This window comes from Streptococcus sp. 79, from assembly GCF_013277425.1.
GTDB classification, from domain to species: domain Bacteria; phylum Bacillota; class Bacilli; order Lactobacillales; family Streptococcaceae; genus Streptococcus; species Streptococcus pseudopneumoniae.
The window spans coordinates 1-113,971 of the sequence record NZ_VMMW01000003.1 but is presented as its reverse complement, the minus strand read 5'-3'; the positions used below and the strand labels follow the sequence as shown (position 1 = coordinate 113,971).

General features: G+C 38.5%; 129 protein-coding genes, 8 pseudogenes and 1 riboswitch (1 of these 138 cut by a window edge). Of the genes and pseudogenes, 40 read left to right on the top strand and 97 right to left on the bottom strand.

Annotated elements, in window-relative coordinates:
- The 17 genes from rplF to rpsJ all read right to left on the bottom strand — a co-directional run.
- Window positions 1-178, bottom strand: the start of a protein-coding gene (gene rplF / locus HT729_RS01745; RefSeq protein ID WP_000086622.1) for a 50S ribosomal protein L6. It extends 359 nt beyond the left edge of the window; only the first 178 of its 537 coding nucleotides appear in the window; it begins with the start codon at window positions 176-178; the stop codon falls past the left edge of the window.
- Between the two features lie 187 nt (window positions 179-365).
- Entirely contained in the window at window positions 366-764 is a 399-nt protein-coding gene (gene rpsH / locus HT729_RS01740; RefSeq protein ID WP_000245503.1) for a 30S ribosomal protein S8, read from the bottom strand.
- 285 nt (window positions 765-1,049) lie between these two features.
- Entirely contained in the window at window positions 1,050-1,319 is a 270-nt protein-coding gene (rpsN, locus tag HT729_RS01735; RefSeq protein WP_001085703.1) for a 30S ribosomal protein S14, read from the bottom strand.
- Between the two features lie 17 nt (window positions 1,320-1,336).
- A complete protein-coding gene (gene rplE / locus HT729_RS01730) occupies window positions 1,337-1,879 on the bottom strand; it encodes a 50S ribosomal protein L5 (protein WP_172931588.1) in 543 nt (180 codons plus the stop codon).
- A 23-nt stretch (window positions 1,880-1,902) separates the two neighbouring features.
- Window positions 1,903-2,208: a 50S ribosomal protein L24 gene (rplX, locus tag HT729_RS01725; protein WP_000497691.1), complete on the bottom strand. Its 306-nt coding sequence runs from the start codon at window positions 2,206-2,208 to the stop codon at window positions 1,903-1,905.
- A gap of 182 nt (window positions 2,209-2,390) precedes the next feature.
- Window positions 2,391-2,759 (bottom strand): 50S ribosomal protein L14, encoded by a 369-nt coding sequence (gene rplN / locus HT729_RS01720; protein WP_000616545.1) that lies wholly within the window; start codon window positions 2,757-2,759, stop codon window positions 2,391-2,393.
- Window positions 2,760-2,784: 25 nt separating this feature from the next.
- Window positions 2,785-3,045, bottom strand: a complete 261-nt coding sequence (gene rpsQ, locus HT729_RS01715) for a 30S ribosomal protein S17 (protein ID WP_000440801.1) — start codon at window positions 3,043-3,045, stop codon at window positions 2,785-2,787.
- Window positions 3,046-3,069: 24 nt separating this feature from the next.
- Window positions 3,070-3,276: a 50S ribosomal protein L29 gene (rpmC, locus tag HT729_RS01710; protein ID WP_000772918.1), complete on the bottom strand. Its 207-nt coding sequence runs from the start codon at window positions 3,274-3,276 to the stop codon at window positions 3,070-3,072.
- Window positions 3,277-3,285: 9 nt separating this feature from the next.
- Window positions 3,286-3,699, bottom strand: coding sequence for a 50S ribosomal protein L16 (gene rplP, locus HT729_RS01705; protein ID WP_000960946.1), 414 nt, complete (start codon window positions 3,697-3,699; stop codon window positions 3,286-3,288).
- 3 nt (window positions 3,700-3,702) lie between these two features.
- The gene (gene rpsC / locus HT729_RS01700) at window positions 3,703-4,356 is read right to left on the bottom strand and encodes a 30S ribosomal protein S3 (RefSeq protein WP_000529936.1); all 654 of its coding nucleotides are present in this window, start codon (window positions 4,354-4,356) and stop codon (window positions 3,703-3,705) included.
- 12 nt (window positions 4,357-4,368) lie between these two features.
- Window positions 4,369-4,713, bottom strand: a complete 345-nt coding sequence (gene rplV, locus HT729_RS01695; protein WP_000818137.1) for a 50S ribosomal protein L22 — start codon at window positions 4,711-4,713, stop codon at window positions 4,369-4,371.
- Window positions 4,714-4,724: 11 nt separating this feature from the next.
- On the bottom strand, window positions 4,725-5,006 hold the full coding sequence (gene rpsS, locus HT729_RS01690) for a 30S ribosomal protein S19 (RefSeq protein WP_000533766.1): 282 nt from the start codon (window positions 5,004-5,006) through the stop codon (window positions 4,725-4,727).
- A 103-nt stretch (window positions 5,007-5,109) separates the two neighbouring features.
- The gene (gene rplB, locus HT729_RS01685) at window positions 5,110-5,943 is read right to left on the bottom strand and encodes a 50S ribosomal protein L2 (RefSeq protein WP_000512910.1); all 834 of its coding nucleotides are present in this window, start codon (window positions 5,941-5,943) and stop codon (window positions 5,110-5,112) included.
- A gap of 17 nt (window positions 5,944-5,960) precedes the next feature.
- Window positions 5,961-6,257, bottom strand: coding sequence for a 50S ribosomal protein L23 (locus tag HT729_RS01680; RefSeq protein WP_001055347.1), 297 nt, complete (start codon window positions 6,255-6,257; stop codon window positions 5,961-5,963).
- Window positions 6,257-6,880 (bottom strand): 50S ribosomal protein L4, encoded by a 624-nt coding sequence (gene rplD, locus HT729_RS01675; protein ID WP_000024549.1) that lies wholly within the window; start codon window positions 6,878-6,880, stop codon window positions 6,257-6,259. Before rplD ends, HT729_RS01680 begins: the two co-directional genes overlap by 1 nt.
- Before the next feature lie 24 nt (window positions 6,881-6,904).
- On the bottom strand, window positions 6,905-7,531 hold the full coding sequence (rplC, locus tag HT729_RS01670; RefSeq protein WP_000160197.1) for a 50S ribosomal protein L3: 627 nt from the start codon (window positions 7,529-7,531) through the stop codon (window positions 6,905-6,907).
- Window positions 7,532-7,747: 216 nt separating this feature from the next.
- The gene (gene rpsJ, locus HT729_RS01665; protein WP_001284513.1) at window positions 7,748-8,056 is read right to left on the bottom strand and encodes a 30S ribosomal protein S10; all 309 of its coding nucleotides are present in this window, start codon (window positions 8,054-8,056) and stop codon (window positions 7,748-7,750) included.
- A 520-nt stretch (window positions 8,057-8,576) separates the two neighbouring features.
- Between rpsJ and HT729_RS01660 the strand changes: the two genes are divergently transcribed.
- The 4 genes from HT729_RS01660 to HT729_RS01645 all read left to right on the top strand — a co-directional run bounded on the left by HT729_RS01660 (window position 8,577) and on the right by HT729_RS01645 (window position 11,793).
- Window positions 8,577-9,017: a hypothetical protein gene (locus HT729_RS01660; protein WP_050222809.1), complete on the top strand. Its 441-nt coding sequence runs from the start codon at window positions 8,577-8,579 to the stop codon at window positions 9,015-9,017.
- 32 nt (window positions 9,018-9,049) lie between these two features.
- Entirely contained in the window at window positions 9,050-9,388 is a 339-nt protein-coding gene (locus HT729_RS01655; RefSeq protein WP_050222808.1) for a hypothetical protein, read from the top strand.
- Window positions 9,389-9,653: 265 nt separating this feature from the next.
- The gene (locus tag HT729_RS01650) at window positions 9,654-10,223 is read left to right on the top strand and encodes an ABC transporter ATP-binding protein (RefSeq protein ID WP_172931587.1); all 570 of its coding nucleotides are present in this window, start codon (window positions 9,654-9,656) and stop codon (window positions 10,221-10,223) included.
- Window positions 10,224-10,239: 16 nt separating this feature from the next.
- Window positions 10,240-11,793, top strand: a complete 1,554-nt coding sequence (locus HT729_RS01645; RefSeq protein WP_172931586.1) for an ABC transporter permease — start codon at window positions 10,240-10,242, stop codon at window positions 11,791-11,793.
- Window positions 11,794-12,066: 273 nt separating this feature from the next.
- On the opposite strand, the pseudogene HT729_RS01640 reads toward HT729_RS01645, so the two are convergent.
- From HT729_RS01640 to uvrA, 19 genes and pseudogenes are all read right to left on the bottom strand, one after another.
- Window positions 12,067-12,213, bottom strand: a pseudogene (locus HT729_RS01640) (transposase); the annotation flags it as partial.
- A pseudogene (locus tag HT729_RS01635) lies at window positions 12,205-12,456 on the bottom strand (phosphoribulokinase); the annotation flags it as partial. The pseudogenes HT729_RS01635 and HT729_RS01640, both read right to left, overlap by 9 nt.
- On the bottom strand, window positions 12,453-13,049 hold the full coding sequence (nrdG, locus tag HT729_RS01630; RefSeq protein ID WP_054392570.1) for an anaerobic ribonucleoside-triphosphate reductase activating protein: 597 nt from the start codon (window positions 13,047-13,049) through the stop codon (window positions 12,453-12,455). The gene nrdG and the pseudogene HT729_RS01635, both read right to left, overlap by 4 nt.
- Before the next feature lie 5 nt (window positions 13,050-13,054).
- The gene (locus tag HT729_RS01625; RefSeq protein ID WP_054392569.1) at window positions 13,055-13,555 is read right to left on the bottom strand and encodes a GNAT family N-acetyltransferase; all 501 of its coding nucleotides are present in this window, start codon (window positions 13,553-13,555) and stop codon (window positions 13,055-13,057) included.
- A gap of 43 nt (window positions 13,556-13,598) precedes the next feature.
- A complete protein-coding gene (locus HT729_RS01620; protein ID WP_000521618.1) occupies window positions 13,599-13,739 on the bottom strand; it encodes a hypothetical protein in 141 nt (46 codons plus the stop codon).
- 11 nt (window positions 13,740-13,750) lie between these two features.
- Complete coding sequence (locus HT729_RS01615) at window positions 13,751-14,437, bottom strand: hypothetical protein (RefSeq protein ID WP_138702592.1); 687 nt, start codon at window positions 14,435-14,437, stop codon at window positions 13,751-13,753.
- Between the two features lie 102 nt (window positions 14,438-14,539).
- Window positions 14,540-16,747 (bottom strand): anaerobic ribonucleoside-triphosphate reductase, encoded by a 2,208-nt coding sequence (gene nrdD, locus HT729_RS01610; RefSeq protein ID WP_166736639.1) that lies wholly within the window; start codon window positions 16,745-16,747, stop codon window positions 14,540-14,542.
- Between the two features lie 119 nt (window positions 16,748-16,866).
- Window positions 16,867-18,405, bottom strand: coding sequence for a damage-inducible protein CinA (locus HT729_RS01605; RefSeq protein WP_166736638.1), 1,539 nt, complete (start codon window positions 18,403-18,405; stop codon window positions 16,867-16,869).
- A gap of 255 nt (window positions 18,406-18,660) precedes the next feature.
- A complete protein-coding gene (cls, locus tag HT729_RS01600; RefSeq protein WP_166736637.1) occupies window positions 18,661-20,193 on the bottom strand; it encodes a cardiolipin synthase in 1,533 nt (510 codons plus the stop codon).
- A 107-nt stretch (window positions 20,194-20,300) separates the two neighbouring features.
- Window positions 20,301-20,765: pseudogene (locus HT729_RS01595) on the bottom strand (SP_0198 family lipoprotein).
- Window positions 20,766-20,848: 83 nt separating this feature from the next.
- Window positions 20,849-22,099, bottom strand: coding sequence for a folylpolyglutamate synthase/dihydrofolate synthase family protein (locus tag HT729_RS01590; RefSeq protein ID WP_000464365.1), 1,251 nt, complete (start codon window positions 22,097-22,099; stop codon window positions 20,849-20,851).
- Between the two features lie 107 nt (window positions 22,100-22,206).
- Entirely contained in the window at window positions 22,207-22,443 is a 237-nt protein-coding gene (locus HT729_RS01585) for a hypothetical protein (protein ID WP_191995009.1), read from the bottom strand.
- A gap of 9 nt (window positions 22,444-22,452) precedes the next feature.
- Window positions 22,453-22,758: a DUF1292 domain-containing protein gene (locus tag HT729_RS01580; RefSeq protein WP_000017620.1), complete on the bottom strand. Its 306-nt coding sequence runs from the start codon at window positions 22,756-22,758 to the stop codon at window positions 22,453-22,455.
- A gap of 15 nt (window positions 22,759-22,773) precedes the next feature.
- On the bottom strand, window positions 22,774-23,193 hold the full coding sequence (ruvX, locus tag HT729_RS01575; RefSeq protein ID WP_172931585.1) for a Holliday junction resolvase RuvX: 420 nt from the start codon (window positions 23,191-23,193) through the stop codon (window positions 22,774-22,776).
- Window positions 23,194-23,196: 3 nt separating this feature from the next.
- A complete protein-coding gene (locus HT729_RS01570; protein ID WP_000507059.1) occupies window positions 23,197-23,463 on the bottom strand; it encodes an IreB family regulatory phosphoprotein in 267 nt (88 codons plus the stop codon).
- 86 nt (window positions 23,464-23,549) lie between these two features.
- Entirely contained in the window at window positions 23,550-24,119 is a 570-nt protein-coding gene (locus HT729_RS01565) for an SP0191 family lipoprotein (RefSeq protein ID WP_000725129.1), read from the bottom strand.
- Window positions 24,120-24,184: 65 nt separating this feature from the next.
- On the bottom strand, window positions 24,185-24,583 hold the full coding sequence (gene spx, locus HT729_RS01560) for a transcriptional regulator Spx (RefSeq protein ID WP_000591165.1): 399 nt from the start codon (window positions 24,581-24,583) through the stop codon (window positions 24,185-24,187).
- Window positions 24,584-24,714: 131 nt separating this feature from the next.
- Window positions 24,715-25,776, bottom strand: coding sequence for a Xaa-Pro peptidase family protein (locus HT729_RS01555; protein WP_172931584.1), 1,062 nt, complete (start codon window positions 25,774-25,776; stop codon window positions 24,715-24,717).
- Window positions 25,769-28,600, bottom strand: a complete 2,832-nt coding sequence (uvrA, locus tag HT729_RS01550) for an excinuclease ABC subunit UvrA (protein ID WP_172931583.1) — start codon at window positions 28,598-28,600, stop codon at window positions 25,769-25,771. The genes HT729_RS01555 and uvrA overlap by 8 nt, the downstream gene beginning before the upstream one ends.
- Before the next feature lie 131 nt (window positions 28,601-28,731).
- Here uvrA and HT729_RS01545 point away from each other — a divergent pair, with 131 nt between their 5' ends.
- The 3 genes from HT729_RS01545 (at window position 28,732) to HT729_RS01535 (ending at window position 31,716) form a co-directional block, all read left to right on the top strand.
- A complete protein-coding gene (locus HT729_RS01545) occupies window positions 28,732-29,676 on the top strand; it encodes a magnesium transporter CorA family protein (RefSeq protein WP_000815629.1) in 945 nt (314 codons plus the stop codon).
- 11 nt (window positions 29,677-29,687) lie between these two features.
- Entirely contained in the window at window positions 29,688-30,371 is a 684-nt protein-coding gene (locus tag HT729_RS01540; RefSeq protein ID WP_138008194.1) for a DUF1129 domain-containing protein, read from the top strand.
- A gap of 313 nt (window positions 30,372-30,684) precedes the next feature.
- Window positions 30,685-31,716, top strand: coding sequence for a S66 peptidase family protein (locus HT729_RS01535; protein WP_138707690.1), 1,032 nt, complete (start codon window positions 30,685-30,687; stop codon window positions 31,714-31,716).
- 154 nt (window positions 31,717-31,870) lie between these two features.
- Here the strand turns inward: HT729_RS01535 and HT729_RS01530 are convergent, their stop codons facing one another.
- From HT729_RS01530 to ruvA, 3 genes are read right to left on the bottom strand one after another with little or no spacing between them, the layout of a single operon-like run.
- The gene (locus HT729_RS01530; RefSeq protein WP_138705957.1) at window positions 31,871-32,548 is read right to left on the bottom strand and encodes a type II CAAX endopeptidase family protein; all 678 of its coding nucleotides are present in this window, start codon (window positions 32,546-32,548) and stop codon (window positions 31,871-31,873) included.
- Window positions 32,545-33,108: a DNA-3-methyladenine glycosylase I gene (locus HT729_RS01525; RefSeq protein ID WP_138705956.1), complete on the bottom strand. Its 564-nt coding sequence runs from the start codon at window positions 33,106-33,108 to the stop codon at window positions 32,545-32,547. Before HT729_RS01525 ends, HT729_RS01530 begins: the two co-directional genes overlap by 4 nt.
- 9 nt (window positions 33,109-33,117) lie before the next feature.
- Complete coding sequence (ruvA, locus tag HT729_RS01520) at window positions 33,118-33,711, bottom strand: Holliday junction branch migration protein RuvA (protein ID WP_016397224.1); 594 nt, start codon at window positions 33,709-33,711, stop codon at window positions 33,118-33,120.
- Between the two features lie 156 nt (window positions 33,712-33,867).
- A riboswitch (FMN riboswitch) is annotated at window positions 33,868-33,982 on the top strand.
- 134 nt (window positions 33,983-34,116) lie between these two features.
- Here ruvA and ribD point away from each other — a divergent pair.
- Genes ribD through ribE (HT729_RS01500) form a run of 4 tightly spaced genes read left to right on the top strand, consistent with a single transcriptional unit; the run spans window position 34,117 to window position 37,530 of the window.
- The gene (ribD, locus tag HT729_RS01515; protein WP_050102115.1) at window positions 34,117-35,217 is read left to right on the top strand and encodes a bifunctional diaminohydroxyphosphoribosylaminopyrimidine deaminase/5-amino-6-(5-phosphoribosylamino)uracil reductase RibD; all 1,101 of its coding nucleotides are present in this window, start codon (window positions 34,117-34,119) and stop codon (window positions 35,215-35,217) included.
- Window positions 35,202-35,837 carry a riboflavin synthase gene (gene ribE / locus HT729_RS01510; RefSeq protein ID WP_000493848.1) on the top strand — a complete coding sequence of 212 codons (636 nt, stop codon included), beginning with the start codon at window positions 35,202-35,204 and terminating at the stop codon, window positions 35,835-35,837. Before ribD ends, ribE (HT729_RS01510) begins: the two co-directional genes overlap by 16 nt.
- A 19-nt stretch (window positions 35,838-35,856) precedes the next feature.
- Window positions 35,857-37,062: a bifunctional 3,4-dihydroxy-2-butanone-4-phosphate synthase/GTP cyclohydrolase II gene (locus tag HT729_RS01505; RefSeq protein ID WP_000456639.1), complete on the top strand. Its 1,206-nt coding sequence runs from the start codon at window positions 35,857-35,859 to the stop codon at window positions 37,060-37,062.
- Window positions 37,063-37,530 (top strand): 6,7-dimethyl-8-ribityllumazine synthase, encoded by a 468-nt coding sequence (gene ribE / locus HT729_RS01500; RefSeq protein WP_001099498.1) that lies wholly within the window; start codon window positions 37,063-37,065, stop codon window positions 37,528-37,530.
- 324 nt (window positions 37,531-37,854) lie between these two features.
- On the opposite strand, the gene mutL is transcribed toward ribE (HT729_RS01500), so the two are convergent.
- Complete coding sequence (mutL, locus tag HT729_RS01495; RefSeq protein WP_054388104.1) at window positions 37,855-39,804, bottom strand: DNA mismatch repair endonuclease MutL; 1,950 nt, start codon at window positions 39,802-39,804, stop codon at window positions 37,855-37,857.
- Between the two features lie 201 nt (window positions 39,805-40,005).
- Between mutL and HT729_RS01490 the strand changes: the two are divergent.
- Window positions 40,006-40,338, top strand: a pseudogene (locus tag HT729_RS01490) (IS630 family transposase); the annotation flags it as partial.
- Window positions 40,339-40,458: 120 nt separating this feature from the next.
- Here the strand turns inward: HT729_RS01490 and HT729_RS11730 are convergent.
- From HT729_RS11730 to HT729_RS01465, 7 genes are all read right to left on the bottom strand, one after another.
- Window positions 40,459-40,569 carry a fucose isomerase gene (locus tag HT729_RS11730; RefSeq protein ID WP_191995007.1) on the bottom strand — a complete coding sequence of 37 codons (111 nt, stop codon included), beginning with the start codon at window positions 40,567-40,569 and terminating at the stop codon, window positions 40,459-40,461.
- 33 nt (window positions 40,570-40,602) lie between these two features.
- Window positions 40,603-41,811: a hypothetical protein gene (locus tag HT729_RS01485; protein ID WP_050971331.1), complete on the bottom strand. Its 1,209-nt coding sequence runs from the start codon at window positions 41,809-41,811 to the stop codon at window positions 40,603-40,605.
- On the bottom strand, window positions 41,786-42,313 hold the full coding sequence (locus HT729_RS01480; RefSeq protein ID WP_050223301.1) for an isochorismatase family protein: 528 nt from the start codon (window positions 42,311-42,313) through the stop codon (window positions 41,786-41,788). The genes HT729_RS01485 and HT729_RS01480 overlap by 26 nt, the downstream gene beginning before the upstream one ends.
- Window positions 42,310-43,422 carry an arginase family protein gene (locus tag HT729_RS01475; protein ID WP_050223302.1) on the bottom strand — a complete coding sequence of 371 codons (1,113 nt, stop codon included), beginning with the start codon at window positions 43,420-43,422 and terminating at the stop codon, window positions 42,310-42,312. Before HT729_RS01475 ends, HT729_RS01480 begins: the two co-directional genes overlap by 4 nt.
- 332 nt (window positions 43,423-43,754) lie before the next feature.
- Window positions 43,755-44,870 (bottom strand): ThiF family adenylyltransferase, encoded by a 1,116-nt coding sequence (locus tag HT729_RS01470; RefSeq protein WP_050223303.1) that lies wholly within the window; start codon window positions 44,868-44,870, stop codon window positions 43,755-43,757.
- A gap of 25 nt (window positions 44,871-44,895) precedes the next feature.
- The gene (locus HT729_RS12330; protein WP_264175886.1) at window positions 44,896-45,030 is read right to left on the bottom strand and encodes a hypothetical protein; all 135 of its coding nucleotides are present in this window, start codon (window positions 45,028-45,030) and stop codon (window positions 44,896-44,898) included.
- Window positions 45,031-45,179: 149 nt separating this feature from the next.
- Complete coding sequence (locus HT729_RS01465; RefSeq protein ID WP_172931582.1) at window positions 45,180-46,046, bottom strand: helix-turn-helix transcriptional regulator; 867 nt, start codon at window positions 46,044-46,046, stop codon at window positions 45,180-45,182.
- Window positions 46,047-46,478: 432 nt separating this feature from the next.
- On the opposite strand from HT729_RS01465, the gene HT729_RS01460 reads away from it, so the two are divergent.
- The 3 genes from HT729_RS01460 to HT729_RS01450 all read left to right on the top strand — a co-directional run bounded on the left by HT729_RS01460 (window position 46,479) and on the right by HT729_RS01450 (window position 48,842).
- Window positions 46,479-46,919 carry a LytTR family DNA-binding domain-containing protein gene (locus HT729_RS01460; RefSeq protein ID WP_172931581.1) on the top strand — a complete coding sequence of 147 codons (441 nt, stop codon included), beginning with the start codon at window positions 46,479-46,481 and terminating at the stop codon, window positions 46,917-46,919.
- Entirely contained in the window at window positions 46,916-47,374 is a 459-nt protein-coding gene (locus tag HT729_RS01455) for a DUF3021 domain-containing protein (RefSeq protein ID WP_172925821.1), read from the top strand. Before HT729_RS01460 ends, HT729_RS01455 begins: the two co-directional genes overlap by 4 nt.
- Window positions 47,375-47,579: 205 nt before the next feature.
- A complete protein-coding gene (locus tag HT729_RS01450) occupies window positions 47,580-48,842 on the top strand; it encodes an NRAMP family divalent metal transporter (RefSeq protein ID WP_100104346.1) in 1,263 nt (420 codons plus the stop codon).
- Between the two features lie 179 nt (window positions 48,843-49,021).
- Here HT729_RS01450 and nrdI read toward each other — a convergent pair whose 3' ends face one another.
- The 5 genes and pseudogenes from nrdI to HT729_RS01425 all read right to left on the bottom strand — a co-directional run bounded on the left by nrdI (window position 49,022) and on the right by HT729_RS01425 (window position 53,711).
- Entirely contained in the window at window positions 49,022-49,492 is a 471-nt protein-coding gene (nrdI, locus tag HT729_RS01445) for a class Ib ribonucleoside-diphosphate reductase assembly flavoprotein NrdI (RefSeq protein WP_172925823.1), read from the bottom strand.
- Between the two features lie 77 nt (window positions 49,493-49,569).
- Window positions 49,570-50,103 carry a hypothetical protein gene (locus tag HT729_RS01440; protein ID WP_050356471.1) on the bottom strand — a complete coding sequence of 178 codons (534 nt, stop codon included), beginning with the start codon at window positions 50,101-50,103 and terminating at the stop codon, window positions 49,570-49,572.
- Window positions 50,104-50,163: 60 nt separating this feature from the next.
- Window positions 50,164-51,437, bottom strand: a pseudogene (locus HT729_RS01435) (response regulator transcription factor).
- Between the two features lie 11 nt (window positions 51,438-51,448).
- Window positions 51,449-53,119, bottom strand: coding sequence for a sensor histidine kinase (locus HT729_RS01430; protein WP_119919987.1), 1,671 nt, complete (start codon window positions 53,117-53,119; stop codon window positions 51,449-51,451).
- Complete coding sequence (locus HT729_RS01425; RefSeq protein ID WP_119919986.1) at window positions 53,097-53,711, bottom strand: YesL family protein; 615 nt, start codon at window positions 53,709-53,711, stop codon at window positions 53,097-53,099. The genes HT729_RS01430 and HT729_RS01425 overlap by 23 nt, the downstream gene beginning before the upstream one ends.
- 134 nt (window positions 53,712-53,845) lie before the next feature.
- Here HT729_RS01425 and HT729_RS01420 point away from each other — a divergent pair, with 134 nt between their 5' ends.
- The gene (locus tag HT729_RS01420; RefSeq protein WP_000415698.1) at window positions 53,846-54,415 is read left to right on the top strand and encodes an MptD family putative ECF transporter S component; all 570 of its coding nucleotides are present in this window, start codon (window positions 53,846-53,848) and stop codon (window positions 54,413-54,415) included.
- 92 nt (window positions 54,416-54,507) lie between these two features.
- Here the strand turns inward: HT729_RS01420 and HT729_RS12325 are convergent, their stop codons facing one another.
- From HT729_RS12325 to HT729_RS01410, 3 genes and pseudogenes are all read right to left on the bottom strand, one after another.
- On the bottom strand, window positions 54,508-54,633 hold the full coding sequence (locus tag HT729_RS12325; RefSeq protein ID WP_257379697.1) for a hypothetical protein: 126 nt from the start codon (window positions 54,631-54,633) through the stop codon (window positions 54,508-54,510).
- Window positions 54,611-54,829 (bottom strand): annotated as a pseudogene (locus HT729_RS01415) (hypothetical protein); the annotation flags it as partial. The gene HT729_RS12325 and the pseudogene HT729_RS01415, both read right to left, overlap by 23 nt.
- 22 nt (window positions 54,830-54,851) lie before the next feature.
- Window positions 54,852-56,097: pseudogene (locus tag HT729_RS01410) on the bottom strand (transporter).
- A gap of 648 nt (window positions 56,098-56,745) precedes the next feature.
- Here HT729_RS01410 and HT729_RS01405 point away from each other — a divergent pair.
- From HT729_RS01405 to HT729_RS01335, 15 genes are all read left to right on the top strand, one after another.
- Complete coding sequence (locus HT729_RS01405; protein ID WP_000420682.1) at window positions 56,746-57,060, top strand: YdcP family protein; 315 nt, start codon at window positions 56,746-56,748, stop codon at window positions 57,058-57,060.
- A gap of 15 nt (window positions 57,061-57,075) precedes the next feature.
- Entirely contained in the window at window positions 57,076-57,462 is a 387-nt protein-coding gene (locus tag HT729_RS01400; protein ID WP_000985015.1) for a YdcP family protein, read from the top strand.
- Window positions 57,463-57,490: 28 nt separating this feature from the next.
- Window positions 57,491-58,876, top strand: a complete 1,386-nt coding sequence (locus HT729_RS01395; RefSeq protein WP_000813488.1) for an FtsK/SpoIIIE domain-containing protein — start codon at window positions 57,491-57,493, stop codon at window positions 58,874-58,876.
- A 2-nt stretch (window positions 58,877-58,878) separates the two neighbouring features.
- A complete protein-coding gene (locus tag HT729_RS01390; protein ID WP_000879507.1) occupies window positions 58,879-59,031 on the top strand; it encodes a hypothetical protein in 153 nt (50 codons plus the stop codon).
- Window positions 59,032-59,053: 22 nt separating this feature from the next.
- On the top strand, window positions 59,054-60,259 hold the full coding sequence (gene mobT / locus HT729_RS01385; RefSeq protein WP_000398284.1) for a MobT family relaxase: 1,206 nt from the start codon (window positions 59,054-59,056) through the stop codon (window positions 60,257-60,259).
- Between the two features lie 42 nt (window positions 60,260-60,301).
- On the top strand, window positions 60,302-60,523 hold the full coding sequence (locus tag HT729_RS01380; RefSeq protein ID WP_001009056.1) for a hypothetical protein: 222 nt from the start codon (window positions 60,302-60,304) through the stop codon (window positions 60,521-60,523).
- A gap of 116 nt (window positions 60,524-60,639) precedes the next feature.
- Entirely contained in the window at window positions 60,640-61,137 is a 498-nt protein-coding gene (locus HT729_RS01375; protein ID WP_000342539.1) for an antirestriction protein ArdA, read from the top strand.
- A gap of 88 nt (window positions 61,138-61,225) precedes the next feature.
- Entirely contained in the window at window positions 61,226-61,618 is a 393-nt protein-coding gene (locus HT729_RS01370; protein WP_000723888.1) for a conjugal transfer protein, read from the top strand.
- A complete protein-coding gene (locus HT729_RS01365) occupies window positions 61,602-64,049 on the top strand; it encodes an ATP-binding protein (RefSeq protein WP_000331160.1) in 2,448 nt (815 codons plus the stop codon). The genes HT729_RS01370 and HT729_RS01365 overlap by 17 nt, the downstream gene beginning before the upstream one ends.
- A 2-nt stretch (window positions 64,050-64,051) precedes the next feature.
- Window positions 64,052-66,229, top strand: coding sequence for a membrane protein (locus HT729_RS01360; RefSeq protein ID WP_000804748.1), 2,178 nt, complete (start codon window positions 64,052-64,054; stop codon window positions 66,227-66,229).
- On the top strand, window positions 66,226-67,227 hold the full coding sequence (locus tag HT729_RS01355) for a bifunctional lysozyme/C40 family peptidase (RefSeq protein ID WP_000769868.1): 1,002 nt from the start codon (window positions 66,226-66,228) through the stop codon (window positions 67,225-67,227). Before HT729_RS01360 ends, HT729_RS01355 begins: the two co-directional genes overlap by 4 nt.
- Window positions 67,224-68,159 (top strand): conjugal transfer protein, encoded by a 936-nt coding sequence (locus HT729_RS01350; RefSeq protein ID WP_001224320.1) that lies wholly within the window; start codon window positions 67,224-67,226, stop codon window positions 68,157-68,159. Before HT729_RS01355 ends, HT729_RS01350 begins: the two co-directional genes overlap by 4 nt.
- A 244-nt stretch (window positions 68,160-68,403) precedes the next feature.
- Window positions 68,404-68,520 (top strand): tetracycline resistance determinant leader peptide, encoded by a 117-nt coding sequence (locus tag HT729_RS01345; RefSeq protein WP_001791010.1) that lies wholly within the window; start codon window positions 68,404-68,406, stop codon window positions 68,518-68,520.
- A 15-nt stretch (window positions 68,521-68,535) separates the two neighbouring features.
- Window positions 68,536-70,455: a tetracycline resistance ribosomal protection protein Tet(M) gene (tet(M), locus tag HT729_RS01340; RefSeq protein WP_172931580.1), complete on the top strand. Its 1,920-nt coding sequence runs from the start codon at window positions 68,536-68,538 to the stop codon at window positions 70,453-70,455.
- A 118-nt stretch (window positions 70,456-70,573) separates the two neighbouring features.
- Complete coding sequence (locus HT729_RS01335) at window positions 70,574-70,741, top strand: cysteine-rich KTR domain-containing protein (RefSeq protein WP_000336323.1); 168 nt, start codon at window positions 70,574-70,576, stop codon at window positions 70,739-70,741.
- 59 nt (window positions 70,742-70,800) lie between these two features.
- Here the strand turns inward: HT729_RS01335 and HT729_RS01330 are convergent, their stop codons facing one another.
- The gene (locus HT729_RS01330) at window positions 70,801-71,154 is read right to left on the bottom strand and encodes a helix-turn-helix transcriptional regulator (RefSeq protein ID WP_001227347.1); all 354 of its coding nucleotides are present in this window, start codon (window positions 71,152-71,154) and stop codon (window positions 70,801-70,803) included.
- A 504-nt stretch (window positions 71,155-71,658) separates the two neighbouring features.
- Here HT729_RS01330 and HT729_RS01325 point away from each other — a divergent pair.
- Both HT729_RS01325 and HT729_RS01320 read left to right on the top strand, forming a co-directional pair.
- Window positions 71,659-72,081: a sigma-70 family RNA polymerase sigma factor gene (locus HT729_RS01325; RefSeq protein ID WP_000804885.1), complete on the top strand. Its 423-nt coding sequence runs from the start codon at window positions 71,659-71,661 to the stop codon at window positions 72,079-72,081.
- Complete coding sequence (locus tag HT729_RS01320) at window positions 72,078-72,308, top strand: helix-turn-helix domain-containing protein (RefSeq protein WP_000857133.1); 231 nt, start codon at window positions 72,078-72,080, stop codon at window positions 72,306-72,308. Before HT729_RS01325 ends, HT729_RS01320 begins: the two co-directional genes overlap by 4 nt.
- Window positions 72,309-72,533: 225 nt before the next feature.
- Here HT729_RS01320 and HT729_RS11855 read toward each other — a convergent pair whose 3' ends face one another.
- Window positions 72,534-72,785 (bottom strand): hypothetical protein, encoded by a 252-nt coding sequence (locus HT729_RS11855; RefSeq protein ID WP_001845478.1) that lies wholly within the window; start codon window positions 72,783-72,785, stop codon window positions 72,534-72,536.
- Here HT729_RS11855 and HT729_RS01315 point away from each other — a divergent pair.
- Both HT729_RS01315 and HT729_RS01310 read left to right on the top strand, forming a co-directional pair.
- The gene (locus HT729_RS01315; protein ID WP_000814511.1) at window positions 72,769-72,972 is read left to right on the top strand and encodes an excisionase; all 204 of its coding nucleotides are present in this window, start codon (window positions 72,769-72,771) and stop codon (window positions 72,970-72,972) included. The two genes, HT729_RS11855 and HT729_RS01315, sit on opposite strands and share 17 nt — an antisense overlap.
- A gap of 81 nt (window positions 72,973-73,053) precedes the next feature.
- Entirely contained in the window at window positions 73,054-74,271 is a 1,218-nt protein-coding gene (locus HT729_RS01310) for a tyrosine-type recombinase/integrase (RefSeq protein WP_001291561.1), read from the top strand.
- Window positions 74,272-74,424: 153 nt separating this feature from the next.
- Here HT729_RS01310 and HT729_RS01305 read toward each other — a convergent pair whose 3' ends face one another.
- The 15 genes from HT729_RS01305 to tsaB form a co-directional block, all read right to left on the bottom strand.
- Window positions 74,425-75,192 carry an Rgg/GadR/MutR family transcriptional regulator gene (locus HT729_RS01305; RefSeq protein ID WP_172931579.1) on the bottom strand — a complete coding sequence of 256 codons (768 nt, stop codon included), beginning with the start codon at window positions 75,190-75,192 and terminating at the stop codon, window positions 74,425-74,427.
- A gap of 130 nt (window positions 75,193-75,322) precedes the next feature.
- On the bottom strand, window positions 75,323-76,015 hold the full coding sequence (locus tag HT729_RS01300) for a methionine ABC transporter permease (RefSeq protein ID WP_172931578.1): 693 nt from the start codon (window positions 76,013-76,015) through the stop codon (window positions 75,323-75,325).
- 1 nt (window position 76,016) lies between these two features.
- Complete coding sequence (locus tag HT729_RS01295; RefSeq protein ID WP_000085662.1) at window positions 76,017-77,078, bottom strand: methionine ABC transporter ATP-binding protein; 1,062 nt, start codon at window positions 77,076-77,078, stop codon at window positions 76,017-76,019.
- Entirely contained in the window at window positions 77,071-78,444 is a 1,374-nt protein-coding gene (locus HT729_RS01290; protein ID WP_050142626.1) for a M20/M25/M40 family metallo-hydrolase, read from the bottom strand. The genes HT729_RS01295 and HT729_RS01290 overlap by 8 nt, the downstream gene beginning before the upstream one ends.
- Window positions 78,445-78,540: 96 nt before the next feature.
- Complete coding sequence (locus HT729_RS01285; protein ID WP_172931577.1) at window positions 78,541-79,395, bottom strand: MetQ/NlpA family ABC transporter substrate-binding protein; 855 nt, start codon at window positions 79,393-79,395, stop codon at window positions 78,541-78,543.
- Between the two features lie 153 nt (window positions 79,396-79,548).
- Window positions 79,549-80,379, bottom strand: coding sequence for an amino acid ABC transporter substrate-binding protein (locus tag HT729_RS01280; RefSeq protein WP_000724933.1), 831 nt, complete (start codon window positions 80,377-80,379; stop codon window positions 79,549-79,551).
- Window positions 80,380-80,482: 103 nt separating this feature from the next.
- The gene (locus HT729_RS01275) at window positions 80,483-80,806 is read right to left on the bottom strand and encodes an AzlD domain-containing protein (RefSeq protein ID WP_000253931.1); all 324 of its coding nucleotides are present in this window, start codon (window positions 80,804-80,806) and stop codon (window positions 80,483-80,485) included.
- Window positions 80,796-81,491, bottom strand: a complete 696-nt coding sequence (locus HT729_RS01270; protein WP_172931576.1) for an AzlC family ABC transporter permease — start codon at window positions 81,489-81,491, stop codon at window positions 80,796-80,798. The genes HT729_RS01275 and HT729_RS01270 overlap by 11 nt, the downstream gene beginning before the upstream one ends.
- 273 nt (window positions 81,492-81,764) lie before the next feature.
- The gene (locus tag HT729_RS01265) at window positions 81,765-82,991 is read right to left on the bottom strand and encodes an MFS transporter (RefSeq protein WP_172931575.1); all 1,227 of its coding nucleotides are present in this window, start codon (window positions 82,989-82,991) and stop codon (window positions 81,765-81,767) included.
- Between the two features lie 148 nt (window positions 82,992-83,139).
- Window positions 83,140-83,808 (bottom strand): CPBP family intramembrane glutamic endopeptidase, encoded by a 669-nt coding sequence (locus HT729_RS01260; RefSeq protein ID WP_050207623.1) that lies wholly within the window; start codon window positions 83,806-83,808, stop codon window positions 83,140-83,142.
- A 67-nt stretch (window positions 83,809-83,875) separates the two neighbouring features.
- On the bottom strand, window positions 83,876-84,073 hold the full coding sequence (locus HT729_RS01255; RefSeq protein ID WP_000933471.1) for a peptide pheromone VP1: 198 nt from the start codon (window positions 84,071-84,073) through the stop codon (window positions 83,876-83,878).
- Between the two features lie 289 nt (window positions 84,074-84,362).
- Window positions 84,363-85,226 carry an XRE/MutR family transcriptional regulator gene (locus HT729_RS01250; RefSeq protein ID WP_172931574.1) on the bottom strand — a complete coding sequence of 288 codons (864 nt, stop codon included), beginning with the start codon at window positions 85,224-85,226 and terminating at the stop codon, window positions 84,363-84,365.
- Window positions 85,227-85,330: 104 nt separating this feature from the next.
- A complete protein-coding gene (gene tsaD / locus HT729_RS01245; protein WP_172931573.1) occupies window positions 85,331-86,341 on the bottom strand; it encodes a tRNA (adenosine(37)-N6)-threonylcarbamoyltransferase complex transferase subunit TsaD in 1,011 nt (336 codons plus the stop codon).
- Entirely contained in the window at window positions 86,331-86,768 is a 438-nt protein-coding gene (rimI, locus tag HT729_RS01240) for a ribosomal protein S18-alanine N-acetyltransferase (RefSeq protein WP_172931572.1), read from the bottom strand. The genes tsaD and rimI overlap by 11 nt, the downstream gene beginning before the upstream one ends.
- On the bottom strand, window positions 86,765-87,448 hold the full coding sequence (gene tsaB / locus HT729_RS01235) for a tRNA (adenosine(37)-N6)-threonylcarbamoyltransferase complex dimerization subunit type 1 TsaB (protein ID WP_024057075.1): 684 nt from the start codon (window positions 87,446-87,448) through the stop codon (window positions 86,765-86,767). The genes rimI and tsaB overlap by 4 nt, the downstream gene beginning before the upstream one ends.
- Window positions 87,449-87,624: 176 nt before the next feature.
- On the opposite strand from tsaB, the gene cibA reads away from it, so the two are divergent.
- Window positions 87,625-87,810: a fratricide two-peptide bacteriocin subunit CibA gene (gene cibA / locus HT729_RS01230; RefSeq protein ID WP_000180841.1), complete on the top strand. Its 186-nt coding sequence runs from the start codon at window positions 87,625-87,627 to the stop codon at window positions 87,808-87,810.
- 1 nt (window position 87,811) lies between these two features.
- Window positions 87,812-87,964 carry a fratricide two-peptide bacteriocin subunit CibB gene (cibB, locus tag HT729_RS01225; protein ID WP_000974044.1) on the top strand — a complete coding sequence of 51 codons (153 nt, stop codon included), beginning with the start codon at window positions 87,812-87,814 and terminating at the stop codon, window positions 87,962-87,964.
- A 323-nt stretch (window positions 87,965-88,287) separates the two neighbouring features.
- Here cibB and HT729_RS01220 read toward each other — a convergent pair whose 3' ends face one another.
- Window positions 88,288-88,503: a hypothetical protein gene (locus HT729_RS01220; protein WP_000282478.1), complete on the bottom strand. Its 216-nt coding sequence runs from the start codon at window positions 88,501-88,503 to the stop codon at window positions 88,288-88,290.
- Between the two features lie 233 nt (window positions 88,504-88,736).
- Window positions 88,737-89,288, bottom strand: a complete 552-nt coding sequence (locus HT729_RS11850) for a phospholipase A2 family protein (protein ID WP_240164408.1) — start codon at window positions 89,286-89,288, stop codon at window positions 88,737-88,739.
- 349 nt (window positions 89,289-89,637) lie between these two features.
- On the opposite strand from HT729_RS11850, the gene HT729_RS01210 reads away from it, so the two are divergent.
- Entirely contained in the window at window positions 89,638-89,871 is a 234-nt protein-coding gene (locus tag HT729_RS01210) for a DNA-dependent RNA polymerase subunit epsilon (protein ID WP_000639571.1), read from the top strand.
- 1 nt (window position 89,872) lies between these two features.
- Window positions 89,873-91,552 carry a ribonuclease J gene (locus HT729_RS01205; RefSeq protein ID WP_050267082.1) on the top strand — a complete coding sequence of 560 codons (1,680 nt, stop codon included), beginning with the start codon at window positions 89,873-89,875 and terminating at the stop codon, window positions 91,550-91,552.
- Between the two features lie 345 nt (window positions 91,553-91,897).
- On the opposite strand, the gene mnmG is transcribed toward HT729_RS01205, so the two are convergent.
- The 13 genes from mnmG to HT729_RS01145 all read right to left on the bottom strand — a co-directional run bounded on the left by mnmG (window position 91,898) and on the right by HT729_RS01145 (window position 102,766).
- Window positions 91,898-93,811, bottom strand: coding sequence for a tRNA uridine-5-carboxymethylaminomethyl(34) synthesis enzyme MnmG (mnmG, locus tag HT729_RS01200; RefSeq protein ID WP_172931571.1), 1,914 nt, complete (start codon window positions 93,809-93,811; stop codon window positions 91,898-91,900).
- Between the two features lie 9 nt (window positions 93,812-93,820).
- Window positions 93,821-94,276 (bottom strand): NUDIX hydrolase, encoded by a 456-nt coding sequence (locus HT729_RS01195; protein WP_172925834.1) that lies wholly within the window; start codon window positions 94,274-94,276, stop codon window positions 93,821-93,823.
- Between the two features lie 140 nt (window positions 94,277-94,416).
- On the bottom strand, window positions 94,417-95,538 hold the full coding sequence (gene mnmA / locus HT729_RS01190; protein WP_172925835.1) for a tRNA 2-thiouridine(34) synthase MnmA: 1,122 nt from the start codon (window positions 95,536-95,538) through the stop codon (window positions 94,417-94,419).
- 650 nt (window positions 95,539-96,188) lie between these two features.
- Window positions 96,189-96,491, bottom strand: coding sequence for a hypothetical protein (locus HT729_RS01185; RefSeq protein ID WP_023941044.1), 303 nt, complete (start codon window positions 96,489-96,491; stop codon window positions 96,189-96,191).
- Window positions 96,492-96,635: 144 nt separating this feature from the next.
- On the bottom strand, window positions 96,636-97,364 hold the full coding sequence (locus HT729_RS01180; RefSeq protein ID WP_172925836.1) for a hypothetical protein: 729 nt from the start codon (window positions 97,362-97,364) through the stop codon (window positions 96,636-96,638).
- Window positions 97,365-97,490: 126 nt separating this feature from the next.
- Window positions 97,491-97,679: a hypothetical protein gene (locus tag HT729_RS01175; protein WP_016397257.1), complete on the bottom strand. Its 189-nt coding sequence runs from the start codon at window positions 97,677-97,679 to the stop codon at window positions 97,491-97,493.
- Between the two features lie 7 nt (window positions 97,680-97,686).
- On the bottom strand, window positions 97,687-98,061 hold the full coding sequence (locus tag HT729_RS01170) for an SPH_0224 family bacteriocin-like peptide (protein ID WP_172925837.1): 375 nt from the start codon (window positions 98,059-98,061) through the stop codon (window positions 97,687-97,689).
- A gap of 376 nt (window positions 98,062-98,437) precedes the next feature.
- A complete protein-coding gene (locus HT729_RS01165; RefSeq protein WP_050078538.1) occupies window positions 98,438-99,415 on the bottom strand; it encodes a hypothetical protein in 978 nt (325 codons plus the stop codon).
- A 313-nt stretch (window positions 99,416-99,728) separates the two neighbouring features.
- A complete protein-coding gene (locus tag HT729_RS01160) occupies window positions 99,729-100,787 on the bottom strand; it encodes a hypothetical protein (protein ID WP_172925838.1) in 1,059 nt (352 codons plus the stop codon).
- 156 nt (window positions 100,788-100,943) lie between these two features.
- Window positions 100,944-101,189 carry a hypothetical protein gene (locus HT729_RS01155; protein ID WP_000513492.1) on the bottom strand — a complete coding sequence of 82 codons (246 nt, stop codon included), beginning with the start codon at window positions 101,187-101,189 and terminating at the stop codon, window positions 100,944-100,946.
- Window positions 101,170-101,295, bottom strand: a complete 126-nt coding sequence (locus tag HT729_RS12320) for a hypothetical protein (RefSeq protein WP_000201419.1) — start codon at window positions 101,293-101,295, stop codon at window positions 101,170-101,172. Before HT729_RS12320 ends, HT729_RS01155 begins: the two co-directional genes overlap by 20 nt.
- A 373-nt stretch (window positions 101,296-101,668) precedes the next feature.
- Window positions 101,669-101,881: a hypothetical protein gene (locus tag HT729_RS01150; protein WP_000989849.1), complete on the bottom strand. Its 213-nt coding sequence runs from the start codon at window positions 101,879-101,881 to the stop codon at window positions 101,669-101,671.
- A 153-nt stretch (window positions 101,882-102,034) separates the two neighbouring features.
- A complete protein-coding gene (locus HT729_RS01145) occupies window positions 102,035-102,766 on the bottom strand; it encodes a hypothetical protein (protein ID WP_172931570.1) in 732 nt (243 codons plus the stop codon).
- A 156-nt stretch (window positions 102,767-102,922) separates the two neighbouring features.
- Between HT729_RS01145 and HT729_RS01140 the strand changes: the two genes are divergently transcribed.
- Window positions 102,923-103,786, top strand: coding sequence for a helix-turn-helix transcriptional regulator (locus HT729_RS01140; protein ID WP_172925840.1), 864 nt, complete (start codon window positions 102,923-102,925; stop codon window positions 103,784-103,786).
- Between the two features lie 285 nt (window positions 103,787-104,071).
- Here HT729_RS01140 and argH read toward each other — a convergent pair whose 3' ends face one another.
- The 10 genes and pseudogenes from argH to HT729_RS01090 all read right to left on the bottom strand — a co-directional run.
- The gene (gene argH / locus HT729_RS01135; RefSeq protein WP_172931569.1) at window positions 104,072-105,466 is read right to left on the bottom strand and encodes an argininosuccinate lyase; all 1,395 of its coding nucleotides are present in this window, start codon (window positions 105,464-105,466) and stop codon (window positions 104,072-104,074) included.
- A 28-nt stretch (window positions 105,467-105,494) separates the two neighbouring features.
- The gene (locus tag HT729_RS01130) at window positions 105,495-106,691 is read right to left on the bottom strand and encodes an argininosuccinate synthase (protein ID WP_172925842.1); all 1,197 of its coding nucleotides are present in this window, start codon (window positions 106,689-106,691) and stop codon (window positions 105,495-105,497) included.
- A 16-nt stretch (window positions 106,692-106,707) separates the two neighbouring features.
- Window positions 106,708-107,514, bottom strand: a complete 807-nt coding sequence (locus HT729_RS01125) for an ABC transporter substrate-binding protein (protein ID WP_050223629.1) — start codon at window positions 107,512-107,514, stop codon at window positions 106,708-106,710.
- A gap of 206 nt (window positions 107,515-107,720) precedes the next feature.
- Window positions 107,721-108,362, bottom strand: coding sequence for an ABC transporter ATP-binding protein (locus HT729_RS01120; RefSeq protein ID WP_050285167.1), 642 nt, complete (start codon window positions 108,360-108,362; stop codon window positions 107,721-107,723).
- A complete protein-coding gene (locus tag HT729_RS01115) occupies window positions 108,359-110,467 on the bottom strand; it encodes a bacteriocin-associated integral membrane family protein (RefSeq protein ID WP_172925844.1) in 2,109 nt (702 codons plus the stop codon). The genes HT729_RS01120 and HT729_RS01115 overlap by 4 nt, the downstream gene beginning before the upstream one ends.
- Window positions 110,468-110,521: 54 nt before the next feature.
- Entirely contained in the window at window positions 110,522-110,806 is a 285-nt protein-coding gene (locus HT729_RS01110; protein ID WP_001230167.1) for a lactococcin 972 family bacteriocin, read from the bottom strand.
- A 292-nt stretch (window positions 110,807-111,098) separates the two neighbouring features.
- A pseudogene (locus HT729_RS01105) lies at window positions 111,099-111,686 on the bottom strand (hypothetical protein).
- Window positions 111,687-111,982: 296 nt separating this feature from the next.
- A complete protein-coding gene (locus tag HT729_RS01100; RefSeq protein WP_012972615.1) occupies window positions 111,983-112,630 on the bottom strand; it encodes an ABC transporter ATP-binding protein in 648 nt (215 codons plus the stop codon).
- Between the two features lie 13 nt (window positions 112,631-112,643).
- Window positions 112,644-113,450, bottom strand: a complete 807-nt coding sequence (locus HT729_RS01095; protein WP_000713604.1) for a hypothetical protein — start codon at window positions 113,448-113,450, stop codon at window positions 112,644-112,646.
- Window positions 113,437-113,971 (bottom strand): hypothetical protein (locus HT729_RS01090; protein ID WP_172931568.1); only part of this gene is annotated, 535 nt, incomplete at its 5' end. The genes HT729_RS01090 and HT729_RS01095, both read right to left, overlap by 14 nt.

The window sequence follows — 113,971 nt, the reverse complement described above, 5'->3', positions numbered from 1 at the left end:
CTTTTGAATCGTTTGGACGGTGAAGAGTTACTTCAGTACCTTCCACACGGATTTCAATATCTTTTGAGAACTCACGAGTAAGTTCTCCTTTAGGTCCTTTTACAGTTACAAGGTTGTCATTGTTAGTGATTTCAACACCAGCAGGCAACACGATAACTTTATTACCAATACGTGACATGTTTATTTTCTCCTGTTAAATTGTCAGGCCAGAACGGCCAGTTTTCACGGGGCTAAATCGATTTCTCGATTTAAAGGAACATTTAGGTTTCAATTTCAAAGTGAATCTAGGCATCGTCTCGCAGGCATAACTTTGTGTTAGGCAAGAGACGATAACGAAGAGTCACAAAGAAATTGGGAACTAAATATTACCAAACGTAAGCGATAACCTCACCACCAACATTCTTTTGGCGTGCTTCTTTATCAGTAAGCAAACCTTCAGAAGTTGAAAGGATAGCAATTCCAAGTCCGTTAAGAACTTTTGGAAGGTCTTCACGTTTTTTGTAGACACGAAGTCCTGGTTTAGAAATACGTTTCAAGTTAGTGATAACTTTTTCACCGTTTGGTCCGTATTTAAGAAATACACGGATGATGCCTTGTTTGTCATCTTCGATGATTTCAACGTTTTTTACAAAACCTTCGCGTTTAAGGATTTCAGCAATCCCTTTTTTGATGTTTGATGCAGGTACTTCAAGTACTTCGTGTTTAGCTTGGTTAGCGTTACGAATACGAGTTAGGAAGTCTGCGATTGGGTCAGTCATAACCATTTTGTTTTTCTCCTCTTACTAGTAGTTTGCAAGTTGCACTTGCTAGTTAATACATGATACAAAGAGCGTAACAGCAAGAGCAAAAATAGGCAATTTGATGCAGGAGCGATGCTCCAAAGAAAATTGGTCTTTTTTTGCCAAAGCTGTAGCTCGTGTTCAAATTGGCTAGCCCAACTGAACCCGGGCTAAACTCTGTGTGAAAAAGATAAACTTTCCTAGAAACCTCAGTTTCTTCGTCAAGTTTCCTATTTTCACTTAGAGTTTTGACGCCCTTGATATCTTAAATTACCAAGATGCTTTTGTTACACCAGGAATTTGACCTTTATGCGCAAGTTCGCGAAAAGCGATACGACTCAGACCAAATTTGCGGTAAACTGAATGTGGGCGCCCCGTAACTCTACAACGATTATGTAAACGAGTCGGTGAGGCGTTGCGAGGTAATTTAGATAAACCTTCATAGTCCCCTGCTGCCTTTAATGCAGCACGTTTTTCAGCATAACGGTCAACAATTTTTTGGCGTTTAGCCTCTCTAGCTACCATTGATTTTTTAGCCATTAGATTTACCTCCTATATTATTTTGCAAAAGGCATTCCAAGGCCTGTAAGCAATGCACGTGACTCTTCGTCAGTGTTAGCAGTTGTTACGATAACAATGTCAAGACCACGAGTTTTGTCAACGTCATCGAAGTTGATTTCTGGGAAAATCAATTGTTCTTTCACACCAAGTGTATAGTTTCCGCGTCCATCAAATGATTTTGTTGGAACACCGTGGAAGTCACGTACACGTGGAAGTGAAACTGAAACCAATTTATCCAAGAAATCGTACATCCGTTCACCACGAAGGGTAACTTTTGCACCGATCGCAACACCTTCACGAAGACGGAAGCCGGCGATTGATTTTTTAGCTTTAGTGATAAGTGGTTTTTGACCTGAGATAAGTGCCAATTCTTCAGCAGCTTTTTCAAGGCTTTTAGCGTTTGATACAGCTTCACCAACACCCATGTTCAAAACGATCTTATCTACTTTAGGCACAGCCATCACTGATGAGTAGTTGAATTGTTCTGTCAAAGCAGGAACTACTTCATTAAGATATTTTTCTTTTAAACGATTTGCCATTATACTTCTCCTTTCCTTCGTGATTAATCAAGCACTTCGCCTGATTTTTTGTTGTAGCGAACTTTTTTACCGTCTACAAATTTGTAACCAACACGACCAGCTACACCATTTTTGTCCAAAACTTGAACGTTTGATACATGGATAGCTGCTTCTTTCTCGATGATACCACCTTGAGGAAGCTCGTTAGTTGGACGTTGGTGTTTCTTAACGATGTTAACACCTTCAACGATAACTTTGTTTACTTTTGGAAGGGCAGTAAGGACAACAGCTTCTGTTCCCTTATCTTTACCAGCGATTACGCGAACTTTGTCGCCTTTTTTTACAAACATTAGGTTTCTCCTTGATTTTTCTTACGCCCATAAGGGCACCCTAGCTTGAAGCTAGGGGACTAGTTTGTTTGTTTTTGCTCTTCGAAAATCAAAGCAATCCTTCGTCAGTTTCAACTCACCTAACTTAAGTTATGCTTTCGTTTTACTTCCTAGACTTGTTTTAATTTTCTTTGAGCAACCAATTAAAGTACTTCTGGAGCAAGTGACACGATCTTCATGAAGCCACCTTCACGCAATTCACGTGCAACTGGGCCAAAGATACGTGTTCCGCGAGGAGTTTTGTCTTCACGGATGATAACTGCTGCGTTTTCGTCAAATTTGATGTATGAACCATCAGCACGACGAGCACCTGATTTAGTACGAACGATAACTGCTTTAACAACGTCACCTTTTTTAACCGCACCACCAGGAGTAGCTTGTTTTACAGATGCCACGATAACATCACCGATGTTTGCAAATTTACGTCCTGAACCACCAAGAACTTTGATAGTCAAGATTTCGCGAGCACCGCTGTTGTCTGCGACTTTCAAACGAGTTTCTGTTTGAATCATTTCAGTTTTCTCCTTTCAGGTTTGATTAGATGATGACCGCTTCTTCAACAACTTCTACAAGACGGAAACGTTTTGTAGCTGAAAGCGGGCGAGTTTCCATGATACGTACGATATCGCCTTCTTTGGCAACATTGTTTTCATCATGAGCTTTATATTTTTTAGAGTAGTTAATACGTTTACCATAGACTGGGTGGTTACGTTTTGTTTCAACTACAACTGTGATTGTCTTGTCCATTTTGTCAGATACAACACGTCCAACAAGAACTTTACGATTATTGCGTTCCATTGAAATTTCTCCTTCCCTAGTCTATTATTTCGCTTCAGATTGAACTGTTTTGATACGAGCGATTTGTTTTTTAACTTCTTTCAAGCGAGCTGTTTGTTCCAATTGACCAGTAGCAGCTTGGAAACGAAGTTCAAACAATTCTTTTTTCAATTCGTTTTCGCGCTTCGCGAGTTCTTCTTGAGAAAGACCACGAAGTTCTTTAACAAATTCTTTTACTTCATTAAGTTTCATGCCTTCTCCTTATTCTGCTTCACGTTTTACGAATTTACATTTAACTGGCAATTTGTGGCTAGCAAGTCGAAGCGCTTCACGTGCAATCTCTTCAGATACACCAGCGATTTCGAACATCACTTTACCACGTTTAACTGGTGCTACCCAACCTTCAGGTGCCCCTTTACCAGATCCCATACGCACACCGATAGCTTTAGCAGTGTATGATTTGTGTGGGAAGATTTTAATCCAAACTTTACCACCACGTTTCATGTAACGAGTCATGGCGATACGAGCAGCTTCGATTTGGCGGTTAGTGATCCAGTGGCTAGTTGTAGCTTGAAGACCGTATTCACCGAATGCTACTTCTTTTCCACCTTTTGCTTCACCGCGCATTTTTCCACGGAACTCACGACGGTGTTTAACACGTTTAGGTACTAACATTGGTTATTTACCTCCTTTAGTGTTTTTACGAGCTGGAAGAACTTCACCACGGTAGATCCATACTTTAACACCAAGTTTACCGTATGTAGTATCTGCTTCTTCCCAAGCGTAATCGATATCTGCACGAAGTGTGTGAAGCGGAACAGTTCCTTCAGAGTATCCTTCAGCACGGGCGATATCTGCACCGTTCAAACGACCTGATACTTGAGTTTTGATTCCTTTAGCTCCAGCACGCATTGCACGTTGGATTGCTTGTTTTTGTGCACGACGGAAAGCAACACGTTGCTCCAATTGACGAGCAATTCCTTCACCTACAAGGTGAGCATCCAAATCAGGTTGTTTGATTTCGATGATGTTGATGTGTACTTGTTTTCCAGTCAATTTGTTAAGTTTTGCACGGAGTGCATCAACGTTAGCACCACCTTTACCGATAACCATACCTGGTTTAGCAGTGTGAAGTGAAACGTTAACTTTGTTTACTGCGCGTTCGATTTCAATAGTTGAAACTGCTGCGTCAGCAAGTTCTTTTTGAACGAATTTACGGATTGCAAGATCTTCATGAAGGTAATCCGCGTATTCTTTTTCAGCATACCATTTGGCATCCCAATCACGGATGATGCCGACACGCATACCAATTGGATGTACTTTTTGACCCACGATTTTACCTCCTTATTTTTCTGCAACAGCTACAGTGATGTGAGCTGTACGTTTGTTGATTGGTGAAGCTGAACCTTTCGCACGTGGACGGAAACGTTTCATAGTTGGTCCTTCGTTTGCGAATGCTTCAGATACTACCAAATTAGCTTTATCCAAACCAAAGTTGTTTTCAGCGTTAGCTACAGCTGAGTTCAAAACTTTCAAGATGATTTCAGCAGCTTTGTTTGGAGTGAATGTCAAGATTGCGATTGCATCGGCTACGCTTTTACCACGGATGTTATCAAGAACAAGACGTGATTTACGAGGTGAAACACGTACTGTACGAGCCATTGCTTTAGCTGAAGTAATTTCTGCCATTTATGTTCTCCTTATTTTCTACGTGTTTTCTTGTCGTCTGCAGCGTGACCTTTGTAAGTACGAGTTGGTGCAAATTCACCAAGTTTGTGACCTACCATGTCTTCTTGGATGTAAACAGGTACGTGTTTACGTCCGTCATAAACTGCAATAGTGTAACCAATGAAACTTGGGAAGATCGTTGAACGACGTGACCAAGTTTTAATAACTTTTTTCTTTTCGTCGTTAGCTTGAGCTTCAACTTTTTTCATCAAATGCTCATCGACGAAAGGTCCTTTTTTAAGACTGCGTCCCATTTTTATATTTTCTCCTTTAAATGTTGTACCACAGCGGCTTGCGCTCACATGGAGCGCTACCGAGCTGGCGGATTTACTAGTTGCTTAAGCGACTAGTTTAATATTATTTCTCGTTGCGACGACGAACGATAAGTTTGTCAGATTTCGCTTTCTTATTACGAGTTTTAAGACCAAGAGCAGGTTTGCCCCATGGAGTAGATGGTGCTTTACGACCAACTGGTGCTTTACCTTCACCACCACCGTGTGGGTGATCGTTAGGGTTCATTACAGAACCACGAACTGTTGGGCGGATACCTTTCCAACGGCTACGTCCCGCTTTACCAAGGTTTACAAGTCCGTGTTGTTCGTTTCCGACAACACCAACTGTAGCACGGCAAGTTCCAAGAATCATACGAACTTCACCTGATTGAAGACGAACAAGAACGTATTTACCTTCTTGACCCAATACTTGAGCAGATGCTCCAGCAGCACGTACCAATTCACCACCACGACCTGGTTTCAATTCGATGTTGTGGATCAAAGTACCAACTGGGATGTTAGCAAGTGGAAGAGCGTTTCCGACTTTGATATCTGCTTCTGGACCTGAAACGATACGTTGACCTACTTCAAGACCTTTTGGAGCGATGATGTATGCTTTCACACCGTCAGTGTAGTGTACAAGAGCGATGTTTGCAGAACGGTTTGGATCGTACTCGATTGTTTTAACAACCGCTTCAACGTTGTCTTTGTTACGTTTGAAGTCAACCAAACGGTAGAAACGTTTGTGTCCACCACCTTGGTGACGAACAGTGATACGACCGTTGTTGTTACGACCAGCCTTGCTCTTCAATGCAACAAGCAATGATTTTTCAGGAGTGCTTGTTGTGATTTCAGCGAAATCCAAAGAAGTCATATTACGGCGACCGTTTGTTGTTGGTTTATAAACACGAATTCCCACGATATTTCCTCCTTAGATTATTCAGCTTCAGCAGCAAACAACTCGATTGCTTTTGAATCAGCTGTAAGTGTGATGATAGCTTTTTTAGTTTTGTTAGTAAAACCAGTGTAACGTCCAACACGTTTAGCTTTTGGTTTTACGTTGATTGTGTTAACATTAGCAACTTTAACACCTTCGAAAGCAGCTTCAACAGCTTGCTTGATCAAAAGTTTGTGTGCACGAGTGTCAACTTCAAATACATATTTTCCTGCTTCAAGTTGAGCCATTGAGCTTTCAGTGATGACAGGTTTTTTGATAACATCATACAAATTCATTATGCAAGAACCTCCTCGATTTTAGAGATAGCTGCTTGAGTAACAAGAAGTTTGTCACTATTTGCGATGTCAAGAACACTTGCAGTTGTAGCAGTCGCAACTTTCACGTTTGGAAGGTTACGAGCTGAAAGAGCTGCGAATTCGTTTCCTTCTTCAAGAATAACAAGGACTTTAGAATCGATGCTCAAAGCTGCAAGAACTTTTGCAAATTCAGCAGTTTTTGGAGCTGTAAATTCAAGAGAATCAACGGCTACAAATTTATTTTCAGCAACTTTTTCTGAGTAAACAGATTTAAGCGCAAGGCGACGAACTTTTTGAGGAAGTTTGTACGCATAGCTACGTGGAGTTGGTCCGAAGACGATTCCACCACCACGCCATTGTGGAGAGCGGATAGAACCTTGACGAGCACGTCCAGTTCCTTTTTGACGCCATGGTTTGCGTCCGCCACCTGAAACAGCTGAGCGGTTTTTAACTGCGTGAGTTCCTTGACGAAGGCTAGCACGTTGGCTGATGATCACATCAAACACAACAGATTGGTTTGGTTCGATACCAAAGATTGCATCGTTAAGAACAACTTCGCCAGCTTGTTTACCAGTTTGGTCGAATAATGTTACATTTGCCATTTTGACTGTATTCCCCTTTCCTTATTATTTACCAGCTTTAACTGCTGACTTGATAGTGATAAGAGATTTCTTAGCACCTGGTACGTTACCTTTGATAAGGATAACGTTCTTTTCTGGAACAACTTGTACAACTTCAAGGTTTTGAATTGTTACGCGGTCACCACCCATACGTCCTGCAAGGTTTTTACCTTTGAATACGCGGTTAGGTGCAACAGGCCCCATAGAACCTGGACGACGGTGGTAACGAGAACCGTGAGCCATTGGTCCACGTGATTGTCCGTGGCGTTTGATAACACCTTGGAAACCTTTACCTTTAGAAGTACCAGTTACGTCAACAACGTCTCCAGCTGCGAATGTTTCAACTGTGATTTCAGCACCAACTTCCAAGCCTTCAACGTTTTTGAATTCACGAATGAAGCGCTTAGGAGCCGTGTTAGCTTTCGCTACATGTCCTTTAGCAGGTTTGTTGCTCAATACTTCGCGTTTGTCATCGAAACCAACTTGGATAGCGTTGTATCCGTCTGTTTCAACAGTTTTAACTTGAAGAACAACGTTTGGAGTTGCTTCAATAACTGTTACAGGGATCAATTCGCCAGCTTCAGTGAAGATTTGAGTCATTCCCACTTTTTTCCCTAAGATTCCTTTTGTCATGAGAAAATAGTTCCTTTTCTATATTTTTTATTCAAAAAGTTTTTAACGAGCGTTTTTTATGCTCAGGTCTAAGATACAAAGGGCGTCAAACTCAAAGTGAAAATAGGAAACTGACGCAGTGTCTAGCAGACACTAGGAAGTTTATCTTTTTCACACCGAGTTTAGCCCGTGTTCAATTAGATTGAAACACCAGCCTCTGCTCTTTTATATTTTAGATTAAAGTTTAATTTCTACGTTTACACCACTTGGAAGATCCAATTTCATCAAAGCATCAACTGTTTTTTGAGTTGGGTTAACGATATCGATCAAACGTTTGTGTGTACGCATTTCAAATTGTTCGCGAGAGTCTTTGTATTTGTGAGTCGCACGAATAATTGTGTAGAGGCTACGTTCAGTTGGAAGTGGGATTGGACCCGCAACTTGTGCACCTGTACGAGTAGCTGATTCTACGATTTTTGCAGCCGCTGTGTCAAGCGTACGGTGTTCGTAAGCTTTCAAACGGATACGGATTTTTTTGTTTGCCATTTTTTTCTCCTTTTCGTCTATTTAAGATAATAGGCTAGCTCCACAAGAAAACCGACGCGGCGTTGCGTGGCAATGCAACCGAGCGTGTCGCAACCTCTTGCATCAAAGCTAAAGCTGTAATTTACAGCACCATAATAGAATAACACAAAGCCCCTGCGATTGCAAGGGATTTGTTAGGTTTTTTTCTTTTTTTTGGGATGAAATCGCTTTTGATGAAAAGTTTTACAAAAAATCAAGAAATAAAACAGCGAAAGCGTTGTCAAATTAAAAATAATAGAGTATAATAAGAGATGTAAATATAATTTAAAAAATAGGACAAACCAAAACAAAAACGGAGGGGGAGATGTTTTAAGAAAAAATTATTATACCTTCATTGAGAGGACTAATTTTAGTTCTCAAAAATATTGGTAGAATTTGTGGGAGTTTAGCAAGCTCTCGCCAATGAATGAAATTAGTTAAGATGTTGTAAATGGAACTATAAACTAGATTTTCTTCAATAAGATTGGAATGTGAGTAAGCTATGATTAGAAAAAAATTTTTATTAGCGATTATTGGGATTATTTTGCTATTTTTGGGGTATTGGGGCTGGAAAGTATATCAAGACAGTACAAGAGAAATTATTCCACTAGAGTCTTTACAAGTAACGGTAATAAAAACCGATAAAGATTATTCTATATCTGTTAAAGCAGATTTAGATAATTTTGAACAACTCTCAAATTATCAAGCAATACAAATAAGTAATGATGTCTATTTATATTTTATGAAAACGAAGGCAATTTTTAAAAAAAATACAGTAGATGCAGATTTATCAAATATCTTGGTTGGCAATATAAACCAAGCCATCAACAACATATATGTCGTTAGTGGCAATGATATTATCGTTAAATTTAATGATAGTAAGTATAATCACATCAATGTTTTGAAGTATACTGATAGAAAATTGTTGCTTCGTTTAAATTAAAAAGCGCATTACTTAATAAGAAAGGAAAAAATATGTTAAGAAAATTTAAATCATTAATATTTCTGTCTCTTGCTTCACTATCTCTTATTTCTGGGACTGCTGCATTCGCCGCACAAGGTTCATGGTTTTCTAATTTCCAATTTGACGTAAACGGTGTTTCAGGAGTAGGGACCTCTAATTCTTTTAATGAGGTAGGTCACTTTACTTTTAGAGTAATCCGAGCAGATGGTTCTTGGATTGGCTATAGTAATCACACAATAGGGCCTAATCAATCAGCTTCTAATAGTTACTGGGGGCAACCTGCTTTAGATAGACAGGGGCAAGTTATTATAAACAATAGATATTGGCATACACCTTGGTTTAATTCATAAAAACTTTATGTGTCTGAATATTAGTACTTTTGGCTAATGTCTAACCCTTCAAAATAGCAAAAATAAAAGTTGAGTTACATTAGCATTATTCTAAATAACTCAACTTTTATTTTTGGGAAAATATATTATATATCCATGGTGCTTAGTCAATTAAAAATAATAAAATCATACTGACATAAATTTGAACTATTTTAAAATTAACTAGTACCGTGATTCTACAGCAGGTTCTCATATTATTTTTAGATGTCATTGGAGAGTAAAAGGTATGTTGAAAATTTCAAATCTTGACAAAAAATATAAAGAAAAAATAGTTTTGAATTCAGTTACACTCAATATAGAAGACTCAAATAAAATTTATTCTTTAATAGGTGAAAGCGGAACAGGTAAATCAACATTGTTTAATATTTTATTTGGTTTAGATCAGGAGTATGAAGGAGAGTATACTTTATTCAAGCAAAACGCAAAAGAATATAGTTTGGATACATGGGCGCAGTTAAGAGAATCAAAGATAGGATTAGTTTTTCAAGATTATAAACTTTTGGAAGACTTTACTGTTTTTGAAAATTTAAAATTAGCAAGTAATGCACCGGATTCAGATATCGGAAGTATCATGAAAGAATTAGATATTTTTGATTTGAAATCTAAGTTTTGCTTTGAGTTAAGCGGAGGGCAAAAGCAGAGGGTAGCTCTTGCACGTGCAGCCATAAAAAAACCAAAGATTTTACTATTAGATGAACCTACAGGAAACTTAGATACTTCAACCAGCCAATTAGTTTTTAAATATCTACAAAAACTTAGAAATAGAGGGATTCTTATTTTTCTATATCACTCATGATAGAGAGTTGGCTAATTTGGCAGATGTTGTATATGAGATAAAAGATAAAACAATTAAAGAAGTCAGGAGAACAGAGGAAAATATAAAGTTATCTGATAACTTCAACGAAAATACTCGAAAAATTCCCTTTAATTTTACTATAGATTATGTAAAATATAAGTCAATTCGAAATATGAAGAGGCAATTACTTCTAATAGTTCCTATGACTTTAATAATATCTATTTTTATACTAGGCTTTACTGCGTATCGTTCAGCTTCTTTACTTAGTTTTGAGAGTTTTTTTTCTGGAATAAGTGAAAGAGTCATAGTGGCATCTACTCAGCAACTCAATACAGATACAATAAAAGATTATAATGAAAATAATATACAAAGCCCTTATGATGGTAAGAGAATAGGTTTTTCGGATAAAGATAAACAACAAGTTGAATCTATTGATGGAATTGAGAAGGTAATTTTATTTAATCATGGTGTAAAATCTAATTATAACAATGCTTATAATAGTTTAAATTTAAATTTTTCTGAAAAAGATTTTTCTAGTAAAATAAGAAAGTTTAACTATGGCTGGAATAAAATTTCTTCACTTTCATTCAATTTCCAAAAACTCGATGTTCCTAAATACTTTATTTCAGATTATAATTCTGAGAATATAATCCTGTTATCAGGTGACTATCCAAAGGATGACAGTAATGAAGTTTTAGTACCAGATACTTTTATTTTGCAACATTTAAATACTGAAGACTATCAAAAAGTTCTTAGAAAAGAAATTGATTTGGAAACAGCAAATATATACTCTAAGGAAAAAAAGAATGATAAAGTAATAATTAGCGGTGTTTATCAAACATATTATCAAAATAGTTTGAAATCAAATTATCCAATTTACTCATCTTATTTTGAAGAATCTAATCTTGAATATTTTTTAAGTCAAGAATCATATGAGCATCACAAACAAATATTATCGTTGACTCCTGAAACATCAAAGGCTAGTAAAGACATTGTAGATAGTTATGAAAATTATGTAAATGCTGTAGGGACGAGCAAAGATGGATTGTTAATAAAAATAACTGGTGATGTAGAGACTATTTCTAAAAATCTGCAAAAACTATTTCCTAAGTATCGATTAGCTTCCAGATATGATATGAGGTCAGGAACTTTTAGTGATATTTATGGTAGCTTAGTGAGAATATTGATAGTTGGTTCGACTGTAATTTCTCTGGTCATAGGATTAGTAGTTGCATTTTTAAATAAGGGATATATAATCAATAGATCAAAAGAGTTAGCTATTTTATATAGCTTAGGGTATAAGAAAAAGTATATTTTTTCAATAATATTTTTTGACAATATATTAATTTTTCTTTTATCTTTCTTTAGTGCAGTGCTAATAACTACAGGATTAAATTTAGTTTATCTCAGTAAGACTGTGTACTTCTCCTATTTTTCATCGTTATCATCATTATCAAATATGGGATATATTTTTGCACTTGTTATATTGATGATGTTAGTATCGGATATATGGGGGTTGAACACTGTTAAACAAAGGCAACTCCGGAAATTTTTGAATAATCAATTTTAACAATGTTAATCAAGAGTTTATTACATCAAATTTTGTGAACACTCTTTGATTTTAGCTAAAATATCTCATTGTCATGGATATTGGGAGGCTTTAAGATATTAAAAGAGAGGGAATTGAACTCAGTAATATCATTAATTTAATGAGCTAACTATTTGAATAGAAGATATGATTGAAATCATCAAAGCGATTCTCTATCCTATCTTCTATTTTTTTGCATAACAAACAGAGGGGGGCACCCCATTTTTTGAGATTTATGTTACTCTATAGATATAGTTAATTGAAACAAGAGCAGGACAGAAGAGACTCGTAAAAGGTATTGCAACTTGGTAATACCTTTTTGAGGTGCTTTTTGATATGAGCCCATGTTTTCTCAATAGGATTGTACTCAGATGAGTAGGGAGGAAGAGGTAAAAGTTCATGCGCCACCGGCAGACAAGCTGTCACCTTTTGATTTGGTGCGTCCTTTGGCACTACCAGATGGCGTTCTGAGGTGATATAAGGATCTGTTTCTAGCAAATTTACTGTAGTAGAATCTAAAGCTTGGTACAATTCTTGAGCAAAGGTTGATTTACCCGAAGCTCCATGACCGTATATTCCCAGTGTCCTGACTTTCCCCGTCTCGATCTCTGAGACTAGTTGGTCTACTAAGTCTTTTTTCTTCATTCTCTCTTCACCTGTTCATAGCTTTCTTTTCCGTAATTGAGCTTGTCCCAAATCACTACTTGCCCACTTTTGAGCGATTTTTGCACATCGATAACTCGTTGGTTAGACGAACCTCGAAACTGGAGCATATGATTTCTCTTAGTTCGATCATATCGTCCATCGACAAGAATGTCAATCAGTGACAAGAGTTCCAGTTTATCTGGAGTTTCCAACATCATTTCTTCCCAAGTGTAGCCGGTCCAGGACCAGATGTCCTTGTCTGGCAATTCCTTCCGAATCCGCTTAGCAAGTGGCAAGAGAATCCCAGTATTAAGAAAAGGCTCCCCTCCCAGCAAGGTCAAGCCTTGAACATAAGGTTGAGCGAGATCTTCCATGATCTGCTCTTCTAATTCTGCTGTATAGGGAATGCCTGCATTGAAAGACCAAGTCGCAACATTATAGCACCCCTCGCAGTGGAACATACAGCCTGCGACATAGAGGGAGTTGCGCACGCCTTCTCCATCGACAAAGTTAAAGGCCTTGTAATCAATAATCCGCCCTTTACTAAGCTCCTCGCTTTTCCATTCACCAGGTTTTGGTGTATTCCATGTCATGCTGTCTACTCCAAGTCTATCCAATAGCGCTCAGTTCCGTTTCGAACATCCTCCAACTCCCCACCATTAGCTAAGATAACAGCTCGGCTTGCTGGATTTTCTGTGCTACAAGTCACTAAAGCTCGTTTAATATTCTTTTCCTTAGCAACTTGCAAGCCCTGACGGAGAGTTTCCTTAGCATAACCCTTGCCTCTTTCTGATGGACGAATGGAGTAGCCAATGTGGCCAGCATGATTCAGCAAGCCCTCATGTAGTCTCAGCCGTAGATTCAAAAAGCCTAAAGCATGGCCTGATTTATCAAACAATACGAACTGAATTGATGGAACGCGATTTTCCAGCAATCCTATTCCCATTTCTTTTTGCATATTTGTTTCCAACCACTCTTCATACACAAAGTTCTCTGTATCCCAGAATCCTCCGTCATGGGCTGATTGGGTCTGCTCAAACTCTGCCATCATCTCTAAAACTGTTTCTTTATCTGCTAATCTTGGTCTTCGTAGTTCCATCCTTACCTCCCACTAAGAGAAAAGCGAGAGCTGACTCTCACTTTTATTTCTTCTTATTCTTATTTAAAAATTGTTCTCTGAGGTTGAGCAAGCGTTCTTTTTTACCAGCTCCACCTTTAGAGTGTTTCTCGTGATAACGGGTCACTTGTGCGCGTCCCTTATCGTCTAATTGATATTTTCCCATGTTTTCCTTTTCTAATGCTTCAATTCATTGTATTGATTATAAATAGTTTCATACTCATCTGCCATTTTACGGTCAAGCTCTTTAAATACTTTATCATCCGAATATTTTAACTCATGAATATCAAATTTATTATATACTTTGTATTTTTCAAATAATTCTTTTCCTTGATGTGAGTTTTTCATTGCCACTAAATACAATTGAAATGATTCATTATATTCCGCTAATATGTAAAAGTAACGATAATAACCAATTTGCTCCTTTGCTTCAATCGATGTGGCTAAAGGTGCCGAATGAATAATCTTACTTCCATCCTCCTCTCGAATTTCATCTGAAAAATATAAATTAACTTCACCGTTTTGGAGCTCCTCTCTTTTAAAAAGAAGATACGGACGTTTCGAACTACCGCTTTGAATGACATTTCCATTCTTAGATAGCAGTTTTAATTGTTGAACACCATTTAATTCACGAATATTTATATTATAGTTTAACGTCTTATCTACAATCGTAAGCCCTTCAAACCCCATTATTGTAGCTGGAGCATGCAACTTAGGGGGAGTCGTCTCTATATCTGTAATCTCAATTCCATATTCTTTTCTAGCTACATTATTCGCCTCTTTTGAAAGACTATTTGCCTGTTCTGCTATAGTATTAGCCACCTTGCTTAATTGATTCGATTGAGCACTGATGGAAATCCCCATAAAACCAATTACAAACGTCTCTACTACAAACCGATAATTACTTTTTATCCAACATAATACTCTTCTTATCATCTAATTGATATTTTCCCATTTCATTTCTTTCTAATTTGTTACTTGATGGCCAGCTATTTTAATAGTTGAGCCATTCATGTGTTTGACACGCGCAGCGATTTCCTTGTGACGTCCATTAACCATCGGACGCGCTTGAGGATTACCTAAATATCCACAAGTCCGTTTAACAACGTCTACTGTTTTAGGGTCGCTATTGCCACAGTTAGGGCAAGCAAAGCCCCTCTCAGTTGGTTCAAAATCCCCTTCAAAGTCACACTTGTAGCAACGGTCTATTGGAGTATTGATCCCAAGATAGCCCACACGGTCATAGGCATAATCCCAGACAGCTTCCAGAGCCTTAGGATTTTGCTGGAGGACTGGATACTCACAATAATGGATGAAACCACCTGACGCACCTGCTTCTGGATAGACTTTCTCAAAGTCCAATTTTTCAAACGGTGTTGGATTTTTACGAACATCGTAGTGGAAAGAATTAGTGTAGTATTCCTTGTCTGTGATATCAGGAATAGAGCCAAACTTGTCTGTATCTAGTCGGCAGAAACGGTCTGTCAGACTTTCAGATGGTGTTGAGTAGATAGAAAAATGATAGCCATATTGGTCAGACCACTCTTCTACACGGCGTTTCATATCACGAATGATATCCAGCGTGAATTCCTTGGCTTCTGGATTGTGTTCCCAGCTATTTCCAAAGAAGACGGTAGCCACTTCGTACAAACCGATGTAACCCAGCGAAACGGTTGCCCGACGATTCTTAAAGAGCTGGTCAACACTTTCTTCTTTACCTAGACGATGACCAAAAGCACCGTACTGATAAAGGATAGGAGCATTGGCTGGTGTTGCTTCTTTAGTTCGTTCGACACGGTAAACCAGAGCATCTTCAGCGATATTCATCCGCTCATTGAAGATTTCCCAGAACTTATTCATGTCGCCCTCAGACTCAAGGGCAATACGAGGCAGGTTAACCGTCACAACACCCAGATTCATGCGACCTGAATTGACTTCTACACCATTTTCGTCTTTCCATCCTTGGAGGAAAGAACGACAGCCCATAGGTACCTTGAAGGAACCTGTCAAGTCAACAATCTTATCATAGGACAAAACATCCGGATACATCCGCTTGGTTGCACACTCAAGAGCCAACTGCTTAATATCGTAGTTGGGAGTCCCTTCTTCCAAGTTAAGGCCTCTTTTCAGCGTAAAAATCAGTTTAGGGAAGATAGCCGTTCGATGTTCTGAACCAAGGCCCTTGATTCGGATGTTCAAGATAGCTTTTTGAATTTCACGCTCAAAACGACTAGTTCCTAGACCAAAACCTAGCGAAGTAAAAGGTGTTTGCCCATTTGAAGTGAAGAGAGTGTTGATTTCATACTCGAGAGATTGCATGGCATCATAGATGTCCTTTTGCGTTTTCTTCCAAGCGTAATCTTCCCGTTTTTCAGGCAAAACCCATTCTTCCGCATCTTTGAGATGTTTTTGATAGTTCTTCTCTGCATAAGGCGCCAAAACTTCATCGATACGGTCAGCTGAACAGCCACCGTACTGGCTAGAAGCAACGTTGGCGATGATTTGGGAAATCTGAGCTGTTGCAGTCTGGATAGACTTAGGACTTTCCACCTCTGCATTTCCAATCTTAAAACCATTTTCCAACATACCTTTAAAATCAATCAAACAGCAGTTGGTCATAGGTGTATAGGGACTGTAGTCCAAATCGTGATAGTGGATATCCCCTTTTTGGTGGGCATTGGCTACGTGCTTGGGAAGCATTTGCAGTCCGATTGATTTCCCAACAATGCCTGCTGTCAAATCACGCTGGGTATTAAAGACGTCGCTGTCTTTATTGGCATTTTCATTGACAACTGCCTGATCTTTGTTGAGAAGCTTATGGATACTAAAGTTGATATCCGTCGCTTTTGAACGCTCAAAATCCCTTTGTGTCCGATAAGTAATATACTCCTCAGCCAGCGCATATTCTTTGGCTTCAAGCAGTTCATGTTCTACGATATTTTGAATTTCGTAAATCTTAACCCCCTGTGGAAAGCGACTATGAATTTCTGTGACAATTCGCTCGGTCAGAGCATTTAGGCGTTTTTCGACCAAGGGTGTCACATCCATAACCTTGTCAGCCGCCTTGTGGAGAGCCTTGTCAATCTTATCCACATCAAATACAACACGTCTCCCATCTCGTTTCTCGACGAAGAGAGTTGGCAAAATTGTAATTTTTTCTTCTAGTGCAATCATATGCATGCTCTTTTCTAAAATGTTCTTTCTAAAAAGTATTATACCACTCTAAAAAGAAAAATCAATATCTTGTGTTAAAAATCCTAAAATTTTTAAAAATACACAAGATATTGATTTGGTTATTTAATTTTATAGACTTTAAACTCTGAGTAATCAGTCTTTACTTGTTGGTAATTTTCTTTTAAGAGTATCTCCACTTCAGACCAGACTGGCACCTTGTCATTTACCACAATCACCTTAGGTTGTTTTTCTTTCAAGTCATTAAGTAACTTATTCCGATTTTCCTCAGTTGCTGTATAGTGCAACGGGGACAAAATAGCCGATGGCGACAAGCGCTCACTCTTACGATAAAGAGTTGCAGTATCATCCCATGCATAGATAGCATCTTCCGTATTTGTCTCCTCTTTTACCAAATCAGCAAGACGATTACGTTCTTGATAAGGTACCGGATAAAGGACAAACTTCATCAAAAAAGGAACAGTCAAAAGATAGACAAGCCCTAAAACTGGCAGATATAGATTTCCTTTAAAAAAACGACTCCATAGGCTAACTGGCGTTTCTCTTCGTCTTCTTCTAACACTACGCCCCCTCTGTTGACTCTTAATATTGGTTACCAATAAAAGTAGGAAAACAGGGAAGACGACCATCAAATAAGAAGCGTGCAGAGGCTCTTGTGAAAAGAAAAGCAAAATCAAACCTAAAATTGTCACAAGACTTGCAGGAACCGAAATGACGTATAGTTTAGAAGGTTTGGATTGAAAGAGACCTAAAAAGATACAAACCACAAATCCCAAACCAAGGGACAACAAGCCATAAAAAGCCATATTCTCTAAAATTTTAGAAGTGAAATCAAAGCGAATACTGTCAATGGGATAGCGAATACCACTAATGGCATCCCCAAAACTTCCTGTTGCAACACTATAGTAGGCAGTTGGATAAAAGACCAGTGAAAAACCTAAAGTCACTGCAAGAAACTGATAAAATCCATGTGCAAAGCGTCTATGCCCAAGGTTAAAGACCAACAAGCCTAAACTCACTACAGCAATAAACAGGAGCGATGCCAAGGGAGCAAAGAAAAATCCGCCTGCCAAAGCCAGCCCAATCCGTACAAATCCCTTATCATGGCTTGGATTGCTTAGATAAGCCGCAACTAAACTAAAGGCTGCGAATAAGAAAGGAAGCGCTAAAAGAGTCGCATAACCTCCACCAAAAGCAAGACCTGTAACTAGCATGTAAAAAATAGTCACTACTTGTCCAGCTTGGTCTCCTTGCTCTGTCAAGGTGTCTGCCGATCGAAAGAGGAAAAATCCTCCTGCTACCAAGGCTAACCACTCAAAGATGGCAAAGAAAAATCCGCCCTGAGTCACGTAAGTCAGCAAATAATAAAGCAAACCTTGACTTCCATAATAGTCGCTATAAATCTTCCCTGTCTGATGAAGCGCCCAACCTGCATAAAAATCCTGCACTTCCTGTGCACTCATTAAATCGAGTAATAGCGGTACTCCTAGAGTTATCCCCGTTACAAGTGTACTCCATAGTAAAATTTTCACCAAAGGAAGACGACTTGATTCACGATGATGCAATTCTTGTTTGATTTGGTATTCTAGAGGTTCACGATTCTCCTGATGAACTTCTTCTACTCTACCATACACACTCATATCGTTTCTCCTATTCAATTTATCTGTCTTAGTATATCAAAAAGTCCTAGGATTGTCAGCTTGCGATGGCTGTTTGAGTGATTTTTTGCATAAGTTTACAAAGATTTCAATCTCCCGAAAGCGGTGTAAATGTGTCTGTTTAAATGACATGATATAATCCAATTCTTTCTGAGTCAGCATCGTCCCTCCCTATATCTTTCTATTCGTAAAAAGCAAGAAAAAGAGGACTGGTTTGTGTCCTAAGTCCTAGATTTCTTATAAGATTGGGGCGAATAACTGGGCAATTTCTTTTACAAGTTTTTGATACCAGCTCGTTTTGATAGAATGAGGATAGACTTCCTGAGAATCTGCAAATATATTTTGAAAATCTCGGGCTATTTCCATTATAGAAGGAGTTTTATAGAGTAAGACTGCATTTTCATAATGGTGTACCAAGCTCCGGTAGTCGAGATTGATTGTCCCCACCACCGCAAAATCTTCGTCTACCAACATCTGCTTACTATGAATAAAACCTGGACTATACTCATAAATTCGAACACCAGCAGAAAGAAGGTCTGGATAAGCGCCTCTTGTGACTAACTGAATGAACTTCTTATCTGGTATGTAAGGGGTAACAATCCGAACATCGACCCCTCTCATAGCTGCATTTTTGATTGTCTCCGTTAAATCATAGTCTATGATCAAATAAGGTGTCGTAATATAGACCGATTCCGTTGCTTGATTGATCAAACTCTGATAAACCTTTTTCCCTACCTGCGTTCGAAAAATTGGCTTGGGTCCACTTCCGTATGGAATGGTTAAACCGTCACTTGGGATAGAATGATTTTCTAAATGATATTGATCAAAATCACTAATCTCTCCTCGATTGATGTACCAAGTGGTTAAAAACAAGCGTGTCAGGGCTTTTACTGCTAGTCCGTCTAAGCGAATTCCACTATCCTTCCAATAACCAAATCTCTCGACATGGTTAATGTACTCATCGGCTAAGTTAATGCCTCCTGTATAAGCTATCTGACCATCAACAATCAATATTTTTCTATGATCTCTGTTATTATAGGCCACTGTCAAACGAGGAATAACTTTATTGAATTTATGGGCCTCGATGCCCAGCTGACGAAGTCGATGTGCATAATCTCCTGTTAAAGTAGCCATACAGCCGATATCATCATAGAGCAGTTTAACCTCAACTCCTTGAGCGACCTTTTGCTCTAGTATATCTAGTATGCGATTCCACATCAAACCTTCTTCTATAATGTAATATTCCAAGAAAATAAATTTTTCAGCCTTTTTAAGATCTTCTACCATCTTTTTCCACATAGCTTCTCCGTTAGGAAAAAATGTAGAGGCAGTTTGATCATAGACATCGGCATTGGTATCCATACTCAATAAGGACTTGATGACGCCATATGCCGCCTTGTCACTTTCTTTTAATTCCTCTTTTAGTAGCTGGCTATTTGCTTCTTGGAAATGCATGGAGTCTAGCTTCTTCAGTTGTTTGATTTCTTTTTTGGACAATCTCCTCTCACCAAACATCAGATAGAGCAAGGGGCCAAATACTGGCACAAAGGCTACTAATAACCAGGTTACCTTATTCTCAGGAGTCGTATTACGGTTGACTATCGAAATAATTGTGATGATACTCAGTAGAATGAGAACAGTAATCCATAAAATGGGAGCCATGCGTCCTAAATAAAGAAAGAGACCAAAAGCCAGACAAAGTTCAAGTAGCATAATCGAAAGACTAAAGCCATACTTGGACATCAATAATTGAAATTTTCTATATTTCATATCTCCTCCTTGATATTTTGAATGCTAAAAACAAGTAATTGATACTAGTATAACTCAGGTATTCGACAGAAGGCAAGTATTTATGATTATTTTCTACTTGCATAGTCTTATTTAGTTAAAACGATTTGGTCCGATGGGTCTCTAGCCATATCATCTACGATGATTTGATTACCGTTTACAGTGTAAATTTTGACATCATCACCAATAATCATGCGTTGATTTGCTGCATCAAATGTGACCTGTTTGACTTTCTGATCCCCGTCAGATTCGAGCTCAGTCCATGTACCAGTCGTTCCAGTTACCACTAAAGTAATACGGTCTCCGTCATCCTGACCGGTATAAGTCCCATCAATATCAGTCGGTTGAGCCTCAGGTGCATTTTATGAAGAACTTGTTGCTACCTGGTTTGTATTTTCTGTAGACGATGAAGCAGTAGGTTGTGATTGCTGAGTTTGTTGTGTTTGCGCTTGAGCTGCTGGTTGTTGAATCTGTTGAGCTCTTTGTGAACAAGCTACTAAGAGACTAAGACTTGCTAGAGAAGCAAGAGAACGTGTGAATCTTGTTAATTTCATGATGGATTTCCTTTCTGCTACCAATTTAGAGAAATTTTCTCTAACCAGCAATTCCCCTAGTATAACAAGTTCAAAAAAGGTGGTCAATTTATCTGTTCATGCCCCAGCAGGTAGCTCCGTACTTCTGAGATAAAATAGAGAGACCCTGTAATGAATAACAAGTCCTGCGTATCGGCTTTTTCTTCGAAACTGCTGATAAATTCTCGGTAAGAAGAAACTATATCGTAACCTGTTACATCTGTCTCATCCAAAGAACCTTGATAGTCAAAGCCAGTCACCTTGAGTTCCACCTGAGGTAAATTTTCAGTCAGATAACCCAACATCCCTTGATAATCCTTCCGTTTCAAGGCTCCAAATAGGATTTGAGGACGATAGGCTTCCTGCTCTTTTTCTTTGATAAACTCAACCAAGCGAGTCAAGGCAGGGAGGTTATGAGCACCATCCAAGTAAATCTGTGGGCGAATACGCTCCAAACGTCCAGCCCAATGGGTCTTCTCCAAAGCCTGTCTTACAACCTGCTCATAAACAACTTCCTTTCCTTCTCCCATAAAGAGAAGAAATGCTTGCAACGCCAAGGCCGCATTTTCCTGCTGATAAGCTCCTTCTAAGCCTATGTTCAGCTGTGAAAGATTTAGTAAAGAGCTTGAAAAATTACCATTCAGCATTGAAAAATCTTGACCTGCCTGATAAAGATCAACAGCTAAAGAGTCTGCTTTTTTCTGACAGACAAGCCTAGCTTCTGGAGGCAATTTCGCAATCACTGCCTTCTTACCAGCCTTGAAAATACCAGCTTTCTGCTCTGCGATTGCTTCCAGACTATCACCCAAGGTTTCCTGATGGTCAAGCCCAATGGAGGTGATAACAGCAAGCTCTCCAGTTACCACATTGGTCGTGTCAAGTAAGCCGCCAATTCCCACTTCTAGTAAAACCAAATCCACTTCTTGCTCTCTAAAATAAAGAAAAGCAATCAAGGTCAGCAGTTCAAAAAAGGACAACTGATCATGGGTTTGCAGAAGCGTTTTCTCCATCTCCTTGACCTGCTCAGCCAAACGGATAAAGTCTGTGTCTGCTATAGATTGCCCATTAATGCAGATTCGATCATTGATAGAGACGATATGAGGGGAGGTAAAGGTCGCGACTTTTTTGCCATGCCCCATAAATAACTCCCTCATAAAAGCAATGGTAGATCCTTTCCCATTAGTCCCTGTTACATGGATAATAGGATAAGACTTCTCTGGATTCCCTAACAAATCCACCGCTTGCTGTATTCGGCCTAAACCTGATCGAAAATTCAAACCAATCCGACTATAAAGCCATTCTCCTACTTCAAACATACACATCTCCTTGACAAAAGTCTAATCAATTATCTAGCAAAATTCCGTAGATAACAAAAAATGAGGTCAGGATTTTCGTCCCGACCTCTCACCTGGTTAGCTAATCACTAACAACTATGAATATTAACTTGGGCTAAAACATCCACAGGACGTTCCAACTCTTCCCCATTTCTGGGAGTTGGGCTGATACAGTCTCCCAGACTACCTGCGTTTCTAATTTCTAGCGCAGGGCTAAAAACGTCCACAGGACGTTCCAACTCTTCCCCATTTCTGGGAGTTGGGCTGATACAGTCTCCCAGACTACCTGCGTTTCTAATTTCTAGCGCTGGGCTAAAAACGTCCACAGGACGTTTTTACTCCTCCATAAAACTATTGAAGACTTCTTCAATCATGTTCCATTCGTCTTCTGAGTCTTCTGGGATTGGTTGCAATTCGCCTTCTGTTCCATCTTCGTTTTCGATGAATGAGTAAGCTTGGATTTCAACTTGTCCGTCTTCGTCTTCTTCTGCGTTAACTGGTACTAGAAGAACATAGTTTTTACCAAATTCTTCTTTTCCATCAATTGTCAAAAGGATTTCAAACAAGGTTTCATTTCCTTGCTCATCTACTAGTGTGATTAGTTCACGTTCTTCGTGGTCGTGGTTATGATCGTGTGACATATCCTCTCCTTTATATTAAAATTTTCTATCTAAATAATTTTGTAAAATCAGCTGAGCTGCTAACTTATCAATGACTTTCTTGCGCTTATTGCGACTGATATCTGCTTGTTCAATCAACATACGCTCAGCAGCCACTGTTGTCAAGCGTTCATCCTGATAGTCTACTGGTAAACCAAAAAACTCTTCTAGCTTTGCTCCGTAGGCTTGACTAGCTTCTACGCGCGGTCCGCTTGTATTGTTCATGTTTTTAGGCAGGCCCACTACAAATCGTTCCACCTTGTAAGCATCAACCAGCTCCTTAACGCGGTCAAAACCAAATTGGCCTTGCTCCTCATTGATTTGGATGATTTCAAGCCCTTGAGCTGTAAAACCGAGCGGATCGCTAATGGCCACCCCTACCGTTTTTGAACCGACGTCCAATCCCATAATTCTCATAGGTTACAGATCGACTCCTTGTCCTTTAAGGTAGTAGCGAACCAATTCCTCAACGATTTCATCACGCTCATACTTACGGATTTGATTTCGTGCATTATTATAACGAGGAACGTAGGCAGGGTCTCCACTCAATACGTAACCTACGATTTGGTTAATTGGGTTGTAGCCCTTATCGTTCAACGAAGCATAAACATCTGTCAAAGTTTCGCTAATTTCTTTTTTATTGGAATCGTCCAATTTAAAACGTACGGTTTCTTCAGTAAATCCCATTCTAACACCCTCTTTCCTTAGAATAGTACCATTATAGCATAATTCCTTACCTTCTACAATTCAGGCAGTTTATTTATTTGGATTTTCTATTGTTCTGTCGCACCATTTGCCAATCTGTCTGAAATATATTTGCTTGGTTCATTCTTCAAAAGATTTTCTAAGCCAATATTCTTCAAATATTCTAACTGAGAAGCCTTCTTGACATCCAAAACTTGAAAATCAAAACCAGTCGTTGTTTGAAGTTCTGTTGCACTCAATAGTTTTGTTTCAAGCTTAAATCCTGCTAATTTACGAGCTTCTATGATGGAGTCGTCTTTCTCTTCCGCCTCGAGAAGAGCTTTTTGAGTTTCCTCCACTCCATGTTGGTCAATGTAGGTCTTCAGCTCATCTGAGACTGGACGCTTTTGTTGGATAGTTAGACTCAAAAAAATCTTGTCTTTGTAAGTAATGGTTTGGATCTGCTGGCTACCATCATCTGACTTGGGCAAGACCAAAGTCTTGGTTACAACTGTATTCTTCTCAGCATTTTCAATAACTGGCAATGCCGACTGAAGCGTATCTTTTTCTGTTTTTGTAGCTGGTCCAGTTTCTTTTTTCTGTCCGCAACCAACCAGGACAAAAAGGAAAGCTAGACTAACAAGAACTATTTTTTTCATTTCTTTCTTCTTTCTTTTTGAAATTAAAATAGAATAAGACTGGGAATTGCTCCCAGCCTTGATGTTTATAGAGCTGCACGCAAACGTGCTTCTGCATTTTCTACATTACGGACAGAGCGTGGTAGGAAGGCACGAATATCGTCTTCCTTATAGCCAACTTGCAGGCGTTTTTCATCTACAAGGATTGGGCTCTTTAAAATTCTAGGTGTTTCCATAATCAGATTGAGGACTTCGTTAACACTCAAATCTTCAATATCCACTCCAAGGGCTTTGGCATAGCGATTTTTAGATGAGACGATACTGGCTATTCCGTTATCTGTTTTGGTTAGAATATCCAGTAATTCTTCTCGCGTAATTCCTTCTTTACCAAGGTTTTGTTCTTTATAACTTAACTGGTGGGCATTAAGCCAGGTTTTTGCTTTTTTACAGCTAGTACAACTTGAGACTGTATAAATTTTAATCATGTACCTACCCCTTTCGCTACATGTTACTATCAGTTTAGTCTATTATACCATAAAAAACATCCGACTTGCGACCTATTTTTAATTTTTTTTGACTTTTTTCGTCATTTTCGTACTTTTTTCTTGACAAACAACTAAATGACTATCAACTCTTTTGGAGCTAGGGTCAATAATTCACAACCTGTCTCTGTAATCAGGATATCATCCTCGATACGAACGCCATATTTGCCTTCGATATAGATACCTGGTTCATCGGTCAAGGCCATACCTGCCTTAATAGTTTCTGTAGAAGTTTGGCTAAAGTAAGGCTCTTCATGGATATCCAGTCCAATACCGTGTCCGATACCGTGGGTAAAGTAGTCACCATAGCCTGCCTCGATGATAATATCACGAGGAATTTTGTCAAAGTCACGGAAACCTAAGCCAGCCTTAGCCCGTTCAATCAAGGCTTGGTTAGCTTTTAGAACTGTATTGTAAATCTCTGCTTGCTCGTCGCTGACATGCCCCAGATAGATAGTCCGTGTCATATCACTGACATAGTGGTCGTAGAGGCAACCGAAGTCCATGGTAATGGCTTCTCCTAGCTCCACTGGTTTGTGCATAGGATGGGCATGGGGTTTGGAAGAATTGATACCGCTAGCTAGAATTGTGTCAAAAGACAAGCCAGATGCTCCCAACTCACGCATGCGGAAGTCAAGGAAGTTGGCAATCTCAATTTCAGTCTTTCCTGGCTTAATAAAGTCAAGCGCATCGCGAAAAGCTTGGTCTGAGATAGAACAAGCCTTGCGAATAGCTGCAATCTCCGCCTCATCCTTAATCATTCGAAGACCCTCAACAAACTGAGTCTGTGGAAGCAAGTCAATTCCTTCAAAGGTTGCCTGCATACGATGATAATAAGAGACCGAAATCTCATCTTCAAAACCGATTCGAGACAAGCCCATGTCCTTAACAATTCCTGCAATAACAGCTAATTCATCGCGGTCAGCTACAATCTCAAAGCCACTGGTTTCTTGCTTGGCTGCAATGATATAGCGAGAGTCTGTCACCAAGACCTGACGGTCACGGCTGATAAAGACTGTTCCGTTTGAGCCCCAAAAACCAGTCAAATAATAGACGTTTTTAAGGTTATTGATGATGATACCATCTAGTTCTTTTTCTTGCATTTTATCTAGAAATGCTTGTACGCGTTTATTCATGATGTAATTTTCCTTTCAAATACTGTCCTGTGTAGCTGGCTTGGTTAGCCGCTACTTCTTCTGGAGTTCCTGTTGCGATGATGGTTCCACCACCGACACCGCCCTCAGGTCCCAAGTCAATAATATGGTCTGCCGTCTTAATAACATCTAGATTGTGCTCGATAACAAGGACTGTATTGCCATCGTCTACAAAGCGAGCCAAGACTTTAAGCAAGCGAGCGATATCCTCGGTATGAAGCCCTGTCGTCGGCTCATCCAGAATGTAGAAAGATTTTCCTGTCGAGCGTTTGTGGAGTTCACTAGCCAGTTTCATACGCTGGGCCTCTCCCCCAGAAAGGGTGGTAGCTGGTTGCCCTAGCGTTACGTAGCCTAGCCCTACATCCTTGATAGTCTGGAGTTTGCGTTGAATCTTAGGAATGTGTTGGAAGAACTCCACCGCATCATTGACGGTCATGTCCAAGACCTGCGAGATATTCTTTTCCTTGTAGTGAACTTCTAGTGTTTCACTGTTGTAGCGGGTTCCGTGGCAGACTTCACAAGCCACATAAACATCTGGCAAGAAGTGCATCTCAATCTTGATAATCCCGTCACCCGAGCAGGCTTCGCAACGGCCACCCTTGACGTTAAAACTGAAACGTCCCTTCTTGTAGCCACGAATCTTAGCTTCATTTGTCTGAGCAAAAAGGTCACGTATATCGTCAAAAACTCCTGTATAGGTAGCTGGGTTGGACCTCGGCGTTCGTCCGATAGGACTCTGGTCAATATCAATCAAGCGGTCTACATGCTCAATCCCTGTAATCGTTTTGAATTTACCTGGTTTGTCTGAATTACGGTTGAGCTTCTGGGCAATGGCTTTTTTGAGGATGCTGTTAATGAGGGTCGATTTCCCTGAACCTGATACACCAGTCACTGCGATGAATTTTCCTAGTGGGAAGCGAGCTGTGACATTTTGCAGGTTGTTCTCACGCGCTCCTGTCACTTCGATAAAACGACCATTACCAACACGACGCTCTTCTGGTACTGGAATGGCACGTTTGCCTGACAAGTACTGGCCTGTGATAGACTTACTGTTGCGAGCCACCTGTTTGGGCGTACCTGCGGCAACAATCTCCCCACCAAAAACACCGGCACCGGGACCAACGTCAATCAGATAATCAGCCTCACGCATGGTATCTTCGTCATGTTCTACTACTATGAGAGTATTGCCCAAGTCACGCATCTTTTTGAGACTAGCAATCAGACGGTCATTATCCCTCTGGTGGAGACCGATTGACGGCTCATCTAGGATATAGAGGACGCCAGATAGATTGGAACCAATCTGGGTTGCCAAACGAATACGCTGGCTTTCCCCACCTGAAAGGGTTCCTGCTGAACGTGACAGAGTCAGATAATTAAGACCCACGTTATTAAGGAAGGTCAAACGATCCTTGATTTCCTTGAGAATGGGACGAGCAATGATGGCTTCATTTTCAGACAAGGTCAGCTGGCTCACCAAGTCCAAGTGGTCTGCGATAGATAGGTCTGAAATGTCTCCGATATGCGGCCCTTGCTCGCCACCCACACGAACAGACAAGGCCTGGTCATTGAGACGATAGCCGTGACAGGTTCCGCAGGTCAGCTCATTCATGTAGAGACGCATCTGGGTGCGGGTATAATCGCTGTTTGTCTCGTGATAACGACGCTTGATATTATTGATAACTCCCTCAAAAGGAATGTCAATATCGCGCACACCACCAAATTCATTCTCATAGTGGAAATGGAATTCCTTGCCATCTGAGCCGTAGAGAATCAAGTTTTTATCTTCTTCTGACAAGTCCTCAAAAGGCTTATCCATATCCACTCCAAAGGCTGTCATAGCCTGCTCTAGCATGTTGGGATAGTAGTTGGATGAGATAGGATTCCAAGGTGCTAGCGCTCCCTCACGTAAGGTTTTGCTGGCATCTGGCACTACCAAATCAGTATCCACCTCCAACTTGATGCCCAAACCGTCACACTCACTACAAGAGCCAAAAGGAGCATTGAAGGAGAAGAGACGTGGCTCTAACTCTGGAACAGTAAAGCCACAAACTGGGCAGGCATAATGCTCAGAGAAGAGCAACTCCGAATCGTCCATAGTGTCGATAATGACATAGCCTTCTGCGATACGAAGGGCAGCCTCAATGGAATCAAAGAGACGACTACGAATGCCCTCCTTGATGACAATACGGTCAACCACGACATCGATATTGTGTTGCTTGCTCTTGGACAAGTCTGGCACTTCGGTCACATCATAGACTTCCCCATCCACACGGACACGGACATACCCATCTTTCTGAACCTTCTCGATAACACTCTTATGTTGACCTTTTTTCTTGCGGATGACAGGGGCCAAAATCTGCAAGCGCTGGCGTTCAGGTAACTCCAAAACCTTATCAACGATTTGCTCCACCGAAGAAGCCTTGATAGCTCCATGCCCCTTGATACAGTAAGGCGTCCCCACACGTGCGTAGAGAAGACGCAGATAGTCATTGATTTCAGTCGTTGTTCCCACCGTCGAACGAGGGTTTTTGCTAGTCGTTTTCTGGTCGATGGAAATAGCTGGGCTGAGACCATCAATAGCATCTACATCTGGTTTTTCCATATTTCCCAAGAACTGACGAGCGTAGGCGGACAAACTCTCTACATAGCGACGTTGTCCCTCCGCATAGAGGGTATCAAAAGCCAGACTGGACTTCCCTGAACCTGACAAGCCAGTCACGACAACCAACTTGTCTCGCGGAATCTCCACATCAATATTTTTTAAATTATGGGCACGCGCCCCATGAATGACAATTTTATCTTGCATCTTTGTTCTTTCTAGTCCATTATTGCTTACCATTATACCAAAAAAAGTGAGATTCTATTACCCAAAAGGCCGATTTTGTAGTATAATAGTACGGTGTGAAAAAATCTGAAAAATGAGAAAGGATAAGGGATATGAAACAAGTTTTTCTCTCTACAACAACTGAATTTAAAGAGATCGATACGCTTGAACCGGGTACTTGGATCAATCTCGTTAATCCGACTCAAAATGAATCACTCGAAATCGCCAACACCTTCGATATTGATATTGCCGACCTTCGAGCACCGCTCGATGCGGAAGAAATGTCTCGTATTACCATTGAAGACGAGTATACCCTGATTATCGTAGACGTGCCGGTCACGGAGGAAAGAAATAACCGCACCTACTACGTAACCATACCGCTTGGTATTATCATCACTGAGGAAACCATTATCACTACGTGTTTGGAACCACTACCTGTCCTTGATGTCTTTATCAACCGTCGTTTGCGTAATTTCTATACCTTCATGCGTTCGCGTTTTATCTTCCAGATTCTCTATCGCAATGCAGAACTTTACCTAACAGCCCTTCGTTCGATTGACCGTAAGAGTGAACAAATCGAAAGTCAACTGCATCAATCAACTCGTAATGAAGAATTGATTGAGCTCATGGAATTGGAAAAAACTATCGTCTATTTCAAAGCCTCCCTCAAAACAAATGAGCGCGTGATTAAGAAATTGACCAGTTCAACCAGCAATATCAAGAAATACCTTGAGGACGAAGACCTGCTTGAAGACACCCTGATTGAAACCCAACAGGCCATCGAGATGGCAGACATTTATGGAAACGTCTTGCATTCTATGACAGAGACCTTCGCCTCTATCATTTCTAACAACCAGAACAACATCATGAAAACCTTGGCTCTTGTGACCATCGTCATGTCCATCCCAACCATGGTCTTTTCTGCCTACGGGATGAACTTTAAGGATAATGAAATCCCCCTAAACGGAGAGCCAAATGCCTTCTGGTTAATCGTCTTTATCGCCTTTGCTATGAGTGTCTCGCTCACTCTCTATCTCATCCATAAAAAATGGTTCTAAGAGGAGTTCCTATGTCTCAGATTGATCTACAAAAATTAACTAAGAAAAACCAAGAGTTTGTCCACATTGCTACCCAACAATTCATCAAAGATGGGAAAACAGACGCTGAAATCCAGACTATTTTTGAGGAAGTCATTCCCCAAATCCTTGAGGAGCAATCTAAAGGTACAACTGCCCGTTCCCTATACGGCGCACCAACTCATTGGGCTCATAGCTTCACTGTCAAAGAGCAGTACGAAAAAGAGCATCCAAAAGAAAATGATGATCCAAAACTCATGATTATGGACTCAGCTCTTTTCATCACTAGCCTCTTTGCCCTCGTCAGCGCCCTCACAACTTTCTTTGCTGCAGATCAAGCTTTCGGCTATGGATTTGTCACTCTCTTATTAGTTGGACTGGTTGGTGGATTTGCCTTCTACTTGATGTACTACTTTGTTTACCAATATTATGGACCAGACATGGATCGCAGTCAACGCCCGCCTTTCTGGAAATCTGTACTAGTTATCCTAGCTTCTATGTTCCTTTGGTTGCTTGTCTTCTTTGCAACAAGCTTCCTACCAGCTAGCCTTAACCCAGTACTGGCTCCATTGCCATTGGCTATTATCGGAGCAGCCCTCCTAGCCCTTCGCTTCTATCTCAAGAAACGCTTGAATATCCGCAGCGCAAGTGCAGGACCAACACGCTATCAAGAATAAGAAAACGATAAAAGCAACTGCAGGTGCGGTTGCTTTTTCACTTACTTTTTTGATTTTAAAGTATTCTTCTGACATCCACATAGCTCTATCTAATCTTTTGTGATAAAATAGGCTCATACTCAATGAAAATCAAAGAGCAAACTAGGAAGCTAGCTGCAGGTTGCTCAAAGCACAGCTTTGAGGTTGCAAATAAAACTGACGTGGTTTGAAGAGATTTTCGAAGAGTATTAAAAGTATTCTTCTGAAATCCCACATAGCTTTCTCTTATATTTTGTGATAAAATAGGCTCAATCTATTTCTAGGAGGATCAGATATGATTTCTACTATTGGTATTGTTAGTTTATCTAGTGGCATTATCGGAGAGGACTTTGTCAAACACGAAGTAGACTTGGGTATCCAACGTCTCAAGGATCTGGGACTCAATCCTATCTTTTTGCCCCATTCGTTAAAAGGATTAGACTTTATCAAGGACCATCCTGAAGCGCGTGCAGAGGATTTGATTCATGCCTTTTCTGATGATAGCATCGATATGATCCTATGTGCCATCGGTGGAGACGATACATATCGCTTACTACCTTATCTTTTTGAAAATGACCAACTCCAAAAGGTTATCAAACAAAAAATTTTTCTTGGCTTCTCGGATACAACCATGAACCACCTCATGTTGCATAAATTAGGAATCAAGACTTTTTATGGTCAATCCTTTTTAGCAGACATTTGTGAATTAGACAAAGAAATGCTAGCCTATAGCCTTCACTACTTTAAAGAATTGATTGAGACGGGAAGAATTTCAGAAATCCGCCCTAGTGACGTTTGGTATGAGGAACGAACTGATTTTAGTCCCACGGCCCTGGGAACACCTCGTGTCAGTCATACAAATACAGGTTTTGACTTGTTGCAAGGAAGTGCCCAGTTCGAGGGGAAAATCCTCGGTGGTTGCCTCGAATCCCTCTACGATATCTTTGACAACTCTCGATACGCAGATAGCACGGAGCTCTGCCAAAAATACAAACTTTTCCCTGACTTGTCAGACTGGGAAGGGAAAATCCTCTTGCTCGAAACAAGCGAAGAAAAGCCTAAGACAGAAGACTTCAAAAAGATGTTGCTAACTTTAAAGGACACTGGCATATTCGCGGTCATCAATGGACTCTTGGTCGGAAAACCTATGGATGAAACTTTCCATGATGACTATAAAGAGGCACTATTGGATATCATTGACAGCAATATCCCGATTGTCTATAATCTGAATGTCGGCCACGCAACTCCAAGAGCAATTGTACCCTTTGGGGTCCATGCTCATGTAGATGCACAGGAACAAGTCATTCGCTTTGACTATAACAAATAAAGCTGGGAAAAGTTTCTCAGCTTTTTTCTCGGTATCATTACTGGCATTTTCATCACATATTACAGCAAATTGAAACTAGAATAGTACACCTCTACTTCTAAAACATTGTTAGAAATCGATTTGACTGTCCTGATCGATTTGTCCTGTTCTTATTTCATTTCTCTATACTGATAGCTAAAATGATTAAGGAGAGGCTGTTGCTTAACATGTGAACAAGTAGGGGATAGTAGATATTCTCCTTTTCTTTCACAAAAATAATAGAAAGGGCAAGACCAGCACCTAGATAACCGACTGCACCAACCCACTCGGACAAATCCAAGCTGTGCATATGAGTTAAGGCAAAAGCAAATCCGACTATAAAGATACTCAGCCAAGTTGGCAGACTTTTTCTTAAATATCTCAATAGAGTTTGACGAAAAATTAATTCTTCTACCAGAGGTCCAATAACACAAGCAAAAACAGCTATCAGTAGTGGTTGTTCTTGAAAGGCACTTTGAATATTCGACTGGTTTAGACCTTGTCCATCTAGTCCCACAAACTGCTTCAACATCTCTGATACAAATTCAAAGACAACAGTCATCAGAATGAGAAAGAGCCATCCTGTTAAGACGCCCAAGAAGAATTTTCTTTTAGTCTTTCTAATCTCCTTCCATTGTTGGATCAATCTATCCTTAAACAAGAAGGAGCCATATAAAGCTAAAACTACATAAACAAGATAATTTGCAATGACATATGGCATTAAAGAAGCCAGCAATTTAACGCCATCAAACACAAAGAGGACTGTATAGAGAATCGCAAAAATCAGAATTTCCTTATTTTTGTTAGACATCATTTAAGACCTTTCCACTCACAATCATTCTCGTGATCATCAACTAGCCCTGCAGCCTGTAGAAAAGACAATACGGCGACTGGGCCTGTGAACTTGAAGCCTCGTTTTTTGAGATCTTTGGCTAATTTCTCAGATAAGGGTGTTTTAGCTGGGGCTTGGCGATAATCAGGAACATCATTAACAATAGTTTTCCAATCAACAAAGGACCAAAGATAGGCATCAAAAGAGCCATATTCTGCCTGTAACCGTAGAAAGGCTTGGGCGTTAGCGCGTGTAGCAAAAATCTTGGCTCTATTTCGAATGATGGCTGGATTCTCCAGCATGGCTTCCAATTCGGTGTCTGTCATCTCTGCGACCGCTTGAATTTGATAGCCATGAAAGACTTCTCGGAAAGCTTGGCGTTTGTTGAGCACCGTTTCCCAAGACAGGCCTGCCTGATAGGTCTCCATACACAACAACTCAAATAATGCTTGATCATCATGGAGGGGCTGGCCCCACTCCTTATCATGATAGGCGATGTAGAGCGAGTTGGTCATCTTGACCCACGAACAACGTTTTGTCATGCTCTGCTCCTATTTGACCAACATTTTAAGAGCCAACTTGATATAGTTCTCAGCTGTATCTGTCGTTCCTTCAAAGAATTTCTTGATTTTCTTGAGCTCTGTTGCCTTGTAGCCCAGAGCCAACATGGCTTCCATAGCTTCTTCCAATTCTTGGTTTTCAGCACTTGCTTGCACTGCGACCTTGGCAGGAAGGTCATCTCCTGCAACTACTACCTTGCCTTCCAAGTCCAGCACCATCTGCTGGGCTGTTTTCTTGCCAATTTTAGGGAATTTGGTCAAGTAGGTGATGTTCTTAGTTTCAATGGCTTGAACCAAGCCAGCATTGTCATCAGCAGCGATAATAGCAAGAGCTGATACAGGACCAATCCCAGAGACCGAAATCAGACTAAGAAAGAGCTTTTTCTCATCCTCTGAGCGAAATCCATAAAGCAAATGGGCGTCCTCACGAACAACCTGATGCACATAAATCTGAGCCTCCTGATTAACCTGACCTGAATAGGCATAAGGATTGGCCACATGCAGGATATAACCAATACCATTGGTTTCAAGAACAATGTATTTGGCAGTAATTTTGGTAATGATTCCTTTTAAATATGCGTACATAGTGTTCCTTCTCTCTTATTTCGTTTATCTAGTATATCATATTTTCTTTATCCGAGGAGCGAGAATCGATTATCACAAATACAGTATATCAAAAATAATCTGTATTTATCTGTTGACATATTCAAAATTAAGTACTATAATCATCTGTAATTGAATAACTATCTTCAGGGCAGGGTGCAATTCCCTACCGGTGGTATAGCCCACGAGCCGAAAGGCATGATTTGGTGAAATTCCAAAGCCGACAGTATAGTCTGGATGAAAGAAGATAAAAGTATATTTGTGCTTTTTGCGTGCTCTGAAATGATTACTTGTCATTTCAGAGCATTTTTGTTAATCGCATAAGTTTTCTTTTGTATGCCTTGAGTAGTCCCCTATTCAAGGTATATTTTTTTTGGAGGTAGTGAGATGAGCGATTCAAAATATATGAAATTAGCAATAAAACTGGCACAAAAAGGGGCTGGTTACGTCAATCCCAATCCTATGGTCGGCGCAGTTATTGTAAAAGATAATCACATCATCGGACAAGGTTATCATGAGTTTTTTGGTGGCCCACATGCTGAGAGAAATGCTCTTAAAAACTGTAGAGAATCCCCTGTCGGAGCGACGCTTTATGTAACACTTGAACCCTGTTGTCACTTCGGGAAAACACCTCCCTGTATAGATGCTATAATCGATAGTGGTATTACAAGAGTAGTCATTGGAAGCCTAGACTGTAATCCTATTGTATCTGGAGAAGGAGTAAAGATACTTGAGGAAAATAATCTTCAAGTTACTGTTGGAATTTTAGAAAATGAGTGTCTTAACTTAATAAAAAGTTTTAGAAAGTATATTACCCAGCATGTACCCTATGTTTTTATGAAATATGCAATGACAATGGATGGAAAAATAGCCACTAAAACAAATCAATCCAAATGGATTACTGAAGAAGAGGCAAGAAAGCATGTGCATCAGTTACGACACCATGTTAGTGCAATTATGGTGGGAGTCAATACTGTTATTCAAGACGATCCTTTGCTGACATGTAGATTGGAGGAAGGGAAAAATCCTATCCGTATCATATGCGATACACATTTACGAACTCCTCTTACCTCTAAAATCGTAAAAACAGCAAATGATATTAAAACTTACATTGCCACTTCCTCTGAAGACAAAAATAAAATGAAGCTATATCAAAATCATGGCTGTGAAATACTTTCCATAAAGAAAAAAGGCAATCATATAGACTTATCGAGTTTAATGCAACATCTAGGAAACATGCAGATTGATAGCCTAGTTCTAGAAGGGGGCAGTCTAATGAATTGGAGTGCTTTGGAACAACAAATTGTTGATGAGCTGAAAATATATATTGCACCAAAAATTTTTGGAGGCAGTGCCAAGTTTCCTGTCGGAGGTGAAGGCATTTCTTTGCCAAATGACGCTATTAGATTGAAACCTTATGCTTTTTCTCAAATAGGAAATGACTATCTCATAGAAAGTGAAGTGATTTATCCATGTTCACAGGAATAATTGAAGAAATCGGAAAAGTTGAAAGAATACAGAAAGACTCTCGTAATTGTAAACTATCAATTAAAGCCTCAAAAATATTAACGGATATCCATTTAGGCGATAGTATAGCAGTAAATGGTATCTGTCTTACAGTTACTCATTTCAATCATCAATCCTTTACAGTTGATGTAATGAATGAAACATGGAGTCGAACAGCTCTTACTCTATTAAAACATGGAAGTGAGGTGAATCTAGAAAGAGCCTTATCTGTCAACGGTCGACTTGGGGGTCACGTCGTTACAGGACACATTGATGGTACAGGAAAAATCTCGTCAATAAAAAAAGATAATAATGCTGTATGGTATCAAATCAACACACAAAAAGAAATTTTAGATTTAATAGTTGAAAAAGGATCTATTACAATTGACGGCATTAGTCTGACTGTCGCTAAAGTCTCCAAAGTAAACTTTTCAGTATCTGTTATCCCTCATACCTTGGAACAAACCATTCTTAAGAGTAAACAAGTCGGGAGTACAGTAAATCTTGAAAATGATATCTTAGGTAAATATGTGCAAAAACTGATGGATAACTCTCCAAAATCAGAAATATCTAAGGAACTATTATATCAAAATGGATTTTAGCAGAAAGGATAATCAGTCAATGGAATATCGAAAAATACAAGAAGCATTAGAAGCATTGCAGAAGGGACGACTTGTTCTTGTTATAGACGACAAGGATAGAGAAAATGAAGGAGACTTAATTTGTTCTGCACAAGCAGCTACAACAGAAAATGTTAATTTTATGGCTACTTATGCCAAAGGATTAATTTGTATGCCTATGAGCGAAAGTTTAGCTAATCAATTAATGCTTTCACCTATGGTTGAAAACAATACAGATAATCATAAGACTGCTTTTACAGTTTCAATTGATTATAAAGAAACGACCACAGGTATTTCTGCCGAGGAAAGAGGACTGACCGCACGTATGTGTGTAGCTGAAGATATAACACCCTCTGATTTTCGCAGGCCAGGACACATGTTTCCTTTAATTGCAAAAAAAGGTGGTGTCCTAGAAAGAAATGGACACACAGAAGCAACTGTTGATTTATTAAAATTAGCTGGACTAAAAGAGTGTGGCCTATGTTGTGAAATAATGAATCATGATGGCAAAATGATGAGAACAGATGATTTAATTCAGTTCTCGAAGAAACACAACATTCCACTAATTACCATCAAAGAATTACAAGAATATAGAAAAGTATATGATCAGCTGGTAGAACGAGTTTCAACTGTCAATATGCCTACTAGATACGGTAATTTCAAAGCAATTAGCTATATAGATAAACTAAATGGGGAACATCATCTTGCTCTTATTATGGGAAACATAGAGGATGAAGCCAATGTATTATGTCGGGTCCACTCCGAATGTTTAACAGGAGATGTTTTAGGCTCTTTACGTTGCGATTGTGGACAGCAATTCGATAAAGCTATGAAAATGATTGTTGAGAATGGTTCGGGTGTCTTACTTTACTTGCGACAGGAGGGACGAGGAATTGGACTTATCAATAAATTAAAAGCCTATCATTTACAAGATCAAGGCATGGATACTCTTGATGCCAATCTTGCATTAGGCTTTGAAGGTGATTTAAGAGAATATCATATTGGAGCACAAATGCTTAAAGATCTGGGACTTCAGTCACTTCATTTACTGACAAATAATCCTGACAAGGTTGAACAGTTAGAAAAATATGGAATTACCATTTCCAGTAGAATATCAATCGAAATAGAAGCCAATCCTTACGATAGTTTTTATTTAGAAACAAAGAAAAATCGAATGGGTCACATTTTAAATATGGAGGAAAAATAAATGAACACTTATGAAGGTAATTTAGTAGCGAACGATATTAAAATCGGTATTGTTGTAGCGAGATTTAATGAATTTATAACTTCAAAATTATTATCTGGAGCACTAGATAATCTCAAAAGAGAGAATGTAAACGAGAAAGATATCGAGGTAGCCTGGGTTCCAGGAGCTTTTGAAATACCTCTGATTGCATCAAAAATGGCAAAAAGTAAAAAATATGATGCAATTATCTGCTTGGGAGCTGTCATTAGAGGGAGTACAAGTCATTATGATTATGTATGTAGTGAGGTATCTAAGGGAATCGCCCAAATCAGTTTAAATAGCGAAATCCCAGTTATGTTTGGTGTGCTAACGACAGATACAATTGAACAAGCCATAGAACGAGCTGGTACTAAAGCAGGAAATAAGGGTTCTGAGTGTGCACAAGGAGCTATTGAAATGGTCAACCTAATTCGTACATTAGACGCATAGAACAGACTCTACTTTTAGACGAATAAAAAAACTTGGCAAAATCGCAATTTAATACTCTGTGAAAATCATAGAGCAAACTAGGAAACCAGTCGCAGAGTGGTAAAACACAACTTCGATGTTACAGACAAAACTGGCAAAATTAGCTCAAAACACTGTTTTGAGATTACTGATAAAACTGACGTCGTTTAAAAAGAGTTTCGAAAAGAATTAGGAAAAAATGAAGTAACTATTTCCATGATAAAACGCATAAAATCAAGGTTTTTGAACACCTGATTTTATGCGTTTTTCTGATTTTGAAAATTTTTCCCAGACTTTTTTATACTTTTAATATTTCCCCAACTCACGGAGACTGGTGTGATTTTCCTGAATACGTCGGAACATCTTTTCCATATCCGACTTGGTAAAATGCACCAAGACAGGACGTCCGTGAGGACAGTTATAGGGATTGTCACATTGAGAAAGCTGATAGAGGAGTTGTCTAGCTGAATGATCATCAATACGATGATTGGCCTTGATAGATCGCTTGCAAGACATCATGATAGCCAGCTCTGCTCGGTATTTCTTGATAGAAACTTCCTTGGTCAAAAGGAGCATGTCGCACATCTCATAGATGCCTGATTCAATCTCTTCTTCTGCCATCCAAATAGGATGTTCACGTAGAATAAATTGATTTTCTCCGTACTCTGCTAGAAAGACGCCCACTTCCTCTAAGAGAGGCATTCTTTCCTTGAGACGCAGGGCATCATCCGCAGGAAATTCAAAGATATAGGGCACTAGGAGTTGCTGCTGGCTCTGGTCAACATTGCCAATGCTTTCACGGTACTCCTCGTACTTGACCCGTTCCTGAGCAGCGTGCTGATCTATGATGTAAAGTCCATCTCGCCCTTGGGCAAAGAGATAAGTCCCGTGCATTTGTCCGAAAAACTCCAACTCTGGGAAGCTGGATGCTTCTTCTCGCTCCAGTTTGTCATAAGCCTTATCGATGCTAGCAAGATCTAACTCTGGATGGTCTAGCTGGTCGTAGTTAGCAGGTTTTCTCTCTGCAAAATGCAGTTTTGCTGGCTTGGTCAATCGGTCCAAGGTTTCCTTGGCAAACAGGGTCAAATCCTGCCCTTCATCAGTCAATTCTACCTGATAATCAGCCACCTCAGCTTGACTAGGTATTGTCGGCTCAGTTTTCTCATAGTAGAGCGTATTTTCTTTGAGTGGGAGAATAGTTTGCTCCACCTTCTCACGATTACGCACGGTCGATTTGGCAAGATTTTCCAAGGCATCTGGAATCAAGGTTTGTTCCTTGAGACTATTTGCAATAGCTTCTGAGACCAACGTCATCAGTTCTTTTTCCTTGGAAATCCGCACCTCTTGCTTGGTTGGATGCACATTGACATCCGCTAGATAAGGGTCGATATGGATGTGAATGACAGCCAGTGGAAAACGTCCAACCATAAGCTTGCTTCCGAAACCATCCAAAATAGCACGATTGAGCAGGAAGTTCTTGATATAACGACCATTGATGAAGAGGCTGATATAATTGCGGTTAGCCCGAGTCAACTCAGGCAAGGACACAAAACCTGAAATTTCGAAATCTAGGTCAGAGTTCTCAATTTCAATCATCTTCTTGGCACTGACCAAACCGTAAATCCCTGCGATTGCTTGGCGCAATTGACCAGTCCCTGCTGTCCGCGTCATTTCCTTGCCATCACTGATCAAACTAAAAGAAATCTCAGGATGGGCCAAACCCAGACGGTTGACAATATCAATGATATGAGACAGCTCCGCTTGCTGACTCTTCATATACTTGAGGCGGGCAGGCGTGTTGAAGAAGAGATCCTCTACACAAACCTTGGTTCCCACAGGACTAGTCGCTGGGATGACTTCCTCAACTTCACCCCCACGCGCGACTAACTTGGTTCCGTGACTTGCGCCCTCAACTGCTGTCAAAAGAGTTAAAACGCTGACGGATGCGATAGAAGGCAGAGCTTCACCACGAAAACCAAGCGTCCGAATCCGAAAAAGATCTGCTTGATTTTTTATCTTACTGGTCGCATGGCGACGCAGGGCTAATTCTACTTCATCGTGGGCAATTCCATGACCATTATCTGTGATTTGGATTTTCTTGAGACCAGCTTCCTCAATCTCAATGATAATCTGACTAGAGCCCGCGTCAATGGCATTTTCTACCAACTCTTTGACCACACTGGCAGGACGTTCAATGACCTCCCCAGCTGCAATCTGGTTTGCCAACACCTCTGGTAATTCAATAATATGAGACATCTTTCAGCCCCTTTCCGTATCTATTTTCCTAGAAATTGATTAGTGCTATTATACCATATTTCAGAAAGAACAGAAAAGCTCCACCACATAGGAACCAAATCCCTCCACATAGACAAAGTACCTTGCCAGAGGGAGTAAAATAGTGGTATACTCAATAAAAATCAAAGAGCAAACTAGAAAGCTAGGCGAGGGGAGAAAGTCTTTGAGCGGACTTCAATTGTTGCAGGACAAGTAGACGGAGAGTTTATAGCTCCCATGATTTACAAGGAGAGCATGACGAGTAACTTCTTTGTGGAATGGTTCAAAACGCAATTCCTGCCTGCTTTAAAGACATCTCATGTCATTATCATGGACAATGCTAGTTTTCATCCCAAGAACATTTTGGATGAACTTTGCATTCAAGATAAACACTTTTTCTTACCTCTACCACCTTATTCACTGGATTTGAATCCTATTGAGCAAGCTTGGGCTATCTTGAAAAAGAAAGTAACAGATTTATTAAGGGAAGTCCCAACTATTTTTGAATGTTTGGAACGCTTTTTAAAACTAAATGACTATATATACTTACTCCACTTTTTTATACAAAAAGAAAAATCGCTAGTCCTAAGAATAGCGATTTAATCACGTTTTTAAGCTACTAATGTAGTTACTCTATTATTTAAGATTGCTTGTCACGACACCATATTTTTCAGAAAGTTGTGCCCAAGTAGCACCTTGTTTTCTCAATTCATAGATATGAACTTTATCTTCGTAATTGAGTTTCATCAAAAAACACCCCAAAAGTTAGAGTTTTCCTGTCTAACTTTTGGGGTGCGGTTCACCTATATGAGCCAACTTTCTTATTGTCAATATTTTTGAAAAAAACAATTTTAAATTAGATGATTTTTCTTTACAAAATAAATAAGAAATCAATATAAATTCCAAAGTTCCCAAAGAAATAACTAACAGATTAGCAAAAAAATAATCCCAATTACTATTCATAAAGTCCTCTATGGTTTGTGTTAGAACAAATAAAAATGATGGAAAACCTATCAAAACTACGATCGCAATTTCTATAAAGATACCAATAATCATTAAAATAGAGTAAATACTTGCAATAATATTTTTCGATTTTCTTTTAGTAAAAAAGTTCTTTAACACCATTCTAGACTCATTCATAAGATTTCTTGAATTTGATAAATCTGAAATCAAATAATATAAATCTGTTTTTAGATAGAACTTAAACTCAAACAATATACCAACAATGAGCAGAAACTCTGCAATTCTAGTAATACTAAATAAAAGTCCATTCTTTAGAATAATTGAACATAAACACAATAATGATAAAATAAATAAGTCACATATTATACCCGATAAGTATACAATAATTCTTTTTGTCTTTCCTAAAATCCAAATATTATCAATTTTAGTTTGGAACACAAAATAAAATAATCGCCGACCAATTCCAACATGACCTAATTCACCACTCAATAGTCTAATTGCCATAAAATGACTAAATTCATGCAAAAATACTAAAATAAAATCCAGAATTGTTATAGTAAACGTAATTAATAATAACGACCTAGAAAAAAATATTTGCTTATAATTCAAATTAAATAAGTCGGAATGTTTAGCAATAATAAAAGAGTAAATAGTAATTAAATAGATAAGTAATGCAATAAAAAATTTTTTGGTAAAAATCTTTTTTAATATATCTTGAGTAATCAATGGAAAACTAATCCCATCAATATTAATAGTTTCTGACTCAAATTTTTTACCATCAGCATACTCTATAAAATTGAGTTCAATTAAATTTCGAATAAACTCATCTATATCTTCTACTTCATAATTATCATATTCATCTAAAATGATTTTCTGGTGATAAATATCATTAATAATACCGATAGTATCATAAGGTATTTCTATATATTTATTTATAGAAGTTCTACCAATAATGATTGTTTCTTTTGATTCCTGACGTAGAAAAAAATCAGAAAAAAACTCAATATTTCGATAAGTATTCTTCATAGTACAATACCTCAATTAACCCTGACCAATCTAAGATGCATCCTACAAAATCAACAATATCTAGCCCGGGCATTTCATATGTATCAGGAGTATTGACAGAAGAAGTTGCATCTTCTATATAAGTAACTTTAAATCCTCTATCATTGAATATAATTGCACTAAACAGACAACAATATTCGGCATTAAATCCACATATTACTACTTCATCAACGTTATTTTTCTTCAATATCTCTAATAAATCAGTTTGGATAAAAATATTCGGTGTACTCTTTTCTATAATATAGTCTGATTTAGATTCCACAAAACTTTCTAAGTCAGACTTAGATTTATCACTAAAATAGATAATAGAAGTTGGTTCATAATCAATATGTTTTGTCGAAATAATAATACCCTTCTTTTCTTTTATGTAATCTAGCAATGATTTTATATTAGACAATTCTTTATCAAACTGTTTTCCCGAAATCATTCCCTTTTGACAATCTAAAATAATAAGTGCCTTCATAATGTCTCCAACAATCTAATTGCTCTGGTTAATATTTTTTTTACATTCTTCAAAGACGAGTTATTTCTATCTAATAGGGGATTAAACTCTACAACATCTAATCCAATAATATTTATCTTATCAAATAAATCAAGAAAAGAAATTAATTCATCTATCTCAAAACCTTCTGGAATTTGATATGCCGTTCCAGGATTATTCATAGGTTCTAGTATATCTACATCTATTGAGAGATAGAATTTTTTATTTCTATTCTTGTTTATCATATCGTTAAGTTGATTAAAATCAGTTATAAATAAATCATCTCTTGTTTCATAAAATGGTAATCTAGGTTCTCTAACTCCAATATGCCATATCGAAACGTTTTCCTTTTCTCTAATTTTTTCAACATAATTATGATGATTAATAGGAAGAAATTCACTAGTTCCAGCACAGTCAAAATGAGCATCAAATTTAACATAAATAATTTCATCTTTATTTCTTTGAGTTAATCCTTCCAAAATCGAATAGGATACTGAATGGTCACCACCAAAACCAAGAATTTTTTTATTTTCTACTTTACTAAGATTGTTTATTACTCTTTCATGAAACGCATTATATCCTTCTCCAGGAATATAAAGAATATTCCCAAAATCTTCAACATACCTTCCGAATTGACTTGAATAAGTAAAAGAGCAAGACTGGAAATAAAAATCATTACTAGTTGATGAAAAACCAGAGTAGTATCTTCTAATATAATTCGGCGCCTCCTTAGAACCTGTAGATCCAGTAGATCCTGAATCATATGGAAGACCCACAAATAAAATTCTTTTATCATAGTCATTCATATCACTATCAAAAATAGAATTTCCAAGCTCTCTATTTAAAATAATCGAATTTTTATTATTACTAAGTAAATTTAAATCTAACATCATCTTCTTTACTTGAGCTAATTCACATTCTGAAATTTCAAACTTTCCAAAAATTTCGGACTCTTCTTCGTTGATCAAAGAACATATAACATCATAGGTCAATTTATTTATATTAGCCTTTTGTCCTGTTTGCAAATTAATCAACTCTATTAAATCACTGTCAATCAATTTTACTGAAATGGATTCTTTCTTGATGTCCATAAGCTAGCTCCTTTTTTAAAAAGAGTTCGGGACATCGTCACCAAACTCTAAAACGATTAGTATCAAACTAACGAATCAAAAATAATCGAACCTTTTTTACCAATTTATAAAACTATCGTTCTAAATTAATAATGACACTAATCATAAAATAGATAAAAGCTCGATTATGTCCCAAAAAGCAAAGTTCTAAACTTCACTATGATTCTGGATTAATAGTATTACGACCGCCACGCTTTGTGAGCTCGACAGTGTCCAACACTTTAATCTCAATTTTCTTAGGCTTTTTATTATCTGCCATGAGACTTTTCCTCCTAATTAATTAGTAGTATTGATTAACGTCCCTCTCCAGGGACATGATGACAACAAAAACAATCTTGATTAGTTTCTATACTTTCATATGAAATATCGTAATCTCTATAATCAATTGTCAGGATTTTATTTAGGACCCTAGGTTTTTCTATATCAGTAATAAATCGGATAAAATCAAATATCATGAATGATGTGATACAAGAAGATGTTGCAGCCAAACAGTTATTTTGTGTTGCATACCCATTTTTTAAAACTTCATTATACTTCACAAATCCCTCTGATGATTTCATCTTCAAATTAAGTTCCCTACAATTAAAACAACTTGATTCCCCTGGAATAATCGTTTGAAAATATGAAGACGCTTCACTATTGCCACCATACAACCAAGCCACTCCAGTTTTAAAACAGGCTTCGTTAATCCATTTATAAATCCAAATAGAAGGTTGATCGGCAGCACAAAATACAAAATCAATTTCATGATCGTTTATTAATTTTTCCACATCAGCTGGAGATGTAACTTTTAGCTGATAGGTAATAAATTTGATACTACTATCAAATTCAGAAATCTTATTTGTGGCACATTCTGATTTGAGCTTACCAATATCAGACTCATTATAAAGAATTTGCCTATTTAAATTAGATAAATCAACACTATCAAAGTCAACTCCAATTATAGTACCTACCCCTAGTGCTGATAAATTCATTACCAAAGATGAACCAACACCTCCTAGACCAATTACTAACACATTCGAATCAATTATCTTTTTCATGTAATCTATTTTGTGATTACCAGACGCATCAAAATTAGATAAAAAATTCATAGTTCTACTATGTCTTTCAATTTGGTTAGGAGTTAGTTCACTATTCAAAGTTAGTTCAAAATCTTCTAAAACGACAGGATAGTTTTCTAACTCGCTTAAAATTTCTGACACTTCTCTAATAGTGATAGTTGGGAAATCAACAGAAAGTAAATCGGCAATGTCTTCCTCGCTATGAAAACCATCACAAAGTTTCAATATATTATACACTAGATGGTCATCATCTGATATTTCTAATGCAAATCCAGGAGTAGAACCTATTGATAATTTATTTTCATACGGAATTAGAGCTAACTGCTTTTTGAAATATGGTTTTCTCATTTTTTATTTTCCAATCTTTCAAATTTTATTTCGGCATAATATTAGCTGGACCTGGATCAATCCCTCTAGCTATCTTATGAACTTGAAGTGTTCTCGCAATCCCTAACAGAATTAATCCAATAACTAATACAGCAACTATTTTCTTAAACAAACTTCTCATATACCTCTCCTTTTTTCTTGCATTTATTTTATCACTTCAAAATTAGCTCGTCAAGTATTTTTATAATGTTTTTTTATTTTTTTTTGTTTGATACTTTTTTGTATCTAAACTAAGTTTGAAAAACGATGCTCACTTGAACACCGTATTCATTATTCTGTTATATCTGCAATGTAATGCTCAACTTTCAAAGCCATTGACATGTTTTCCTCTAATTTGTAAAGGAAATGAGCTGTCTCAAAATATTCTTTCACTGAACTTTTAGAAGAGAAATTTTCACTTACGTTTCCCATCAATAAGTACAAATCAGCCAAAAGATAATTCGTTCTGTAAGCCTTACATTGTTTTATAGTAGCTGTAATTTTAGTAATAGCTTCTTCAATATTTTTCTGTAACCATAGATAACGACAAACGTTGTAGTTAAACTTAATAGATAGCTCTAACTCTTCGATTGTACTCAAATTGAGTTGATTTACTCGATACTCTAGTTTTTCACGAATTTTATTGAAACGACCTAAATCTCCAATATCATAGTAAAAATTGAATAGGGTGTTTGAAACTTGGAGATAGCTCAAATCAGATACACTTAACTGTGATAATACCCCCTCTAATCGTACAATCGCATCTTCTTTCTGTCCGTAAAAATAAAAATCTATCAGAGATTTTATCCATTCCATGTAGATTTTATCTGCTAAAGATAAGCGATGTGACTTTACATTTTCTAATTCATATATATATTTTAATGATTCATAATTGCGATTTGTGATAAAGGTCTGTACTAATTTCTTAAACTCTGATAACTCCTCAACTTTCTCTACAACCTGCTCATCAAAAAAATAATCCATACTGACTTTTAACTTCTTAGCAAGGGCATTCAGGAAATCCGCTCCAGGGGTAAACTCTCCGCTCTCTAATCGACTGATTTGCCCCTGTTTACAGATACCTTCAGCTAGTTCTCGCTGAGACATTTTTAATTCTTTCCGTCTATTTTTTAATCTTGTTGCTAATAGTGTGCCCACGTTTGCATTTTCCTCTTCTATTTGATTTCAGTTTTAATTGTAACATGATTAAATCTAAAATTCAAATCAATGATTTGAAAGATACAAATTGTAGATAAAATCTATTTTGTAATTCATCGTCAACTTATTTACTTTCCATTTCTTCATTCAAACGCTTTATAAACTTATTCAGCTTCAACGCCACTTTTCATACCTATCACTTTCTAATTCCAACTGTTCCCCTAGTTCTTTCAGCCCCTTTCCGTATCTATTTTCCTAGAAATTGATTAGTGCTATTATACCATATTTCAGAAAGAACAGAAAAGCTCCACCACATAGGAGCCCAATCCCTCCACATAGACAAGGTTCCTTGCCATGGGCTATAAAATAGTGTTTAATAAGGATATACAGGAAGTGATCACAACCTTGTATAACTGAAAAGGAGAGAAAACTATGAAAGTAGAACTACAGATTAGTGAGACTTACGAGGAGGAAAAGCTGATTGTCCAAGCACCTCAAGAAACCGAAAAAGTCCAGAAAGTCATCGAGTTCGCAGAAAATCTGGATCGAACAGAAAAAATCAAAGGAAAGATTGATAATCAGGTCTATCTCGTTAAGATTGGTAAGATACAACGCTTCTATATCGAGAATCGGAAGGTTCTAGCAGAAACCGCGAGTCAGACCTACACCATTGACTTACGACTCTATCAGGTCCTTGAAATTCTGCCAACCAATTTTATCCAAATTTCCCAATCAGAAATCATCAATATCGATTTCATCTCTCATCTCAAGCTCACCCCCAACGGCCTAGTAGAAATTTTCTTGAAAAACGAAAGCTTCACCTACTCTTCACGCCGTTATCTAAAAACCATCAAGGAGAAATTAGAACTATGAAAAAACAAGTATTTCACGACGCAGCCGCCGGTGTTCTTATCGGCCTCATCCTCTCTATCCTCTTTTCACTCATTTATGCACCAAATACCTACGCACCGCTCAATCCCTACTCTCTCATCGGCCAAGTGATGACTCAACATCAGGTTCACGGTGCCCTGGTCTTGCTCTACTGTACTCTTATCTGGGCAGCCATCGGTATTCTCTTCAACTTTGGTAAACGATTATTCAGCCGTGACTGGAGCATGCTTCGTGCGACGCTTTCCCATTTCTTCCTCATGCTGGCTGGCTTTATCCCACTGGCAACTCTGGCAGGTTGGTTCCCTTTCCACTGGTTCTTCTATCTCCAGCTCATTATCGAGTTTGCGATTGTCTACCTCATCATCTGGGCTATTCTTTATAAAAGAGAGGCTAAAAAAGTAGACCACATCAATCAACTCTTGGAGCATAGAAAGTAAGGATCTCATAATAAGCAAATCCGAGAAAGAAACTTCTCGGTTTTTCTTTACCTTGCTATCATAACAGTTATTTTCAGATCTTCTTTGTGAATTTTCTGTAATTTTCTATCTTTTTTCAAAATATTCTTGCATTTTCCCAAAGTTTTTTGTAGAATATAGATTACATATCCAGATTATTCTGAAAATTCAAAAAGGAGCATCTATCATGTCACAAGCTATTTCCTTAAATCAATCAACCTGGGCAAGCAAGCTAAAAGCAATGGGACCTGGAATCCTAATGGCAACTGCCGCTGTTGGAGGTTCCCACATTGTATCCTCAACTCAAGCTGGCGGTTCTTACGGTTGGTCTCTACTTCTCTTGGTCATCTTAGCCAATGTCTTTAAATATCCATTTTTCCGTTTTGGTGCTGAATACACAGCTGATACTGGAAAGACTTTGGTTGAAGGTTATGCCGAAAAAGGAAAACTCTATCTCTGGATTTTCTTTATCCTCAATGTCTTTTCGGCTATGGTCAACACGGCTGGTGTTGCCATTCTGTGCTCAGCTATCATCGCCAGTGCCTTCCCAATGATTGGACTTAGCATTACTCAGTGGTCCCTCATTCTCGTTGCAATCATTTGGGCTATGCTACTCTTTGGAGGCTACAAACTTTTAGACGGCATGGTCAAATGGATTATGTCTGCCTTAACCATTGCAACTGTTCTTGCAGTTATCATCGCAGCGGTCAAGCATCCAGAATACAGTTCTGATTTTGTCGAGAAGACACCTTGGCAAATGGCAGCTCTGCCCTTCATCGTCTCCCTCCTAGGATGGATGCCGGCTCCTATTGAAATTTCAGCTATCAATTCGCTTTGGTCAGCTGAAAAGAGAAAGACCGTCAACTTTAACACAGAAGATGCTCTGTTTGACTTTAACACTGGTTATATTGGAACAGCTATCCTAGCCGTCTTCTTTGTAGCACTGGGAGCACTGATTCAGTATCCTACAGGGCAGGCGGTTGAAGCTGCTTCAGTCAAATACATCTCTCAATTCGTGGGCATGTATGCCTCTGTTCTTGGCGAATGGTCCCGTTACTTGATTACTTTTATTGCCTTCCTCTGTATCTTTGGAACAGTTATCACTGTTATCGATGGCTATTCTCGCGTTAATCAGGAATCTCTCCGACTGCTAATCAGTCAAAAAGAGGACAATCGTAAATCTTTGAACATCTGGATGACCATCACTGCTATCATCGGTATCATCATTATCAAGTTCTTCGCTGGTCAGGTTTCAACCATGCTCCGCTTTGCCATGATTGGCTCTTTCCTGACAACACCTTTCTTTGCTCTTTTGAATTACGCCTTGGTAACACGTGAAAACAAAAATCTTCCTTCTTGGCTCAAACACCTTGCCATTGCGGGATTGATTTTCCTCTTTGGCTTCGCCATCTTCTTTATCTACGCACTCGCAATCGGAAAAGCAGGATAATCGACAAAGCGCGAGATGAAGATAAGGTTTCATTTCAAGAGAAAATTCAGCAAATATTTCTATGATAAAAAGCATAAGAACAAGGTTTCGAAGACCTGAACTTATGCTTTTTTGCGTTCTCAAAGACTGTTTATACTCAAAAAACAGTTGAAAAATCCCAAACGCCTCTTATATTGATTTTAATTCTCCCTTTCCAACTCATACAAATCTGCGATAATAGCTGCGACACGTTTGATATCTTCCAGCATGCCTCGCATTTCAAAATCAGCCAATACAGGGAAACCAAAACGTTGACTGTATTGCTTGGCTGTCAGGCAGTATTGGTTATTAAAGTTACGATTTCCTGAACCAACCACACCAAAACACTTACTAGCATTGTAACCATAGGCGATAAAATCTCCCACTGGTGTCGTCAAAATCTCGACATCTCCGTTATCCACACCATTCCCACCTTCGAGATAGGTCGGCAAAAAAGCGACATAGGGATGGTCCATTTCATAGAAATCGTGACCTTCCTTGACCAAATCCTTGATATGAATCTTTTGAACCTCAATCCCTTTGTACTGGGACAAGAGATAGTCTTTCAGGCGCGTCACAAAACTTTCAGTGTTGCCACTCAAACTGATATAAACTAAAGAAATTGTCTTCATATGTACCTCCATGATTTTATCTATAATCGAAAAATAACTACCAAGATTGTAACTTGATAGTTCTTTTTTGTCAATACTTAGGCAAGATCTTCTGTTTCCTCTTCTTCAGCCAAGGCTTTTTGTTGACGCCATATCTTGTAGAAGACAAGGGCTAGGAAGAGAATATTGATGACGATAGAGAGAATGCTAACGGCTTGTGAAATAACACTTATCCCTAAACGCATGGTTTCATCGTGAACTAACTGCACAGCGTCCTGTAAACCAACATAGCCATAAATCGAACCAATAATGGCTAGCAAAACATAGCCGACATAAGTATAATTTGCATACTGCAAATTCTTACGAATAAGGAAGACAATCGCTACAACCACTAAAATAGCAGATAGCACAATCAAGGCCATATTAAAAATAGAATGAGTTGATTCTGCTACTCTATAGCTGTAATTGATGTTGTCTTCTAATTGCTGAGCACTGACCCCTGCAACTTGTTTCTGAGCGGCACGAAGGGCTTCTTTGCTAGGTAAGGGACTCAACATTCCAAACAGAGACATAGCTGAAATAAGGGCAGACAAGATTAGCAAGACCCATAGATAAATTGGTTTCTTTTTCATAATAGAACCTCCTGATAATATTATTCATATTATAGCACTTTTTGCAAAGGAATACAAATCTTATAGTATCGTTTCTACCTGTTTTCGGTAAGCTTTTGGCGATTTTCCGCACAATTTTCGGAACACTTTATAGAAATATCCAAGGTTACTGTAACCAACAGCATAACAAATATCTTCGATACTGTCACTGGTTGAAAGCAAGAGCTGCTGGGCAGCCTTAATACGTTGTTTGTTTAGTAACTCTGCAAAGGTCGAATCGGTTTCTCGCTTAATCAACTGCCCTAGATAGACAGGATTGATAAAGAGAGCCTTACTGATATCCTTGAGGGAAAGCTCTTTTTGGTAATCACGACCAATGATTTCCAGCACACTGACCACATTTTCATTCATACGGTATTGACCGAAAAAGCTGGTCAGAGTTTCCTTGATATAAGAAACCAATTCATCGAAGGATTGAATAGCATGAATGGTTTTGACGATGTCTGTCAGGTCATCAGCTTTGAGATGCTCAAATAAATGAAAAACATCCATGACAAACTGAATAAAAAGCTGTTTAGTAATCGGAACACGCGGTGTATTTTCAAGAACTACCTTCTCCAAGAGATTTAACTCTTCTACGATTTGATTGAGATTTCCCTGAATGATAACCCTATAAATCGGTTCGTAATAGGCAAAGAGACTCTCATACTGCTGCAAATTTACAGAACCGTAAAAGAGGGTTTTCTCAGCATTCAGCTTCCAGCGTTCAAAGTGTTCTTGATAAGGAGCTTCAAAAGGTGTAACAACTAAGCCATCTAGGGGTTGGTCAGAAATGAAAATCTGCCAGTCTTGGCCCAAGACATAGTAGGGAATGGTGAAGGAACCTTGTTTTTCCTTGGATAGACCTCCTTATCCCCTAAATAACTAACAAATCCAGCCTCGTCTAATTCTTGACTAAGAGTCTGACTTTTCTTCCCTCTCTCGCCGAGCTGACCTGCAATCTTCTCCAGCAGATTTCCCAGCTCTACCTTATCAACAGGCTTGACCAAATAGTCCACCACACTAAGGTTCATTGCTCTTTTTACATAATCAAACTCCTGATAACCTGAGAGCAGGATATAGGCAGCATCTGGTAAGATCTCTTTCATCTCCCGAATCATATCAAGCCCTGTTTTGTCTGGCATATTGACATCGGAAATGATGACATCGACAGGATTTTCCTGAACATATTCTAGAGCTTCATCGGCATGACTGGCTGTTGCGACGACCTCCATATCCCACTTATCAAAGGGAATCAAACGCTTCAGACCTTCTGTCACCATGTACTCATCATCTACTAATAATACTTTATACATTTTCTCCCTTTCTACTCATCTTGAATTGTAATACGATACTGAACACCGGCTTGCTCTGCAGACTCTATAGTAATGGCATAGCGGTCTCCAAAATAGAGCACAAAACGCTCGTGTACATTGACAATCCCGATAGACTGCCTTTGATCACTGTAGCTGGCTTGGTGTTCAAAATATCTCTGACTTAATTTTTCTCGGATATTTGCCAACTTTTCAGCCGACATTCCTCTACCATTATCGACCACCAAAATTTCCACAAAACCATCCTGTTTAAGAGCCTTGATGCTAATCACATTATCTGTCCGCCTGTGGTCAACACCATGCGCGAAATAGTTTTCTACCAGCGGTTGCAAGGTAAACTTGGGAATCTTCATATTCTCTAACTCTGGATCTATCTTGAAACCATAGGCAATGGACTTGGGATAGCGAACCATGCAGAGATAGCTGTATTTACGGCAAAATTCCAATTCCTGTTTGAGGAGTGTTTCTCTTTCGTCAGAAATATTGTTACGCAAGAGACTACTGAACTCATAAATGATATCTGCCAACTCATCTTGACTCTGCATAACTGCATACATGCGCAAGAACTCCAGCGTATTATACATAAAATGAGGGTTGATTTGCGCCTGCAGGGCTCGCATATTGGCATCTTTTTGACTAAGCTCTAACTGGTAAATATCATGGATATTCTTTTCCAATCGATCCAACATATCATTGGTCGTCTCCGCGATTAGGAGTAATTCCTGATCTTTTTCGGAAATGTCAATCCGACGCCCCTCTTCGCCTTGAGCAATGACTTGAATGGATTCTACTAAATCCACTACCTGCTTTTGGTAATTAGCAAAAGTCTGCCTCAAAGTCAGATAAAGAATGACAATAAAGAGAAGGCTCAAGCTCACAATCAAAGCAGAGCTAGTCACTGTTCCTTGTAAAACAAAGTTTTTTGGAACTGCCACCTGAACCTGATAACCATGAGAAGTTAAGCCAACTAGCCAATTTTCACTCTCCTTATCAACTGTCTCACCAATATTAAAAATCTCCGTATCAAAAGGTGAGGTCACTGTTACTGCCATCGGAGTATGACCTCTAGTATTATCAATGGCATGGTATAAAACAGCAGGATCCAAGGAGATGTAAATCACTCCTAAATCTTGATCTGACACTGGATCTGACACCGGAATGGCAAAACTATTTCCTGCTGGTTTGAAATCCTCAGCCCTGATTTTTTCTCCACTACGTTTGTCTTTAGTAGAAACATAGACTTCCTTGTAATCTTGAAAAGCAATGGCCACTCCAGTTACAAAATCATTTCGAACATAGAGATCATCAACATTTTCATGCAGAGAGACTGATACATAAGGCGAAGCTTTCCGCTCTAATTGCCAGTAAAAATAGTCTGGCATGCTAAGGCTAAAGTACTTATAGATTCCCTCAATACGAGCTTGATTTTCAACTAAAGCCTGAGCTATCTGGGTTGACTCTCTATGGTAATATTCAATTTCACTCACTGTTCGAGCAGTTACACGCTGGGCTACTCTCTGGGCTTCCTTTTCCCGTGAATCCCAGTCAGCGTAAGAGAGTAAGATTGCAAAACTCGCAATAATAATCATCATAACTGAACTGTAGGTTCGCAGAAGCGTATGTAGCCAAAACTGCTTCATCCTACTTTGTCGCCAATTTTTCATGGATACTTTCATAGACCGGTTCCAACATATCACTGATAAAGAAATGCCACATCCCAATTCCTACAAAAAATAGCAGGGCAGGCATATAGTAACCAATTGCTACAAGTAGCACAGTCCCAAGGAGAACCTTGGCCACAGCTGCTAGACTCATAAAAATGCCAATCAAGGATAGTTTGAGACTATTTCGATAAGACAAGTCAAAATAAACTTGTAATTTCAAAGATACTGTATAAGCCAAAAAGATCAGGGCAACTACTAGAACATTAAAAAAGGTCGCAATCAAATGAATAATAGTCTGATGAGGCAATTGCACCAAGAGATACAGGCCATAGACCAAAACTAGATCCACCCCTAAAAAGCTATAGAAGATCAGGTTGCTTGAGACAAAATTTTGCTTGTAAAGAGACCAAGCCTCCTTCAAACTGTATTCCCGAAAGCTATAACCATGTTCTGCATACAAGCTCATCAAGGTGGCACTAGCCGGCGCTAGACCAAGGATAATCCCTCCTGCTAAAGTTAATAGCCAAAAGAAGGCTGTCGCAATCATCCCTAAAAAGAAACGATTAAAGACAAAGTCTAAAAATCTCCCCATGATATCCTCCTAAAAATAACTATGAAACTATTATATCATATTTCAAGCGTTTTCAAAAACTTCTAGTATCCATTTACAATCCCACCAAACCATGGTAAAATGAGAATTGTGAAAAAATTATCAGGAGACAATTCATGGAAAAATCTATCTTAACTACACTGCTTTTTGCAGTTCTTTACTTCCTCTGCATGGGGATTGGTGTTCTTTTGGGCAATCTCCTTGACCAAACTGGAAACATGTTTTATGCGCCTGCTTTTACTGCCCTTGTCGGCGGTAGCGTCTATATGATTCTAGTCGCAAAAGTTCCGCGCTTTGGAGCCGTTACCACTATCGGTCTTGTTATTGCTCTCTTTTTCTTGGGAACTAAACACGGTGCCGGTGCCTTCCTTCCTGGAATTATCTGTGGGCTGCTAGCAGATGGAGTAGCTAACCTCGGAAAATACAAGAACCAAACTAAGAATTTCCTTTCTTTCATACTCTTTGCCTTTAGCACAGCAGGACCAATCTTACTCATGTGGATTGCACCCCAAGCCTATATGGCAACCCTTCTAGCAAGAGGAAAATCGCAAGAATATATCGACCGTATCATGGTTGCGCCAAACCCTGGAACTGTCCTTCTATTTATCGCAAGTATTGTCATCGGAGCCCTAGTGGGTGCCTTGATTGGACAAGCCTTGAGTAAAAAATTTGCACAGAAAATCTGATTAGTTAAAAAGAGCCAGGCGGCTCTTTTTTATTTATGGCTCAAGACTTGGTCAAGAAGTCTCCCAAGAATTGATACTCTTCGAAAATCTCTTCAAACCACGTCAACGTCGCCTTGCCGTAGGTATATGTAACTGACTTCGTCAGTCTTATCTCCAACCTCAAAACAGTGTTTTGAGCAACCTGCGGCTAGTTTCCTACTTTGCTCTTTGATTTTCATTGAGTATGAATTTAAAGATAATCAAAATGATAATGATGGTTGCCAAGATAGTTTTATCGTGATTGTAGCGGTTAAATCCATAAGCGATGACTACGTTACCAATACCGCCAGCTCCAACCGCACCAGCCATAGCTGTTTCACCAACAAGGGAAATCAAGGTTACAGTCGTCACACGAATCAAATCTGGAAGACCTTCTAGTAAGCCTGATTTGCCTAGGTTAAACTTTTTTACCTGAAAAACTTCTTTTTTCTAGTGATAAAATTAACCCTATCACACTCACTACCAAAAATACCCACCAACAAAGCCTGATATCTTGCAAAGCTAAGAAGGAAAATACAGACATCCCCAAAGGTAATGTTAGGGAAACAATCATACTCAAGAGATTATTACTTCGAGCTAATACATCCGCGCTCAAATTAGACAATAACAGAGTATCTAATTTAGGCATTGATTTCGACATCAAATACATGACAAAGGTTAAGCAGGCAACACCTACTAGAGGAGAAAAATCTAAAATATTAGCAGTAGCAAGCAAGACAAACAGACTTGCATTGAGCGATAGCAAACTTGAAAACGACCATTTACCAAAATAATCATGGGGAGTTAGGCTACCAAGAATAGCTCCTCCCAAGCTAACACATTCAATTAAAAAATAGGGCTTGAGCATAGCTGAGATGATAGATAGTATTGTCTAATAAGTAAAAGTGATAAATACCTCCAACAGCTCCTCCCAAAGTATTCATTACCAAAATGACAAGAATCATTTTAAACAATGATTTACTTTCTCTCTGTCTAAATATATCATCCATGTCCGCATAGATTGCCTTAACTTGTTGAAGTAAACTAATAGGCTCATTCTCTATCGTTACAGACAAATGCGTCAATTCTCTTCTATTTTTGAACAAAATAAGAGAAGATAGTAAAAAGAAACCAGCATTCACAATTGCAACAAAAGAAAAATTTTGGTGGCTTGTTGTGAGTAACCATAATCCTAAGGCTTGACCTCCTAGATTTGATAAATAGGAAACAAACTGAGTAAAGGAATAAGCTTCATAGAGCTTATCTTCCGAAATATTATGCTGGATAATCGGCATACGAAGGCCTGCTGTATAATCTGATAAAATATCCGAACAGATATTAACCATACAGATAACAGCAAACGTTACGAAGTTCTGATCATGAATCACACTAGCAATCAAAAGAAATAGTAGACTTTGCACACAACCAACCCAGATAATTGTCCCTGCTTTATTCCGAGTATGATCAGCCTTAATCCCAACATAAAAAGTAAATAGGAAAGGTAAAATCGTAATCATATTCGCCATAAATACAGCTATATTTTTAAAGGGTAGACTCGCAGCATAAACAATAAATACCAGATTATAAATATAAGCTCCACTTGAGCTTAAAAATCTCGATAAGGTCAGTATTCTAAATAAATGATGTTTTAAGAATAGTTTCATAATAGACCTTTCTCACATTTCAAAGAGTATTCTATTGAATCCAGTCTAACAAAAAAAGCGGGACTCCCCACTTTTTTGTAATATATTTTTTCTGAAAATAGAAACTCTAGCGCCTAGAAATTGCTAATTATCAATCCATCTACAAGCCTATTTATTTTTCATCAGTCGATGTAACGAGAATATATTACAAATCTTTATTTGAAAGCTGATTTGCAAAATAGTTTTCATAGTATCTTGCACCATCTATATACTCTAAATCTTGTAAGATTGTAATGCCTCTCTGGATTTTTTCAAGACCCTTATTTTTATATAAAAAATAGCATAAAAATCTAGTTATCCGCATAAAAACTGGACTTATCACACTTTATCAAGGTCAAAACCACTCAATTTACTACTAATTTACTACTTATGAATGAGCTTTGATACGACGATTTATCCTTGAAAAGTGAAGATATAAAGATACTTCCAATAAAATTTGAATATTTAATAGGTAGACACTTCAAAAAATGAGGTGTCTATTTTTTTACCCGATTTTGAAAGGAAGTGAACTTATGAAAACAAAAAATCAAGAATCAAAAGGTCGTTCCCCACTCTTTAAGACCATCAAACATTCATTCAGCCAATAAAAAAGAAAGGATAGGTAAAAATATGGAACTTAAATTTGTGATTCCCAACATGGAAAAAACATTCGGCAATTTAGAATTTGCTGGCGAGGATAAAGTCGTTCAGCGAAGAATCAACGGACGGCTAACTGTCTTATCAAGAAGCTATAATCTCTATTCTGATGTTCAAAGAGCAGATGATATTGTGGTGGTGCTTCCTGCTGAAGCTGGCGAAAAACATTTCGGCTTTGAGGAACGTGTGAAGTTAGTCAATCCACGTATTACCGCAGAGGGCTACAAAATCGGCACTCGTGGTTTTACAAATTACCTTTTACATGCTGACGACATGATAAAAGAATAAAGAAAGAGAGGAAAAATGATGAGATTAGCAAATGGCATTGTATTAGATAAAGACACGACTTTTGGAGAATTGAAATTCTCTGCTCTACGTCGTGAAGTGAGAATCCAAAATGAAGACGGGTCGGTTTCAGATGAAATCAAGGAACGTACCTATGACTTAAAATCCAAAGGACAAGGACGCATGATTCAAGTAAGTATTCCTGCCAGCGTGCCTTTGAAAGAGTTTGATTATAACGCACGGGTGGAACTTATCAATCCCATTGCGGACACCGTTGCTACTGCCACCTATCAAGGAGCAGATGTTGACTGGTATATCAAGGCAGACGATATTGTGCTGACAAAGGATTCTAGTTCATTCAAAGCTCAACCACAAGCAAAGAAAGAACCGACACAAGACAAATAGTCGCTAGGTAGAAAGGAGACTTTTTCGCATGAAACAGCGTGGTAAAAGGATTCGCCCATCTGGTAAAGATTTAGTCTTTCATTTTACGATAGCGTCACTCCTGCCTGTTTTCCTGCTGGTTGTCGGACTGTTTCATGTGAAGACAATCCAGCAGATCAACTGGCAGGATTTTAACCTATCACAAGCAGATAAGATTGACATTCCCTATTTAATTATCAGTTTCAGTGTCGCAATTCTTATCTGCTTGCTGGTAGCGTTTGTATTCAAACGGGTTCGCTATGATACGGTTAAACAACTTTACCACCGTCAAAAACTGGCAAAGATGATACTTGAAAACAAGTGGTATGAATCTGAACAGGTCAAAACAGAGGGTTTCTTTAAAGATAGTGCTGGTCGTACAAAGGAAAAGATAACCTACTTCCCTAAAATGTATTATCGACTTAAAAATGGCTTGATACAGATACGGGTGGAAATCACGCTGGGAAAATATCAAGACCAACTCTTACACTTGGAAAAGAAATTAGAGAGTGGCTTGTACTGTGAGCTGACGGATAAAGAGTTAAAGGATTCCTATGTGGAATATACTTTGCTCTATGACACCATAGCCAGTCGTATTTCTATTGATGAAGTAGAAGCTAAAGATGGTAAACTTCGCTTAATGAAAAACGTATGGTGGGAATATGATAAGCTCCCTCATATGTTGATTGCTGGTGGTACAGGTGGCGGTAAAACTTACTTTATACTGACACTGATTGAAGCCTTGCTTCATACAGATTCAAAACTGTATATTCTTGACCCGAAAAATGCTGACCTTGCGGACTTAGGTTCTGTGATGGCAAATGTCTACTATAGAAAAGAAGACTTGCTTTCTTGCATTGAAACATTCTATGAAGAAATGATGAAACGTAGTGAGGAAATGAAGCAGATGAAGAACTATAAGACTGGCAAAAATTATGCTTACTTAGGTCTCCCGGCACACTTCTTAATCTTTGATGAATACGTCGCTTTCATGGAAATGCTGGGAACAAAAGAAAACACCGCAGTTATGAATAAGCTGAAACAGATTGTCATGTTAGGTCGTCAAGCTGGCTTCTTTCTAATACTGGCTTGTCAACGTCCAGACGCAAAATATTTAGGCGACGGAATCCGTGATCAGTTTAATTTCAGAGTGGCTTTAGGTCGTATGTCTGAAATGGGCTATGGCATGATGTTTGGCAGTGACGTACAAAAGGATTTCTTCTTAAAGCGAATCAAAGGTCGTGGCTATGTTGATGTAGGAACAAGTGTCATATCAGAGTTTTATACTCCCCTTGTACCAAAAGGATATGATTTCTTGGAGGAAATTAAAAAGTTATCCAACAGCAGACAGTCCACGCAGGCGACGTGCGAAGCGGAAGTCGCAGGTGTGGACTGATCTTGCTGGCTGGTGTGGCAATAGCCACGCCAGCACTTAACCCCCCGTATCTAACAGGGGGGTACAAATCGACAGGAAACAGTCAAAAAAACATTAGAAAATCCTTTGGTTACAAGGGATTTACAAAATTTCAGCGTATGTCAAATGGGCTTTAAAAGTTGACATACGCCTTTTTGATTGGAGGGATTTTTACTGAATGAACAAACTTGGTTACAGCATTTAAAAGAAAAACGCTTGGCTTATGGACTATCTCAAAACCGTTTAGCTGTTGCGACTGGTATTACAAGGCAGTATCTAAGCGATATTGAAACAGGAAAAGTCAAGCCATCAGAGGATTTACAGCAGTCCCTTTGGGAAGCTCTGGAACGCTTCAATCCCGACGCTCCCCTTGAAATGCTGTTTGATTATGTAAGGATTCGCTTTCCGACAACAGACGTACAGCAGGTGGTCGAAAACATCTTACAACTGAAACTGTCCTATTTTCTTCATGAGGACTATGGTTTCTATTCTTATTCAGAGCATTATGCTTTAGGCGACATATTCGTCCTTTGCTCCCATGAACTGGACAAAGGAGTTCTGGTGGAATTGAAAGGTCGTGGGTGCAGACAATTTGAAAGCTATCTTCTGGCACAACAAAGAAGCTGGTATGAGTTCTTTATGGACGTTTTGGTGGCTGGCGGTGTGATGAAACGCCTTGACCTTGCCATTAACGATAAGACAGGGATTTTGAATATCCCTGTACTCACTGAAAAGTGCCAACAGGAAGAATGTATCTCCGTCTTCCGCAGTTTTAAAAGCTATCGCAGTGGCGAACTGGTACGCAAAGAGGAAAAGGAATGTATGGGAAACACCCTCTATATCGGTTCATTACAAAGTGAAGTTTATTTCTGTATCTATGAAAAGGACTACGAGCAGTACAAGAAAAATGATATTCCCATTGAAGACGCAGAAGTAAAAAACCGTTTTGAGATTCGATTGAAAAATGAGCGTGCCTATTATGCAGTCCGTGATTTACTCGTCTATGACAATCCAGAGCATACCGCCTTTAAAATTATCAATCGGTATATCCGTTTTGTAGATAAAGACGATTCCAAACCTCGTTCTGATTGGAAACTGAATGAAGAATGGGCTTGGTTTATTGGGAACAATCGTGAACGATTAAAACTAACCACAAAACCAGAGCCTTACTCCTTCCAAAGGACGCTGAACTGGCTATCTCATCAAGTTGCCCCGACCTTAAAGGTTGCGATTAAACTTGATGAAATCAACCAGACGCAGGTTGTAAAAGACATTCTCGACCATGCGAAACTGACAGACCGACACAAGCAGATTTTGAAGCAACAGTCAGTAAAAGAACAGGACGTGATAACAACAAAAAAATAACTCAAATACAAATTCATTGAATATAGAGAGGAGAACATTTTTATGAATTTTGGACAAAACCTTTATAACTGGTTTCTATCAAACGCTCAATCACTGGTGCTTTTAGCAATCGTTGTGATTGGCTTGTATCTTGGCTTCAAGCGTGAGTTTAGCAAACTGATTGGCTTTTTAATTATTGCGATTATTGCGGTTGGCTTAGTCTTCAACGCTGCTGGAGTAAAAGACATTTTACTAGAGCTATTCAATCGCATTATTGGTGCTTAAATAAAACCGTTCTTTTGTGGAATATAAGTGGTTTTCTTATGTTCCGCAAAGGAATGGTACACCAAACGAAGTGCGGTAGGGATTTTTGAATCTCTACAAAGAAAGGACGTGAATATATGGACGATATGCAAGTCTATATTGCGAATTTAGGCAAATACAATGAGGGCGAATTGGTCGGTGCGTGGTTTACCTTTCCCATTGACTTTGAGGAAGTCAAAGAGAAAATCGGCTTGAATGATGAATATGAGGAATACGCCATTCATGACTACGAGTTACCCTTTACGGTTGACGAATACACTTCCATTGGCGAACTCAATCGACTATGGGAAATGGTATCGGAATTACCCGAAGAATTACAATCGGAGCTATCTGCTCTGCTCACTCATTTTTCAAGCATTGAAGAACTAAGCGAACATCAAGAGGATATTATCATTCATTCCGATTGTGATGATATGTATGACGTGGCACGCTACTACATTGAAGAAACGGGTGCTTTAGGCGAAGTACCAGCTAGTCTTCAAAACTATATTGATTATCAAGCCTATGGTCGGGATTTAGACCTTTCAGGAACGTTTATCTCAACCAATCATGGGATTTTTGAAATCGTCTATTAAATCTGTCGGTACATTACTACTGGCAGATTTTCTATTTTACGGGGTGGCTCAATCAGCTACCCCTATTTTTTATGAAAGGATTGATTACATGAAGAAAATACGAAGCTATACCAGTATCTGGTCTGTGGAAAAGGTACTGTATTCTATCAATGATTTTAGACTTCCGTTTCCCATAACCTTTACGCAAATGACATGGTTTGTCGTGTCACTCTTTGCAGTGATGATACTTGGCAACTTGCCCCCTCTTTCCATGATAGAGGGAGCATTTCTCAAATACTTTGGGATTCCTGTGGCTTTCACATGGTTTATGTCTACAAAAACTTTTGATGGTAAAAAGCCTTATGGATTTTTGAAGTCTGTCATTGCTTATGCACTGCGACCAAAGCTGACCTATGCAGGAAAAAAAGTAACGCTTGGCAGAAACCAGCCACAAGAAGCCATTACAGCAGTTAGGAGTGAATTTTATGGCATATCCAATTAAATACATTGAAAACAATCTCGTCTGGAATAAAGACGGGGAATGTTATGCTTACTATGAGCTTGTTCCTTACAATTACTCATTTCTAAGTCCAGAACAGAAAATACAAGTGCATGATTCTTTCAGACAGCTTATCGCACAAAATCGTGATGGCAAAATTCATGCTTTACAAATCAGTACAGAATCCAGCATACGTTCTGCACAAGAGCGTTCCAAAAATGAAGTCACTGGCAAGCTCAAAGCGGTTGCCTATGACAAAATCGACCAACAGACAGACGCTTTAATATCCATGATTGGCGAAAATCAAGTGAACTACCGTTTCTTTATCGGCTTTAAGTTGCTTCTCAACGATCAGGAGTTTTCTATGAAAAGTCTTACCGTTGAAGCAAAAAATGCTTTGTCTGATTTTGTCTATGATGTGAACCATAAGCTGATGGGCGATTTTGTTAGTATGAGTAATGATGAAATCCTGCGTTTTCAGAAGATGGAAAAGCTCTTAGAAAATAAAATCTCTCGTCGTTTCAAAATCCGCAGGTTAGATAAGGACGACTTCGGCTATCTGATTGAACACCTTTACGGACAGACAGGCACTGCCTATGAAGAGTATGAGTACCATCTATCAAAGAAAAAGCTGGATAATGAAACGCTGATTAAATACTATGACTTGATTAAGCCTACTCGCTGTTTGGTGGAAGAAAAACAGCGATATTTGAAAATCCAGCAGGAAGATGAAACCGTCTATGTAGCTTACTTTACCATTAACAGCATTGTCGGAGAACTGGACTTCCCGTCCTCTGAAATCTTCTACTACCAGCAACAGCAATTTACATTCCCGATTGATACGTCAATGAATGTGGAAATTGTAGCGAATCGTAAAGCCCTATCTACTGTCCGCAATAAAAAGAAAGAACTGAAAGACTTGGATAACCACGCTTGGCAAAGTGATAATGAAACCAGCTCCAATGTGGCGGAAGCTCTGGAAAGTGTGAATGAGCTGGAAACCAATTTAGACCAAAGCAAGGAATCTATGTACAAGCTGTCTTATGTGGTAAGGGTATCAGCAAATGATCTTGACGAACTCAAACGTCGTTGTAATGAAGTGAAAGATTTTTATGACGATTTAAGCGTAAAACTGGTACGACCATTTGGGGATATGCTCGGCTTACATGAAGAATTTTTACCTGCCAGCAAGCGTTATATGAATGATTATATTCAATACGTGACCTCTGATTTCCTCGCTGGTTTAGGTTTTGGTGCTACTCAAATGCTGGGGGAAAATGAGGGGATTTATGTTGGCTACAGCTTAGATACTGGACGCAATGTCTATCTGAAACCTGCTCTTGCCAGTCAAGGGGTTAAGGGTTCAGTAACCAATGCGTTAGCGTCGGCTTTTGTTGGTTCGCTGGGTGGTGGTAAATCCTTTGCGAATAACCTTATCGTCTATTATGCGGTGCTTTATGGGGCACAAGCAGTGATTGTAGACCCAAAAGCAGAACGTGGCAGATGGAAAGAAACCTTGCCAGAGATTTCCCATGAAATCAATATCGTCACTCTGACTTCTGATGAGAAAAACAAAGGCTTACTTGACCCTTATGTGATTATGAAAAATCCCAAAGATTCTGAATCACTGGCTATTGATATTCTGACATTCCTTACGGGGATTTCCTCTCGTGATGGGGAACGCTTCCCAATCCTTAGAAAAGCCATTCGTGCAGTAACCAATAGTGAAGTACGAGGGTTGATGAAAGTGATTGAGGAATTACGGGTTGAGAATACGCCACTAAGTACCAGTATAGCCGACCATATCGAAAGTTTTACAGACTATGACTTTGCACATTTATTATTCAGTAATGGTTATGTGGAGCAGTCTATCAGCTTAGAAAAACAACTGAACATTATACAGGTTGCGGACTTGGTACTTCCCGACAAGGAAACTTCCTTTGAGGAATATACCACTATGGAGCTTTTATCCGTTGCTATGCTGATTGTCATTAGTACCTTTGCTTTAGACTTTATCCATACAGACCGAAGCATTTTCAAGATTGTAGATTTAGACGAAGCATGGAGCTTTTTACAGGTAGCACAAGGAAAAACACTATCTATGAAGCTGGTTCGGGCTGGTCGTGCTATGAACGCTGGGGTATATTTCGTGACCCAAAATACAGACGACCTCTTAGATGAAAAACTGAAAAATAACCTCGGCTTAAAATTTGCATTTCGTTCCACTGACCTTAACGAGATTAAAAAGACCTTAGCCTTTTTTGGTGTAGACCCAGAGGACGAAAACAATCAGAAGCGATTGCGTGATTTGGAAAACGGGCAATGCCTTATCAGTGATTTATATGGTCGTGTCGGTGTGATACAGTTCCACCCTGTATTTGAAGAACTGCTCCATGCCTTTGATACCAGACCACCTGTGCGAAAAGAGGTGTAAATGTGAAACCATCAATAGTAAACAGAATAAAATCAAACTGGACGCTGAAACGTCTAGGTAAAGTGGCAATGACAGTGGCTTTCACACTTGTGATTGCCATTTTTCTTTTAGCCATGCTGGGAACGGTGGTTCAAGCTGCGGGCTTGGTAGATGATACGGTCAATGTGGCAAATGAATACAGCCGATACCCACTTGAAAACTATCAACTGGATTTTTATGTGGATAATAGCTGGGGCTGGCTTCCGTGGAACTGGTCGGACGGGATTGGAAAACAGGTCATGTATGGACTATATGCCATTACCAATTTTATTTGGACAATCAGTTTGTATGTTTCCAATGCGACAGGTTACTTAGTACAGGAAGCCTATTCCTTAGACTTCATTTCCGCTACAGCAGATTCCATTGGTAAGAATATGCAGACCTTAGCTGGTGTGAGTGCAAACGGATTTTCAACAGAGGGTTTCTATGTTGGATTCCTCTTACTCTTGATTTTGGTTCTTGGGGTTTATGTTGCCTATACGGGACTGATAAAGAGAGAAACCACAAAGGCAATTCATGCCATTATGAATTTTGTGCTGGTGTTTATCCTATCGGCTTCCTTTATTGCCTACGCTCCCGACTACATTAAAAAAATCAATGACTTTTCATCAGACATCAGTAATGCCAGTTTATCACTTGGCACGAAGATTGTCATGCCCCATTCCGATAGTCAAGGCAAGGACAGCGTGGACTTAATCAGAGATAGCCTGTTTTCCATACAGGTTCAGCAACCGTGGCTACTGCTTCAATACAACAGTTCAGACATTGAAAGTATCGGTATTGACCGTGTGGAAAGCCTGCTCTCCACCAGCCCAGATTCCAACAATGGCGAAGACAGAGAAAAAATTGTTGCGGAAGAAATTGAAGACAGAAGCAATACCAATCTAACCATTACAAAGACCATTAACCGTTTAGGTACAGTCTTCTTCCTATTTGTCTTCAATATTGGGATTTCCATATTTGTATTCCTATTAACAGGAATCATGATTTTCTCGCAGGTACTTTTTATCATCTATGCTATGTTTCTGCCTGTGAGCTTTATTTTAAGCATGATTCCATCATTTGATGGTATGTCAAAACGAGCCATAACAAAGCTCTTTAATACCATTTTGACACGAGCTGGAATCACATTGATTATTACGACAGCATTTAGTATTTCAACCATGCTCTATACCTTATCGGCTGGTTATCCGTTCTTTTTGATTGCTTTTCTACAGATTGTGACCTTTGCAGGAATCTACTTCAAGCTGGGCGATTTAATGAGTATGTTTTCTCTACAGAGTAACGATTCTCAAAGTGTGGGAAGTCGTGTGATGAGAAAACCTCGTATGCTTATGCACGCTCACATGCACCGTCTACAGCGGAAACTTGGACGTTCCATGACTACTCTAGGGGCTGGGTCTGCCATTGTTACAGGTAAAAAAGGACAGTCGGGTTCGGGGAGTTCTGCAAGGACACAAGCAGATCACTCCCGACCAGACGGAAAGGAAAAATCAACACTTGGAAAACGTATCGGTCAAACCATCGGTACAGTAGCTGATACCAAAGACAGAATGGTAGACACTGCTAGTGGTTTGAAAGAACAGGTTAAAGATTTGCCGACCAATGCAAGATATGCAGTATATCAAGGAAAATCCAAAGTAAAAGAGAATGTCCGTGATTTAACCAGTAGTATTTCTCAAACCAAAGCGGACAGAGCCAGTGGACGCAAGGAACAGCAGGAACAAAGGCGAAAAACCATTGCGAAGCGTCGCTCTGAAATGGAACAGGTCAAACAGAAAAAACAGCCTGCTTCTTCTGTTCATGAAAGACCGACTACAAGACAAGAACAATATCATGATGAACAGACCTCAAAACAGTCTAATATTCAGACTTCATATAAGGAATCTCAACAAGCCAAACAAGAGCGTCCAGCAGTTAAGTCCGATTTTTCAAGTCCAAAAGTGGAACGCCAAGGCAATACCGTTCAAGAAAAAACCGTTCAAAAGCCAGCAACTTCAACCACTACAGCAGATAGAACTTCACAACGTCCAATCACAAAAGAACGTCCGTCTACTGTTCAAAGAGTACCACTACAAAATACAAGAAGTAGACCACCAATCAAAACCGCCACCATTAAGAAAGTCGGTAAGAAACCATGAAGTTGAAAACTTTAGTGATTGGTGGTTCTGGATTATTCTTGATGGTCTTCTCACTGCTTCTGTTTGTTGCCATTTTATTTTCAGATGAACAGGACAGCGGAATTTCCAATATTCATTATGGAGGTGTGAATGTTTCCGCAGAAGTGCTGGCTCATAAGCCTATGGTAGAAAAATATGCCAAAGAATATGGCGTTGAAGAATATGTCAACATACTTCTTGCGATTATACAGGTGGAATCGGGCGGTACTGCGGAAGATGTTATGCAGTCCTCGGAATCCCTCGGTCTTCCACCTAATTCATTGAGTACAGAAGAATCCATTAAGCAAGGTGTGAAGTATTTCAGTGAATTATTAGCCAGTAGCGAAAGGCTCAGTGTAGATTTAGAATCGGTTATCCAGTCCTACAATTATGGTGGTGGTTTCTTAGGGTATGTGGCTAATCGTGGAAATAAATATACCTTTGAACTGGCTCAAAGTTTCTCAAAAGAGTATTCAGGTGGCGAAAAAGTGTCTTACCCCAATCCCATAGCCATACCTATCAATGGGGGCTGGCGATACAACTATGGCAATATGTTTTATGTGCAACTGGTAACGCAGTATCTTGTCACAACAGAGTTTGATGATGATACGGTACAAGCCATCATGGACGAAGCACTGAAATATGAGGGCTGGCGATACGTTTACGGTGGAGCTTCCCCGACTACTTCTTTTGATTGTAGCGGACTGACACAATGGACGTATGGAAAAGCTGGAATTAACTTACCACGAACCGCACAACAGCAATATGATGTGACCCAGCATATCCCACTATCGGAAGCACAAGCTGGCGATTTGGTTTTCTTTCATTCTACCTATAACGCTGGCTCTTATATTACTCATGTTGGGATATACCTTGGCAATAACCGTATGTTTCATGCAGGCGACCCAATCGGTTATGCCGACTTAACAAGCCCCTACTGGCAACAGCATTTAGTGGGAGCAGGACGAATCAAACAATGAGAAAGGAAGATTTAATGATGAAATTTAGAAAAAATCAGAATAAAGAAAAACAGATACCAAAGGAAAAGAAACCTCGTGTCTACTATAAGGTCAATCCTCATAAAAAGGTTGTGATTGCCTTGTGGGTACTTTTAGGGCTTAGTTTCAGCTTTGCGATATTCAAGCACTTTACAGCTATAGATACTCATACTATTCACGAAACAACTATCATAGAAAAGGAATACGTTGATACTCATCATGTAGAAAATTTTGTAGAGAACTTTGCGAAAGTCTACTATTCATGGGAGCAATCCGATAAGTCCATTGATAATCGAATGGAAAGTCTAAAAGGCTATCTGACAGATGAACTTCAAGCTCTCAATGTTGATACAGTACGCAAAGATATTCCTGTATCGTCTTCTGTAAGAGGATTTCAGATATGGACGGTAGAGCCAACTGGCGACAATGAGTTTAATGTAACCTACAGTGTAGACCAGCTCATTACAGAGGGAGAAAATACAAAGACCGTCCACTCTGCTTATATAGTGAGTGTCTATGTAGATGGTTCTGGAAATATGGTACTGGTTAAGAATCCGACCATTACCAACATACCTAAGAAATCAAGTTATAAACCAAAAGCCATTGAAAGTGAGGGGACGGTTGATTCCATTACAACCAATGAAATCAATGAGTTTTTAACGACGTTCTTCAAGCTCTATCCTACAGCGACAGCCAGTGAACTTTCCTACTATGTGAATGACGGGATATTAAAACCAATCGGAAAAGAGTACATCTTTCAAGAACTGGTAAATCCTATTCACAATCGTAAGGATAATCAAGTCACGGTATCGCTGACAGTGGAGTATATCGACCAGCAGACCAAAGCAACGCAGGTATCTCAATTTGATTTGGTACTTGAAAAGAACGGGAGTAATTGGAAGATTATAGAATAACAAATATTGGTACATTATTACAGCTATTTTGTAATCACGTACTCTCTTTGATAAAAAATTGGAGATTCCTTTACAAATATGCTCTTACGTGCTATAATTTAAGTATCTATTTAAAAGGAGTTAATAAATATGCGGCAAGGTATTCTTAAATAAACTGTCAATTTGATAGCGGGAACAAATAATTAGATGTCCTTTTTTAGGAGGGCTTAGTTTTTTGTACCCAGTTTAAGAATACCTTTATCATGTGATTCTAAAGTATCCAGAGAATATCTGTATGCTTTGTATACCTATGGTTATGCATAAAAATCCCAGTGATAAAAGTATTTATCACTGGGATTTTTATGCCCTTTTGGGTTTTTGAATGGAGGAAAATCACATGAAAATTATTAATATTGGAGTTTTAGCTCATGTTGATGCAGGAAAAACTACCTTAACAGAAAGCTTATTATATAACAGTGGAGCGATTACAGAATTAGGAAGCGTGGACAAAGGTACAACGAGGACGGATAATACGCTTTTAGAACGTCAGAGAGGAATTACAATTCAGACAGGAATAACCTCTTTTCAGTGGGAAAATACGAAGGTGAACATCATAGACACGCCAGGACATATGGATTTCTTAGCAGAAGTATATCGTTCATTATCAGTTTTAGATGGGGCAATTCTACTGATTTCTGCAAAAGATGGCGTACAAGCACAAACTCGTATATTATTTCATGCACTTAGGAAAATGGGGATTCCCACAATCTTTTTTATCAATAAGATTGACCAAAATGGAATTGATTTATCAACGGTTTATCAGGATATTAAAGAGAAACTTTCTGCCGAAATTGTAATCAAACAGAAGGTAGAACTGTATCCTAATATGTGTGTGACGAACTTTACCGAATCTGAACAATGGGATACGGTAATAGAGGGAAACGATGACCTTTTAGAGAAATATATGTCCGGTAAATCATTAGAAGCATTGGAACTCGAACAAGAGGAAAGCATAAGATTTCAGAATTGTTCTCTGTTCCCTGTTTATCACGGAAGTGCAAAAAGTAATATAGGGATTGATAACCTTATAGAAGTTATTACTAATAAATTTTATTCATCAACACATCGAGGTCCGTCTGAACTTTGCGGAAATGTTTTCAAAATTGAGTATTCGGAAAAAAGACAGCGTCTTGCATATATACGTCTTTATAGTGGCGTACTGCATTTGCGAGATTCGGTTAGAATATCGGAAAAGGAAAAAATAAAAATTACAGAAATGTATACTTCAATAAATGGTGAATTATGTAAAATCGATAAGGCTTATTCCGGGGAAATTGTTATTTTGCAGAATGAGTTTTTGAAGTTAAATAGTGTTCTTGGAGATACAAAGCTATTGCCACAGAGAGAGAGAATTGAAAATCCCCTCCCTCTGCTGCAAACGACTGTTGAACCGAGCAAACCTCAACAAAGGGAAATGTTACTTGATGCACTTTTAGAAATCTCCGACAGTGACCCGCTTCTGCGATATTATGTGGATTCTGCGACACATGAAATCATACTTTCTTTCTTAGGGAAAGTACAAATGGAAGTGACTTGTGCTCTGCTGCAAGAAAAGTATCATGTGGAGATAGAAATAAAAGAGCCTACAGTCATTTATATGGAAAGACCGTTAAAAAAAGCAGAGTATACCATTCACATCGAAGTTCTACCGAATCCTTTCTGGGCTTCCATTGGTCTATCTGTAGCACAGCTTCCATTAGGGAGCGGAGTACAGTATGAGAGCTCGGTTTCTCTTGGATACTTAAATCAATCGTTTCAAAATGCAGTTATGGAGGGGATACGCTATGGCTGTGAACAAGGATTGTATGGTTGGAATGTGACGGACTGTAAAATCTGTTTTAAGTATGGCTTATACTATAGCCCTGTTAGTACCCCAGCAGATTTTCGGATGCTTGCTCCTATTGTATTGGAACAAGTCTTAAAAAAAGCTGGAACAGAATTGTTAGAGCCATATCTTAGTTTTAAAATTTATGCGCCACAGGAATATCTTTCACGAGCATACAACGATGCTCCTAAATATTGTGCGAACATCGTAGACACTCAATTGAAAAATAATGAGGTCATTCTTAGTGGAGAAATCCCTGCTCGGTGTATTCAAGAATATCGTAGTGATTTAACTTTCTTTACAAATGGACGTAGTGTTTGTTTAACAGAGTTAAAAGGGTACCATGTTACTACCGGTGAACCTGTTTGCCAGCCCCGTCGTCCAAATAGTCGGATAGATAAAGTACGATATATGTTCAATAAAATAACTTAGTGTATTTTATGTTGTTATATAAATATGGTTTCTTGTTAAATAAGATGAAATATTTTTTAATAAAGATTTGAATTAAAGTGTAAAGGAGGAGATAGTTATTATAAACTACAAGTGGATATTGTGTCCTGTATGTGGAAATAAAACACGATTAAAGATAAGGGAAGATACTGAATTAAAAAAATTCCCCCTCTATTGTCCGAAATGCAGACAAGAAAATTTAATTGAAATAAAGCAGTTCAAAGTAACTGTGATTACAGAGCCAGACGCAAAGACGCAGAGCCGATAAAATGAGATTAATACAATCTCATTTTATCGGCTCTTTCCGTTATGTATGGATTCTTTTAATTAGTCTTCGATGTTTCTTGCTTCGTTGATACCGCTGGCTAAAGATTCCATTAAGGATAGTTCTTTGTCTGTAAAGCTATCCATGTATTTCTCTATCTGTAATCGTCGGGTGCTTTTTACCAAGTTATTAGCAGGTAAGAAAAATTCATCAACGGAAACATGAAGTAACGATACAAGGTCATAAAGAACTTGTATGCTGGGGTGTTGCCCTTTATTTTCAATATTAGTTAAGTACCGTGGGTCAATTTCAATCAATGCTCCCACTTGTTCACGAGTTAAACCTCGTTTCAATCGAGCTTCTTTAATGGCTAAACCAAAGGCTCTAAAATCATATTTATCTTCTTTTTTACGCATAGTAGACCACCTCTATACATTTTATTGTCCCTACTGAATTAAAAACAGGTATAGAAAAACGTGTTATATGGTTTATAGGTTTATATTTAATAAAAAGCACTACTAAACGCCAATAAAAAAAACCGTTATATGGTAGTGCTATTTACGCTGTTAAAATATTGTATATTACTTCCAAATGGCGGTTTGTTGGAGGTCAACGTCGCCATGAAGTACATCATATACAATAAATTTCCTTACATTGGGTTCTTGTCAAAAAAAGTCGTCTATCTGCAATAGATAAGTACGTCCACCAATGTGGTTTTATAAATCATATAGATAGAATAACAGAAGCATGTAAACAGAGAAATAAATCTGTTTATATGCTTTTTTGGCTATTCAGAACTTTTTTACAAAGTTTATTTATCAGTAATGCAACAAATCCCCCTTTCACATTGGGACTAAGAGTGAAAGGAGATAAACGAGCAAGGCTCACTTCCTTTCCTAGACAGAAAGGGGGTGAGAAACATGAAACCATCTTCTTTTCAGACCACAATAGAAAATCAGTTTGACTATATCTGTAAACGTGCTATGGAAGACGAGCGAAAGAATTATATGCTTTATCTTTCAAGGATTGCAAAGCGTGAGGTGTCCTTTTCGGATGTTGGCGATTATCTTGTTAGCCAGTTTGCGACAACAGATAACTATTCAACTGACTTTCAGATTTTTACACTCAATGGGTTATCAGTAGGCGTTGAAAATGATTTGTTGAGTGAAGCATTACGTGAGTTGCCAGACAAGAAACGTGAAATTCTACTGCTGTTTTACTTTATGGACATGAGCGATTCAGAAATTGCAGACCTGTTGAAATTGAACCGTTCTACTGTCTATCGGCATAGAACCAGTGGACTAGCCTTAATTAAAAAGTTTATGGAGGAATTTGAAGAATGAAAACACAATATCCTATGATTCCCTTTCCTCTCATTGTAAAGGCAACAGATGGCGATACCGAAGCGATTAACCAGATTCTACATCATTACAGAGGGTACATAACGAAGCGTTCCCTACGACTTATGAAAGATGAATATGGCAATCAAAGTATGGTCGTTGATGAAGTCTTACGTGGAAGAATGGAAACCAGACTGATTACAAAGATTTTGTCATTTGAAATTAAGTAATATCCTCTCTCCTTTCGTGGAAGCGTGCTAAACCATTCCACGCTTCCCGAACAGGGAGGTTTGTTATTCCACCAAAGCATATTGAGCTTTCAATGTGTTTTGATAGGCTAACGAGCCATTGTTCTTTGAAAACTGAATAAAAGTAATCGAATACGTTTCGATAAGAAAAGAGCCAACGGAACTAACCGCCATGACCTATCTTATAAAGATAGCGAGCGATTCATGTTAGTGATCCGAGAAGCAATCTTTAGCAGGATTGCCTGCAACGACATTCTTATCGTGATAATGATACTCCCATACAGTCAATAGTCCGAGCGTGATAAAACCGTCGCAGGCAATGAGTATGGCTACATGAGAACCATGCAGGGGTGGAACTCCCGTGAGCTTTGCTAAAGCTGTTCGATTGCTGGTAAAACAACTTTTATGAAATCCAAATAAGTGATTTGGAAAGGAGGATTTTATGAAGCAGACTGACATTCCTATTTGGGAACGTTATACCCTAACCATTGAAGAAGCGTCAAAATATTTTCGTATTGGCGAAAACAAGCTACGACGCTTGGCAGAGGAAAATAAAAATGCAAATTGGCTGATTATGAATGGCAATCGTATTCAGATTAAACGAAAACAATTTGAAAAAATTATAGATACATTGGACGCAATCTAGCGTCGCCAAAGGGTCTTGTATATGATAAAATAGTATTAAGTCGTATCAAGGCTCTTTCCATAAAGGAAAGGAGCAAATGCCATGTCAGAAAAAAGACGTGACAATAAAGGTCGAATCTTAAAGACTGGAGAGAGCCAACGAAAAGACGGAAGATACTTATACAAATATATAGATTCATTTGGAGAACCGCAATTTGTTTACTCGTGGAAACTTGTGGCTACAGACCGAGTACCAGCAGGAAAGCGTGATTGTATCTCACTTAGAGAGAAAATCGCAGAGTTACAGAAAGACATTCATGATGGTATTGATGTTGTAGGAAAGAAAATGACACTCTGCCAGCTTTACGCAAAACAGAACGCTCAAAGACCAAAGGTTAGAAAAAACACTGAAACTGGACGCAAATATCTTATGGATATTTTGAAGAAAGACAAGTTAGGTGTAAGAAGTATTGACAGTATTAAGCCATCAGACGCTAAAGAATGGGCTATTAGAATGAGTGAAAATGGTTATGCTTATCAAACCATCAATAACTACAAACGTTCTTTAAAGGCTTCATTCTATATTGCTATACAAGATGATTGTGTTCGGAAGAATCCATTTGACTTTCAACTGAAAGCAGTTCTTGATGATGATACTGTCCCTAAGACCGTACTAACAGAAGAACAGGAAGAAAAACTGTTAGCCTTTGCAAAAGCTGATAAAACCTACAGCAAAAATTATGATGAAATTCTGATACTCTTAAAAACAGGTCTTCGTATTTCAGAGTTTGGTGGTTTGACACTTCCAGATTTAGATTTTGAGAATCGTCTTGTCAATATAGACCATCAGCTATTGAGAGATACTGAAATTGGGTACTACATTGAAACACCAAAGACCAAAAGTGGCGAACGTCAAGTTCCTATGGTTGAAGAAGCCTATCAAGCATTTAAGCGAGTGTTAGCGAATCGAAAGAATGATAAGCGTGTTGAGATTGATGGATATAGTGATTTCCTCTTTCTTAATAGAAAGAACTATCCAAAAGTGGCAAGTGATTACAACGGCATGATGAAAGGTCTTGTTAAGAAATACAATAAGTATAACGAGGATAAATTGCCACACATCACTCCACATAGTTTGCGACATACATTCTGTACCAACTATGCAAATGCAGGAATGAATCCAAAGGCATTACAGTACATTATGGGACATGCTAATATAGCCATGACGCTGAACTATTACGCACATGCAACATTCGATTCTGCAATGGCAGAAATGAAACGCTTGAATAAAGAGAAGCAACAGGAGCGTCTTGTTGCTTAGTAGTACAAATGAATTTACTACTTATTTACCACTTCTGACAGCTAAGACATGAGGAAATATGCAAAGAAACGTGAAGTATCTTCCTACAGTAAAAATACTCGAAAGCACATAGAATAAGGCTTTACGAGCATTTAAGAAAATATAAAAAGATAATTAGAAATTTATACTTTGTTTTACATTAAAAATAGTATCATAATACCCTTTAGCAATCATATAAATGATTTTAAGATAAGCTTGAGATTCTGGCAATTCTCGTTTTTCAATCTGAAAGATAAAATAATCTGCTTTTAATTTATCCTTTTCCTCTATTGCTTTAAAGAGTCCATTCATCAAAATGGTATCAATACCAGCTTTGTTACTAGGTAAAGAGCCTAATAAATCCGTCTTTTGTAACATCTCCCTAGAATATTTAAAGTAGAGGGGCAGAGGAAACAAAGTAGAAATCGTTGAAAATAGTTCTAATTCATAATTTCCCCAGATATCAATAGTAAAAAAATAGTCATAGAGAAAAGTCAGTTCTTCATCCGTTGCCCTTATTTTTGAATCAAAAAATACGAGAAGGCTTTTGATACGAATCATTTGTAAAAGATAGCTTGTTTCACCACTTGATCTATACTTTTGAGTCGTCTCTTCATACAAGGAATGGAGAGAATCAATCCCTTCTCTATCATATAGTTCCCAGAGATTTTCTTGAAAAGCCAAAGCCTTTTTCTGAGAAAAACCACGTACCAAGTACATAAATTCATTCAAATCAGAGTGGATGTTATCTAAGGCAGTAATCAATTTCATAGAGGATAAATCTGCTTCTCCACGCTCAAATTTGCTCAGCATGGAATAAGTAAACTCTCCTCCCGTCGCCTCCTGTAGAGATACATTCCGACTCTTTCTCAATTCTTTAAAAACTTCTCCCAGATTTTGCATATTGACTCCCCACAATTCTTAACTCTCTTACTCATAAAAGTAACAATCGATAGTAGCTAGTACAGAGAATTTTAAGTCTTGACTATAACGACAACTCCTATGAATGATGTACAGATTGCCTAACTCTTTTTTATTTATGGCTCAATTTCTTAGTCAAGAAGTCTCCCAAGAATTGGATTGCAAAGATAATCAAAATGATAATGATGGTTGCCAAGATAGTCACATCGTGATTGTAGCGGTTAAATCCATAAGCGATGGCTACGTTACCAATACCACCAGCTCCAACTGCCCCCGCCATAGCTGTTTCCCCAACAAGGGAAATCAAGGTCACAGTCGTCACACGAATCAAATCTGGAAGACCTTCTGATAGGTAAACACCCACGATATCCCAGAATGTCGCTCCGCTCGCTTGAGCTGCCTCAATGACACCGCCATCCAATTCAGCCAAGACAACCTGCACCTGACGGGCAAAGAAGGCAAAGACTGCAAAAGATAGGGGTACGATAGCCGCATTTGGACCAATGCTTGTTCCTACGATTAGATGAGAGAAGGGTGACAAGACTGCCAAGAGGATGATAAAGGGAATCGCACGAAAAATTGAGGTAATCTTATCCAAAATCCAAAAAACAACTTTATTTTCCAAAACACCACCCGGCGCTGTCAAGACAAGGAAAAGACCTGCCACCAGTCCCAAGAACCCTCCGATGATGAAAGAAAGAGCTGTCATATAAAGAGTTAGATAGATGGCTGTTCCCCAGCCTGCTTGACCAGCCCAGCCCATTTTATAGACATTTGGCAAATAGGTTTGAATCAATGATTCCATCTTACTGTCCTCCCTTCAATACTTTTAGTTGTACGCCTGCTTGACGAATGGCTTCTTGGGCACCTGCCAAGGCTGCTTTTTCACCTGACAAGACCACCACCAATTCTCCAACAGGAGTACCATCGAGAATTTCGATATTTCCATAGAGGATATTAGCCGTTACTTGGTAGTGCTTGTACAATTCATTCAAAAGTGGCTCGTCTGTTGAAGCCCCTGCGTACTTGAGTTGAACCAAGATACTGTTTTCAGACAAGTGTTCCACGATTTCTTGCTTCTCGATTTTGACCATGGCTTCGTCAATACCTGTAGCTGTTGAGATAAAGTCTTGAGTCAAAGGTTGTTTAGGGTCTGAGAAGATTTCAAGGACACTGCCCTCTTCAATCAAATGTCCATCCTGCATAACTGCCACACGGTTGGCAATATCTTTGACGATCTGCATTTCATGCGTAATTAAGACAACAGTTAAGCCTAATTTTTGGTTCAAATCTTGCAACAAGGCCAAAATCTGCTTGGTTGTCTTAGGGTCAAGGGCAGACGTTGACTCATCTGAAATCAAAATTTTCGGATCATTTGCCAAGGCACGCGCAATGGCCACACGCTGTTTTTGCCCTCCAGATAGCTGTGAAGGGTAATTTTCAGCACGGTCTGCCAAGCCAACCAAGTCCAACAACTTAGCTACTTTAGCCTTCTTTTCTTCCTTGCTGAGTCCAGAGTGTTTGAGGGCAAAGGCTACATTCTCCTCTGCAGTCTTCTGGCTCATCAGATTGAAATGCTGGAAAATCATCCCAATATCCTGACGTTTACGACGTAACTGCTCTGCCGTCAAGGTCACCTTACCATCAAAAATCACATCGTCGTCAATGGTAATTTTGCCTGCAGATGGTTTTTGCAAGAGGTTAATTACCCGTACAAGGGTTGATTTCCCTGCTCCAGAATATCCAACGATTCCGTAGATATCCCCTTCTTGGATGTGAATGGTCACATCCTTGACCGCTGTGATGGTTCTCTTCTTTTGGTGAAAAGTCACATCGATCTGATCTAACTTGATAATATCTCTACTCATAGCTTCTAATCAGCTCCTCTACTAATTCAATATGGGTGTAGTAATCGGCGATTCGCACATTTTCATCTCCACCGTGGTCTCGGCTATTGGCATTTCCTAGACCGAAGGCCACCATTGGCACCTCTAGGGCATCAAAGACCGTATGCATAGGCCCAGTACCTGCCGTAGTCGGCAAGACTGAAACGCCCTGTGGATAGAATTTCTTGGCCAACTCGATCACATTGAGAATGGCTGGCGCGCTCATATCGCTTCGATAGCTCATCTCTCCCAAGGTATAGTATAATTCTACCCTATCAAAGCCATTTTTGTCTAGCTGTTTCCGAATTTTTTCCAGAACATCATGCGGTTCTAAGCCCGGAACCAGACGAACCTCTAGCTTGGCACTGGCTTCTGCAGGCAAAATCGTTTTGACTCCTAGTCCTTGATAACCTGACTGAATCCCTTCGATATTAAGCGCTGGCTCGAAAAAGAAACGTTTTAGAAAGGCCATCCGCTCCTCCTGTAAGAGAGGCAACTCCAATCCATAAATCCGACTGACTTCCTCTGGGTTTCGTTGACCATAAGTTTCTAGCAAGGCCATTTCTCGTTCATTTGGCTCTTGTACTTCTTCGTACAAGCCTTCAACCAAGATACGGCCATCTGCAGCGCGAAGAGACTGTAAGGCTTGAAGGAGATACCAGGGAGCTGATTCCACAACCCCACCATAACTCGAGTGGATATCGACATCAGCGCTTTTCACCTTGGCATCAAAGGTCACAATCCCCTTATTTCCACCAGAAATTTCTAGCTGTTCCAAGGCATTTTTGGTCCCTTGTTCCCAGACCAATAAATCCGCACCACGGAGTTTATCCGCATGTTTTTCCAGATACTTATCTAGGTCTGTCGAGGCCGATTCCTCCGCACCCTCCATGATAAAGCTGATATTGACAGGCAAATCATCATGGTGCTGCATATATTTTCTCAAAGCACTCAAACGAGCTGTGATATGACCCTTGTCGTCATCAACCCCACGTCCATACATGAAACCATTGCGCACCGAAAGCGTAAAGGGATCCTCTGTCCAGACCTGATCTCCGTCCGCTGGCACAGTGTCATAGTGGTTATAGAAAATCAGGGTCTTGGCATCTGGACGTGAACTCTTGAAATGCGCCATGACAAAAGGCGCCGTGTAAGTCTCATCAATCTCCACTTCAGCCCCCACACGCTTGAAAATCTCACCCAGATAGTTTGCGACTTCCTTAAGTCCAACCTGCTGGGCAAAGACCGACTTCTTAGAAATCAAGGTACGCAAAACCTCAAAATAATGCTGGGCTACATGATCTTTTTCAAATTTTTCAATCTGTTCTTGTTCACTAGGAAAAACCATATTCTCTCTACCTTTCTATGAACTACTCTTCCTGACAATCCATGCTCTATACAAAAGCAAGAGGTGGAATTCTCTCTCCCACCTCCCTGTTTCTTATTACCAAACTGGTTGATCCAAACCGTCTGATGTTTCTTCGATAACTTTTTTCACTTCATCTGTATGGTAAGCTGCGATCACTTTCTTGATAGCATCAGCTTTTGGTGATGTTTCCCAATCTTTTTTCGCAACGATGATGTTGTACCATTGTTTTGAATTTTCATCAGCTTGTTCTTTGAAAAGTGCTTTCTTGTAGTCCAATTTTGCTTCTGTAACGAAGGTATTGTTTACAACGGCAGCGTCAACTGATGACAATGAACGAGCTGTTTGGCTAGCGTCCAATTCAGTGATTTTCAAGTTCTTTGGATTTTCTTTGATATTAGCAACTGTTGCAAGAGCAGTTCCTGAAACGTCCAATTTAATCAAGCCAGCTGATTGAAGCAAGTAAAGCGCACGGCTTTCGTTTGTAGCATCGTTCGGTACAGCGATTTCTCCGTTTGCTGGGATGTCTTCTACTTTAGTGTACTTGTTGTCACTTCCATTCAAACCTGAGTAAAGGCGGATTGGAGAGATGTAAGTATCAGCAATCGCTACAAGGTCTTTTCCGTTTTCTTTGTTCCAGTTGTTCAAGAAGTTGTAGTGTTGGAAAGCGTTCAAGTCTACTTCGCCATCAGCAGTTGCCTTGTTTGGTTGTGAGTAGTCTGTGAACTCTGTAAATTCCAAAGTGATACCGTCTTTTTTAACCAATTCTTGGATTTTGTCCCAACGTTTTTCTTCAGAACCGCTACGGTTAACAGTTGCGATTTTGATAGTTGTTGCATTGTCTGCTTTCTTTTCTGAGTTTCCGCAAGCTACAAGAGCCAAACCTGCGACTGTAGCAAGGGCTGCTAGGCCAAGCCATTTTTTGATTTTCATGATTCTTTCTCCTTAAAAATAATACCGTACTAGTATCTCATACTTTGTTTTATTTCACAAATTGTTATTAGATAGTCAGATATATAGTTTAAAACTATATATCTAAGAACTGAGAAATCACCCATCTTATTCAGAATGGATGATTTCAAGAAATTATTTAATATCAGCTTCTGCCGGTAGGTAAGTGTCTCCGAAGAATTGTTTAGACAATTTTTCAAGCGTTCCATCTTTGTAGAGTTCTTTAATGCGTTTGTCTACAAATGATTTCAACTCATCTTGACCCTGAGCAAGAAGTGGGTAAACGTAAGGTTGTTGGTCGCTTGGAAGTTCAATGACTTTCAAGTTATCCAAACCTTGGTTCTTGATCACTGTTTCAACACCGATTTTATCAAAAATCTTATAGTCAAATTGGCCATCGCTCAAACGTACCATGATTTGTTGGAAGTCTGCCTTAGTATAGTTAAGGATAGTTGGGTTGTCCGGGTGTTCAGCGTTGTATGCTTCTAACTGCTTAGCTGATGTAGTGGCTTGAACGACTTCCGTCGATTTTCCACCGATATCAGCGAGAGACTTGATACTAGAGTCATCTTTCTTCACTACAAGGACATTAGGGTTTTGGGCAATTGGTGCGGCATAGAGGTATTTCTCCGCACGTTCCTTAGTGTAGCTAAGATTGTTGACAGCCATATTGTAACGGTCAGCGTCAAGACCAGCAAATACACCTGACCATTCTGTCTTTTCAAATTTGACATCATACTTGTCAGAGTCTTTAAAGATAGCGCGAACGACTTCAATCTCGTAACCAGTCAATTCGCCATTTTCTTCATAGATAAATGGTTTTGGCGAGCCATTGGTTGCAACGATGATTTCTTTCTTGCTAGTCGCTTCTCCTTCTTTCTTAGCACCACCTGAGCAAGCTGCTAACACACCTGCAGCAACAAGAGCAAGGGCCGCAAGAGATGAGTATTTAACAATTTTTTTCATGTCATTTCCTCCAAAATAGAATACCTTATAATCTTAACAGAAAAAGAGCATTTACGCCATTATATGATATCTATCTCTGTGATAAGTTTTCTTTATAGCTAATTTAAAAGATCAAACGCAAGACGGCAATCAAGACCACTCCAAAGAGAACTGTTCCGACTAGATTGCGGTAGCGAAAGGCTACCCAAGCTGTTGGAAAGACGGCTAAGAAATCTAGCCATTTGATTTGAGGTAAGTTACCAACCTTACCTGTCACTACGCTTGAAAGAATCAAGGCAAAGATAATAGAAACGGGCAAGAACTTCAAAAAACGCTCAACGATCGCAGGCAAGCCCTTATACTTGACCAAGATGAAGGGAATCATACGGGGAATCCAGGTCACAAGACCAGAGAAAATAACCGCTAATAAAAGATACTTACTGACCATCTAACACCACCCCCATTGTACAACCAAGTAGCGTCGCAAAGAGAACAGCTAGCGACTGAGACACCACTGTCAAAAGTAAAAAGAAGGACACCGCAACAACTGCTAAGATAATGAGCAGATTACGGACAGGAATCCGTCTTTGCATAATCTGGAATTGCGAAGCAAAAATACCGATAAACATCCCAACTAGGGCAAAATCTAAACCAAAGATTTCTGGATTTGGTAACAGACCACCTAGAGCCGTTCCGACTACTGTTCCCACAAACCAAGCCACATAGCTGTTGAGATTATTTCCGTGCATCCACATAGGATTAACCTTGTCTGTATGGGCTAATTCGCCCATCAAGACGCCATAGGTCTCATCTGTCAAGATACTAGACATACCGATATTGTGCCAGAGACTAGTATGACGGAAATAGGTTGACGCATGCAAACTCAACAAAAAGAGACGCAAATTGATCAAAAAAACCGTCATAGCAATAGCTGCCACAGGTGCTTGAACCGCAATTAGTGCCAACATGGCAAACTGGGCGCTCCCAGCATAAACAAAGAGGCTCATCAAGCCCATCTCAACAGGTGTCATATAGGGCGCACCGATAATCCCACAGGCCAGTCCGATACTAACATATCCAAGGGCCGTTGGCATAGCTGCCTGCGCTCCCTCCCAAAATCCTTTTTCTTTCATCTTTCTCCTCGTATTGTCTTAATAATACTCAATGAAAATCAAAGATCAAACTAGGAAGCTAGCCGCAGGTTGCTCAAAACATTGTTTTGAGGTTGCAGATAGGAGCTGACGCGGTTTGAAGAGATTTTCGAAGAGTATAAGTAGGCTGATAAGAATCCAGCCACAGCATGGACTATTATAACACATTCAGGAAAGAGAAAAAAGTCTGTTGATTGTAGCTATCATAAAAAGACTGGCAGTCCAGTCTCAAACATAAATTATAGAAATTCTTCACTAAATACTTTCACGAAGATTCAGAAGCATGACAAAGGCAACTAGAAGAAATAGCAATAAAACAAAGCTAACTGCCAGAGTTCCAAAGCTAGTAGCAATGGTTACCAAAGCTATTGTAAATAAGCTAGGTAAAACAACCGTAATGGCACCGATAGAAGATTGAACTGCTCCCATTGACTCCTCAGGTATTTGTTTAAAGACGAGTTCTTGCAATCTAGGAGAGAGAACACCTGCGAAAAAGGCATCCAAGGTACTAAAGATGAGAATCCAGTCAAAACGAACTGTGGCAAATCCTACTAGAAGAAGCAACTGGATGACGAGTGAGGCATAGAGAGCTGTTTTTATAGAAATCATATTTTTCAGATAGCCACTTACAAGGCTTCCGACAATCAGGGCTGACAGTTCAAAAGTGGATAGCAAGGCAAGAGATTGACCTGTTTGTAAATTCAAAAAGGGTTGATTCCTCAAAAATAGAGTAGAAACAGGAACTGTAACATTTATCACTGCTTGACTAATAGAAATAATAAACAAAACCAAGAGCACCTTATTCATATTCCATATCAATTTCGATGATTGGAGCAAATGCTGGCAAAAGGATTTTACAGAGAGTCCTTCTTGATAGCTAATCGTTTTTTCTACTTTCAAGAGGTCAGTTTTTATGAATAGGATACCTAAAAATGCGATTAAAAAGGTAAGAGCGTTCAGTAAGGAAATAAACTGGATGGATAGAATACCTAGTAAGACTCCTCCTAGAATATTACTGATTGTTTTCACTAAACTAACAGTTGATTGTTTAAATCCAATAGCTTCTGCCAGATGATCTTGCCCAATAATTCTAATGAAAATCGGAGTGAGCATGGCGCCTGAAAAATAACTCAATGTGTCAGACAAGAGGTTAATCAGACAAATAAATGCTACTAGCAACAAGGAGAAAGACTGCCCTGAAAGTGATAAAGACACTATAGAGTAAAGCAAAAATTTTGCAAAACTAATAATTGTATATTTTAGGACACGATGATGTTGAAAATCCGCCAAAACTCCCAGAAAGATTTGTAGAACTTGGGGCAGGGTTTCTGAAATCGTGATAAGTAAAATCGCCAAAGGGGCAAAAGAGGCATCTGCCACATAATTCAGGAAGGCCAGATAAAAAATCGTATCCCCAAGTGTTGAAATCCACTGGTTGATGGTTAATTGCCTAAAATCTCTATTTTGAAGAAATACTTTCATCGCAACTCCCTTTTAAATTCCAGTTAGAATTTTTATTCCAAAACATCCTAATAAATCCTGTATGCCCAGTCTATCCCATATCATATAGATAGCCTACACAGCCTTTTTCACTGCACACCTCATCATGTCTTTAGCTACTAACCAGATCCTAGTGCAATAACATCAAAATCTGACCAATACCATTGTAGACTATGTGCAGTCCAATAGGCCAATAAATGGACTTGGTTACTCTAAACAAGACTGCAAATATGAGACCGCCACCCATATAGACGAAAAAGTCTGTCAAGACCCAACCATGACTACTAATGTGCAAAATTCCAAATAATATAGCTGATCCAAGTACATCCAATCCCCATTTCTTCCCTTTTTCCAGAGCAGTCATCACTAATCCACGATAAATCATGTCTTCAAAAATGGGACCTGCTATAACAGGATAGAAAAAATACATCAAAAATGCTGTAGCTCCTGTAAAAGTAGGAACATCCAGTTGATAAGCAATTTCATTTTTGGTAGGAGGGAAAAGAAAAAAGGTGACGAAATTCCAAACAACAAAAGCAAGCAGAGCTAGGAAGGAATAGAAAAGATAGGATCCTTTAAACTTTCTACTCTTGATTTTCTGCCATTTGCCTGACTTAACCATAGCAAAAAAAGCAATAAAAACGACAAGAAAATGCAACATCATATCCGACAGATAATAACCAAAGTCAGATAGAACAAGAGCAAAGTCGCTAGATAAAACCAGACCACTAAGGTACTGATAAGCAAGGACGAGTAGAATCGCTATAAAAAAGTAGTATCTTGAAGTTATCTTTCCCATTTTATTTTCTCCTATACTATGAAATAAAGACAGCCCCTACCCAAGAAAAAGGCAAGGACTTTGAATATCAATAATGGCGACGATTAACAGTGGAAGAATCATGGTTAAAATATTTCTCCCAGAAATTAGTGATTGACCAAGACGTTCCTAAACCTCCCCAACTACCACCTGGGATAACGGCATTATACCCAAGTTCCCCTCCATAAACTGTCTCCAACTCAGCTTCTGTCAATTCCATTGTTTCTGCAAATTGTAAATTTAACATCTTTTACACTCCTTCAATTATCTTCATTTGTAAACCACTTCTGCGACCTAGGATTTGCTTCAAGTGCTTTACAAGGACAGTATAACACGGAAATTGGCTTATTTTAGAAAATCGCATATTTGATATTTTCTCTTATAGAAATTTCAGATTTGCGATTTTGGTGAATTTGATTACTTCTCTGGTATAATAAAGTTATTACTAACAAGGAGGGATATAATGATGAAGAAAAGAAAAATACAACTGATACTCCTGCTTATTTCGGAGTGGGTTATTGTCATCCCGTTTTTAACTAATCGATAAGCTCTTTGTATTGCTGCAAACGCAATTCAAAAAGGGCTGTCAATTGTGGATTTTCTAATACTTGCAGAGATTGGATAAAATTTTCAATCTCTTTTTGGTTGCTTCCCTTGGTTTGAAGAAAAATACTCATTTTCTTTAAAAATTGCCACGATACTTTCTCAAAAACATCGTACGGACGCAACATGCTCTCCAACTCGGCTTCGAAGATTGGGATGTAGGAGAAAAGTTTACGCTCCATGAGCTCTGATAAGATATTTAAGAGTCCTTGCTTCATATACAATCGATTGTGTACTAACTCTTTAAATTCTTTAGATTTTTCAAGCAAAGAGGTTGATAAAAATATCAAATCTTGATTGCTCAAGAAGGGCATGGTATTGCAAAAGAGATAGAGTTCAAACCAGGTCCAAGACTCAATAGCGTAGAGGTAGGTAGTTAAAAACTCGCTATCCTCCTCTGCTAGTGGGTAGCTTTTATCTAGTGAGTGGATGGCATCTTTGATTACAATAGCATTCAAACGACGATAGGTCTCTGCCATCTGTTCTTGCTTGATTTTCTCCAATAGTTGCTCTAAGCCAGCGATATCTTGGTGGGCAAAGCGATCCACAACCTTTCGACCGATTCGCATATGTGGAGATTCTTGATAGTTGTTGAGCTTGTGCCCAAACTCATCAAAGGTCACATTTATACCTTGGATGGCTAGGATCAACTTATCTGCAGATAGCATAGACTGCCCTAGTTCAAACTTGGATAGCTGAGAAGCTGTTAGTCCAGCACAAGCCACATCTGACTGCTTGAGCTTTCTAGCCAGGCGCAGTTCCTTGTAAAATTCCCCCAATTCCATTTTTTCAATCATCCTACCACCTCCTAGCTTTTGCATATTATATCATTATTTGTATTCATTTGTCAAAATATTCTGATAGTTAGAAAAAATAAAAAAGCCAGCCTTAAGCTGACTCTTTATTCTATGGTATCAAAAGCGAGGCTTGGTTTGGCATTGAGGTCCAAGTTTGCAAAGTTTTCTTTGTTCCACTCGCTGACACTGGCATAGGCAATCATACCTGCATTGTCTCCGCAGAGGCGCAGAGGTGGAATGATAACCTTGACATCTGTGATTTCAGTTGCTAGGCGTTCTCTGAGACCTTTATTGGCTGCCACACCACCTGCCACGACAAGGGTTTTAACAGGGTATTTCTCCAAAGCCTTCTTGGTTTTAGTCATGAGAATATCCAGTACAGCTGCTTGGAAGGAAGCACACAAATCCTCTGTAGACAGACTTTCTCCCTTTTGCTCAGCATTGTGGCGAAGATTGATAAAGGCAGATTTCAAACCAGAGAATGAAAACTCCAGATTATCTTCCTTAATCATGGCACGAGGAAAGTCATAAATATCCTGCCCCTGATGGGCTAGCTCGTCAATCTCGCGACCGGCAGGATAGGTCAAGCCCATGACACGGCCAACCTTATCATAGGCCTCGCCAACCGCGTCATCTCGCGTTTCCCCAACAATCTTGTAGTCACCAGCCTCCGAAACATAAACCAACTCTGTGTGTCCACCGCTAACCAAGAGGGCTAGCAAGGGAAACTCCAAAGGCTCTACATTTTGAGCTGCCATGAGGTGACCAGCCATGTGGTTAACAGGGATAAGTGGAAGTCCATGTGCCCAAGCAAAGGCCTTAGCAGCTGACAAGCCAACTAGTAAGGCTCCGACCAAGCCTGGTCCATAGGTAACAGCCACAGCTGTCACATCGTCTTCGGTAATCCCTGCTTCTGCCAGAGCCTCCTCGATACAGGCTGTAATGACCTCGACATGGTGACGACTGGCTACTTCAGGCACTACGCCCCCAAAACGTTTGTGACTCTCAATTTGACTAGCAATGACATTGGACAAGAGCTCATCGCCGTTTTTCAAGACGGCGACACTGGTCTCATCACAGGATGTCTCAAATGCTAAAATATATCTATCCTTCATCTATTTCTCTCTTCATGATAATGGCGTCCTCGACTGGGTCATGGTAGTAGGCCTTTCGCTCAGCGATAACTGCCATCTTTTCTTTCTTGTAAAATGCTTGCGCTCGTTGATTTGACTGTCTGACTTCGAGGAAAATCTCCTTATCTGTCGGCAATTGAGCAAACAAGGCTGACGCAATTCCCTGACCCTGATAGTCTCCTTTAACAGCGATTTGCAAGACTTCTGCCTCAAAAAGATTCTCTTGCACAGCTAGAAAGCCAATCACTTCTGTCCCATCATAAGCTAGAGCATACCAAGTCTGGTCTTGGGACAGGTCTGCTTGGATTTGTTCCAGCGTCCACGAACTGACTGGGTAAACAGCTATCATAACAGCGTAGATGGTTTGAGCCAAGTCAGGCTGCTGTTGGATTCGTTTAATTTCTATCATAGGCGTTTAATGTAAGACTCACCAGACTCGGTGTGGTTCTTGAGCCAGTTCTCCTCAGCCTCGACACGTTTGAGGTAGTTAGGCACAAAGTCGTGCAAGGAGTCTGCTTCCTTGTCCCAAGCCAAAAGAGCTAGATTGGCTGCATTAGGCAAGGTTTCTTTGAAATTAGTCCTTGGCAAGTGTTCTTGAATCTGCTCAACAAAGGGACCAACTTCTCCGACAAAGGTTACCTGACTAGCCCCCTTGATTAACTCAATCACTCGCTCAAAGGGCAGGTGCGCTTCTGGCATGACAGGTTTGGCATTTTCATAAAATCCTGCATAAACATTGTTGCGACGCGCATCCATCAAAGGAACGAACAGACCTTCTTGTTGGTATGGCACCAGAGCCAAGAGACTCGACATACCAACCAACTCGATGTTTAGAGTGTGAGCTAAGGTTTTGGCAGTTGCTACCGCAATTCGCAAGCCTGTGTAGCTACCTGGCCCTTCAGCCACCACGATTCGATCCAAATCCTTGGGCGTCCAGTCCAAACTCTCCATCAAAAAATCGATGGCAGGCATAAGGGTAATACTGTGATTTTTCTTGATATTAATCGTTGTCTCGGCAAGAACCTGCTTATCCTCTAAAATAGCGAGAGAAAGAGCCTTGCTGGACGTATCAAAAGCTAATACTTTCATAACACATTCCTATCTTTTTGTCTGCTTACTATTATACTACAAAAGCTGGCACATGGGAATTTTCTTTGCCCCAAACAAGAGTGCCCTCACTTAACTAAAAATAATTTAAAAAAATGTTCACTTTTCCTTTTCTTTTACGAATATAAAAGTGAACAAGAAAAAAGGAGGAAAGTTCAATGACAAATTTTGACGTTCTTGACAATCAATTTTTATCCTTATCTGAAAATGAATTATCAGATATTGATGGCGGTCTCGCTCCCTTGGTTATCTTTGGAGTAGCAGTATCTTGGAAAGCTATTGCAGGTGGAACAGCACTTATAGGTTCTGGTTTGGCAGCTGGTTATTTTTTAGGAGGAGATTAATATGATGAAAGATTTGAACAACTATTGTGAAATTTCTAATAAGGAATTGCAAGAAATAAAGGGTGGCTTTGGTGTAGGTGTTGGTATCGCTTTATTTATGGCAGGTTATACCATTGGAAAAGACCTCCGTAAAAAGTTTGGTAAGTCATGCTAGATAAGAAACACATTTTTAGAAGGATAAATTTTATTGTCTTCATCTCTTACAGTTTGCTCAGCATTCTCAATGATTTAAACATTACTACTATCCCTTTACCATTCGATTTATCTGTTTGTATTGTTTTATTTTTATGCTTCAACTCTATTTTTGAGCAGAACAATGACTCCCATAAAAATAATAAGCCCTGAAAATTCCATTGTCATGTCATTTTTGAAAAATGCAAAGACCACCTCATCTTGATAGATGGGGTGGAATTTTCCTGTCGTAAATCTACTATCTCTATATTCCCAAACAAAAATGCCCTAGCATAAGCAGGGCATCTAAGCATTTAATCCAAAGTAAAATACAAACCAAACGACATAGGTTACGAGGAGGAGAAAAAGCGAGTAGAGAGTCACAAAGGTAATTTTCCACAAGAACTTGGTTTGTCGTCGTTCCAGTTTGGCAAATAGAAGATTCCCCGCATAAACGCAAGCAACAAAAACAATAAAAGCTACCAAGCGAGCTCCGATAGCAAAAGCAAATAAGTTATACATAGGGCAACCTCCTTAGTTTAAAATTATCTTAATAAGTAAAGTGAAATATTGCATAAGTATCCATTTTTAATATCGCAAATATATTTTTTAAAGACATAAACACATCTACAAGCGCCTATAAACAGAAACCTTAAAAGATAAGTTAAAACTTATAAAATAAGATTCTGTTCATAGACACCAATATTCATATCAACACTTTTACGTAACAACTCATATTTTACAAAAACTTAGTCTTATACGAATCTAGAAAATAGAGCCACAGCTGCTCTTGCATATGCTCCTTTAGTTGTATTCCAAGCATTATTTGCTACAATAGGAGATAATCTTATTAGGAATGCGGCATTGCAACTTCTATTATCTGCTAAAAATCCCTTAAAACACTTATCATGATAGAAACAAGCCATATCTAAATCATCAATAGCTGGAATAGAATATCCATTATTTCCATAACCACAATAATTACCATAAGAGCCTATAGAAAAAAGAGAGCGATCCATTCTAGCCAAAGCAGTTGACTCTCCGTTAGTCTCTATATCCGTTACGATTTCGTTTAAAACACGCCCTACCTCCAAAGCTTCATTATCTAAACCAAGCTCCTCTGCTTTATCTAATCTAACTACAGGGAAACCATGTTCATTCAATTCGGTAACTTTATCCAATTCAGATAACCAAGAATATTCTACTCTGTGATTAGACTCTAGTGCTGAAGCAGAACTATAAATAGCAAATAAAGTTGTGGTGAAAAAAGCCAAAACAATCAAAATAAAACTAAACTTATGTTTCATCGCAGAATCCTTTCTCTATTGAGCTCATACTATCAAATACATCAATAGTATCTATAAAGTTAAACATAATAGCAATAGCACTAAACAATATAGTTTCCGAATTATTTCCTTTCCAGCTTAGACTATTTCTTTCTATTATTATAGCACATACTTTTTGAAATTGCAAGCGCTTACTAAAGAAATCGTCCCCTGACTTTCTCGTTCCCGTCTTTTACTAATTTTTCATTTTGTGGTATAATTGAAATAATTGTAACGAATCAAGGTCAATCTAGACACAAAATGGAATGAAATCAAGCAAATCTATGCTAAAAGTTTGGAATAAGCTGACCTGTAAATAGAAAGGAACTATATGATTTACAAAGTTTTTTATCAAGAAACAAAAGAACGTAGCCCACGTCGTGAAACAACACGCGCACTTTACCTAGACATCGATGCCAACTCAGAACTTGAGGGTCGTATCGCTGCTCGCCAACTTGTCGAAGAAAATCGCCCAGAGTACAATATCGAGTATATCGAACTCTTGTCTGACAAATTGCTAGATTACGAAAAAGAAACTGGCGCCTTCGAAATTACGGAGTTCTAATATGGCCTATACTCTTAAACCTGAAGAAGTTGGCGTTTTTGCCATCGGTGGTCTGGGAGAAATCGGGAAAAACACATACGGAATTGAATACCAAGACGAGATTATCATCGTCGATGCTGGGATTAAATTCCCAGAAGATGACTTGCTTGGTATCGACTATGTCATTCCTGACTACTCTTACATCGTGGACAATATCGACCGCGTCAAGGCTGTCTTAATCACACACGGACACGAGGACCACATCGGTGGGATTCCTTTCCTGCTCAAGCAAGCAAATGTCCCTATCTATGCTGGACCGCTTGCCTTGGCTTTGATCCGTGGGAAACTCGAAGAACACGGCCTCTTACGCAACGCCAAACTTTACGAAATCAACCATAATACTGAGTTGACCTTTAAAAATCTCAAGGCAACTTTCTTTAGAACGACTCACTCCATTCCAGAGCCTTTGGGAATTGTCATTCATACTCCTCAAGGAAAAATCGTTTGTACGGGCGACTTCAAGTTCGACTTTACTCCAGTTGGAGAACCTGCAGACTTGCATCGTATGGCTGCCCTTGGTGAAGACGGCGTGCTCTGTCTCCTATCTGACTCGACAAATGCAGAAGTGCCAACCTTTACCAACTCTGAAAAAGTCGTTGGCCAGTCCATCATGAAGATTATCCAAGGCATTGAAGGACGTATCATCTTTGCATCCTTTGCCTCAAATATCTTCCGTCTCCAGCAAGCAACAGAAGCTGCTGTTAAGACTGGACGCAAGATTGCTGTCTTTGGTCGTTCTATGGAAAAGGCCATTGTCAACGGAATTGAGCTTGGCTACATCAAAGCTCCTAAGGGAACCTTTATCGAGCCAAATGAAATCAAAGACTACCCTGCAGGCGAAGTTCTCATCCTCTGTACAGGTAGTCAGGGTGAACCTATGGCAGCCCTCTCTCGTATCGCCAACGGAACCCACCGTCAGGTGCAACTCCAACCCGGCGATACGGTTATCTTCTCTTCAAGTCCAATCCCTGGAAATACGACTAGCGTCAACAAGCTCATTAACATCATTTCTGAAGCTGGTGTCGAAGTTATCCACGGTAAGGTTAACAATATCCATACATCTGGACACGGTGGCCAGCAAGAGCAAAAACTCATGCTCCGCTTGATTAAGCCAAAATACTTCATGCCTGTCCACGGTGAATACCGCATGCAAAAAGTCCACGCTGGACTAGCGGTGGATACTGGTGTCGAGAAGGACAATATCTTTATCATGAGCAATGGTGATGTGCTTGCCCTTACTGCTGACTCAGCTCGTATCGCAGGTCATTTCAACGCCCAAGACATCTATGTCGATGGAAATCGTATCGGTGAAATCGGCGCAGCTGTCCTCAAAGACCGTCGTGATCTATCTGAAGACGGTGTCGTTCTGGCAGTCGCAACTGTTGACTTCAAATCGCAGATGATTCTGTCTGGACCAGACATCCTCAGCCGAGGCTTTGTCTACATGAGAGAGTCTGGAGACTTGATTCGCCAAAGCCAGCGTATCCTCTTCAATGCTATTCGTATCGCACTGAAAAACAAGGATGCTAGCGTTCAATCTGTCAATGGTGCCATTGTCAACGCTATTCGCCCCTTCCTCTATGAAAATACCGAACGTGAACCGATTATCATCCCGATGATCCTCACACCAGATGAAGAATAATACTCTTCGAAAATCTCTTCAAACCACGTCAGCTTCGCCTTGCCGTATATATGTTGCTGACTTCGTCAGTTCTATCTACAACCTCAAAGCAGTACTTTGAGCAACCTACGGCTAGCTTCCTAGTTTGCTCTTTGATTTTCATTGAGTACAAGTCAACAAAACAGCCCCGTCTTCGGAGCTGTTTTTCTCTATGCTTTCTTTTGAGATTAAAACTCAATGAAAATCAGACCAGAAGGCTAGGAAAATGCATAACTTGAGTTAGCTCCCATAGTTCGGGGAACTATGGGAGGTTGGAGATGAATCAAAGCCAAGCTTTGAACTCATTCGTAAGAAGCCGACGACGTATCATTTTGATTTTTGAAGATTTTTAGAAATACTACGATTTTTACCTTCCAGATACACCATCAAAATAGAAATATCTGCTGGGTTTACTCCCGAAATACGGCTGGCTTGACCAATAGTTTCTGGATTGATAAGTTTGAACTTCTGGCGAGCTTCTGTCGCGATAGAATCAATATCATCCCAGTCGATATTGGCTGGAATGCGTTTTTCTTCCATGCGTTTCATCTTAGCAACCTGGTCCATGGCTTTGGAAATATAGCCTTCGTATTTGATTTCTGTTTCAATCAATTCGATAATCTTGTCATCCAAGTCCTCAGCAGCTGGTCCGATGAAGGCCACCACATCTTGGTAAGAAACTTCTGGACGGCGAAGGAATTCCTTGGCTGTCACTGCATCGGTCAACGGCTTGAAGCCCATCTCCTCAACCTTGGCATTGGTTTCCTTGACTGGCTTGAGTTTGATGCTGTCTAGGCGCTTCATCTCATTTTCAAATTGATTTTTCTTGATTTCAAAGCGAGCCCAGCGTTCATCATCCACAAGACCAATCTCACGTCCCATCTCAGTCAAACGCATATCAGCATTGTCATGGCGGAGAATGAGGCGATATTCAGCACGACTTGTCAAGAGACGATAGGGTTCAATGGTTCCCTTGGTCACCAAGTCATCAATCATGACCCCAATATAACCGTCACTACGCTTCAAAATCAACTCAGGTTTACCTTGGATTTTCAGAGCCGCATTGATCCCAGCGATAATCCCTTGGCCTGCTGCCTCTTCATAACCTGACGTTCCATTAGTCTGACCAGCAGTGAAAAGTCCGGAGATTTTCTTGGTTTCCAGAGTCGCACGCAACTGGTGTGGCAAGACCATATCGTACTCGATGGCATAACCTGTTCGCATCATCTCTGCATTTTCCAAACCTTTGATAGAATGAACCAGCTCACGTTGGACATCCTCAGGCAGACTGGTTGAAAGTCCTTGGACATAGACTTCCTCTGTATTGCGCCCTTCTGGCTCTAGGAAAAGTTGGTGGCGTTCCTTATCCGCAAAGCGCACAATCTTGTCTTCAATCGACGGACAGTAACGAGGTCCCACTCCCTTGACCACACCTGTAAACATAGGCGCACGGTGGAGGTTGTTTTGGATAATCTCATGACTGGTACCATTGGTGTAGGTCAACCAGCATGGCACTTGATCCTTGACATAGTCCTCATCACGTGAAGTGTATGAGAAGTGATTAGGCGCTTCGTCCCCTGGCTGAATCTCGGTCACATCGTAGTTGATAGAAGAAGCCTTGACACGTGGAGGTGTTCCTGTCTTGAAACGACCAATTTCGAGTCCTAATTCCTTAAGATTGTCAGCAAGGTTAATAGAAGCCAAGCTGTGGTTAGGACCTGATGAATACTTGAGGTCTCCAATGATAATTTCCCCACGGAGGGCCGTTCCTGTCGTCACGATAACAGCCTTGGCAGCATACTCTTGGTGGGTAGCTGTACGGACACCGACAACCTTACCATCTTCAACCAAAATCTCATCAATCATGGTCTGACGAAGGGTCAAATTTTCTTGATTTTCAACCGTCTTGCGCATTTCCTTAGAGTAAAGTTCCTTATCAGCCTGCGCACGAAGGGCACGGACAGCTGGCCCCTTCCCTGTGTTAAGCATCTTCATCTGGATGTAAGTCTTGTCAATGGTCTTGGCCATCTCGCCACCGAGGGCATCGACTTCACGCACGACAATCCCCTTGGCAGAACCACCGATAGAGGGGTTACAAGGCATGAAAGCCAGCATTTCAATGTTGATAGTCGCAAGCAAAACCTTACAACCCATACGGCTGGCAGCCAGGGAAGCCTCAACCCCAGCGTGTCCCGCACCAATTACAATAATATCGTATTCTTCAGTAAAATTATATGTCATATTTCTCTCCTATTTCTCAAGATGAATGTGTCTTAGTTGGCCGTCCCAAACTGGTAGGGCTGTTTTTAGAAAGGCTGGAACTAGCTGGATATTCTGGAGCTGATCAAAGTCAATCCACTCACAGGGCTGCCTTTTCTCATCTTCCTGCATGGTCAATGGGGCATCTTCAAGCAAATCCACCAGATAATGAAACTCGATATTGTGATAGGAAACACCGTCCTGTTCAAAACGATTTTCAACCACGAAAGCTAGTTGCCCAGCTTGAGCTTTAACACCCAGTTCTTCCCTCACTTCACGAACTACCGCGTCTTCCGTGCTTTCATTGACTTGAATCGCACCGCCAATAGTATAATACTTGCCCTTATCTTTGGTAACTAGAAGCTTGCGATTTTGGACAATCAAGGCTGTCGCCCGAACACCAAAAACTGTATTTCCTACTTTTGTCCGAAAGTCTTGCTGAGTCATTTTTGTCCTTTCCTCTAAACGACACAAAAACAGTCAAAACTCCAAAGAAGTGCAGGACAAAAAAGCCTGCAACATCCATGAGCTTTGACCATCATTTCTATTGCTTTTATTATTGTAGCAAATTAAGAAAATTTGTCAATCTAAATGTACTGACAAACTTGTCCATCTCGATAAGCATTGTCAATCAAACCACCACCTAGACACTCTTCGCCATCGTAAAAAACAACTGCCTGTCCTGGTGTAATCGCGCGTTGCGGTTCTGCAAAGATAACCTCTGCCTTATCTCCTTTGACATGGACGGTCACCTTAGAATCAGGCTGACGGTAGCGGAATTTTGCTGTGCATTCTAGCGTAAATTCCTCTGGCATCTCACGAGTAAAGTGGACTTGACTGGCTTCTAGGCTGGTTGACATGAGCGAATCATGGTAGAAACCTTGGCCGACATAGAGAATATTCTTGCTTAGGTCTTTTCCGACAACGAACCAAGGAGCATTGTCTCCGCCGTGTTGTCCACCGATACCAAGCCCGCCACGCTGACCAATCGTATAATACATAAGACCTGCATGCTCGCCCATATCGCGACCATCCACAGTCATCATGCGACCAGGCTGAGCTGGTAGGTAGTTGCTAAGGAAGTTTTTAAAGTTCTTTTCTCCGATAAAACAAATCCCTGTCGAATCTTTCTTCTTAGCAGTCGCAAGTCCTGCTTCTTCTGCTAGTCTGCGAACTTCAGGCTTTTCCAAATGTCCTAGTGGAAACATGGTTTTTTGAAGTTGTTCTTGCGAAAGCTGGCTGAGGAAATAGGTCTGATCCTTGCCATTGTCCACGCCACGAAGCATGTGAACAATGCCATCCTTATCACGCGCTACACGGGCATAATGCCCAGTAGCTACATAGTCTGCCCCCAAGGTCATGGCATAGTCCAAAAAGGCCTTGAACTTGATTTCCTTGTTGCACATAACATCTGGATTTGGCGTGCGTCCTGCACGGTATTCCGCTAAGAAATACTCAAAAACGCGGTCCCAGTACTCTTTTTCAAAATTGACAGAGTAATAGGGAATACCGATCTGGTCTGCCACCGCAGCCACATCCTTGTAATCTTCGGTCGCCGTACAGACCCCGTTTTCATCTGTGTCATCCCAGTTCTTCATGAAAATACCGATCACATCGTAGCCCTGCTCCTTGAGCAAAAGAGCCGTCACCGACGAATCAACACCACCACTCATCCCCACGACAACACGTGTTTTAGAGTTATCACTCATGGTAAGTCTCCCATCTATTCGTTTATTTATACCCCTCAAAATTCTATTTACTATGACTTTCAATAGAATTTCTTCGAGTATAGTCTTTTCGTTTGCTTTTAGGACTAGGCAACGAGTCGCAGGCATAACTTGAGTTCGCTCAATCAGTCTGGGAGACTGATTGAGGTTATAAATCAGACAAGCTAAGCTTGCATCTCATTTCGAGTTAACGACGTAATAAAAGATAAACGAAATGACTAGTTCACGATTGAAGGTCGTGTGTGCTTTAACGATTGAAGGTCGCTTGAGCAGTATTCATTATAACATGCTTGGTTAGAGAAGACAAGGAAAGGAGCCAATCTTGACTCCTTTATTGAAGAAATTGTTTTAACCTTGTCCTTTCTTTTCTAAGCCGAAAATGAAATGGTAGTCGATAAAGATGCCCATGATTGAATAGGCACATAAAATATCCTATACTTACCTTCCATTATTCCGTGATTGAATGTATTTAGCAACAATATAGATAAGAAAGGCAAACATGATTGCCAGATAGCTCACTATAAGGAAAACATGCTTAAAAATACTAGTATCAAATAAACTCACGATAGCTAATAATAGATTCATAATAAATACTATAGTCGCAAATAGTTGTACTTTTTTATCTTTCATAACTAGTCCCAGCCTAAATTACTTTCCAATATCCTACCGAAATTATAGCCGGTAATATAGCCTGACATATAACCTGTTGCTGCACCACAAGTAGCTAAAATGAATGCATAGCTAACTGTACCAATAACTGGTAAGGTTATTGTCCCTAGTGCTGCACCAGCTGCCGCTCCAGTTATAGCTCCTGCTATTCCGCTTGCGACACCACCTACACCTCCACAAAGCAAGGCAAGCCACCCTTCACCATCAAGATACATCATCTCTTCTTCATCAATAGTAACATAGTTGTTTGGTAATACGAGTTCCATCAAAATTCTCTTTTTTATTAATCATGGTTAGGATAGTTTCCTAACAAGTGATTGTCGACTGTGTTTATAGTACTTAGTTACCTAGATAGCTTTCCTTTATCATGTCTGATTTTAAGCCGTTCCAAGATTTAATCCATATTTCTATTACTTGCTATTTTTAAATAATTCGTATTCCTTTTCTTTGATAAATGGAACTGAAAAATTAGAAAAAAGAAGTAAAACCGAAAACAAATAGCCTGCTTTTTGAATCACTAAAAGATATCCTAAAAATAAGTAAGCTATAACATCCAATGCGAAAAGAAAAAATATTCTCCTCTTCATTAAAGTACTTATGTCAAATAATCTGATGAATAAAAATTTTATCGTGGTATCTACACAAATTTTTATCAAAAAGATAAGAGTTAGTACATGATTATCAACTGTAGCATAAAGAATAGATGGAAATATAGTTAATATAAAACTAGAAATCTCTAAATATTTTATCCAAGGAGATTGAGACACCTTGCTTCTAAACTGACTAATTTTCTTATATTCGTTAGTCAATTTAATATCAAAATCTTTCCCAATTAAATGAAAAATTATCAACTCTGTAATAAAAACACTTATTAATACGGTATAAGTCAAAAAACTTTCTGGGAAAAACTTATTGATTAAAATGGGGAAACTCATTAACAGAATCGAATTTATGGCTAGACAGATAGATACTATTTTATTTTTCACAGAATATAGAGGTAGTGATACTATTGAGTAGATAAAAGCTAAAAAAATAAGCAAAAAATACTCCGTATCATTTATAATCGCCCTGAATGATAAAAATATATACACCCAACACACGATGATGTGTATTTTTCGAATCTTATCTACATTACTCATCTTACTGTCTCCGATATGAAGCCGTCCCAAGGATAAAAATTACCACTAATATTATAACCTTCATTAAGAGAACAGTCTCTAATATAGTAGACTCCCCTTCCTATCACTCCAGCTATATCATATTTGTTATCGATTTAAAAAAATTTTTGCATAAACTATCATTGCTATGGTTAAAAGCAAAAATATTAAATTAATCATAATGATTAATTTCTTTAGTTCCTCACCAACATGATCATATGCTAAAAAAGTTACAGAGGAAATGAGTAGAAATGCTAAAAATACAATAACAAAAATTTTTTCAATTTTCATATCCATTTTACAATTACCATAAAGCGTTTAAGTTTGGATCTCTTCGATTAATATCATTATTTGCCCAAATTGTTGTGATGGCATCACCAATTGACATCCAAGCTGCAAATCCATTAATAGCAGACAGTGCAAATCCTGCCACTCTATTTGCAACTCGTACCCCAACATATCTTGCAGCTGCTCCAGCAATTGCGCTTGTAACTCGCCGCAAACCATAATTACGAATATAATTTCTAACTAGACTGATTGCTCCTCCACCTAAAACACCATTAAAAGCTATATTAATGGCTGTTGCAACAGGCCATCTCGGAATAGAAAATCCCCCATCAAGATACATCATCTCTTCTTGCTCAAGAACAACATAATTATTTGGTAATACGAGTTCCATTTATTTTCTCCTTTTTTATTAAGCATAGTTAGGATAGTTTCCTAACAAGTGATAGACGACTGTGTTTTTATCACTTAGCTACCTAGATAAGATATCCTTTCTCTACCTTATTTGTTTTTATAGGTTACCTAAGGTTTAAAATCAATTATTGTTTGAAACTTAACAGTTCTAAACCACTAGCAATAAATGATTGCGAACTCACTAATACTATTTCAAAATTTATTTTTTTTGACTTAGTAACGCAATTCCAATTAGCAATACACCTAATATAAATAAAAGTATTTCCCAAAATTTATTATCCGTGTTAATGAGAGGTATAAGATACATACTGACTAATATGCAACTTGCCCCTATAATGGCAAATATTATTCTGGTTTTATCTCCTAATTGAAACATGTTTGATCCCCATATACACTTCAAGCAAAAGTTGGATTTCTGAAATGGCTAAAGATAAAGATAATGGTTGCGAGCTATTTAAACTATCATCAATATTCTGCTCGATTAAAACAAAGTCTGGTCTTACCTCTAAAATTTTATTTAACATTGATTCATATTTATTTTTTTCATTATAATGCCGTAAATATAGATTTAATTTTATAACATCCAACATACCATAAAGTGATATTGGATGATTTATTTTTTTAAATCGCTTAACTTCTAATAAATCAATTTGTTCACGCACACTCTCTGAAAGATATGGCTTGATTAAACTGATATAAGATAAAGCCACGCATGGCAACTCAGATTTTGATTGCAATTTCCAAATTTCATGATAATCCTGAAGATTAAACTCACAATTCTTCTTAGATTCCAGTATTGTTAGTACCTTTGATTTTAACAGAAATAATTGTTGATTCTCAATTCTATAAAGTTTTTGTACTAATGCTATGATAATAGAAAATGAAATAAGAGGCAAAAGCAACGGTTTGTCATACACAAAAGTAAAGAAAAAATAGTATGAAATTAGTGTTGTAAAGTACAAGAAGTAGTAAAATTTAAACAGATTCTTAGTTGTTTGACTCTCCTTATAAAACACTGCTATTCCTGGACTAAATCCCATTAGTTGGTGAAAGAGAATTCGATAGTATTTCCTAGCTCCTATAATGATCACAAATATAAAATAAAAATAAATTGGTCTTAATTTACAAAAGATTGAGGAAACTAGTAATAGCAAAGTATGTAAGCATTGAGACAAAATATAGAATAACGGTATCGCCAATACAAAGGTTAAGATGGCATGAGAGGGAGTTCCTAAGATGTCCAATTTTATAAATACTGGGCTGACACAAAATATCGTGCTTATAAGCAGTAAAATTATTAAAATTGTGTCAAAAAAATAACGCTTATTTTTCATTAGTCTACTTTCCATTGTTAAATAATACTACTGCTAACACCAAGCCAACTTAGCACATTGCATCACCTAATCCTGCGCTACTTGTCCATAATCCTTTAATGTTTCTACTAAAATTATTCCAATCTCCCCCATCAAGATAGCTTATTTATCCTAGACAACGCCTACTGCAACAGTATAAATAAGATTCATCAGCCATCTTTTCTGGCAATCATATGGGTAGACTAATGATATTTCTAGTTACTCAAAAATATCTAGCTATACTAGAGTTATTTCTAATCCCTAGGACACTTGTTAATCCAAATGTAACAAATTTTCACCCCTTAATAGGACTCTTTCTGGAAAAAATATAAGGTCTATCTTTATAAAAAAATCTATCATATTGGGATGGCACGCATCTGGAATTTAAACAAGCTATAAATTCATTTATAACTACTATTTGTTTAGAGGCAACAGCATCTTGTATACCGCCCTCGAAAGAACCATCTTGTAATTCCGAAATATTTTTGTTTAAATATTGTTTTGACAAATCTCTTAATGCTTCATTATCGTAAATGATTCCCAAAAATCCAACCTTATATAGTAAATAATTTAAACTTACAAAGTAATTGAATCCCATAGTATATTTTTCTTTATAAAGCAAAGGTAAAACTTTATAAAAAATATCTAAGTCAACCTCACTCTGATTCTGAAGCAAGTAGGAGTCAAGCAAATTTTCAAAAATAGCTAACAATATGATTGGTGTAAAGTTTTTGTATTCACATGTCAAGTATTCTGAGTATCGTGCAGATGATATTTCTTTTATATAACTTTTTAAAAGCAAGATTTTTTCAAATTCATCATCTATTATTAATCTTCTATTTCCAATCCAAGCGGTATTACCACCCAAATAAGATTGTGCAAATAGCAATATGTAAGAAAATATGAACGTAAATACTGAAAGAGGTAGAATTCTATGCGTAAAAAAATAGACGATAATGGTAGCCAGGAGTAAAGATATCTCTCGTGACAATCGAATTCTTTTCAGCATCTTTTTTAACAGTCCGTAAGGTTGTCCTTGGCAATATTCTTGAACTAAATTAATCGGAATGACATCTCTCACCATTTCTGGAAAGTAGAGTAAGTTTATAGGTTGAAATCTCCAGCTCCCATCATAAGTAAATGGATATAGAACCAAATACTTAAAAGATTTTTTTCTTATAAACTTAATTATCACAATATGAATGACTGTTCCAATGAAGTATATTAAATATAAAAGTAAAACCGCCATCAATATACTTACAAAAATCCCCTTGGAATCAATCAATGGAAAATAAAATATTGCAACTAGAAGCGAATAAAGTCCCGCTAATAAATATTTCTGATCATCTTTCATTCAAAACACCATATTATTTACTAAGAATACATCAATACAATAGAGCAACTCTGTAAGTCAATATTTGATAAAGCAAAGCTTTAAACCCTTCCCCAGACGTTAGCTTTTCTTCAACCCACTACAGTTGACAAGGAGCCCAAATTATTGATAAAAACTTTAGTCATCATCGTCTCTATAAAAATATTTTCTATACACTCTTGATAATACCAAAATTAATGCCAATATCATACCAAGAGCTATAATAATAGAATTTATTAGATTTATTTTAGTATATCCAATCACTAGTCCAATAATTGGACTAGCAGACATGCTTAGATATAATAAAAATAACAAAAAATGAATTTCACCAATTCCTGCAAAAAAATGTTTCATAGCTATAGTTTTACGCCCATAAATACCCATCAAATTTACCGTCTACGATATCTAAACCATATGCAATGGCTCCTCCTAATGAGAAGACTTCAGCAACAGTAGCCGCAATATTAAGAGCATTAGTAATAGTTGCCATACTAACTCCACCAATATATCTTGTTATAGCACTTAGTTACCTAGATAAGATATCCTTTAGCTTGCTTCCAAAATTTAAGTCTACACCTATAATATGAGTTCATATTAGTACTGCTAAATCCTATCTATAGTAATGTCAAACACCTAAATAAAGTCATCTCTCCAATTCATTCAAGAAATGAAGAAAGGCAAAAAATCTTTAAAATAAGAAAAATGCATATTATCAGGTGTTCAAAAATATTGATGATATACGTTATATAGATAGAAAGATTTACTCAATTTCACTTTCAAATTGAGTTTTTTCCCAACCTCGTTTTTAATTTATATCTTCAATAAAATCTAATGACCTAGTTGATATGTCATATGGAATAATATTATTTAATCTGTAATTTTTTTAAAAAACTTAATAATAAATTTGCTCCACTGATTGCTATCAATATTTCAATTGGTAAAAAATAGTAATTCCAAATAAAATGAGAAATCAGCAATGATAGAAAAATAACAATATCAATTTTCCTGTTGTTGACATACTCTGTAATTTTATGGTACAGGAATGCAACAATAACTGAAATTAAAACAACCATCATAATACTATTATCCTATCCTTCTCACTAACTCTATTTCCAAAATTTAATTTTTGGGGGACTTAGTAATGAAATTACAATTAACAACACACCTAAAATAAATAAAAATATCTCCCAAACTTTATTCTCAGTTTTAATAAAGCTACCATATCTATCTCATTTCTTATTTTTAAATAATTCATACTCTTTTTCTCTGATAAAGGGAACTGAAAAATTAGAAAAAAGAAGTAAAACCGAAAACAAATAGCCTGCTTTTTGAATCACTAAAAGATATCCTAAAAATAAGTAAGCTATAACATCCAATGCGAAAAGAAAAAATATTCTCCTCTTCATTAAAGTACTTGTGTCAAATAATCTGATGAATAAAAATTTTATCGTGGTATCTACACAAATTTTTATCAAAAAGATAAGAGTTAGTGCATGATTATCAACTGTACCGTAAAGAATAGATGGAAATATAGTTAATATAAAACTAGAAATCTCTAAATATTTTATCCAAGGAGATTGAGACATCTTACTTTTAAACTGACTGATTTTCTTATACTCGCTAGCTAATCTAGTATCAAAATCTTTACCAATTATATTAAAGATTAAGAACTCCAGGATAAAAATACTGATTAATACGATATAAGTAGAAACCTTTCCTGGGAAATATTTATTGATTAAAATCGGGAAACTCATTAACAGAATCGAATTTATGGCTAGACAGATAGATACTATTTTATTTTTCACTGAATATATAGGGAGCGATACTATCGAATAGAGAAACGCTAAAAAAAGAAGCAAGAAATACTCTGTGCTGCTAATTAGCGGCGCCCTTAATGATAAAAATATATACAGCCAACACACGATGAGGTGTATTTTTCGAATCTTATCTACACTACTCATTCTTCCTCATCTTATCTTTAGTTCCATTTTTAAACTATGTCAACCTTTTTCACAAATTTATTTCGACTTTCTTTTTTACTTTTTACATTGCTATGATACAATATTTTTAACAAAATTTTATTGTTTGTTAACTTTTTTCACGAAAAGGAGAAAATCATGCGTTATGATTTCGGAAAGGTCTATAAAGAAATACGTGAGTCAAAGAGGCTGACCCAAGAAGAGGTCTGTGGGGGTGTTCTCTCAAGAACCAGCTTATCAAAAATCGAAAGTGGCAAGACAACCCCAAAATATGAAAATATGGAATTTCTTCTCCGTCAAATCAATATGAGTTTTGAAGAATTTGAATATATCTGTCAACTTTATCAACCAAGTCAACGCACAGAGATTATGCAAACCTATCTCAATATGCGTTCCATTATCGGGATCAGCGATCTTGTCAATTTATTTCAAAAATGCCAAGACTACCTCAAGACCCACCACGATCTCCCTATAGAAGAAATCAGAGATATGCTTGAAGTTGTCATTTATATCCGTCAACACGGGGCAGGTGAACTATCAGATCACGCAGAACAGGTTGTCAAAAAACTTTGGAGAAAAATTGAAAAACAAGATACATGGTATGAGAGTGATCTAAAAATCCTCAATACCATTCTTTTCAGTTTTCCCATTGAATACCTCCATCTCATCACTGGAAAAATATTGCAACGCCTAGAAGTCTATAAAAACTATCAACATTTATATGACTTGCGAATGACAATTCTATTAAACCTTTCCACACTCTATCTATACACTCAAGATAAAAACATGTGTAAGCAAATCTGCTACACTTTACTAGAGGACGCCAAGAATAAGAAAAGCTACGATAGGCTGGCTATCTGCTATGTCCGTATTGGGATTTGTACAGATAATGCTAAACTTATCCAAAAAGGGTTCTCCCTTCTGGAGCTAACCGAGGAAACTTCTATACTGTCTCATCTCGAAAAAGAAGTAGAGATCTATTACCAAGCGAAGGAAAGATAAAAAAGCCGAGGGATTTCCTCGACTCTTTACATATTATTTGTTCGTTAGTTCTTAATACCAGCCATTGTTAATCCCGAAGTTTTTAGCTCTGCCAAGCCACATAGTTTGCTTACTACTACGTGTCCATGTCACCATGAATCGCCGAACGATTTAACGAGAAAGTATGACTTTTACGTTTATCCCAACTCAATTATGACATTTTTTTCAAAAGTCAATATATCTCACTTTTTTAACGACAAGAAAGAGGCTGTCAATCGACCAACCTCTTATTCTGAACCTATCAATCTAGCACTTTTTAGCTTCATTCGCTTTCTTAGCGACTGCAATTTGGTATTTCACTTGGTCAAACCCTGTACCTCCCAAGGAATTTCGTCTTTGAACAGCAGTTTTAGGTTGCAAGTAGACATAAATATCCTCGGCAATGAGGGAATGATAGGTTTGTAATTCCTCCAAAGTCCAATCTTGAATATTTTTAGCAGACTTGATAGAGTCTAACACTAATCTTCCCACAACCTCATGAGCTTCTCTAAATGGCAAGCCTTTTCCTGCCAAATAATCTGCCAACTCAGTTGCATTTGAAAAGTCCTTCTCTGTCGACTCTTGCATTTTTTCCTTGTTTACCTGCAAGCTAGATAACATACCTGCCAACACATCCAAAGAATTTAAAATCGTTTCGACCGTGTCAAACATTCCTTCCTTATCCTCTTGCAGATCCTTATTATAAGCTAAGGGCAAGGACTTCATGACTGTCAATAGTCCAAACAAATGTCCATAAACTCTACCAGTCTTTCCTCGAATCAACTCAGCCATCTCTGGATTTTTCTTTTGGGGCATAATAGAGGAACCTGTTGTAAACGTATCTGACAAGGTAATGAATTGGTACTCAAAACTACACCAATTGATCATTTCTTCACAAAAACGGCTCATGTGCATCATGAGTATGCTGGCATTGGATAGAAATTCTAAGATAAAATCGCGATCACTAACAGCATCCAAAGAATTTGTATAAGGTTGCTTAAACTCTAACAAATCGCTAGACAATTGGCAATCAATGGGGAAAGTCGTCCCTGCCAAAGCTGCCGCACCTAGAGGGCATAGGTCTGTATGCTTCTGGTTAAATCCAAAACGTTCACTGTCTCTTTGAAACATATTGTAGTAAGCCATCAGGTGGTGGGCAAAACTAATCGGTTGGGCATGTTGCAGATGGGTATAGCCCGGCATGATTGTCTCCACATGATTTTCCGCCAAGTCTAATAAAACACCCTTGAGATGAGTCAGTTTATCTAGGACATGGCCTAGTTGTTCCTTGAGATATAAGTGCATATCTGTCGCAACTTGGTCATTTCTAGAACGAGCCGTATGTAGTTTCCCTGCAAGGGGACCAATTTTTTCTGTCAGCAACACTTCCATATTCATATGAATATCTTCGTTTGCGATATCAAAGACAAGTTGGCCTGCCTCTAGCTCTTCTAAAAGCTCTTTCAAGCCTTCTTGAATCTTTTCTGATTCCTTCAAACTCAAAATGCCCGTCTGACCCAACATCTGAACGTGGGCTAAGGAACCAATCACATCAAATTTAGCTAATTTCTGGTCAAAAGATATACTCGCACCAAAGCGCTCTACCCAGTCTTCGACAGTACCTTCAAAGCGACCACCCCATAATTTTATATTCTTAGCCATATCACATCCACCTCTCTATCCAATCGTCCTATTTGGCGCTTTTTTGAACCTCAGAATGAACCTTGGTTGGAAGTCCCCACAACTTAATAAAGCCAATAGCCGCATCTTGGTCAAAGGTATCCGCACTAGTATACGTCGCCAAATTTTCATCGTAAAGTGAATTTGGTGATTTTCGAGCCACGACCTGAGCGCTCCCCTTATAGAGTTTAACTTTTGCAGTCCCATTGACAACTTTTTGAGTCTCTTTAATATAAGCAATCAAGGCTTGTGTAGCTGGACTAAACCACAAAGCATTATAAATGAGATTTGATAATTCATTTTCTATAATTGGTTTAAAATGAGCCACTTCTCTCACAAGCGTCAAGTCCTCAATTTCCTTATGAGCTGTCAGCAAGGTCACTGCACCTGGACACTCATAGATTTCTCTTGATTTAATCCCAACCAAACGATTTTCCACGTGATCAATCCGTCCGATCCCATGTTTCCCAGCTATTTCGTTGAGTTTTTGAATCAAATCTGCCAATTTTAACCCTTCTCCATTGAGGGAAACTGGGACACCTTCACTAAACTCAATTTCAATGTATTCTGGCATATCTGGAGCTTGCTCTGGAGAAAATGTAATATCAAAGGCTTCTTCTGGAGCCTGATTCCATGGATTTTCCAAAATACCACACTCATTGGCACGTCCCCAAAGGTTTTGGTCGACAGAGTAGGGATTGTCAAGGTCAGCAGGAACAGGTACTCCATTTTCCTTGGCATAATGAATTTCTTCCTCCCGAGACCATTTCCATTCACGAACTGGCGCAATCACTTTTAAATTGGGATCCAAGGCTGCAATCGATACTTCAAAACGCACTTGGTCATTCCCCTTACCTGTACAACCATGAGCAATTGTAGTCGCTCCTGTCTGATGCGCGATTTCAACCAATTTTTTAGAAATAAGAGGGCGGCTCAAGGCAGATACCAAGGGGTACTTTTGTTCATAGTAGGCATGCGACTGGAGAGCTACTAGCACATAATCTGTAGCAAATTCGTCCTTAACATCAATGACATAAGATTCGACTGCCCCAACCTTGAGAGCCTTATCATGGATGAAATCCAAGTCTTTCCCCTCACCCACATCCATACAAACTGCAACAACATCATAGTCTTTCTTTAGCCAGGTAATAGCAACTGATGTGTCCAAACCGCCAGAATAGGCCAAAATTACTTTTTCTTTACTCATGTTCTTTTCCTTCTTTCTATTTTTCAATGGACGCTTTAAAGGCATCCTCAATGAGTTTGTCTAATTCTCCAGACTCCTTCAACTTTTGAATGGTTTTATCGACTGCCTCTTTCAATTCCTTGCTATCTTTTTTCATGGCTACCGCGTAGGAATCATCTTGCTCTTTTTCAAAATTGAGGTCTGCGATTGCTAAATCAGGATTATTTTCCACAAATCCCTTGGCAACTGGTTCTTCAAAGATGACGGCATCCACTTGCCCTGATTTTAAATCTGTGATTAAATTCCCATTTTTAGGCAGAGATACGAGGGATGAATTTTGTAGCAAATCTTTCGCCATCGTCTCTTGAATCGAACCTTTCTGTGCTCCGACCTTTTTCTGCGCCAAGTCGTTTACAGACTGATAAGTGGCCAAGTCAGATTTTTTGACAATGAGTTTATTTTTTGCAGTATAGTAGGGAATTGAAAAATCAAACACCTTGCTCCGCTCATCTGTCTTAGAAACACCAGATATGGCAAGGTCAGCTTTACCTGATTGAACACTAGCCAGTACATTGTCAAAACTCATGGGAGATAGTTCCAATTCGACACCTAGTTCTGTTGCGATAGCCTTGGCTAATTCGATATCTGAACCCACAATCTGATTTTTCCCATCAACTACTTTTTGGTATTCAAATGGAGCAAAATCTGGATTGAGGGCTACAACCAATTTTCCTTTGGACTTGATGGCTTCAATTCCAGCCGATTGATTGTTACTACAAGCAAATAGTAGGGGGAGCATCACTAAACCAAACATCGTCATCAACACCTTCTTCATCTTATTCATAACAAAGCCTCCTTTATGTTTATTCCTTTTGTTTGTATAAATAATACACCTATCTTCATCCTTTGTCAAGCCTAAATTGTAATTTTTTTCAATTTAAAACAGAAAAACCTAGGAAAATTACATAAAAATGTCATTCCTAGGCGTATTTATGCTATTTCTCTCTGAAAAACATGAGTATTCAGTCAGTCAAATGAAGCTGAATGAACTCATTTTCCCTCGCCCAATTCAATGATACGATGACATTGTTGGGCTACATAAGCATCGTGGGTCACAATAATAACTGTTTTCCCCTCGCGATTCATCTCTAAGAGAAACTTCAAGACCAAATCTCTATTTTCAGGATCCAGCGAACCTGTTGGTTCATCGGCTAAAATCAGCTGACTGGGTTTTAAGATGGCTCTAGCAACTGCAATTCGTTGTTGTTCGCCACCAGACAACTCGGAGACCTTTTGGTGCAAAGTAGCTGACAAACCTACTCTCTCTAAAATCTCTTCCACCTTTTTGAGTTTGTCTTTCTTAGACAATTTCACATATTTCAGCGCCAGCATGAGATTGTACTCGACCGTTTCATCATCAATCAGGGCAAAATTTTGAAATAGATAAGAGATATGTTCACGGATTATTGTTTGTGACTTGGCAGAATTGACCGCTAGATTTGTCTGACCAAAAATCTCATACCGTCCGCTATAATCACCATCTATCAAACCTAATAAATTTAACAAGGTTGACTTACCACTACCACTCTTGCCAACAATAGCTACCAAATCTCCCTGATCAATCCTGAGAGACAAGTTATCCAAAATCACTTTTCCCCCAATGGTTTTGGTAATATTTTTCAACTCAATCATAAGATGCCCCCTTTCAATAATTCTACTAGACTTCTTTTCTCCATCCTAGAAGCCAAGGCTAGCACAAATAGTATATCCAAACATGTAAAACCTGCAAACAGTAGAAGTGGCAGGAGCGCATGGGCAAAGAAAATCAAGACTAGAAGAGGGAGACTATAGCCCAGCAAGAGCAGAACGAGGAGAGGACGGTAGCAATCGACCAGTTTCCACCCCATAAACTTCTTGGTAATGATATCCCTGCGCTTCAACAAGAAAGTAATAACGAGTAAAAAGTAGGAGACAATCATACTGAGAAGAGCAAATAAGGCAAAAAGAACGTTAAAATTACGAACAGAATCCCGATAGGTATCAACTATCCCCTCTTGAATTGCTTGAATCGATGAAAATTTTAAATAGCTACCATCAGATAAGTTATCGACTAACTCTGTAATCACTTTTTGATTTTGTTCTGTATTTTCAATTTTCATCGGGTTGTTTAAACCTGTCGTTGACAAGTGAGTCTTTTCTTCCCACATCATGTCTTGATCATTTACCAGACTAATGATTGGATTGTGGAGATTTTCCTTTCGCTCATTATTATAAGGGAAGAAAGACCAATCTCCTTCATAGTAGGCAATTTCTACATCCATATCTTCTATTGTTTGCTTTTGCTGATCTTCATACCTCATAGAAAGATAGGCGATGGATTTTCCCAAGAACTGATTCTTGCCTTCTTGTCCTTTGTCACTGATTGGCAACAAAATCACCTTTTTAGTGCCGGTATCTGGTAACTTGAATCCCTTGCTCTTTAGAAAATTGCTATTTGCATAGTAAACATCTACCTTATCAGGCAGTTGGTACTGCTGCACTTGTTCTGCTTTGATGACTGGTTTGATAGAAAGACTCGCACTTCGCACATAGTTTACTTGTATTTTTGCTAGCAAATCTTGATAAAATTGGTAGAAATAATCTGTAGATTTCCCTGAACCTGCTAGCTCTTCTTGCCACAGGTTATCATTGAGTTTGAAGGTTTCTAAGGTCAGGTAATTGCCTTGGCTTACCCACTGTTGCTGATAAGCAAGTTCTTTATTTTCTTGTTCTAGACTTTTGCCTACCCCAATCAGTAAGGCCGTCAGTAAAATAGTTGTCCCTATTTTCATCACATAATTAAAGATGAGACCAAGTTTGACAGATGAAAAACCTTTCAACATGGAACTGACTGTCATTTTCTGAATCATCAGGTAGGTCAGCCAACTGATGAACAAATACAACTGTAAAAGCAGAAATTGGGATAAGAGTAAACTTGGAAACAAAAGTTTTGGCCTGTAGTCCAGCACTAAAAATAGTCCCAAGTCAATGACAAGACTTCCACCCAAGAGAAGATAAAAATTAGTCTTTACAAAACCAGCTAAAATCGCCCTGCTTTGAAAACCAAGTAACTTTTGAACCCCCACTCGTTTCATCTCCATCATCGGCTGATAAACTGTCATTAAAATCACAAGCAAGATTGCCAAGATAAAGATAATGATAGATAGTAACAAATCTTGATTTAGCACTCCAACCTGACTTCGGTAAGTGGGTTCTAATAAAATCGTCTTATCTATCTGGAAAAAATCACTCCACTTTTGTAGAATGGTATCACGATCTATCTCTTTGCTGGAGGTAATCATGTAGCGTCCATTTACAGTATGGGATTTATCCTCAATATAAGATTGGAAGGTCTGGAGTCGAATGAGTTTCACCTTTAAAAAGGTGGGAATGGTTCCTAGATTATTGGGAAGGTTCTGGTTACTGTAGACTCCCTTCTCATTCTTTGAAAAATCAAGAGAAGTCAGACCGAACTCCTGATAGGGGAAGGTTTCCTTATCAAAAACACCAGCCTTGACGACCTCATCGCCATTATCTACTTTGATAATAGAGACCTTGTCTTGGCTTGCAACCTCTTCAAAAAACTGGAGAATCGTTTCTGTCGGTTTAGTGACATCTTTCAAGTACAAGTCAAATGAATAAATTGTCTTGCCCATCTCCTGAATCCGCACTATTTCTCGTGTAACATTTACATTCAGGACAAAAAACGTAGTACACAGCAAGAGCAGGAGCATACAAAGATGACTGATTTTTTTCATAGAGATACCTCCCGTAAAGAAACTCCCTCTCCAAAAGGGGAGGGAGAATTTTAATTAAAATCCATAGAAATATTCCATTCCCGTTGGTGGGAATTTGAAGATTGAAGCCCGAGCCCATGCCTCAGCTTCTGCACGATCCTTAGAGAATTTATTTCCATCTTTAACAGTTGCTGTATGAGAGCGAGTAGAATGTAAATAATCAGAATAACCAAAATTTCCTGACCATCCTACTCCATAGTTCCATTGACCACCATCAACCCATACTGCCAAAACACTTGTAGAAGCAAGTATACTACATACCATTAAAGATGCAACACCAATTTTAACTAATTTTCTCACTATCTCATTTCATTTTTAAACAACGAACTTACTCTTAACTAGGAGAATAGTTCTCTTCTGTATCAGGTCTTTGAACAACCAGAGTAGTATTAAGCACACTCTAACTATTACTCAAGAATCAGCCCAATAAACAACATGGATAGCGTTTTCAAATTTTTAAACTCCTATCCCATCCTTTTATCTATATTATAAGCGAAAATATAATAACTGTCAAGTAATTGAAGTGAATTTTATAAAAAAATTACAAGCCAAATTTGTAAAGTTTACAATAAACAACTAGGGCAATTATCTATCAGAATGTCCGTTTATCTGTTAATAATCCGAGAAAATCTTGTCGTTTCAAGTCGGAGAAATGTTTGGTAGAAAGACTTCCTTTTTGAAGTCCATCATCTCTAACCTGTAAATAATAGCTATGTTGGCTTGTTTTAATTGTCAAAAAATCGCCAAATACAAAAAATTTTTTCCAGTTACGAATCTCAAATTCTTTCATCTCTGATTTTGGAATGCGGATAAGTCCTTGCCGCAAATCACGATGATGCTCACTTGTGAAAGTCATCCCATTCCCAAGATTTCTTATCAGTAGTTCATCTGGAGTTACCATCACCAGCGCTATTTTAGTTAAGAAAATTTCAACTGTTGGTGGTAAAATCGCCAAATCAAACCAAGAATGTAGGTAGCGATACGCTAAGAAATAATGAGGCTCCTCACCCAATCCTAGTTGTTTATATAAGTCCTTGACCTCACTATCTAACCTCGCTTCAAAAGACACATCCGAATGCTCTTATTCCTTCTTCTGATTAAAATAACGCATCCAGACTAGGAAACCTATAAAGGCTAGGACAAATATTCCTGATAAAAGATATTTTAAATTGTAGTTCATCACTTAACCTCCTGATTCACGCTTCTGCCTAAAGAAGAGGCCTATCTATTTTGAAAATAGTTCCATAACAACTTTAAATAAGACTGGTAATATTGTATCAAGCTAGAATTCTTTCTTTTCTAGCTACATCATAGTACTACTTAAACTTATTTTAGTTTTCTCCCTTACTTTCTATATTACTATTATACAATATTTTTGCTAAGATTTTATTATTTGTTAACTTTTTTCACAAAAAGGAGTACATCATGCGTTATGATTTCGGGAAGGTCTATAATAAAGTTAGCCACCTACCATTACTAAAAGTTAGATATCTCAACTAATTTACCATTTTTCAATTCAAGAACAATATCAGATAATACTTCAATATCCTCTTTATTGTGAGATGTGACCAACATAGTAATATGATTCTTTCGAGCATAACTCTTAATTATTTTTCTAAGTTCTTCTACACCTTCATAGTCCATACTATTAAATGGTTCATCTAGGAGTAAAATCTTAGGATTTTCCATCAATGCTTGGGCAATCCCTAACCTTTGTAACATACCTAATGAATAATTTTTTACTCTTACATCTTTATCCTGATATAAATCTACCTTATTCAATACTTCCTCAATCTCTTTCTTAGTAATTTTATTTTTGATTGTAGCTAATTGCTCTAAATTCTCTAATGCAGTTAGACTAGACAAAAATCCTGGATGTTCAATAAGTAAGCCTACATCAAGTGGCATAGAGCCATTTTCACCAACAATTACACTTCCAACTGTAATCTTACCCGTAGTAGGTTTCATTAGTCCTGAAAGCATTTTAAATAATACACTTTTCCCGCATCCATTGGTTCCTATAATTCCATATATTTTACCTGATTCAAAAACATAACTAACATCATCTATAACACACTTTTTCCCAAATGTTTTTGAAAGATGATCTACTTTTATACAATCCATACGTTTCAACTCCTTACTCATCTTGATACTGCTTACTTCCTTTAGGTAATGTAATATCTTTATTTTCAAATATTTTAAAATTTAATAGAACTAACATTGCATCAACAAATACCAATATCCCACATCTACCAATGAAATTTATACCGTAACCATATACTGAACCGGAAATAGAAAACAATGAAAATGGTCTCAGATGTTCTCCTAACAAGCCCAATGTTGAACCCGCCATTACAATCAAAGTGCCCGTATAGATAACAAATACTAACGATTGTGATATTCTAAACTGTGTTAAAAGTGCATGGAGCAGGGAAAAGAAATATAGCAACAATCCTTGTAAAATTATTATCTTCCCTATCTCATAAATTACGATATTCGTTTCAAAATTTCCAAATAAATACGTTTCTGAAAATTTTTTTGTGGCTGTTGAAATGCCGATGCCAAAGTTAGAATCTCCTATTCCTACTATAGTGGAAAATATACAAATACTAACCACATAATAAATCACACTTTTCAAAATTTTGAAATGCTTATTTCTATAAAAATCATTTCTACTTGAATACCTACTTAGTACAAAAAATATATTTTGTTCAACTGGGCTTTGTAGCATCATTATGAAAGCTAATAAAAACGGAAATGTGAAATATCCAGTATAGGAATCATTAAACATGATAAGAATCAGCTCACCAAAATGAAAATTCCCAAATTTATATTTCAATACTATCAGCTGACTAAAATTTGCTAATATAGCAAAAGCCACTAATAAATATATAAAACCTATATAAAAATCTTCTTTATTTTTTAATTCTTTAAATTTCTTCATCAGTTTCTATATCCCTTTTAAATTTTTTATACGACATCCAATATGATATTACTACTACAAGTATCAAATATACAAAAACAAATATTATGCTTATTCCTTTTACTCTTGAAACATCAAAAATTGCCATTGGTTCAATTTTAGTAAGACCTAAAAACATCGCAAACAATGATCCTATTGTCGTTAAAATAAATGGGGATAACCATGCAACAAATTTGCTCTTAATAAAATATGACATCGCCAATCCAACACTACTATATGCAACGCCAACAAAGGAACAATGTAAAATGATTATTACTACATAAAATAACGGAGATGTCCTCACTGCTGATTCATAAATAGAAACTTTTGTTATTGCATAATAAGCATCCATATTTATACTTCTATTAAAAAATAAAATTGACATTATCAAGAATAATAACATTCCAAAAATAAATGTTGTAAATGATATGAATCCATTGATTATAAAAATAGAATTAAAATACTGTTTATATCCCATCCTTGATATAATCCCGACTTTATCA

Bases quoted from the DNA above. Each gene is read 5' to 3' on its own strand.
- HT729_RS01170 (WP_172925837.1), bottom strand. From the start codon at position 98,061: ATGGAACTCGTATTACCAAATAATTATGTTGTTCTTGAGCAAGAAGAG.
- HT729_RS01565 (WP_000725129.1), bottom strand. From the start codon at position 24,119: ATGAAAAAAATAGTTCTTGTTAGTCTAGCTTTCCTTTTTGTCCTGGTT.
- HT729_RS01395 (WP_000813488.1), top strand. From the start codon at position 57,491: ATGAAACAGCGTGGTAAAAGGATTCGCCCATCTGGTAAAGATTTAGTC.
- HT729_RS01275 (WP_000253931.1), bottom strand. From the start codon at position 80,806: ATGGTCAGTAAGTATCTTTTATTAGCGGTTATTTTCTCTGGTCTTGTG.
- rplE (WP_172931588.1), bottom strand. From the start codon at position 1,879: ATGGCAAATCGTTTAAAAGAAAAATATCTTAATGAAGTAGTTCCTGCT.
- HT729_RS01505 (WP_000456639.1), top strand. From the start codon at position 35,857: ATGGAATATCGAAAAATACAAGAAGCATTAGAAGCATTGCAGAAGGGA.
- HT729_RS01455 (WP_172925821.1), top strand. From the start codon at position 46,916: ATGAAAAAACAAGTATTTCACGACGCAGCCGCCGGTGTTCTTATCGGC.
- HT729_RS11855 (WP_001845478.1), bottom strand. From the start codon at position 72,785: ATGTCAGTCTGCTTCATAAAATCCTCCTTTCCAAATCACTTATTTGGA.
- HT729_RS01540 (WP_138008194.1), top strand. From the start codon at position 29,688: ATGTCTCAGATTGATCTACAAAAATTAACTAAGAAAAACCAAGAGTTT.
- HT729_RS01320 (WP_000857133.1), top strand. From the start codon at position 72,078: ATGAAAACACAATATCCTATGATTCCCTTTCCTCTCATTGTAAAGGCA.
- HT729_RS01430 (WP_119919987.1), bottom strand. From the start codon at position 53,119: ATGAAAAATTGGCGACAAAGTAGGATGAAGCAGTTTTGGCTACATACG.
- HT729_RS01280 (WP_000724933.1), bottom strand. From the start codon at position 80,379: ATGAAAAAAATTGTTAAATACTCATCTCTTGCGGCCCTTGCTCTTGTT.
- HT729_RS01485 (WP_050971331.1), bottom strand. From the start codon at position 41,811: ATGAAGAATACTTATCGAAATATTGAGTTTTTTTCTGATTTTTTTCTA.
- HT729_RS01120 (WP_050285167.1), bottom strand. From the start codon at position 108,362: ATGATTGAGTTGAAAAATATTACCAAAACCATTGGGGGAAAAGTGATT.
- HT729_RS01300 (WP_172931578.1), bottom strand. From the start codon at position 76,015: ATGGAATCATTGATTCAAACCTATTTGCCAAATGTCTATAAAATGGGC.
- ruvA (WP_016397224.1), bottom strand. From the start codon at position 33,711: ATGTACGCATATTTAAAAGGAATCATTACCAAAATTACTGCCAAATAC.
- HT729_RS01620 (WP_000521618.1), bottom strand. From the start codon at position 13,739: ATGGGAAAATATCAATTAGACGATAAGGGACGCGCACAAGTGACCCGT.
- HT729_RS12325 (WP_257379697.1), bottom strand. From the start codon at position 54,633: ATGAAAATCAAAGAGCAAAGTAGGAAACTAGCCGCAGGTTGCTCAAAA.
- rplD (WP_000024549.1), bottom strand. From the start codon at position 6,880: ATGGCAAATGTAACATTATTCGACCAAACTGGTAAACAAGCTGGCGAA.
- cibA (WP_000180841.1), top strand. From the start codon at position 87,625: ATGACAAATTTTGACGTTCTTGACAATCAATTTTTATCCTTATCTGAA.
- HT729_RS01270 (WP_172931576.1), bottom strand. From the start codon at position 81,491: ATGAAAGAAAAAGGATTTTGGGAGGGAGCGCAGGCAGCTATGCCAACG.
- ribE (WP_001099498.1), top strand. From the start codon at position 37,063: ATGAACACTTATGAAGGTAATTTAGTAGCGAACGATATTAAAATCGGT.
- mutL (WP_054388104.1), bottom strand. From the start codon at position 39,804: ATGTCTCATATTATTGAATTACCAGAGGTGTTGGCAAACCAGATTGCA.
- ribE (WP_000493848.1), top strand. From the start codon at position 35,202: ATGTTCACAGGAATAATTGAAGAAATCGGAAAAGTTGAAAGAATACAG.
- HT729_RS01295 (WP_000085662.1), bottom strand. From the start codon at position 77,078: ATGAGTAGAGATATTATCAAGTTAGATCAGATCGATGTGACTTTTCAC.
- HT729_RS01460 (WP_172931581.1), top strand. From the start codon at position 46,479: ATGAAAGTAGAACTACAGATTAGTGAGACTTACGAGGAGGAAAAGCTG.
- HT729_RS01530 (WP_138705957.1), bottom strand. From the start codon at position 32,548: ATGATGTCTAACAAAAATAAGGAAATTCTGATTTTTGCGATTCTCTAT.
- HT729_RS01680 (WP_001055347.1), bottom strand. From the start codon at position 6,257: ATGAATTTGTATGATGTTATCAAAAAACCTGTCATCACTGAAAGCTCA.
- HT729_RS01440 (WP_050356471.1), bottom strand. From the start codon at position 50,103: ATGAAAAAGAAACCAATTTATCTATGGGTCTTGCTAATCTTGTCTGCC.
- rpsS (WP_000533766.1), bottom strand. From the start codon at position 5,006: ATGGGACGCAGTCTTAAAAAAGGACCTTTCGTCGATGAGCATTTGATG.
- HT729_RS01370 (WP_000723888.1), top strand. From the start codon at position 61,226: ATGAAGAAAATACGAAGCTATACCAGTATCTGGTCTGTGGAAAAGGTA.
- HT729_RS01450 (WP_100104346.1), top strand. From the start codon at position 47,580: ATGTCACAAGCTATTTCCTTAAATCAATCAACCTGGGCAAGCAAGCTA.
- HT729_RS01375 (WP_000342539.1), top strand. From the start codon at position 60,640: ATGGACGATATGCAAGTCTATATTGCGAATTTAGGCAAATACAATGAG.
- HT729_RS01265 (WP_172931575.1), bottom strand. From the start codon at position 82,991: ATGAAAGTATTTCTTCAAAATAGAGATTTTAGGCAATTAACCATCAAC.
- HT729_RS01165 (WP_050078538.1), bottom strand. From the start codon at position 99,415: ATGAAAAATAAGCGTTATTTTTTTGACACAATTTTAATAATTTTACTG.
- HT729_RS01220 (WP_000282478.1), bottom strand. From the start codon at position 88,503: ATGTATAACTTATTTGCTTTTGCTATCGGAGCTCGCTTGGTAGCTTTT.
- uvrA (WP_172931583.1), bottom strand. From the start codon at position 28,600: ATGCAAGATAAAATTGTCATTCATGGGGCGCGTGCCCATAATTTAAAA.
- HT729_RS01260 (WP_050207623.1), bottom strand. From the start codon at position 83,808: ATGGGAAAGATAACTTCAAGATACTACTTTTTTATAGCGATTCTACTC.
- cibB (WP_000974044.1), top strand. From the start codon at position 87,812: ATGATGAAAGATTTGAACAACTATTGTGAAATTTCTAATAAGGAATTG.
- HT729_RS01155 (WP_000513492.1), bottom strand. From the start codon at position 101,189: ATGGGTATTTATGGGCGTAAAACTATAGCTATGAAACATTTTTTTGCA.
- tsaB (WP_024057075.1), bottom strand. From the start codon at position 87,448: ATGAAAGTATTAGCTTTTGATACGTCCAGCAAGGCTCTTTCTCTCGCT.
- HT729_RS01355 (WP_000769868.1), top strand. From the start codon at position 66,226: ATGAAGTTGAAAACTTTAGTGATTGGTGGTTCTGGATTATTCTTGATG.
- HT729_RS01140 (WP_172925840.1), top strand. From the start codon at position 102,923: ATGCGTTATGATTTCGGAAAGGTCTATAAAGAAATACGTGAGTCAAAG.
- rpsJ (WP_001284513.1), bottom strand. From the start codon at position 8,056: ATGGCAAACAAAAAAATCCGTATCCGTTTGAAAGCTTACGAACACCGT.
- HT729_RS01650 (WP_172931587.1), top strand. From the start codon at position 9,654: ATGTTGAAAATTTCAAATCTTGACAAAAAATATAAAGAAAAAATAGTT.
- nrdI (WP_172925823.1), bottom strand. From the start codon at position 49,492: ATGAAGACAATTTCTTTAGTTTATATCAGTTTGAGTGGCAACACTGAA.
- HT729_RS01380 (WP_001009056.1), top strand. From the start codon at position 60,302: ATGAATTTTGGACAAAACCTTTATAACTGGTTTCTATCAAACGCTCAA.
- HT729_RS01350 (WP_001224320.1), top strand. From the start codon at position 67,224: ATGAGAAAGGAAGATTTAATGATGAAATTTAGAAAAAATCAGAATAAA.
- HT729_RS01095 (WP_000713604.1), bottom strand. From the start codon at position 113,450: ATGAAGAAATTTAAAGAATTAAAAAATAAAGAAGATTTTTATATAGGT.
- HT729_RS01305 (WP_172931579.1), bottom strand. From the start codon at position 75,192: ATGCAAAATCTGGGAGAAGTTTTTAAAGAATTGAGAAAGAGTCGGAAT.
- HT729_RS01210 (WP_000639571.1), top strand. From the start codon at position 89,638: ATGATTTACAAAGTTTTTTATCAAGAAACAAAAGAACGTAGCCCACGT.
- nrdG (WP_054392570.1), bottom strand. From the start codon at position 13,049: ATGACATGGAATACACCAAAACCTGGTGAATGGAAAAGCGAGGAGCTT.
- rplP (WP_000960946.1), bottom strand. From the start codon at position 3,699: ATGTTAGTACCTAAACGTGTTAAACACCGTCGTGAGTTCCGTGGAAAA.
- rpsQ (WP_000440801.1), bottom strand. From the start codon at position 3,045: ATGGAACGCAATAATCGTAAAGTTCTTGTTGGACGTGTTGTATCTGAC.
- mnmA (WP_172925835.1), bottom strand. From the start codon at position 95,538: ATGAGTGATAACTCTAAAACACGTGTTGTCGTGGGGATGAGTGGTGGT.
- HT729_RS01130 (WP_172925842.1), bottom strand. From the start codon at position 106,691: ATGAGTAAAGAAAAAGTAATTTTGGCCTATTCTGGCGGTTTGGACACA.
- nrdD (WP_166736639.1), bottom strand. From the start codon at position 16,747: ATGATTGCACTAGAAGAAAAAATTACAATTTTGCCAACTCTCTTCGTC.
- HT729_RS01545 (WP_000815629.1), top strand. From the start codon at position 28,732: ATGAAACAAGTTTTTCTCTCTACAACAACTGAATTTAAAGAGATCGAT.
- rplN (WP_000616545.1), bottom strand. From the start codon at position 2,759: ATGATTCAAACAGAAACTCGTTTGAAAGTCGCAGACAACAGCGGTGCT.
- HT729_RS01425 (WP_119919986.1), bottom strand. From the start codon at position 53,711: ATGGGGAGATTTTTAGACTTTGTCTTTAATCGTTTCTTTTTAGGGATG.
- HT729_RS01655 (WP_050222808.1), top strand. From the start codon at position 9,050: ATGTTAAGAAAATTTAAATCATTAATATTTCTGTCTCTTGCTTCACTA.
- rpsN (WP_001085703.1), bottom strand. From the start codon at position 1,319: ATGGCTAAAAAATCAATGGTAGCTAGAGAGGCTAAACGCCAAAAAATT.
- HT729_RS01480 (WP_050223301.1), bottom strand. From the start codon at position 42,313: ATGAAGGCACTTATTATTTTAGATTGTCAAAAGGGAATGATTTCGGGA.
- HT729_RS01525 (WP_138705956.1), bottom strand. From the start codon at position 33,108: ATGACAAAACGTTGTTCGTGGGTCAAGATGACCAACTCGCTCTACATC.
- HT729_RS11730 (WP_191995007.1), bottom strand. From the start codon at position 40,569: ATGAAACTCAATTACGAAGATAAAGTTCATATCTATGAATTGAGAAAA.
- mnmG (WP_172931571.1), bottom strand. From the start codon at position 93,811: ATGACATATAATTTTACTGAAGAATACGATATTATTGTAATTGGTGCG.
- ruvX (WP_172931585.1), bottom strand. From the start codon at position 23,193: ATGAGAATTATGGGATTGGACGTCGGTTCAAAAACGGTAGGGGTGGCC.
- HT729_RS01250 (WP_172931574.1), bottom strand. From the start codon at position 85,226: ATGATTGAAAAAATGGAATTGGGGGAATTTTACAAGGAACTGCGCCTG.
- HT729_RS01400 (WP_000985015.1), top strand. From the start codon at position 57,076: ATGATGAGATTAGCAAATGGCATTGTATTAGATAAAGACACGACTTTT.
- rpsH (WP_000245503.1), bottom strand. From the start codon at position 764: ATGGTTATGACTGACCCAATCGCAGACTTCCTAACTCGTATTCGTAAC.
- HT729_RS01330 (WP_001227347.1), bottom strand. From the start codon at position 71,154: ATGCGTAAAAAAGAAGATAAATATGATTTTAGAGCCTTTGGTTTAGCC.
- HT729_RS01315 (WP_000814511.1), top strand. From the start codon at position 72,769: ATGAAGCAGACTGACATTCCTATTTGGGAACGTTATACCCTAACCATT.
- HT729_RS01365 (WP_000331160.1), top strand. From the start codon at position 61,602: ATGGCATATCCAATTAAATACATTGAAAACAATCTCGTCTGGAATAAA.
- HT729_RS01325 (WP_000804885.1), top strand. From the start codon at position 71,659: ATGAAACCATCTTCTTTTCAGACCACAATAGAAAATCAGTTTGACTAT.
- HT729_RS01290 (WP_050142626.1), bottom strand. From the start codon at position 78,444: ATGGTTTTTCCTAGTGAACAAGAACAGATTGAAAAATTTGAAAAAGAT.
- HT729_RS01100 (WP_012972615.1), bottom strand. From the start codon at position 112,630: ATGGATTGTATAAAAGTAGATCATCTTTCAAAAACATTTGGGAAAAAG.
- rplV (WP_000818137.1), bottom strand. From the start codon at position 4,713: ATGGCAGAAATTACTTCAGCTAAAGCAATGGCTCGTACAGTACGTGTT.
- HT729_RS01475 (WP_050223302.1), bottom strand. From the start codon at position 43,422: ATGGACATCAAGAAAGAATCCATTTCAGTAAAATTGATTGACAGTGAT.
- rplX (WP_000497691.1), bottom strand. From the start codon at position 2,208: ATGTTTGTAAAAAAAGGCGACAAAGTTCGCGTAATCGCTGGTAAAGAT.
- spx (WP_000591165.1), bottom strand. From the start codon at position 24,583: ATGATTAAAATTTATACAGTCTCAAGTTGTACTAGCTGTAAAAAAGCA.
- cls (WP_166736637.1), bottom strand. From the start codon at position 20,193: ATGAAATATAGAAAATTTCAATTATTGATGTCCAAGTATGGCTTTAGT.
- HT729_RS01660 (WP_050222809.1), top strand. From the start codon at position 8,577: ATGATTAGAAAAAAATTTTTATTAGCGATTATTGGGATTATTTTGCTA.
- rplC (WP_000160197.1), bottom strand. From the start codon at position 7,531: ATGACAAAAGGAATCTTAGGGAAAAAAGTGGGAATGACTCAAATCTTC.
- HT729_RS01570 (WP_000507059.1), bottom strand. From the start codon at position 23,463: ATGGGATTTACTGAAGAAACCGTACGTTTTAAATTGGACGATTCCAAT.
- HT729_RS01625 (WP_054392569.1), bottom strand. From the start codon at position 13,555: ATGGAACTACGAAGACCAAGATTAGCAGATAAAGAAACAGTTTTAGAG.
- HT729_RS01145 (WP_172931570.1), bottom strand. From the start codon at position 102,766: ATGAGTAGTGTAGATAAGATTCGAAAAATACACCTCATCGTGTGTTGG.
- HT729_RS01205 (WP_050267082.1), top strand. From the start codon at position 89,873: ATGGCCTATACTCTTAAACCTGAAGAAGTTGGCGTTTTTGCCATCGGT.
- HT729_RS01175 (WP_016397257.1), bottom strand. From the start codon at position 97,679: ATGGATATGAAAATTGAAAAAATTTTTGTTATTGTATTTTTAGCATTT.
- rpmC (WP_000772918.1), bottom strand. From the start codon at position 3,276: ATGAAACTTAATGAAGTAAAAGAATTTGTTAAAGAACTTCGTGGTCTT.
- argH (WP_172931569.1), bottom strand. From the start codon at position 105,466: ATGGCTAAGAATATAAAATTATGGGGTGGTCGCTTTGAAGGTACTGTC.
- HT729_RS01195 (WP_172925834.1), bottom strand. From the start codon at position 94,276: ATGACTCAGCAAGACTTTCGGACAAAAGTAGGAAATACAGTTTTTGGT.
- HT729_RS01160 (WP_172925838.1), bottom strand. From the start codon at position 100,787: ATGAAAGATGATCAGAAATATTTATTAGCGGGACTTTATTCGCTTCTA.
- HT729_RS11850 (WP_240164408.1), bottom strand. From the start codon at position 89,288: ATGAAACATAAGTTTAGTTTTATTTTGATTGTTTTGGCTTTTTTCACC.
- tsaD (WP_172931573.1), bottom strand. From the start codon at position 86,341: ATGAAGGATAGATATATTTTAGCATTTGAGACATCCTGTGATGAGACC.
- HT729_RS01405 (WP_000420682.1), top strand. From the start codon at position 56,746: ATGGAACTTAAATTTGTGATTCCCAACATGGAAAAAACATTCGGCAAT.
- HT729_RS01555 (WP_172931584.1), bottom strand. From the start codon at position 25,776: ATGAATAAACGCGTACAAGCATTTCTAGATAAAATGCAAGAAAAAGAA.
- rimI (WP_172931572.1), bottom strand. From the start codon at position 86,768: ATGATAGAAATTAAACGAATCCAACAGCAGCCTGACTTGGCTCAAACC.
- HT729_RS01470 (WP_050223303.1), bottom strand. From the start codon at position 44,870: ATGAGAAAACCATATTTCAAAAAGCAGTTAGCTCTAATTCCGTATGAA.
- HT729_RS01180 (WP_172925836.1), bottom strand. From the start codon at position 97,364: ATGAGTAATGTAGATAAGATTCGAAAAATACACATCATCGTGTGTTGG.
- ribD (WP_050102115.1), top strand. From the start codon at position 34,117: ATGAGCGATTCAAAATATATGAAATTAGCAATAAAACTGGCACAAAAA.
- HT729_RS01535 (WP_138707690.1), top strand. From the start codon at position 30,685: ATGATTTCTACTATTGGTATTGTTAGTTTATCTAGTGGCATTATCGGA.
- HT729_RS01285 (WP_172931577.1), bottom strand. From the start codon at position 79,395: ATGAAAATCAAAAAATGGCTTGGCCTAGCAGCCCTTGCTACAGTCGCA.
- HT729_RS01115 (WP_172925844.1), bottom strand. From the start codon at position 110,467: ATGAAAAAAATCAGTCATCTTTGTATGCTCCTGCTCTTGCTGTGTACT.
- HT729_RS01255 (WP_000933471.1), bottom strand. From the start codon at position 84,073: ATGTTAAATTTACAATTTGCAGAAACAATGGAATTGACAGAAGCTGAG.
- HT729_RS12330 (WP_264175886.1), bottom strand. From the start codon at position 45,030: ATGAGAAGTTTGTTTAAGAAAATAGTTGCTGTATTAGTTATTGGATTA.
- HT729_RS01615 (WP_138702592.1), bottom strand. From the start codon at position 14,437: ATGGGGATTTCCATCAGTGCTCAATCGAATCAATTAAGCAAGGTGGCT.
- HT729_RS01150 (WP_000989849.1), bottom strand. From the start codon at position 101,881: ATGATGGTTGTTTTAATTTCAGTTATTGTTGCATTCCTGTACCATAAA.
- HT729_RS01605 (WP_166736638.1), bottom strand. From the start codon at position 18,405: ATGAGTGTGTATGGTAGAGTAGAAGAAGTTCATCAGGAGAATCGTGAA.
- HT729_RS01310 (WP_001291561.1), top strand. From the start codon at position 73,054: ATGTCAGAAAAAAGACGTGACAATAAAGGTCGAATCTTAAAGACTGGA.
- HT729_RS01185 (WP_023941044.1), bottom strand. From the start codon at position 96,491: ATGGAACTCGTATTACCAAACAACTATGTTACTATTGATGAAGAAGAG.
- HT729_RS12320 (WP_000201419.1), bottom strand. From the start codon at position 101,295: ATGGCAACTATTACTAATGCTCTTAATATTGCGGCTACTGTTGCTGAA.
- HT729_RS01420 (WP_000415698.1), top strand. From the start codon at position 53,846: ATGGAAAAATCTATCTTAACTACACTGCTTTTTGCAGTTCTTTACTTC.
- HT729_RS01580 (WP_000017620.1), bottom strand. From the start codon at position 22,758: ATGTCACACGATCATAACCACGACCACGAAGAACGTGAACTAATCACA.
- HT729_RS01125 (WP_050223629.1), bottom strand. From the start codon at position 107,514: ATGAATAAGATGAAGAAGGTGTTGATGACGATGTTTGGTTTAGTGATG.
- HT729_RS01590 (WP_000464365.1), bottom strand. From the start codon at position 22,099: ATGTTTGAAGTAGGAGAATGGCTTTATAGTCGGATTGGTTTGAATTTT.